The 115,343-nt window shown below is 71.1% G+C and carries 89 protein-coding genes and 2 pseudogenes (1 of these 91 running past the window's edge); 52 read left to right on the top strand and 39 right to left on the bottom strand.

The window, feature by feature from the left end; genetic code table 11:
• Positions 1-160 carry the 3' portion of a hypothetical protein gene (locus ACZ66S_RS34650; RefSeq protein WP_469905521.1) on the top strand. 230 nt of this gene lie to the left of the window's left edge, so 160 of the gene's 390 nt are visible here — the last part of the coding sequence; the start codon falls outside the window, past its left edge; it ends in the stop codon at positions 158-160.
• Between the two features lie 48 nt (positions 161-208).
• Here ACZ66S_RS34650 and ACZ66S_RS34645 read toward each other — a convergent pair whose 3' ends face one another.
• Positions 209-1,333, bottom strand: a complete 1,125-nt coding sequence (locus tag ACZ66S_RS34645) for an NAD(P)/FAD-dependent oxidoreductase (protein WP_469905520.1) — start codon at positions 1,331-1,333, stop codon at positions 209-211.
• A 180-nt stretch (positions 1,334-1,513) separates the two neighbouring features.
• The gene (locus ACZ66S_RS34640; RefSeq protein ID WP_469905519.1) at positions 1,514-2,107 is read right to left on the bottom strand and encodes a TIGR03086 family metal-binding protein; all 594 of its coding nucleotides are present in this window, start codon (positions 2,105-2,107) and stop codon (positions 1,514-1,516) included.
• Positions 2,108-2,348: 241 nt separating this feature from the next.
• Between ACZ66S_RS34640 and ACZ66S_RS34635 the strand changes: the two genes are divergently transcribed.
• The 4 genes from ACZ66S_RS34635 (at position 2,349) to ACZ66S_RS34620 (ending at position 5,101) form a co-directional block, all read left to right on the top strand.
• Positions 2,349-3,230, top strand: a complete 882-nt coding sequence (locus tag ACZ66S_RS34635) for a PP2C family protein-serine/threonine phosphatase (protein WP_469905518.1) — start codon at positions 2,349-2,351, stop codon at positions 3,228-3,230.
• 8 nt (positions 3,231-3,238) lie between these two features.
• A complete protein-coding gene (locus tag ACZ66S_RS34630) occupies positions 3,239-4,255 on the top strand; it encodes an MASE1 domain-containing protein (protein WP_469905517.1) in 1,017 nt (338 codons plus the stop codon).
• 129 nt (positions 4,256-4,384) lie between these two features.
• The gene (locus ACZ66S_RS34625) at positions 4,385-4,615 is read left to right on the top strand and encodes a hypervirulence associated TUDOR domain-containing protein (RefSeq protein ID WP_469905516.1); all 231 of its coding nucleotides are present in this window, start codon (positions 4,385-4,387) and stop codon (positions 4,613-4,615) included.
• A 9-nt stretch (positions 4,616-4,624) separates the two neighbouring features.
• Positions 4,625-5,101, top strand: coding sequence for an MSMEG_6728 family protein (locus ACZ66S_RS34620; RefSeq protein WP_469905515.1), 477 nt, complete (start codon positions 4,625-4,627; stop codon positions 5,099-5,101).
• Between the two features lie 54 nt (positions 5,102-5,155).
• Here the strand turns inward: ACZ66S_RS34620 and ACZ66S_RS34615 are convergent, their stop codons facing one another.
• Positions 5,156-6,583: a cellulose binding domain-containing protein gene (locus tag ACZ66S_RS34615; RefSeq protein WP_469905514.1), complete on the bottom strand. Its 1,428-nt coding sequence runs from the start codon at positions 6,581-6,583 to the stop codon at positions 5,156-5,158.
• A 54-nt stretch (positions 6,584-6,637) separates the two neighbouring features.
• A complete protein-coding gene (locus ACZ66S_RS34610; RefSeq protein WP_469905513.1) occupies positions 6,638-8,152 on the bottom strand; it encodes a beta-N-acetylhexosaminidase in 1,515 nt (504 codons plus the stop codon).
• Positions 8,153-8,592: 440 nt separating this feature from the next.
• Here ACZ66S_RS34610 and ACZ66S_RS34605 point away from each other — a divergent pair, with 440 nt between their 5' ends.
• Positions 8,593-9,432 carry a GntR family transcriptional regulator gene (locus ACZ66S_RS34605; protein ID WP_469905512.1) on the top strand — a complete coding sequence of 280 codons (840 nt, stop codon included), beginning with the start codon at positions 8,593-8,595 and terminating at the stop codon, positions 9,430-9,432.
• Between the two features lie 77 nt (positions 9,433-9,509).
• On the opposite strand, the gene ACZ66S_RS34600 is transcribed toward ACZ66S_RS34605, so the two are convergent.
• Complete coding sequence (locus tag ACZ66S_RS34600) at positions 9,510-10,133, bottom strand: hypothetical protein (RefSeq protein ID WP_469905511.1); 624 nt, start codon at positions 10,131-10,133, stop codon at positions 9,510-9,512.
• A gap of 304 nt (positions 10,134-10,437) precedes the next feature.
• Between ACZ66S_RS34600 and ACZ66S_RS34595 the strand changes: the two genes are divergently transcribed.
• Entirely contained in the window at positions 10,438-11,265 is an 828-nt protein-coding gene (locus ACZ66S_RS34595; RefSeq protein WP_469905622.1) for an alpha/beta hydrolase, read from the top strand.
• A gap of 92 nt (positions 11,266-11,357) precedes the next feature.
• Here ACZ66S_RS34595 and ACZ66S_RS34590 read toward each other — a convergent pair.
• A pseudogene (locus tag ACZ66S_RS34590) lies at positions 11,358-11,692 on the bottom strand (VOC family protein); the annotation flags it as partial.
• A gap of 225 nt (positions 11,693-11,917) precedes the next feature.
• Here ACZ66S_RS34590 and ACZ66S_RS34585 point away from each other — a divergent pair.
• The 5 genes from ACZ66S_RS34585 to ACZ66S_RS34565 all read left to right on the top strand — a co-directional run bounded on the left by ACZ66S_RS34585 (position 11,918) and on the right by ACZ66S_RS34565 (position 20,113).
• Positions 11,918-12,844 carry a LysR family transcriptional regulator gene (locus ACZ66S_RS34585; protein ID WP_469905510.1) on the top strand — a complete coding sequence of 309 codons (927 nt, stop codon included), beginning with the start codon at positions 11,918-11,920 and terminating at the stop codon, positions 12,842-12,844.
• A gap of 746 nt (positions 12,845-13,590) precedes the next feature.
• On the top strand, positions 13,591-14,523 hold the full coding sequence (locus ACZ66S_RS34580) for an NAD-dependent epimerase/dehydratase family protein (protein WP_469905509.1): 933 nt from the start codon (positions 13,591-13,593) through the stop codon (positions 14,521-14,523).
• A 447-nt stretch (positions 14,524-14,970) separates the two neighbouring features.
• The gene (locus ACZ66S_RS34575) at positions 14,971-16,875 is read left to right on the top strand and encodes an AfsR/SARP family transcriptional regulator (RefSeq protein ID WP_469905621.1); all 1,905 of its coding nucleotides are present in this window, start codon (positions 14,971-14,973) and stop codon (positions 16,873-16,875) included.
• 129 nt (positions 16,876-17,004) lie between these two features.
• Positions 17,005-18,867: a nuclear transport factor 2 family protein gene (locus tag ACZ66S_RS34570; protein ID WP_469905508.1), complete on the top strand. Its 1,863-nt coding sequence runs from the start codon at positions 17,005-17,007 to the stop codon at positions 18,865-18,867.
• 184 nt (positions 18,868-19,051) lie between these two features.
• Positions 19,052-20,113 (top strand): TetR/AcrR family transcriptional regulator, encoded by a 1,062-nt coding sequence (locus ACZ66S_RS34565; RefSeq protein WP_469905507.1) that lies wholly within the window; start codon positions 19,052-19,054, stop codon positions 20,111-20,113.
• A gap of 120 nt (positions 20,114-20,233) precedes the next feature.
• Here the strand turns inward: ACZ66S_RS34565 and ACZ66S_RS34560 are convergent, their stop codons facing one another.
• On the bottom strand, positions 20,234-21,430 hold the full coding sequence (locus ACZ66S_RS34560; protein ID WP_469905506.1) for a spore photoproduct lyase family protein: 1,197 nt from the start codon (positions 21,428-21,430) through the stop codon (positions 20,234-20,236).
• A 324-nt stretch (positions 21,431-21,754) separates the two neighbouring features.
• On the opposite strand from ACZ66S_RS34560, the gene ACZ66S_RS34555 reads away from it, so the two are divergent.
• Positions 21,755-23,311 carry a Re/Si-specific NAD(P)(+) transhydrogenase subunit alpha gene (locus ACZ66S_RS34555; protein ID WP_469905505.1) on the top strand — a complete coding sequence of 519 codons (1,557 nt, stop codon included), beginning with the start codon at positions 21,755-21,757 and terminating at the stop codon, positions 23,309-23,311.
• A gap of 6 nt (positions 23,312-23,317) precedes the next feature.
• The gene (gene pntB / locus ACZ66S_RS34550; protein WP_469905504.1) at positions 23,318-24,784 is read left to right on the top strand and encodes a Re/Si-specific NAD(P)(+) transhydrogenase subunit beta; all 1,467 of its coding nucleotides are present in this window, start codon (positions 23,318-23,320) and stop codon (positions 24,782-24,784) included.
• Positions 24,785-24,948: 164 nt separating this feature from the next.
• Here the strand turns inward: pntB and ACZ66S_RS34545 are convergent, their stop codons facing one another.
• Positions 24,949-25,227, bottom strand: coding sequence for a WhiB family transcriptional regulator (locus ACZ66S_RS34545; protein ID WP_469905503.1), 279 nt, complete (start codon positions 25,225-25,227; stop codon positions 24,949-24,951).
• Positions 25,228-25,921: 694 nt separating this feature from the next.
• Between ACZ66S_RS34545 and ACZ66S_RS34540 the strand changes: the two genes are divergently transcribed.
• The 5 genes from ACZ66S_RS34540 (at position 25,922) to ACZ66S_RS34520 (ending at position 30,385) form a co-directional block, all read left to right on the top strand.
• Positions 25,922-27,616 (top strand): sensor histidine kinase, encoded by a 1,695-nt coding sequence (locus ACZ66S_RS34540; protein WP_469905502.1) that lies wholly within the window; start codon positions 25,922-25,924, stop codon positions 27,614-27,616.
• 136 nt (positions 27,617-27,752) lie between these two features.
• Positions 27,753-28,172 (top strand): roadblock/LC7 domain-containing protein, encoded by a 420-nt coding sequence (locus ACZ66S_RS34535; protein ID WP_469905620.1) that lies wholly within the window; start codon positions 27,753-27,755, stop codon positions 28,170-28,172.
• Complete coding sequence (locus ACZ66S_RS34530; RefSeq protein WP_053846597.1) at positions 28,169-28,525, top strand: DUF742 domain-containing protein; 357 nt, start codon at positions 28,169-28,171, stop codon at positions 28,523-28,525. The genes ACZ66S_RS34535 and ACZ66S_RS34530 overlap by 4 nt, the downstream gene beginning before the upstream one ends.
• Positions 28,506-29,123: a GTP-binding protein gene (locus ACZ66S_RS34525; RefSeq protein WP_469905501.1), complete on the top strand. Its 618-nt coding sequence runs from the start codon at positions 28,506-28,508 to the stop codon at positions 29,121-29,123. The genes ACZ66S_RS34530 and ACZ66S_RS34525 overlap by 20 nt, the downstream gene beginning before the upstream one ends.
• On the top strand, positions 29,120-30,385 hold the full coding sequence (locus ACZ66S_RS34520; protein ID WP_469905500.1) for a cytochrome P450: 1,266 nt from the start codon (positions 29,120-29,122) through the stop codon (positions 30,383-30,385). Before ACZ66S_RS34525 ends, ACZ66S_RS34520 begins: the two co-directional genes overlap by 4 nt.
• 86 nt (positions 30,386-30,471) lie before the next feature.
• Here ACZ66S_RS34520 and ACZ66S_RS34515 read toward each other — a convergent pair whose 3' ends face one another.
• The gene (locus ACZ66S_RS34515) at positions 30,472-31,698 is read right to left on the bottom strand and encodes a cytochrome P450 (protein WP_469905499.1); all 1,227 of its coding nucleotides are present in this window, start codon (positions 31,696-31,698) and stop codon (positions 30,472-30,474) included.
• Positions 31,699-32,023: 325 nt separating this feature from the next.
• Here ACZ66S_RS34515 and ACZ66S_RS34510 point away from each other — a divergent pair, with 325 nt between their 5' ends.
• Positions 32,024-32,194 (top strand): hypothetical protein, encoded by a 171-nt coding sequence (locus ACZ66S_RS34510; RefSeq protein ID WP_037706792.1) that lies wholly within the window; start codon positions 32,024-32,026, stop codon positions 32,192-32,194.
• A gap of 220 nt (positions 32,195-32,414) precedes the next feature.
• Here the strand turns inward: ACZ66S_RS34510 and ACZ66S_RS34505 are convergent, their stop codons facing one another.
• A complete protein-coding gene (locus tag ACZ66S_RS34505) occupies positions 32,415-32,906 on the bottom strand; it encodes a hemerythrin domain-containing protein (protein WP_469905498.1) in 492 nt (163 codons plus the stop codon).
• A gap of 382 nt (positions 32,907-33,288) precedes the next feature.
• On the opposite strand from ACZ66S_RS34505, the gene ACZ66S_RS34500 reads away from it, so the two are divergent.
• The gene (locus ACZ66S_RS34500) at positions 33,289-33,903 is read left to right on the top strand and encodes a hypothetical protein (protein WP_469905497.1); all 615 of its coding nucleotides are present in this window, start codon (positions 33,289-33,291) and stop codon (positions 33,901-33,903) included.
• Positions 33,904-34,171: 268 nt separating this feature from the next.
• Here ACZ66S_RS34500 and ACZ66S_RS34495 read toward each other — a convergent pair whose 3' ends face one another.
• From ACZ66S_RS34495 to ACZ66S_RS34445, 11 genes are all read right to left on the bottom strand, one after another.
• Positions 34,172-36,043: a hypothetical protein gene (locus ACZ66S_RS34495; RefSeq protein ID WP_469905496.1), complete on the bottom strand. Its 1,872-nt coding sequence runs from the start codon at positions 36,041-36,043 to the stop codon at positions 34,172-34,174.
• Positions 36,040-39,621, bottom strand: coding sequence for a DUF5682 family protein (locus ACZ66S_RS34490; RefSeq protein WP_469905495.1), 3,582 nt, complete (start codon positions 39,619-39,621; stop codon positions 36,040-36,042). Before ACZ66S_RS34490 ends, ACZ66S_RS34495 begins: the two co-directional genes overlap by 4 nt.
• Positions 39,618-40,778 (bottom strand): ATP-binding protein, encoded by a 1,161-nt coding sequence (locus ACZ66S_RS34485; protein ID WP_469905494.1) that lies wholly within the window; start codon positions 40,776-40,778, stop codon positions 39,618-39,620. The genes ACZ66S_RS34490 and ACZ66S_RS34485 overlap by 4 nt, the downstream gene beginning before the upstream one ends.
• 100 nt (positions 40,779-40,878) lie before the next feature.
• A complete protein-coding gene (locus ACZ66S_RS34480) occupies positions 40,879-45,783 on the bottom strand; it encodes a DNA-binding protein (RefSeq protein ID WP_469905493.1) in 4,905 nt (1,634 codons plus the stop codon).
• Positions 45,780-46,646, bottom strand: coding sequence for a DUF4132 domain-containing protein (locus ACZ66S_RS34475; RefSeq protein ID WP_469905492.1), 867 nt, complete (start codon positions 46,644-46,646; stop codon positions 45,780-45,782). The genes ACZ66S_RS34480 and ACZ66S_RS34475 overlap by 4 nt, the downstream gene beginning before the upstream one ends.
• Positions 46,647-46,941: 295 nt before the next feature.
• Positions 46,942-48,438, bottom strand: coding sequence for a HEAT repeat domain-containing protein (locus ACZ66S_RS34470; protein WP_469905491.1), 1,497 nt, complete (start codon positions 48,436-48,438; stop codon positions 46,942-46,944).
• Between the two features lie 221 nt (positions 48,439-48,659).
• Entirely contained in the window at positions 48,660-50,060 is a 1,401-nt protein-coding gene (locus ACZ66S_RS34465) for an MATE family efflux transporter (protein WP_469905490.1), read from the bottom strand.
• Between the two features lie 5 nt (positions 50,061-50,065).
• A complete protein-coding gene (locus tag ACZ66S_RS34460; RefSeq protein ID WP_469905489.1) occupies positions 50,066-51,094 on the bottom strand; it encodes a cysteine synthase family protein in 1,029 nt (342 codons plus the stop codon).
• A gap of 33 nt (positions 51,095-51,127) precedes the next feature.
• Positions 51,128-52,480 (bottom strand): type III PLP-dependent enzyme domain-containing protein, encoded by a 1,353-nt coding sequence (locus ACZ66S_RS34455; protein WP_469905488.1) that lies wholly within the window; start codon positions 52,478-52,480, stop codon positions 51,128-51,130.
• A complete protein-coding gene (locus ACZ66S_RS34450; protein ID WP_469905487.1) occupies positions 52,471-53,460 on the bottom strand; it encodes an ornithine cyclodeaminase family protein in 990 nt (329 codons plus the stop codon). The genes ACZ66S_RS34455 and ACZ66S_RS34450 overlap by 10 nt, the downstream gene beginning before the upstream one ends.
• Positions 53,461-53,484: 24 nt before the next feature.
• A complete protein-coding gene (locus ACZ66S_RS34445; RefSeq protein WP_469905486.1) occupies positions 53,485-54,474 on the bottom strand; it encodes a TauD/TfdA family dioxygenase in 990 nt (329 codons plus the stop codon).
• A gap of 293 nt (positions 54,475-54,767) precedes the next feature.
• On the opposite strand from ACZ66S_RS34445, the gene ACZ66S_RS34440 reads away from it, so the two are divergent.
• From ACZ66S_RS34440 to ACZ66S_RS34425, 4 genes are read left to right on the top strand one after another with little or no spacing between them, the layout of a single operon-like run.
• Complete coding sequence (locus ACZ66S_RS34440; protein WP_469905485.1) at positions 54,768-56,321, top strand: ABC transporter substrate-binding protein; 1,554 nt, start codon at positions 54,768-54,770, stop codon at positions 56,319-56,321.
• Entirely contained in the window at positions 56,306-57,319 is a 1,014-nt protein-coding gene (locus ACZ66S_RS34435) for an ABC transporter permease (protein ID WP_469905484.1), read from the top strand. Before ACZ66S_RS34440 ends, ACZ66S_RS34435 begins: the two co-directional genes overlap by 16 nt.
• Entirely contained in the window at positions 57,316-58,176 is an 861-nt protein-coding gene (locus ACZ66S_RS34430; RefSeq protein ID WP_469905483.1) for an ABC transporter permease, read from the top strand. Before ACZ66S_RS34435 ends, ACZ66S_RS34430 begins: the two co-directional genes overlap by 4 nt.
• Positions 58,173-59,711 (top strand): ABC transporter ATP-binding protein, encoded by a 1,539-nt coding sequence (locus tag ACZ66S_RS34425; protein WP_469905482.1) that lies wholly within the window; start codon positions 58,173-58,175, stop codon positions 59,709-59,711. Before ACZ66S_RS34430 ends, ACZ66S_RS34425 begins: the two co-directional genes overlap by 4 nt.
• Before the next feature lie 106 nt (positions 59,712-59,817).
• On the opposite strand, the gene ACZ66S_RS34420 is transcribed toward ACZ66S_RS34425, so the two are convergent.
• Together ACZ66S_RS34420 and ACZ66S_RS34415 are read right to left on the bottom strand one after the other, a co-directional pair.
• A complete protein-coding gene (locus ACZ66S_RS34420; protein ID WP_469905481.1) occupies positions 59,818-60,750 on the bottom strand; it encodes an aldo/keto reductase in 933 nt (310 codons plus the stop codon).
• A gap of 220 nt (positions 60,751-60,970) precedes the next feature.
• Complete coding sequence (locus tag ACZ66S_RS34415) at positions 60,971-61,846, bottom strand: helix-turn-helix domain-containing protein (RefSeq protein WP_469905480.1); 876 nt, start codon at positions 61,844-61,846, stop codon at positions 60,971-60,973.
• 158 nt (positions 61,847-62,004) lie between these two features.
• On the opposite strand from ACZ66S_RS34415, the gene ACZ66S_RS34410 reads away from it, so the two are divergent.
• Positions 62,005-62,844 carry an SDR family oxidoreductase gene (locus ACZ66S_RS34410; protein ID WP_469905479.1) on the top strand — a complete coding sequence of 280 codons (840 nt, stop codon included), beginning with the start codon at positions 62,005-62,007 and terminating at the stop codon, positions 62,842-62,844.
• Between the two features lie 141 nt (positions 62,845-62,985).
• On the opposite strand, the gene ACZ66S_RS34405 is transcribed toward ACZ66S_RS34410, so the two are convergent.
• On the bottom strand, positions 62,986-65,067 hold the full coding sequence (locus tag ACZ66S_RS34405) for an NPCBM/NEW2 domain-containing protein (protein ID WP_469905478.1): 2,082 nt from the start codon (positions 65,065-65,067) through the stop codon (positions 62,986-62,988).
• A gap of 623 nt (positions 65,068-65,690) precedes the next feature.
• Here ACZ66S_RS34405 and ACZ66S_RS34400 point away from each other — a divergent pair.
• The 11 genes from ACZ66S_RS34400 (at position 65,691) to ACZ66S_RS34350 (ending at position 77,077) form a co-directional block, all read left to right on the top strand.
• Positions 65,691-66,980: an ABC transporter substrate-binding protein gene (locus ACZ66S_RS34400; protein ID WP_469905477.1), complete on the top strand. Its 1,290-nt coding sequence runs from the start codon at positions 65,691-65,693 to the stop codon at positions 66,978-66,980.
• Between the two features lies 1 nt (position 66,981).
• Positions 66,982-67,914, top strand: a complete 933-nt coding sequence (locus ACZ66S_RS34395; RefSeq protein WP_469905476.1) for a carbohydrate ABC transporter permease — start codon at positions 66,982-66,984, stop codon at positions 67,912-67,914.
• On the top strand, positions 67,914-68,762 hold the full coding sequence (locus ACZ66S_RS34390) for a carbohydrate ABC transporter permease (protein WP_469905475.1): 849 nt from the start codon (positions 67,914-67,916) through the stop codon (positions 68,760-68,762). The genes ACZ66S_RS34395 and ACZ66S_RS34390 overlap by 1 nt, the downstream gene beginning before the upstream one ends.
• The gene (locus tag ACZ66S_RS34385) at positions 68,759-70,897 is read left to right on the top strand and encodes an alpha-galactosidase (protein ID WP_469905474.1); all 2,139 of its coding nucleotides are present in this window, start codon (positions 68,759-68,761) and stop codon (positions 70,895-70,897) included. Before ACZ66S_RS34390 ends, ACZ66S_RS34385 begins: the two co-directional genes overlap by 4 nt.
• Positions 70,898-70,930: 33 nt before the next feature.
• A complete protein-coding gene (locus tag ACZ66S_RS34380; RefSeq protein ID WP_469905473.1) occupies positions 70,931-71,704 on the top strand; it encodes an SDR family NAD(P)-dependent oxidoreductase in 774 nt (257 codons plus the stop codon).
• Between the two features lie 82 nt (positions 71,705-71,786).
• Positions 71,787-72,524: a FadR/GntR family transcriptional regulator gene (locus tag ACZ66S_RS34375; protein WP_469905472.1), complete on the top strand. Its 738-nt coding sequence runs from the start codon at positions 71,787-71,789 to the stop codon at positions 72,522-72,524.
• The gene (gene dgoD, locus ACZ66S_RS34370; RefSeq protein WP_469905471.1) at positions 72,521-73,666 is read left to right on the top strand and encodes a galactonate dehydratase; all 1,146 of its coding nucleotides are present in this window, start codon (positions 72,521-72,523) and stop codon (positions 73,664-73,666) included. The genes ACZ66S_RS34375 and dgoD overlap by 4 nt, the downstream gene beginning before the upstream one ends.
• A gap of 2 nt (positions 73,667-73,668) precedes the next feature.
• On the top strand, positions 73,669-74,481 hold the full coding sequence (locus tag ACZ66S_RS34365) for a hypothetical protein (protein WP_469905470.1): 813 nt from the start codon (positions 73,669-73,671) through the stop codon (positions 74,479-74,481).
• 81 nt (positions 74,482-74,562) lie between these two features.
• The gene (locus ACZ66S_RS34360) at positions 74,563-75,195 is read left to right on the top strand and encodes a bifunctional 4-hydroxy-2-oxoglutarate aldolase/2-dehydro-3-deoxy-phosphogluconate aldolase (RefSeq protein ID WP_469905469.1); all 633 of its coding nucleotides are present in this window, start codon (positions 74,563-74,565) and stop codon (positions 75,193-75,195) included.
• Entirely contained in the window at positions 75,192-76,082 is an 891-nt protein-coding gene (locus ACZ66S_RS34355; protein ID WP_469905468.1) for an SMP-30/gluconolactonase/LRE family protein, read from the top strand. The genes ACZ66S_RS34360 and ACZ66S_RS34355 overlap by 4 nt, the downstream gene beginning before the upstream one ends.
• The gene (locus tag ACZ66S_RS34350) at positions 76,079-77,077 is read left to right on the top strand and encodes a sugar kinase (RefSeq protein ID WP_469905467.1); all 999 of its coding nucleotides are present in this window, start codon (positions 76,079-76,081) and stop codon (positions 77,075-77,077) included. Before ACZ66S_RS34355 ends, ACZ66S_RS34350 begins: the two co-directional genes overlap by 4 nt.
• Before the next feature lie 144 nt (positions 77,078-77,221).
• Here the strand turns inward: ACZ66S_RS34350 and ACZ66S_RS34345 are convergent, their stop codons facing one another.
• The gene (locus ACZ66S_RS34345) at positions 77,222-78,520 is read right to left on the bottom strand and encodes a ThuA domain-containing protein (RefSeq protein WP_469905466.1); all 1,299 of its coding nucleotides are present in this window, start codon (positions 78,518-78,520) and stop codon (positions 77,222-77,224) included.
• Between the two features lie 203 nt (positions 78,521-78,723).
• Positions 78,724-80,097, bottom strand: a complete 1,374-nt coding sequence (locus ACZ66S_RS34340) for a ricin-type beta-trefoil lectin domain protein (protein ID WP_469905465.1) — start codon at positions 80,095-80,097, stop codon at positions 78,724-78,726.
• A 356-nt stretch (positions 80,098-80,453) separates the two neighbouring features.
• On the opposite strand from ACZ66S_RS34340, the gene ACZ66S_RS34335 reads away from it, so the two are divergent.
• Positions 80,454-82,448 carry a right-handed parallel beta-helix repeat-containing protein gene (locus ACZ66S_RS34335; protein WP_469905464.1) on the top strand — a complete coding sequence of 665 codons (1,995 nt, stop codon included), beginning with the start codon at positions 80,454-80,456 and terminating at the stop codon, positions 82,446-82,448.
• 27 nt (positions 82,449-82,475) lie between these two features.
• Here the strand turns inward: ACZ66S_RS34335 and ACZ66S_RS34330 are convergent, their stop codons facing one another.
• Together ACZ66S_RS34330 and ACZ66S_RS34325 are read right to left on the bottom strand one after the other, a co-directional pair.
• Positions 82,476-82,934, bottom strand: a complete 459-nt coding sequence (locus tag ACZ66S_RS34330; protein WP_469905463.1) for a PaaI family thioesterase — start codon at positions 82,932-82,934, stop codon at positions 82,476-82,478.
• A gap of 46 nt (positions 82,935-82,980) precedes the next feature.
• Positions 82,981-83,598 (bottom strand): LysE family translocator, encoded by a 618-nt coding sequence (locus tag ACZ66S_RS34325; RefSeq protein ID WP_469905462.1) that lies wholly within the window; start codon positions 83,596-83,598, stop codon positions 82,981-82,983.
• A gap of 107 nt (positions 83,599-83,705) precedes the next feature.
• Between ACZ66S_RS34325 and ACZ66S_RS34320 the strand changes: the two genes are divergently transcribed.
• A complete protein-coding gene (locus ACZ66S_RS34320; protein ID WP_469905461.1) occupies positions 83,706-84,158 on the top strand; it encodes an Lrp/AsnC family transcriptional regulator in 453 nt (150 codons plus the stop codon).
• 138 nt (positions 84,159-84,296) lie between these two features.
• Here the strand turns inward: ACZ66S_RS34320 and ACZ66S_RS34315 are convergent, their stop codons facing one another.
• Positions 84,297-85,766: a hypothetical protein gene (locus ACZ66S_RS34315; protein WP_469905460.1), complete on the bottom strand. Its 1,470-nt coding sequence runs from the start codon at positions 85,764-85,766 to the stop codon at positions 84,297-84,299.
• A 222-nt stretch (positions 85,767-85,988) separates the two neighbouring features.
• Positions 85,989-86,807 carry a siderophore-interacting protein gene (locus ACZ66S_RS34310; protein WP_469905459.1) on the bottom strand — a complete coding sequence of 273 codons (819 nt, stop codon included), beginning with the start codon at positions 86,805-86,807 and terminating at the stop codon, positions 85,989-85,991.
• Between the two features lie 73 nt (positions 86,808-86,880).
• Here ACZ66S_RS34310 and ACZ66S_RS34305 point away from each other — a divergent pair, with 73 nt between their 5' ends.
• The 3 genes from ACZ66S_RS34305 to ACZ66S_RS34295 are packed head-to-tail and all read left to right on the top strand — an operon-like array spanning position 86,881 to position 90,765.
• Positions 86,881-87,729, top strand: a complete 849-nt coding sequence (locus tag ACZ66S_RS34305; protein ID WP_469905458.1) for an ABC transporter ATP-binding protein — start codon at positions 86,881-86,883, stop codon at positions 87,727-87,729.
• Positions 87,726-88,694: an ABC transporter substrate-binding protein gene (locus ACZ66S_RS34300; RefSeq protein WP_469905457.1), complete on the top strand. Its 969-nt coding sequence runs from the start codon at positions 87,726-87,728 to the stop codon at positions 88,692-88,694. Before ACZ66S_RS34305 ends, ACZ66S_RS34300 begins: the two co-directional genes overlap by 4 nt.
• Before the next feature lie 4 nt (positions 88,695-88,698).
• Positions 88,699-90,765: an iron ABC transporter permease gene (locus ACZ66S_RS34295; protein WP_469905456.1), complete on the top strand. Its 2,067-nt coding sequence runs from the start codon at positions 88,699-88,701 to the stop codon at positions 90,763-90,765.
• Positions 90,766-90,888: 123 nt separating this feature from the next.
• On the opposite strand, the gene ACZ66S_RS34290 is transcribed toward ACZ66S_RS34295, so the two are convergent.
• The 6 genes from ACZ66S_RS34290 to ACZ66S_RS34265 all read right to left on the bottom strand — a co-directional run bounded on the left by ACZ66S_RS34290 (position 90,889) and on the right by ACZ66S_RS34265 (position 98,447).
• Entirely contained in the window at positions 90,889-92,013 is a 1,125-nt protein-coding gene (locus tag ACZ66S_RS34290) for a ferritin-like domain-containing protein (protein WP_469905455.1), read from the bottom strand.
• 188 nt (positions 92,014-92,201) lie between these two features.
• A complete protein-coding gene (locus ACZ66S_RS34285; RefSeq protein WP_469905454.1) occupies positions 92,202-93,203 on the bottom strand; it encodes an RNA polymerase subunit sigma-70 in 1,002 nt (333 codons plus the stop codon).
• Positions 93,193-94,641, bottom strand: a complete 1,449-nt coding sequence (locus ACZ66S_RS34280) for an MFS transporter (RefSeq protein ID WP_469905453.1) — start codon at positions 94,639-94,641, stop codon at positions 93,193-93,195. Before ACZ66S_RS34280 ends, ACZ66S_RS34285 begins: the two co-directional genes overlap by 11 nt.
• 172 nt (positions 94,642-94,813) lie before the next feature.
• The gene (locus tag ACZ66S_RS34275) at positions 94,814-96,322 is read right to left on the bottom strand and encodes a GMC oxidoreductase (RefSeq protein WP_469905452.1); all 1,509 of its coding nucleotides are present in this window, start codon (positions 96,320-96,322) and stop codon (positions 94,814-94,816) included.
• Between the two features lie 140 nt (positions 96,323-96,462).
• Positions 96,463-97,383 (bottom strand): sugar phosphate isomerase/epimerase family protein, encoded by a 921-nt coding sequence (locus tag ACZ66S_RS34270; protein WP_469905451.1) that lies wholly within the window; start codon positions 97,381-97,383, stop codon positions 96,463-96,465.
• The gene (locus ACZ66S_RS34265; RefSeq protein WP_469905450.1) at positions 97,380-98,447 is read right to left on the bottom strand and encodes a Gfo/Idh/MocA family protein; all 1,068 of its coding nucleotides are present in this window, start codon (positions 98,445-98,447) and stop codon (positions 97,380-97,382) included. The genes ACZ66S_RS34270 and ACZ66S_RS34265 overlap by 4 nt, the downstream gene beginning before the upstream one ends.
• A gap of 120 nt (positions 98,448-98,567) precedes the next feature.
• On the opposite strand from ACZ66S_RS34265, the gene ACZ66S_RS34260 reads away from it, so the two are divergent.
• The 3 genes from ACZ66S_RS34260 (at position 98,568) to ACZ66S_RS34250 (ending at position 102,868) form a co-directional block, all read left to right on the top strand.
• Entirely contained in the window at positions 98,568-99,839 is a 1,272-nt protein-coding gene (locus tag ACZ66S_RS34260; RefSeq protein ID WP_469905449.1) for an ROK family protein, read from the top strand.
• Positions 99,840-100,157: 318 nt separating this feature from the next.
• Entirely contained in the window at positions 100,158-101,501 is a 1,344-nt protein-coding gene (locus tag ACZ66S_RS34255; RefSeq protein WP_469905448.1) for an MFS transporter, read from the top strand.
• Between the two features lie 62 nt (positions 101,502-101,563).
• Positions 101,564-102,868 carry a C-glycoside deglycosidase beta subunit domain-containing protein gene (locus tag ACZ66S_RS34250; protein ID WP_469905447.1) on the top strand — a complete coding sequence of 435 codons (1,305 nt, stop codon included), beginning with the start codon at positions 101,564-101,566 and terminating at the stop codon, positions 102,866-102,868.
• A 134-nt stretch (positions 102,869-103,002) separates the two neighbouring features.
• On the opposite strand, the gene ACZ66S_RS34245 is transcribed toward ACZ66S_RS34250, so the two are convergent.
• Positions 103,003-106,347, bottom strand: a complete 3,345-nt coding sequence (locus tag ACZ66S_RS34245; RefSeq protein WP_469905446.1) for a BTAD domain-containing putative transcriptional regulator — start codon at positions 106,345-106,347, stop codon at positions 103,003-103,005.
• A gap of 242 nt (positions 106,348-106,589) precedes the next feature.
• Between ACZ66S_RS34245 and ACZ66S_RS34240 the strand changes: the two genes are divergently transcribed.
• The 3 genes from ACZ66S_RS34240 (at position 106,590) to ACZ66S_RS34230 (ending at position 110,719) form a co-directional block, all read left to right on the top strand.
• A complete protein-coding gene (locus ACZ66S_RS34240) occupies positions 106,590-107,810 on the top strand; it encodes an SGNH/GDSL hydrolase family protein (RefSeq protein ID WP_469905445.1) in 1,221 nt (406 codons plus the stop codon).
• A 45-nt stretch (positions 107,811-107,855) separates the two neighbouring features.
• Positions 107,856-109,367 (top strand): FAD-dependent monooxygenase, encoded by a 1,512-nt coding sequence (locus tag ACZ66S_RS34235; RefSeq protein WP_469905444.1) that lies wholly within the window; start codon positions 107,856-107,858, stop codon positions 109,365-109,367.
• A gap of 230 nt (positions 109,368-109,597) precedes the next feature.
• Entirely contained in the window at positions 109,598-110,719 is a 1,122-nt protein-coding gene (locus tag ACZ66S_RS34230; protein ID WP_469905443.1) for an epoxide hydrolase family protein, read from the top strand.
• Positions 110,720-110,870: 151 nt separating this feature from the next.
• Here ACZ66S_RS34230 and ACZ66S_RS34225 read toward each other — a convergent pair whose 3' ends face one another.
• Complete coding sequence (locus ACZ66S_RS34225; protein WP_469905442.1) at positions 110,871-111,374, bottom strand: MarR family winged helix-turn-helix transcriptional regulator; 504 nt, start codon at positions 111,372-111,374, stop codon at positions 110,871-110,873.
• Positions 111,375-111,634: 260 nt separating this feature from the next.
• Here ACZ66S_RS34225 and ACZ66S_RS34220 point away from each other — a divergent pair, with 260 nt between their 5' ends.
• The 4 genes and pseudogenes from ACZ66S_RS34220 (at position 111,635) to ACZ66S_RS34205 (ending at position 114,148) form a co-directional block, all read left to right on the top strand.
• Positions 111,635-112,582 (top strand): NADP-dependent oxidoreductase, encoded by a 948-nt coding sequence (locus ACZ66S_RS34220; RefSeq protein ID WP_469905441.1) that lies wholly within the window; start codon positions 111,635-111,637, stop codon positions 112,580-112,582.
• Positions 112,583-113,293: 711 nt separating this feature from the next.
• Entirely contained in the window at positions 113,294-113,422 is a 129-nt protein-coding gene (locus tag ACZ66S_RS34215; RefSeq protein ID WP_469905440.1) for a hypothetical protein, read from the top strand.
• A 15-nt stretch (positions 113,423-113,437) separates the two neighbouring features.
• Entirely contained in the window at positions 113,438-113,629 is a 192-nt protein-coding gene (locus ACZ66S_RS34210) for a hypothetical protein (protein ID WP_469905439.1), read from the top strand.
• 39 nt (positions 113,630-113,668) lie between these two features.
• Positions 113,669-114,148, top strand: a pseudogene (locus tag ACZ66S_RS34205) (hypothetical protein).
• Positions 114,149-114,168: 20 nt separating this feature from the next.
• Here ACZ66S_RS34205 and ACZ66S_RS34200 read toward each other — a convergent pair.
• The gene (locus ACZ66S_RS34200) at positions 114,169-114,930 is read right to left on the bottom strand and encodes a hypothetical protein (RefSeq protein WP_469905438.1); all 762 of its coding nucleotides are present in this window, start codon (positions 114,928-114,930) and stop codon (positions 114,169-114,171) included.
• Positions 114,931-115,343 lie beyond the last annotated feature (413 nt).

The following is a 115,343-nucleotide window of genomic DNA, read 5'->3' as shown; positions in this document are numbered from 1 at the left end:
TCGACTCGACGATCTGCACCGGGTGAAGATTCGGCTCGCTGATGAAGTGCTCGTCATCGGCGACTACATCGGGGACAGCACCCGCGCCGAGATCGCCTACGCCCGGTCGTTGGGCAAGCCTGTGCGGTTCACGCACCCCGAGGTCGACCCCGACGCCTGACCGGCTGCTGCCCACAGGTGGCCCAGCGTGATCGTGCATGCGCCATTGTCACGAGGAGAACCGCTCCGGGCCGAAGTCCGCCAGCAACTCGTCTTTCGTCCCGCTGAGGATCTCCGAGGCGAGGAGCCGGCCGATGATCGGGCCGAGCGTGATGCCGCTGTGGGAAACGGCCTCGTAGTAGCCCGGCACGGACGGTACCGCTCCCACCGAGGGGAAGCCGTCTGCCGGGATGGGCCGGTGGGCCACGCGTGTCTCCGCGATCCTGGAGTCACCGAGTTCCGGAACGACCTGCCGCGCCAAGTCATGCTGGCTGGCCGCGAGTTGTGCCGGAGCTTTGCCGATGTCGATAAGTGCGTCGATCTCGCGGCTGTGGAGGACCATCGATCCCTGCCCGTCCGGGCGGATCTCGATGTGAGGCGCGTGCAAGGGCCGGCGGACCGGGACCCGAGCACAGTCGATCCGTGTGATGAGGCCGGGTTCCCGGCGCATCGGCAAGTGCCGTCCGAGGAGCTCGGCTATGAGTGCGGCGCTGGGGCCCGCGGCGTTCACGACGATGTCGACGTCGAGGCGGTTGCCGTCGGACAGAGAAACGGTCCGGACGCTTCCGTCGGCGCCGACGCCGATGTCGCGGACTGCGGTACCGGCACGGAGTTCGGCGCCGGATGCCACAGCCTGGTCGACCAGGCGGCCGACGAGATGACGGCCGTGCACCCAGGCCTCGTCGGGGTAGAACGCGACTGGGACGTCGTCGGGTATCGGAACATCGGGCTCGAGGTGCCGGCGCACCTCGGCTCCGCTGTACATCTCGACCCGGTAGTCCCAGCCAGTCAGCAGTTCGGCTGTCTCCAGGGTCCTCGCCTGCGCTTCGGGGTCGTCCGACCAACGCAGGTGACCGTTGGGATACCACCACGAGTCCGGCCCGATGGTCTCAGCGAGCTCACGGTGGGCTGCTATGCCGGCGACGTTCAGGTCGAAGTAGGACTTGCGAACCGTCTTGTTGCTCGCATTGACCCACGAGAAAGTCCAGTTGGTGACGCCTTCGCCCGGCTGGCCCGCGTCGATGAGGACCACATCGGCACCCTGCCGGGACAGATTCCAGCCGACGCAGGCTCCGAGGATGCCCACTCCGATGACAGCAACACGACGGGGCCGCTGCACGGACTTGATCCCCACGAAGGCCTCCCCGGACGATGGGCGAACTTCCGTTGCCAGTATGGGAGCACCGGCCAGCCGCTGCGCACAACGTGAAGCGCCGACTGGTGTACTCACTCCAGCCGGCGCCCCCGTGCCCCGCGCTACCGCGAGCTCAACTGACGCTGCTCAGTCGGTGTGTCCCCGTACGCCGTCATCCCTTCACGAGGCGCCCCAGCGCGGGTCGCGGCCGAGGTAACGCAGGAGCACTGCCACATCGTCGTCGCCTTGCTCCGGGGCCAAGGCCGCGGCGTACGCGCCGTACTGACGCAGCGGCTCTACGATGTCCCTGGCGACCTTGAGGAGAGGGCGCGCCAACTCCGGTGTGAGCGGCGACGGTTGGCCCGTGGCCAGGGCGATGTCCCAGGCGTGGACCGCCGCGTCCAGCCCGCACGCGGCCGAGCCGGACCACGGGGACAACTTGTGCGGCGGCACCGGTGTCGGCACCTCGGCGGTGTCCCGGTCGACCCCCGCCCAAGCCTTCGCCGCTCGTGTCAGGGCGTCCTCCAGGAACGCCGTCGGGTCCACCCCCTCCATCTCGCCCGACGGCTCGAACGGGTTGAAGTCAGGGCCGGGTTCGCCGGTGAGTGCGGCGGCGAACCCGATCTGGTCGCCGACGGCGTGCTGCAAGACCTGGGCAACGGTCCACTGCGTGCAGGGCGTCGGCAGGTCCCACCCGTCGGCGGGCACGGCGTGGACCGTCGTGCGCAGTGCTTCGTGGGAGGCGTCCAGGACGTCCCAACCGCTCGAGGTCATGTCATAGCTCATCGCAAATCCCCCATTGGTGATGCCATCACAGAGAAGAAGAGTCAGTCACGCGTCCACATTCGGCAAGGGACCGCGGTGGGGGAGGCGCGGCCCGCAGGCACCTGGCTCCTTACACCCGCACCAGCGCCTGACCCTCACGGCTGAGCGTTTCCGAAAGTTCCGCTAGCATACGATATGGATAATTTTGGGCTGGTGCCCCAAAAAGGATGAACATCCTTCGGAGCGGCTCATGTCCCGCAAGGGCCCCGGATACGACGGCGACGAGCTGCTGGCCAGACTCGGCTCGCTGACTTCGCGGGCGCGCGAGTACGCGGAGCTGCAGCGCTCCCAGGTCGAGCTGGCCATCGCGCTGCAGCGCGGCATGCTGCCCGCGGAGATGCCCACGGCGCCCCGCTACCACCTGGCCGTGCGCTACGCACCGGCCTGCCACGGCCTCAACGTGGGCGGGGACTGGTACGACGCCTTCCACCTGCCGGACGGCCGGATCGGGCTGTCCATCGGGGACGTCCAGGGCCACAACATCGAGGCCGCCGCCTTCATGGGCCAGGTACGCGTCGGCCTGCGCGCCCTCGCCTCCGTGACGAGCGAGCCCGGCGAACTTCTCGCGCGGACGAACGACCTCCTCCTGTCCCTCGGCACGGATCTGTTCGCCACCTGCACCTTCCTGCGCCTCGACCCGGCCACCGGTGTGCTGGAGAGCGCCCGGGCCGGGCACATCCCCTTCGTCTGGGCTACGGCGGACGGCAGGAGCGGTGTCGGCGGCGACGAGGGCGGCCCGCCGCTGGGTGTCGCGGCCGGCGTGACCTATCCCGTCACCTGTTTCCGGCTCACCACGGGCGGCGTTTTCGTCCTGCTCACGGACGGTGTGGTGGAGGGGCCGTCCATGGAGGTCGGCCAAGGCCTGGACCAGGTCGTGCGGCTCGCCGGCATCGCCGCCGTGGCGGGCATGGACGCCGGCGCGCTCGCCACCGCGGTGATGCGCGGCGCGGACCAGGTGGGACACGAGGACGACGCCGCCGTACTCGTCGTCGGCTACGAAGGGGCCGAAACCCAGCCGGAGGGGGCCATGCGGCCGCTCCCGCCTCGCCGGGACGGCGACCCCGGTGTCTGATGGCAGGTGTGGTGGGTAACGAGAGTCTGCGCCGGAACGGCGTCTTCGCCCTCCAGACGCTGGCGGTCACCGGCTGCTACTACGCCGCGGGACGACTCGGACTCCTGTGGAACCTGGCGGTCGAAGGCGCGGTGTTCACCCCCATCTGGCCGCCGACCGGTATCGCGGTGGCCAGCCTGCTGATCTTCGGGCTGCGCGTCTGGCCCGGCATCGCCCTCGGTGTCCTGCTCGTCATCCTCCACCTCACCTCGCTCAGGCCCGAGGTCCTCGGCAACCTGGCCGGCAACACGGCGGCGCCCGTCTGCGCGTACCTCATGCTGCGTGCCGTGGGTTTCCGGACCGACCTGAGCCGGTTGCGGGACGGCCTGGCCCTGGTGGTCCTCGGGGCCCTGACCAGCATGCTGATCAGCGCCACGGTGGGCGTCGGCATGCTCGTGCTCGCGGACCGGCTGCACACCCACAGCTTCTGGGGGGTGTGGCTGGCCTGGTGGGTGGGCGACGCGATGGGCGTCCTGATCGTCACTCCGCTTCTGCTGTGGCTCTACGAGGCGCGGTGGCCCCCACGTCTGTCCCGTTGGCCCGAGGCGGCGGCGCTGGTCGCCGTCACCTGCGGTGTCGTGCCGCTGATCACCCACAGCAGCCTCAGTGTGCTGTTCCTCATCTACCCCCTGCTGATCTGGGCTGCCCTCCGCTTCCAGCTCGTAGGCAGCATGCTCTGCGCCCTCGTCACGTCCGTCATCGCCACCGTCGCCGCCACGCAGGAAGCGGGCCCCTTCAAAGGCCTGTCCCGTATCGAGGTGATGATCAAACTGCAGGCGTTCAACGGCACCATCGCCCTGACCGCGCTGCTGCTCTCCGCCGTGATCACCGAGCAGCGCAACACCCGACGCTCCGTGGAACAGGCCTGCCAGGAGCTTGTCGCGGTCCTCGAACACCTCACGGCGGGGGATGCGCCACGGGGGCGGTCGAAGCAGTCGAAAGGGGAGGCCGACGGCGTGCCCGGGCCGGAGGAGAAGGGGCGGTGACAGGGAACGCATCCGAGCAGCGCTTCTGTGCCGAAGCAATGGTAAGGAGGCGCATGCCGGCCTCAGCACGAGCCCCTCGCGTCACACCGGGCGATCACGTCCCGGCCGGAGAGGAACGGAGGACCTGCGATGACCAGGAAGAGCAAGGGCCGGAGCAAGAAGCTCAGCCGGGGTGACGAGGTCACCTGGGAGAGCCACGGCAGCACCGCCGAAGGCAAGGTCGTCCGCAAGGTCACCCGGCGTACCGAGGCCGCGGGCCGCACCGTGGACGCCTCACCGGACGAACCGCAGTACGAGGTGCGCAGCGACAAGTCCGGCAACACGGCGGTCCACAAGCCGTCCGCGTTGCGCAAGAAGTGAGCGGGCCGGATGCAGACCTTCCTGCCCCATCCGGACTTCCATCGGACCGCTCTGCTGCTGGACAGGCGCCGGCTGGGCAAGCAGCGGGTCGAGGCCCTGCAGGTCCTGCGCGGACTGACGGTGCCCGGGTACGGCTGGCGTCGGCATCCGGCCGTACGGATGTGGGCGGGGTACGAGGAGGCACTCGTACGGTACGGCCTGGAGATCTGCCGGGTCTGGCGCGAACAGGGGCATCAGGATAGCTGCGCCGCCTCGCTGGTGGCCGGTCTGGCAGCCTTGCGCCCCGGCTCCCCGGTACGCGACCAGGCGGCGCTGGCGGCCGCGGGCGAACTGCCGCCGTGGCACGGCGACGAGGCCTTCCACGAAAGCCACCGCTCGGCGCTGGTCCGCAAGGACCCGGAGGTGTACGCCGAGCTGTTTCCCGGCGTACCCGACGATCTTCCCTATGTGTGGCCCGGGTCCGACAGGGAGGGACAGCCGTGCTGACGGCGGTCCGGGGCCCGACGATCCGTGAGGCCCCGGCACGCCGGTAGGGAGTGTTCAGTTGGCGGGGACGTTGTCCTGGAACGTGGTGCCCGCGCTGCGGTACGCCCCCACCTTGGAGGCGACCTGTGCAGGGGTGAGGACCTGGTCCTTGACGTGCAGGACGTAGTCGACCTGCTCGTCGTAGGCCCGCGGGGTGCTGCTGGTCAGCCCGCCGAAGTCGATCAGCCACTGGTTGAAGTTGATGGACATGGGCCGTTCCGGCAGGTACGCGGCGTCATGGGTGCCGAAGAGTTGGCCGTCGACGTAGTACTTGATGCTGCTGTTGTCGATGGTCAGCACCAGGTCGTGCCAGCCGGTGTAGCTCTGGCGGCTCTCGCTGTGCTGGTTGACCGCCACCCAGGGATCGGCCTGGTAGGTCTCCCAGGACGTGGTGTAGAGGATGTTGGAGGGCTCGCCCCAGCCGCCGTTGGGCAGGTACTCGAAGTCGTACTCGGCGTAGTCGTCCGCCATGGGCGCCTTGAGGTCGTTGATCGTGAAGAAGGTCTGGACGAGGTGGTCGCCGTCCGGCCCGGACTTGGGCGCGTCGTTGAACTTCACGCGGGCCGCGTACGTCCCGTTCTTGAACTTCATCGACTTGGTGAGGATCTCGGTCTGCTCGGTGCTCGCTCCGGTGCCGGCGGTCGAGGTCTCCAGGTTCATGATGGAGTTGCCGCTGACGGTGGAGAAGGTGACGTTCTCGGGAGCCCAGGTGGCGCCGGAGACGCCGGGGCCACCGGAGTTGGAGCGCACGTTCCAGCCGTTCGCCGAGATCCTCGGGTCGGTGTGGCCGGTGTAGTTGAAGTCGTCGAACAGGGTGGCGCCGCCGGTCGGGGGGTCGGTGGGCGGATCGGTGGGCGGGTTCGTCGGGTCGTTGCCCGCGGGGGCCTGGCCCCAGAGCGTGGTGCCGGCCAGTTGGGCGGTGACCTTGGACCAGTCGGCGTACGAGGTCTGGGAGGCGCCGAAGGAGTAGTCGTCGCTCTGCTTCAGCGGAGCCCACGTCGACTGGTAGAAGCGCAGTTGCATGTCGCCGGTGTCGGCGCCGGGCGCGAGGGAGCCGGCTCCGGAGGTGAAGCCGATCTCCAGGTAACGGTCCGCCGTGGCGGTGGGGTTGGCGAGTGTGCCGAAGGTGCCGGTGATGTTGGCGCAGCCCTTGACGGCCCAGGAACAGGCGAAGCGGTAGGTCGCGTTCGCCGAGTCCGCCTTGAAGTAGTAGCGGAGCTTGACGCCTTGCAGGGAGACGCTGTTGGTGCCGGTGTTGCGCACCTTGAACCACGGTTCCGCCTGATCGGCACTGGCTCCCGAGGCGCTGGTCCGGTACTGGACGCTCAGGCCGTCGGCGGCCGCGTTCGCGGTGGCCGGGAGTGCGGTGAGCGCGGCGGCGCCCATGCCGACCGCGACGGCGGCGGCCGCGGCGGCGCGCAACCGGTTCGTTGTGAATCTCATCGTTGTTCCCTCCAGAAAGGTGGGGGTGATTCCCGGAACGGGACAGGGTGTGCGTCAGGGGTGGTGCGGGATGCCGAGCGCGTCGAGTCGTGCCGTGTGGTCGTCGAGACGGGACTGGAAGTCGGTCCAGTCGGCCGGTCCGCCCCAGCCGCGGTCGGCGAGGGCGCACAGGCGCGGGTAGGTCAGGTACTCGATGTGCGCGGGGTTGGTGACGAACTCGGTCCATAGCTGGGCCTGCGTGCCGAGCACCCGCCCGGCCGCCTCGGCGTCCGCCTCCGCCGGGACGGGGTCGTGGGCGTGCACGGTGTGCAGATCCACGACGACCCCGGGCTGGGCCGGCGGCTCGTGGGGAGCGTCGGAGCGGGCGTAGTCGAGATAGGTGGCCCGGTGGTACGCGTTGACCACGGGGTGGCCGCGTCGGGCGGCCGCCAGGGTGTGGGCGTCGTCGCGCCAGGTCATCACGGTGAAGTCCAGGGGCAGTTCGGCATCGGGTTCGGCCCAGGCGACCGGGCGCCGTCCGTTGCGGACGAGATAGTCGCCGATCTGCGCGAGGAACCAGCCGTGCAGGGACTGGGCGTCCGGCAGACCTTCGGTCGCCAAGCGGCGCCGCGCGCCGGCGCTGTGGTTCCACTCGGCTGTGGGGCACTCCTCGCCGCCGATGTGGATGTACGGCGAGGGGAAGACGTCCATGACCTCGTCGAGGACGGTGCGGCAGAAGTCGAGGGCTTGGTCGTGGACACCGAGGACGGTGTCGCACACGCCCCAGCGTGTCCAGACGTCGAGGGTGCGCTCAGGGTGGTTGCCGAGTGAGGGATAGGCGGCGAGCGCGGCGCGTACATGGCCGGGCATCTCGATCTCCGGCAGGACGGTGACTCCGCGGGCGGCCGCGCACCGGACCAGGTCGGCGAGTTCGGACCGGGTGTAGGACCCGCCGTGCGGGGTGCCGTCGTACGGTCCGGTCCCGGCCGGGCCCTGCTGGGTCTCGGCACGGTGGCCGCCGATCTCGGTGAGCTTGGGGTAGGCGGCGACCGGCATGCGCCACCCCTGGTCGTCGGTGAGGTGCAGGTGGAACACGCTGATCTTGTGCAGCGCCAGCAGGTCGACGTAGCGGCGCAGGTAGGACACGGGCTGGAAGTGCCGGGCCACGTCGAGCATCGCGCCGCGCCAGGGGTGCTGAGGGAGGTCGATGATGTCGGCGCAGGGCAGGGTCCACGCGGTGTCGGTCTGCGCGGTCTCGGACAGGGCCTGCGCGGGCAGGAGTTGACGGATCGTCTGGACGCCGCGCAGCAGGCCGGTGGGGTGCGCGGCACGCAGCAGTACGGCGTCGGGGTGCACGGTGAGCGCGTATCCCTCGTCACCGAGGTGGCCCTGAGCGGGATCGAGGGCGAGGGTGAAGGTTCCGTCGGGGGAGGGGCGCAGAGGCAGCCCGGTGGCGGGGGCGAGCAGGGAGCGCAGCAGGTCGGCGGCCGGTTCGGTGCCTTCGCCGAGACGGACAGTGGTGTGGTCGTCGAGCGTGAAACGGCCGGGTGGGAAGGCGGCTGCGGTGGGGCGGGGGATGAGGGCGGGCATGCGTCGCCTCCAAGACGGAGTGGCCGGGGTAGGCGGGGCGGCACTTGACTGCACCGGCCCGCGAGCCGGAGGGGACGTGGTGGCGCAGCGGTGTTCAGACGGGCGAACGTCGTGTGCGGGTGAGATCTCTGAGTCGAAGCCGGCGGAGCTGCACGGTTTCACCTCCGGGGGACACCATCTGGCCACCTGACCAGTTCGAGTCACTGGTCAGTTCACCTGGTGAGGTGAGGAAGAAGGTGGCATAGACCAATTGCGTCGTCAACCCCCGTTGCAGACACGGGTTTTGCGGCACGGGGCAGCGCATACGCTGACAACCACCGCCGATCTGCGGCTACACTTCGCTCGCGGAGAAGGTGACACAGGTTCTTTACCACTGGTCAACTGGTCAGGCGGAGGGCTGAGCGTCGAGGGCGGGCTCGGGACTCAGGCGAGGGGGACGTATGAAGGCCGACGCACCTGGTGCGGTGCTCAAGCGCGAGCGAGTCCGCGACTTCCTCCTCGACCTCGTGGAGTCCCACCGTCCCGGAGACGCCATCCCCTCCGAGCGTGCCCTGTGCGTCCAGTTGGAAGTGTCCCGCCCGACCCTGCGTGCGGCGGTGGACGAACTCGTCGCCGCGGGCCTGCTGGTACGCGAACACGGCCGGGGCATGTTCGTCGCCCCCGAGAAGATCACTCAGGAGCTCGTCTCCACCGAGCAGTCCATGACCGTGCCGCAGGCCGCGGGCGCCTGGTCGAGCCGCCTGCTGGAGTTCGTCACCATCCCGGCCGGCGCCCGCGTGGGCCGCAAGCTGCGGATCTCCCCCGCTGCCGAGATCGTGTACGTGGCGCGCCTGCGCCTGGTCGACGGCGCCCCGATGGCCATTGAGCACCTGCACATCAAGGCCGAACTGGTCCCCGCCCTGTCCGCGGAGGAACTGGAGGCCGGCGACCTCTACGAGCACCTGCGCCGGCAGCACGGCGTGCACGTCCGGGAGGCCGTACAGGCGATCGAGCCGACCGTGGTCACCCGTGCCGAAGCGGAACTGCTCGATGTGCCCGAGCTGTCCCCGGCACTGCTCTTCGAGCGGCTCACCTCCGACACCAGAGGCCAGCCCGTCGAATACGTCCATTCCATCTACCGTGGTGACCGCTACCGGATCGTCTCCCGGCTCACCCTCGGTCCGACGGCCGCCGCATCACCCGACCGGCTCGGACACCACCCCGGCATCCCGCCCGGCGACTTCGCCCACCGGGACGCCATCGCGTCCTCGACACGGGGGGACATCCAGGCAGGGCCGTGAGGTGGTGCGGCCAGTCCGGTGAAGTGCTCTTGCAGCCCAGGTGGGTTGGACAGCCGTGGTACAGGTCCCTCATGTCGTCAGAGTGCGCGTCCGGGCTCAACTCCCGCCGGGAGCCCATGGATTCCGGGGGCGGTGACGGAGCCGTCGTCGATCATTGCCGGGCAGATCCCCCAGTCGGCGGCTATGCGCATCACGTCATGTTCGGTCGGCATGGCGTCGTGCCAGGCGTCCCATTCGGCGTCTCCCCAGTCCTGCCGGACCACTTCGCGCCCGACCAGTCCGACACCGAGCTCCCTTTCGACGGCGGTGGGTTCTCCGTGGCGCAATGGAACCTCGCCGCTCATCCCGATGTAGCAGTAGGCGCGGGTCAGTTCACCGGATTCGACCTTGGCCCAGGCGTGGTACTCGCCGATACGGTCGGTGCAGAAGTACTGGAGGTCCCCGACGCGCGCGGCCAGCGTCCGCAGCCAAGTGGAGAAGTCCGGGCTCGTGGGGTCGACGCTGTGCGTCAGATGGATCCTGCCGTGGGCGAGTGTCCACCCGGGGACGGGTCTGGCCACGAAGACGCCCTGCCGGTAGGCGAGTTCGGTGCCCGCTGCCCAGTCGATGCGCTGTCGGTGCCGGAGGTCGAGGGCATCCGCCAGGTCTTCCGGACCGGCGTCGCGCACCGCCAGCCATGACGTCTTGAAGCCGAAGGACATGAACCCTCCCACCGTGGTTTCCGCGGACCGTGCGGATCGTCGCAGAAGGCACTGACAACGACGGTGTCCGCGCCCACTGCGGTGTTGCCAGGTCCACCCCCGCCCGGGTGCTGGGCCGCTGGTTGGCCCGGCGGGCGGCCCATAGCGTCGAAGCATGACGGATGCCACGAACGAACAACGAACGGGAACCAGCCGGCGGACGGCGCTGCGCGGACTTGGACTGGCGCTGGGAGGCACGGCCCTGGCCGCTGGGCCCGGCGCCTCACGAGCGGCGGCGGGGACGCGTCGCGGGCCCACCACCTACGTGCTGGTGCACGGTACCCACAGCGCCGGCGCGTTCTGGACACCGATCGCGCGGGAGCTGACGCTGCGCGGGCACCGCGCCGTGACGGTGGACCAGCCGCACCACGGCGCGGAGGCCTTCGTCCCGGAGTCGTATCAGCGGCAGGACCTCGCGGCGATGGCGGTCGAGCCGTCCCCGCTGAAGGGTCTCGGGCTGGACGCCTACGAGGCGCGCGTCACGGGGATCGTGCGACACGCGGCACGGAACGGCCCGGTGGTGCTGGTCGGGCACAGCCTGGGTGGCGTAACAGTCAGCCGTGTCGGCAACGCCGTACCCCAACTGCTGCACCACATCTGCTACATGGCGGCCTTCTGCCCCAGCCGCGCCCTGCCCACAGCGGACGCCTGCACGGCGGCACCCGAGAACGCCGACGCGGTCAGCCCGGTTGAGCTGACAGTCGGTGACCCGGAACAACTCGGCGTGCTGCGGCTGAACTTCCGGACAGGAGACCGGCGTGCGCTGGCCCTTCTGAAGGAGATGATCTGCGCGGACTACCCCGACGCCGACTTCCGTCGGATATTGGCCGGCATGCAGACCGACGAACCCATCACCGCGTACGCGGGCCGAGCGGTCGGCCGGGCCGACGCATGGGGACGCGTTCCCCGCACCTACCTGCGCTTCGGTGCCGACCGGACGATCGCCACCGCGCTCCAGGACAGGATGATCGCGGAGGCCGACGCCCTCACACCCGGCAACCGCTTCCACGTGCACGACTTCCCCGAGGTGTCACATGTGGGCCCCCTGGACCCGGTCCCGATCGCGAACGTCCTGGAGACACTGGCGGCGTAGGAGCAGCGTCTGGCGACGCTGGTTGCGGCGGGAGCGATCCCTTCCGTTGGGACCCAACCCCCCTGCGCGCAGCGCTTGCTGATACAGAAGGGATGCCCCACCGGATCGGTGAGGACCCGGGCCCGATCCCCATGTGGCTGATGCTCCGGCTCGCCGGCCCCCAGCTCCAGCAGCCGGGCCTCGGCCACGGTCAGGTCCTCTTCCACCTTGAAGCAGATGTGAAGTTGCTGGGGAACGATCTGGTCAGGCCAGCTCGGAGCGCGGTAGTCCTCGACCCGCTGAAACCGAGCAAGAGCCCGTGCTCGCCGTTGAGGCCCGCGAAGTCGGCGTCCGACTTCGGATGCGGCGCAAGTCCGGTGGCCTGCTGATAGAAGGCGGCCAGAGCAAGGGGATCGGGGCAGTCGAGCGTTATCGCGGCCAACTTCATCTGCGGGGACATGGGGCCTCCACCCAAATCGGCGTTGCTCTTCGGTCACCGTCGCAGCGCTTCCGAGCCTGACCCTTTTTGGGCGCCTACCACGTGAAGATGCTCTGGTTCTGCGGTGCTGCAGACGTTGCCAGGTGTGGACGTGCCGATTGCCCTCCACCTGACGGTTATGACATCTCACCGTCGAAGCACTGATAGTTCGAGCGGTTGGCATAGAGTCTATGAATGCCATCTTTTCGCGCGCTGGAATGCCTCGTCGCTGTCGCGGACACTGGATCGATCACCCAGGCCGCATTGCTGCTGCACTCCTCGCAACCCGCCGTGTCCCACCAGATCGCCTCACTGGAGCGGGAGACCCGCACGGCCCTGCTGCGGCGCGAGGCACGGGGGGTCAAGCTCACGGCCGCGGGGCGGGTCGCGGTCGCGGACGCGCGGCGGGCGGTCGAGGCAGCTACCGCCGCCGTACGGTCGGCGCGCGCGGTGGGAGAAGCCGGGGGCGGGTCGCTGCGCATCGGTTGCGCCCAGAGCCTCACCGTCGCCTTGCTCGCCCCGGTCCTTCGCGACTGGCGCCGACGCCACCCGGAAGTGACCATCGCTCTGCATGAACTCACCGTCATGGACGAGGCGCTGAGGCTGATCGAATCCGACGATGTCGACGTCGCGGTGCTGCCGGACCCCCCGTCCGACCGCTTCCAGGTCACTGCCGTTGCCGAGGAGGAGATCGTGCTGGCCGCACCCACCGGCCACCCTCTGGCCCAGCGGGCGGCACTGCGGATCCAAGACCTGGATGGCGCGCCACTCGTGCACTTCACAGCGGACAACGCCCTCAGCGCATGGCTCGACCAGTCGTTCGCCCGGTCCGGAGTCCACCCGGAGGCGGTCATGCGGACGGCCGTTACTGCTACGGCTCCTCAACTCGCCGCCGCCGGGCTGGGCGTCGCGGTCTGCCCGGTGAGTGCGGTCAGTGCGGGCTTTCCAGGTGCGGTCCGGCCCTTCTCACCACGGTGGACCCGGCAGTTGATGGCAGTGACCTCCGCCGGACCCGATCCGCTCGTCGCACGCTTCATCTCAGGGCTGCGACGTCATGGAGTGCGAGTTCCCCGCAGCGTACAGACGCAGCTCGACGCAGGAGTCGTGGACGCGGGCGACTGATCCGGACACCCTGAGAAGTCGGCAGAACCCGAGGCGCGGCTCGTCGTGACGTCGTTGTCTTGCGGTCGGCCGAAGGCGCGCAGACAGTGGCGGGCGCTCTCGATCGACCAAGCAGACACGGAATCCTGGTGGTCCTGGAGTTGCGACGCTTTGTGGTCCCCGGAGAGACCTGTACCACCGTCCCGCCGTCATGGCTGACCACACCGTTCGATCTGGTGCCGACCCCGGCGACGGGTCCGTTCACGCGCGTCCACGCCATGCGGATCTGCCTCCCGCAGCCCGCAGTTGGCCCGCCATGGCGCGGCCGATCGGTGGCGCTGCGGGTGCCTGTCCCGTCCGCAGGCGGTTGCTGACAGGTTCGACGGCAGAGGGGGCCGATCCTCCCTCGCGAGGGACCCGCGGTAGCGAACCTGGTCCTCGACGAAGCTGAGATCGAGAACCCGGTCGACTTCAGCAGGACGGCGTTACCCCCAGCCGCCTGCACCTGCCCCGACGCCGACCTGCGTCGGTTGGAAGGACGCTGACCCGGCTCGCTCACGGTGGGCCGTGCCGCGGAGCCGCAATGGGCGAGGTGCCCTCCCAGCGGTACGGCCCGTGGGGACGATCAGGAGCCATCCATATTTTCTTTGGAAGGCCGTCGACTCATGAATGACTCCGAGGGAACAGCGGGCAGCCCCTGATCGCTGCACACCACATGGCTCCGCCCGCAACGGGTGGAAGCGTCACACATGAGGAAGGAGGCTCCCATGGCGCAGGCATTCGTCACGGGTGGCTCGGGTTTCATCGGACAGGCCCTGATCCGTCGACTTGTCGCAGAAGGTCATGCGGTCCGCGCACTGGTCCGCAGCTCAGCGGCGGCCGACAAGGTCGCGGCCCTCGGCGCTCAGCCGGTGCAGGGGGAACTGACGGAGTCGGCTAGCTGGCAGGACGCGGTAGTAGGCAGTGAGGTGATGTTCCACCTCGCCGCCGAGACGGACATCACCGCCGACCGCGAGCGCCACGAGAGGGTCACGGTCGGTGGCACTCGAGCGGCGGTGGAAGCAGCCCGTGCCGCGGGGGTCGCCACCTTCGTCCATTGCGGCAGCGAGGCCGCGCTCCTGGCCGGCGAACCGCTACTGGACGCGGACGAGACCGCTCCGCTGCGGCCGGACTCCGAAGCCCCGTACTGCGCGGCCAAGGCTGTGTCCGAGCAGATCGTGCTGGACGCCGACGCACCGGGCTTCACCACCGTGTCCATACGGCCTCGGTTTGTCTGGGGCCCTGACAGCAGCCTGACCGAGGGGCTGGCGGCTGCGGCCAAGGCCGGGCAGTTTGCCTGGATCGACGGCGGCCGGCACATCACCGATGTGACATACGTGGACAACGCCGTCGAGGGCTTGATACTCGGATGGCAGCACGGCCGGCCGGGTCAGGCGTACTTCGTCACCGACCAGCACCGAGTCGTCCTGCGGGACTTCCTGGAGACAGCTTTCTCCCTCTATGGCGTAGAGGCGGCGATCCCGAACATGGACGCCGACACCGCCGCCCGTGTGGTGCCGGTACCCGCCCGATGGTTCGTAGGACAGCCGTGCACGCTGCGCACCGACAAGGCTGTGACCGAACTGGGGTACCGGCCCGTCGTCCCCCACGCCGTCGGCCTCGCCGCCGTGAAGGAAGCGCTCGCCCTCGACGCTACGTGACGGCCTCACCGGGCTGCACCCTGACCGTGGTGTCCGCCCTGCGAAGGCGCTGGAGCCGGTGCAGGGTGGGTGAACGGGCGGCCACCACCACATCCGGGCGGGCAAGCAGGGCCAGCAGCTCAGCTCGCCCGCCCGGCAATACGGCTGCGTAGGTGAGACCGGAAGGCACCTGTAGGCGGCTTCGGAGTGCGGTCCGGGCTCTGGAGTCCAGCCAGTCCGTACAGGTGGGCGTGGCGGATCGGGCAGCCCGGTCGCGGCCGCGGAAGGCAGCAGCAGCGCGGTCTCCCGCAGACCGCCGCCGAAGGAGACCCAAGGGCGAGTTCGTCGGTCGCATCTCGGTCCTGCATGCCCGTGGGGGACGACAGGAGTGCGTGCAGGGTCAGCCGCCGGGAGCTGAGGCCGCTGATGTGAGACCCGGTGTGACACCGGTTCATAATCGGTCGGGTGATGCGTCTGGCAATTCTCGGTCCTGTTCGTGCATGGCGGCGGGACAAGGAGATCGACCTCGGCTCCCCGCAGCAACGCGGATTGCTCGCGCTGCTCCTTCTGCGTGAAGGGCGGCCAGTGGAGACCGAGGCGATTCTCGACGCCTTGTGGGGTGGGGGAGAGCCTCGAGGAGCTCGGGGCACCATTCGCACGTACGTCTATCGTCTGCGGCCGATCCTGGGCGACGTGGCGACCATCGAGTCAACCGGCAGCGGCTACCGTCTCACGGTTCGTGACGGGCAGATCGACCTGAGCAGGTTCCGTGAGCTGATCGCACAGGCTCACGCGGCGCGCCGCGCCGGCGCCCCGGCACATGCTGCCGATCTCCTGCGCCAGGCCCTCGGCACCTGGCAGGGGCAGGCCCTGTCGGGTGTCCGGGGCCCCTTTTTCGAACTCGAGCGCGACCGGCTGGAGGAGCTGAGGCTGGCCGCCCTGGAGGAAGTGTTCGACCTTGAGCTGCAGGCCGGGGGGCATCCGGGTCTGACGTCCGAGATCCGGGCAGCCGTGCTGGAGCACCCACTGCGAGAACGCCTGCACGAACAGCTCATGCTGTCGTTGTTCCATGCGGGCCGCCGCGCCGAGGCTCTGGCCGCCTATCAACGCACACGGCAGCTTCTGCGTGAAGAACTGGGCGTGGACCCCGGGCCCGCCCTTCGCTCCCTGCACAGCCGCATCCTGCACGGGGGTGACGATCCGCACGCCGTTGTCGACGACGAGCCGGCCTCGGATGCCGCGCCGGTTCCGGCCCAACTCCCGCCAGACTCGGCAGTGTTCACCGGACGCCTCGCAGAGATCGGGGAACTGAGCTCAACACTGCGCAATGCTGCGCACGCTCCAGTCGTCGGCATCACCGGCCTGGGCGGGATGGGCAAGACCGCGCTCGCCGTGCACCTCGCGCATGGCCAGCGCCATCTGTTTCCCGATGGGCAGGTTTTCGCCGACCTCGGCGGTTTCAAGGATCCGGTCGGCCCGCTGGAGGTGCTGGGCCAATTCCTGCGTGCCATCGGGGTGTCGCGGCTGCCGGCGTCCCTGGACGAACGTGCGGCGCTGTGGCGTACGTCAGTGTCCGGGCGCCGCCTGCTGATCATCCTGGACGCGGTATCCAGCAGTGAGCAGGTGCGTCCCCTGCTGCCGGCCTCCCCGGGCTGTGCCGTCATCATGACCGGTCCGCGTCGCATCATCGACCTACCTGGCATCCCCTGGTTGCGTCTGGGCGTTCTGCGGCCTGAGGACGCGTTGCACCTGCTCGCCGCCATATCCGGGACCCGGCGGGTGTTCGCAGAGCGGGAAGCGGCCAGTCGTCTGGTGCAGGCCTGTTCCTACCAGCCGCTCTCGGTGCATGTGGCGGCCGCCCGGCTGGATGCCCGACCGTCGTGGACGATCGACCAGATCCTGGCCCAACTCGAAGACGATCTGCGTCAGCCGGTCGTCATGCACGAAGACTGCAAGATCGTCGACAGACCGTTCCGTGACGCCCAGGCGCGCATGGACGCCTTCCACCGCGACGCCTTCCACCTCGCCGCCGTTCCCGACTGCAGCCGGCTGGACCCCGCCATGGCTGCAGCAGTACTCGATCTGCCGGTCAACGAAGCCACAGCCGTCATGGAAGCCCTCGTCGACGCTCATGTGGTGGAGACCGGTGAGAACGGCGATTACCACTTCCTCGGGCTCGTCAAGGCGTTCGCGCGGCGCCAAGCCCTCAACAGGCTGGGACCTGAGCGCTGCCGGCAAGCGCTGCACCGACTGCTGGACCACTGCCTGGCCGACAAGAACACGGTCGGCGATGAGGACCTGCGTGCGGTACTGGACCAGATCACTGACTTTCCAGTCAGTGCTGCGCAGGAGACCCCGCTGTCGCCGCACTGATCGCTGCACCGGCCCCGCGCGAGGCGACGCACCCGCACACACCCTGGCGAGGCCCGCGGCTGCGTAGGCGAAACGGCACGTCGACGCGCCATCGACGCCACCTCGACACGCGTTCGATGCAATGCACGCATGCTCAATCCCCTCACGCGTGCCGAGCTGGCAGCGCAGATCACCGGGCCCGTACTCGAGCCGGAAGACGAAGGATTCGCCGCTGAGTGCGCCCCCTTCAACCTTGCTGTAACCCACCGCCCCCGCGTCGTTGTCGGCGCCATGAACAGTGCTGACGTGCAGGTCGCCGTTCGCTTCGCAGCGCAGCAGCGTCTGCCGGTCGCCGTCATGGCCACCGGCCATCAGGCGACACTCACGGCCGACGACGCGGTACTCATCACCACTCACCGCATGGCGCAGGTGAGCATCGACCCCGCTTCCCGCACAGCCCGCGTGGCGGCGGGAGCCCGCTGGCAGCAGGTGATCGATGCGGCAACGCCCATGGGGCTCGCCCCGCTCAACGGCTCCTCACCGCTCGTCGGAGTCATCGGCTACACCCTCGGCGGGGGATTGAGCCCCACCATGGGCCGCGCTCTCGGATGGGCAGCCGATCACGTCACCTCCATGGAGGTCGTGACAGCCGACGGTGAGTTGCGTTCCGTCGACGCCGCGTCGGAACCCGATCTGTTCTGGGCGCTGCGCGGCGGCAAGAGCAACTTCGGTGTCGTCACGGCCATGGAGTTCGCCCTCTTTCCGGTGGAACAACTGTGGGCGGGCGGACTCTTCTTCGACGGTGCCGACGCGGAAGCCGTCCTGCACGCCTATGCCAAGGTCACGGCCGGGGCTCCGGACGATCTGAGCTCATCGATTGCCTTGCTGCGTCTGCCGGCACTGCCCGGTGTGCCCGAGTTCCTTGCCGATCGATTCGCCGTGCACGTCCGCATTTCCTGTCTGGGCTCGCCGGCCGAGGCCGCCCGGCTGGTTGCGCCGTTGCGGGCGGCCGCACCTGTCCTCGTGGACACTCTCGGTCCCATGCCGTACGCGTCCTTCGCCGAGATCCACAACGATCCGGCAGATCCGGCACCGTTCATGGAGCGCACCGCGATGCTGCACTCACTGACTGCCGAGGCCGTCGAGGAGATCCTGGCCGCAGCGGGCCCGACGGCCGACTGCCCGGTGCACTTCGTCGAGTTGCGTCACCTCGGCGGCGCTCTGGGCCGGGCGGCGGACAACGCCGTCGGACACCGGGACGCCCGGTTCGCACTCTGGGTCGTGGGTGTCGGGACGCCCGATGCCTTCACCGGGATGAACGCCTACGCCGATGAACTGCTGGAGCGGATGCAGCCCTGGTCCACCGCCGGACGGTACCTGAACTTCATGGCCGCCCACGACACCAGCGCATCCGATGTGCGCGCGGCCTACGACGAAGCCGCCTACCACCGGCTCCGCGGCATCAAGAGGCGCTTCGACCCGGACAACGTCTTCCGCCTGAACCACAACATTCCCCCCGAGGAGCGCCTGACGGCCGACGACAAACTGCAGCTTTTGATCGACCACGCCGCGATCGCAGATGCACTGCACCGCTACGCGGCGGGACTCGACCACGGTGACCCCGATCTGCTCGCCTCGTCACTGACCGAGGACGCCCTGGTCGACCTGACACCGGCCACCAGCAAGATCGGTCTCGACTTCCCCGCGCTCAAGCCGCGCGACACCATCGTGGGAGTCCTCATCCCGGCGGTCGGCCCGCTCGACACCAGCCACGTGATCAGCAACGTCCGCGCCAGCGTGGACGGCGACCACGCCCACGTGAAGTGCTACGCGATGGCCCAGCACTACCTGCCCCAAGATGGCCCGAAGCCGGACCGGACCCGCCACGCACTGATGATGAACCGGTACGACGCGGACTTGACGCGCGACGGGAGCACATGGCGCATCAGCCGGCTGACGATTGACAACGCCTGGTTCGAGGGCGACGCATCCGTCCTGCTTCCCGGCGACTGATCCCGGACGAACCGTCCTACCGGGGTGGCGCCCCGCATACACAGCCGCAGGGCGCCACCCAGGATGCTGCCGCCCCGGCATCACTGCCGCAGCCGAGGTCGCACATTGCTTACTCACCCCACTGGATGAGTACCCCCATGCCTTTCGATGCCCGCACTCCGGAATCCGTTTGGGAGCGTTCTGCGTGTCCACCACCCCTGAGGTGCCTCACCCTCCTCAGCGTTCACACCTCGACAGCGTGCGGGGACGACTTGATGCACTGATGCGGGACTTCCGTCAGGGCGCATGGCAGCCGACCGACCTCGAGCGTCGCTTGGCCGAGCTTCTTGCGCGGTCGGCCGCCGGGACCGGGTCACTTGGCGCGGCCGACGTCCGAGCAGTGATTCGGGAAGGCTCGATGACGGCCATCCATGAGAACGGGGGGCGCTTCGTCGGCCTTCTGGCCGATCTCGTGCCGCTGATCGAGTGGCCCGAACCCTCCGCATTGCACATTGCCGGCCTTGCCCAGGCCTTCACCGAGACGATCGCGCGGACGGCACCGGATCGGCAGGCTGCGCACTCACCGGTAGCGTGCGCCTGTCCGAGCGAGGCGGGCAGCGAGCAGAGGGAAGTACCGCCGCCCCTGTCACCGCCCCGGCGTGAGGACAGCAGACGTCTGCGCTCGGACGCGGCACGCAATCAGACCCGTGTACTGACCGCGGCGGCACGGATCGTGCGGGAGCGTGGACTGTCACACCTCACCATGGAAGCGGTCGCCTCCGCGGCAGGTGTCGGAAAGGGCACCGTCTTTCGGCGGTTCGGTGACCGCGCCGGTCTGTTGCAAGCCCTGTTGCAGCGCTCCGAGGAGACATTTCGGGCCGCTCACCTCAGCGGCTCGGACCGAACCGACAGCCCGGACAAGGCCATCGAGCGGCTTCGCACGTTCGGCGTGGCCGCTATACAGCGTTATGCCACGGAGCTGGAACTGCAGATGGCTGCCGAGCTCTCCCCGGACCAGCGCTACCGACACGCACGTCGCCGCTCGTACCACGAGCGGGTCAGTGTCCTGCTCAGCCTGGCTGCACCGGAAGCGGACGCAGAACTGCTCAGCCATGCTGCGCTGGGTTACCTCGAGCCTGCCCTTCTCTGGCACTTGAGCGAACAGTGCCACCTACCGCTGCAGCGGCTGGAAAGCGGCTGGCTCGAACTGGTCTACAGACTCACCCGCAGAGGCACAGCCCCACACGACGTGACCCGCGAACTGTGATCAGGACCAATCTGCTTGCAGGTAACTGCCGTCTTCTCCATCCGCTCTTCGCCGCACGTCTGACCTCGGTCCAGCAGGTACCGGCGCGGATGCCCCGCCTCCCACACCGACACTGTGCCGTCAGAAGGCGTAGCGCACCCGCAGCCAAGGAGCATGGCCGGTGATGAGGTCGCGCAGGGTCTGCACCGCTTCCGCCTTGATGTGGTTGCGGTAGCGGACGTTGTGCGCGCCGTTCTGGGAGCGCTTGCCCTGTTGCAGGTCGGGCTGCCACAGGACGTCCTCGGCGCGTGGATGCCAGCCAAGGTTGACCTGGTGGAGGTCCTGGTTGTGGGTGAGCATGATGATCTCCGCGGCGGCCTGTCGCTTCACCCGGTCGGGGAGGACGTCGTCGAGCTGTCGCAGGACGCCGGTCCAGTCGTCCTGCCAGCCCGGCCGCAGGACGACGGGGGAGAGGTTGAAGTGGACCTCGTAGCCCGCGTCCACGAAGTCGGCCGCGGCGGCGATGCGGTCGGCCACCGCCGAGGTGCGCAGGTCCAGCAGCCGTGCGTCGGTCGCGGGCATGAGGGAGAACCGGATCCGGGTGCGGCCACGGGGATCCAGCATGAGCAGATCGGGATTGACGAACTTCGTGGCGAAGGACGCCTTGGCGGTCGGCCACTGCCGGAAGGCGGCGATCAGGTCCTCGGTGTTGTCGCAGATGAGCGCGTCCACGGAGCAGTCGCCGTTCTCGCCGATGTCGTACACCCAGGCGGTCTCGTCGCACTGGTTGGGTTCCCGCTTACGGCCCTGGCGCGCGATGTGGCGGCCGACGTGGCCGATGATCTGGTCGATGTTGGTGAAGACGGTGATCGGGTTGGCGTATCCCTTGCGGCGGGGCACGTAGCAGTAGGCGCAGGCCATCGCGCAGCCGTTGGTGGGACCGGGGGCGATGAAGTCGGCGGAGCGTCCGTTGGGCCGGGTGGTCAGCGTCTTGCGCTCGCCCAGTACCAGGGTCTCGCCCTTGACGCGGACCCAGCGCTCGACGTTGTCCTCGTTTCCGTGCAGGCCCGGGATGCGCCAGTGGGAGTCCACCTCGATGACCTGCGCGGCGGGGAAGCGGGCGAGGATCTCGCGGCCCCGGGGGGACGCGGCGGCCGCGGGTTCGGCGTAGACGGCGCGCACCGGCAGCATGGTCCGGGCCGCGGGGGAGTCGCGGAAGCCGGAGGTGGCCGGGGATGTGCTGCCGGCGGGTGGGCCGGCCGCTGTCGGCCCGGTCAGGGCGTCGAGGTCGAACAGGGTGTCGGCGCCGTGTCCGGGGTCGGTGGAGGAGGGTGTCACGCGCGTGTCCCTCCGTCTCCGATGCAGCGGTTCATCCCAATTGTACGGAGTGCGGGGTGGGCGCCGGACCAGGGGCGGGGAGGGTGCCCGTCGGGCCTTTCGCGGGCGTTCGAGCGGCTGCTCCCCGTCGCCGGACACGGCAGCCCCGCCGCGTGTCGACCGGAGTATTCGGTTCTGTGGCTCGGCGCGGCGCATGTCGCCGCCACCGACGGTGGGCCCGTAGTCGGCTCACGGGTTAGGTACGGGCGATCACGGGGCAGGACGTCGTAACCCCCCGGGGCGCAGATCTCCCTTTCGCACCTCCTTTGACGAGAGATACAGGACATGTCTGCTGAAGAAAGCGCGCACCACCCTCCTCGCCGCGTCGGCGTCGTGGCCGAGTCCGGCTCCGGCGAGACGCGGGTCGCGGCGACCCCCGCGACGGCACGGTTGCTGTTGGGCCTCGGCTACGAGGTCGTCGTGGAGTCGGGGGCCGGCGAGGCCTCCGGCTTCGGCGACCAGGCGTACGTCGATGTCGGCGCCGCGATCGCCGAGGCGTGGGAGGCGGACGTCGTCCTGAAGGTGAACGCCCCCACCGAGGCCGAGATCCGGCGGTTGCGCAGGGGCGCGGTCGTGGTCGCCCTGCTGGTCCCGGCGCAGAACCCCGAGCTGCTCCGGGCGCTCGCCGATGCCGGGGTGACGGCCCTGGCGCTCGACGCGGTGCCGCGCATCTCGCGGGCCCAGTCGATGGACGTGCTGTCCTCGATGGCGAACATCGCCGGTTATCGCGCGGTCGTCGAGGCCGCGCACGTCTTCGGGCGGTTCTTCACCGGTCAGGTCACCGCGGCGGGCAAGGTGCCGCCGGCGAAGGTGCTGGTGGCCGGCGCGGGTGTGGCCGGTCTCGCGGCGATCGGCGCCGCCTCCAGCCTCGGGGCGGTCGTGCGTGCCACCGATCCCCGCCCGGAGGTCGCTGACCAGGTGAAGTCGCTGGGCGGCGAGTACCTGCCGGTGAACGCGGACCAGGAGACGAGCACCGACGGCTACGCCAAGGCGACCTCCGCCGACTACGACCGTGCCGCCGCCGAGCTCTACCACCAGCAGGCCCGGGACGTGGACATCGTCATCACCACCGCGCTGATCCCGGGGCGTCCCGCGCCGCGTCTGCTGACGGCCGAGGACTTGGCCGTGATGAAGCCCGGAAGCGTGATCGTCGACATGGCCGCCGCGATGGGCGGCAACGTCGAGGGCACCGTGCCGGGCCGGATCGTGGTGACCGACAACGGTGTGACCCTCATCGGCTACACCGACCTGGCCTCCCGCCTCCCTGCCCAGGCCTCCCAGATGTTCGGCACCAACCTGGTGAACCTGCTGAAACTGCTGACCCCCGGCAAGGACGGCCGTCCGACGATCGACTTCGACGACGTCGTGCAACGCGCGGTGACCGTGGTGCGGGACGGCGACGTCACCTGGCCGCCGCCCCCCGTCGCGGTCTCGGCCGCCCCCGCCGCACCGGCCGCCGCGCCACCCGAGGCACCCGTCCCGGACCGGTCACGACTGACGCCTGTCCGGCGTTTCGGCCTGATCGGGCTCGGGATGCTCGCGATGTTCCTGCTGGTGGCCTTCGCACCGGCCCAACTCGCCGGCAACTTCACCGTGTTCGCACTGGCGGTGGTGATCGGCTACTACGTCATCGGCAAGGTGCACCACGCGCTGCACACCCCGTTGATGTCGGTGACCAACGCGATCTCGGGGATCGTCGTGATCGGAGCCCTGCTGCAGCTCGGGCACGAGAGCCGGATCGTCACCGCGCTGTCCTTCGTGGCGATCCTGCTGACGAGCGTCAACATCTTCGGAGGCTTCGCCGTCACCCGCCGCATGCTGTCCATGTTCTCGAAAGGCTGAGCCGAGATGACCTCCCTGACGGCCTCCCACGCGGCCGACCTGGTCGCCGCCCTGCTGTTCATCCTCAGCCTGGCCGGTCTGTCCCAGCACCGCACCTCCCGCGCCGGCGTCGTCTACGGCATCGCCGGCATGGGTCTCGCCCTGGTGGCCACCGTGGTGGTCGCGGCGCAGAGCATCAGCGCCGGAGCGGTCGCGCTGATCGTGCTGGCGATGGCCCTCGGCGCGGCCATCGGCCTGTTGCGGGCTCGACGCGTCGAGATGACGCAGATGCCCGAACTCATCGCCGTCCTGCACAGCTTCGTCGGCCTGGCCGCGGTGCTGGTGGGCTGGAACAGCTACCTGGAGGTGGAGCACCACGGTGCGGCGCAGGACCTGATCGGCGCCGATCTGCTGCGCATCCACCACGTCGAGGTGTTCATCGGCATCTTCATCGGCGCGGTCACCTTCACCGGCTCGATCGTCGCGTTCCTGAAGCTGTCGGAGCGCATCAAGTCACGGCCGCTGATGCTGCCGGGCAAGAACGCCCTGAACGTCGGGGCGCTTGTGGCGTTCGTCGCGCTGACCGTGTGGTTCACGATCAGCCCGAACCTGCCCCTGATGATCGCGGTGACCGCCCTGGCCATGGCGCTCGGCTGGCACCTGGTCGCCTCCATCGGCGGCGGCGACATGCCCGTCGTCGTCTCCATGCTGAACAGCTACTCGGGCTGGGCGGCGGCCGCGTCCGGTTTCCTTCTCGACAACAACCTGCTCATCGTCACCGGCGCGCTGGTGGGCTCCTCGGGTGCCTACCTGTCGTACATCATGTGCAAGGCGATGAACCGGTCCTTCCCCTCCGTCATCGCGGGCGGTTTCGGCATCGAGGCGCCGTCCGGAGACGCGCAGGAGCAGGGCGAGCACCGCGAAGTGCGGGCGGCCGAGGTGGCCGAGATGCTCGTGCAGGCCCACTCGGTGATCATCGCCCCCGGATACGGCATGGCCGTCGCCCAGGCCCAGCATCCCGTCGCCGAGCTGACGCGGCGGTTGCGCGAGCGGGGTGTCGAGGTCCGCTTCGGCGTCCATCCGGTCGCCGGGCGTCTGCCCGGCCACATGAACGTGCTGCTGGCCGAGGCGAAGGTGCCCTACGACATCGTCCTGGAGATGGACGAGATCAACGACGACTTCGGCGGCACCTCGGTCGTGCTGGTCATCGGCGCGAACGACACCGTGAACCCGGCCGCGACCGACGACCCGGCGAGTCCGATCGCCGGGATGCCGGTGCTGCGGGTCTGGGAGGCCGAGCAGGTCGTCGTCTTCAAACGCTCCATGGCCTCCGGTTATGCGGGTGTGCAGAACCCGCTGTTCTTCCGGGAGAACAGCAGCATGCTGTTCGGCGACGCCAAACAGAGCGTGGAGGAGATCCTGCGCGCACTGGGCACCGACAGCCGGCCCGATACGGCGCCGGCGGCGCGGCAGTCGACGGTGTCCAGCCGCTGAGGGTCCGCTCGTTTCCCGCGGCTCCGCTGAAGCGCGGAGGTGCGGGAGCCCGGTCGGCGAGATCCGGCGGTGCGGGTCCGGCGGTTCGGATCCTGAGGTGCGGGTCCGGCCACTGCGGCAGCGGCGCCCGCACCCCCACCCGCACCCCCCACCCGCGACCCCGCTCAGGCGGACCCGGAGCGACGATCACGGAAGAGGGCGCTGCGGATCGCTCTGCGCTGGCTCGCGGTGGTGTCGCCCCAGACGCCGTCCGTCTCGCCGTGGCGGACGGCCCAGTCACGGCAGGCGAGCAGCACCGGGCAGCGACGGCACACCGCCCGGGCCCGCGCCGTCGCGGTGTCCGTCTCCACCAGGGGAAAGAACAGTTCGGGGTCCTCGCCCACGCACAGCGCCCGGCCGCGCCAAGCGGAACGATGATTCTTGATCGAGGGTGTACGAGCCATACCGCACCTCCGCGGTCCGACCAGGGCACAGGTGTGAACGCGGCTGGAGAGCCACGGTCCCGGCAGAGGTGCACAGCATCTTAGGCCGCGTGGCCGACAGAAGGCCATAGGGGATATTCAGGGCATTGCGGCTACGGACTTCGGGGCTGCTGAGCCGCTGTCGCGAGGGTCGTGCGTGGAGCTTCCGGCCCGCGGACGGCTTGGCGGTGTCCTCCGCGTCAGCCGGGTCCCCGGTGGGCTCCGTCCGGGTGCTGTTAAGTGTTCATGTCAGTCCAGGCCGAGTCGCGACTCGAAACTTGGCCGAAAACGTACCCTGCCAGGCCGGGGCATGTGCCCTGGGGCGAGGCAACGCGCCTGCTCACCACTGCGGATCGCGGGACTCCGCATGTACTTGATCCACCCGAATCAGGCAAAGGTGCATACCACAAGCACCAATGAGGAAGGCTGTTTCCCGACTAAGTGAACTCGTGTGCAGGATGGGGGCGTTGATGCGCTTCCGCCACTCAAAAGGGTGACTAGCATGAGCGGCACGCGTGAGCCGGAAGGGCGCCGTCCGTGATCGGTCGCCCTTCGGAACGCCGACGACGCGCAGTCGTCCACCTTCTGCTCGTACGAACCGAGGGACCGCGGAATGCCAGTGCCTGCTCGCTCCCGTCAGCGTCGACGTGGGAAAGGGGCGAGTTCCACTCCGGCCGTGTTCCCGATCGTGCTGCTCGCGGCGGCGGGTGCCGCCGTCGTCGCCGCCGTTCTCGCTCCCGCGGCAGCCCGCTCCTGGGTGCTCGGCACGGTGATCACCGCCTGGTGCTGTCTCGCCGTCGTCACCGGCATCGCCGCCTACCTGCTGCGTCGAGTCCGTCGGCAGGCGGCAGCCCGGGACAGCGAGCTCGGGATGACCAAGGACAACTGGAAGAAGCAGGGCACCGAGGTCGCCCAGCTCGTCAACGTGGGTCTGCCGGGCGTCGCGCAGCATCTGAACGGCGGCGCGAGCGCCGAGGAAGCCGTCGCCCGGGTCGCCACCCCGTCCGACCCGCAACTGCGCCAGATACTGGACACCTTCGCCGTGGCACTCGGTGACTCGGTGGCACGGGCCGTCACCGCCGAGACCGAGCTGCGCATCATGCGCAGCGAACTGGCCAAGGGCAGGACGGAACTCGAGCGCCTGACCGAGGAGACACTGCCCGCCGCGGTGGCCCTGCTGCGGGAAGGCAGCTCCGGCAACACCGTCCTCACCAAGTTCGACTGGCCGCAGAACCCCCTGGTCCGGAACACGGCCGAGTGGTTCGTCCGCGAACTCGCCTACAGCGAACGGCGTTCCGCCGCTGCCCAGGTCGCCTCCGCGAAGGCGCTGAGCCGGGTCCAGTCCAAGACCGTCGCGATGCTGGCCGATCTGCGCGAGATGCAGGACCGGCACGGCCAGGACGTCCTCGGCGACCTGCTGCGCCTGGACCACAGCACCTCGCAGCTCGGTCTCATGACGGACCGGCTGGCCCTCCTGATGGGCGGCCGCTCCAGCCGCGTCTGGAACAAGCCGATCGTCATGGAGAGCATCCTGCGCGGCGCTGTCGGCCGTATCGCCGCCTACCGCCGGGTGCGGCTGCACTCCTCCAGCAAGGCGTCGATCGCGGGCTTCGCGGCCGAGGGCGTGATGCACCTGCTCGCCGAACTCATGGACAACGCCGCGAACTTCTCGCCGCCCATCGACGAGGTCCACGTCTACGTGGAGGAACGCAGCGCCGGTCTCGTCGTCACCATCGAGGACAGCGGCCTGAAGATGTCGGACGCCGCGATGCGCCGTGCCGAGGAGTCCGTGTCCGGCCGGGTCACCGACCTCGCCTCACTGCAGGGCACCCGGCTCGGCCTGACCGTGGTGGGACGGCTCGCCGAGCGGTACGGCATCAGCGTCAACTACCGGCCCTCCTCACGCGGCGGCACCGGCGTCGTCGTCCTGCTGCCCCAGCAGCTCCTGGCCCAGCAGCGCGAGCCCGTCGTCGAGCGTTCCCGGCGCAGCGCGGAGATCCCCGCCGTGCCGGCACCCGCCGTCGAGGCCGACGAGACGCCGGCCCCGCGCGCACTGCCGGCCGCGTCCGTGGAACCGGTCGCGACCCCGGAGGCGGCGCCCACGCCCGGCGCCGACGCCCCGGACGACCGTGCCGCGGCCACCGGCAACACCCTGCCCGTGCGTGCCCCCGGCCGTACGATGGCCGCCGCCGAGCGCGCCCGGCAGAAGCCGGCGGCCACCCCGACGCCCTCGGCCGAGCCGGGTGAGACGGCGCCCGCCCGCGATGCCGGAAGCAGCTTCGGCGCCTTCCACCGTGGCCGTCACGGCGGTGGCACACCCGGCGACTCCGTCAGCCCTCCCGATGACGGGCACGAGTCCGCGGACGAGTGAGCCGCGAACTCCGCACCCTTCGGCCTGCGCACCCCGCACGGGCAACACCCCACACCCAGCATCTCGTCGCCGTATTCGATGGATTGGAGGAACGGGCCGGGTGACCGTCGACCGGTCACAACCCGTCCCGATCACCATGGAGACCACTGACAACAGCCTCACCTGGCTCCTGATGAACCTCTTGGAGCGCACCCCGGGCACGCGCCACGCGCTCGTCCTGTCGCGGGACGGCCTGAAGCTGTGCTGGACGGAGCACATGACGCTCGACCAGGCCGACCAGCTCGCGGCCATCTGCTCCGGCATCCAGGCCCTCGCGCAGGGCGCCTCCGTCGAGTTCGGGGACGGATCGGGTGGGGTGCGGCACTCCATGACCGAGTTCCACGGCGGCCTGCTGTTCATCGTGGAGGCGGGTGAGGGCGCGCATCTGGCAGTCGTCGCCCAGGAGGACGCCGACCCGGGAGTCGTCGGTCACCAGATGACGGAACTCGTCGAGCAGATCGGCGAGCATCTGCGGGCCGAGCCGCGCACGCCCGCCGGCCGGGGTACCCGCGCGTGATCCGCAAACCAGTGGACGTCGGGGACCCCGACCGGCTCTATACGGTCACCGGCGGGCGCAGCACGGCCGACGACTCGTTCGACCTGGTGACGCTGATCGTCAGCGAGAGCGAACCGAGCACCGGCATGCAGTCGGAGCACGTGCGGATCCTCGAGCTGTGCCGCCACCCCACGGCACTGGTGGAGATCTCCGCCGAGCTGAAGCTGCCCGTCACGGTCGCCCGCATCCTCGTGGGCGACCTCCACGACATGGGCAAGGTCAGCGCCCGTCATCCCCGCGCCGCCGACTCCGTCGCGTCGCTTCCCGAAACCGCCTTGCTCCAGGAGGTCCTCAATGGGCTCCGCAACCTCTGAGCTCCCCTCCCAGCGCACGCCGCTGGCCGATGCCGCCGAGACCGGTCTGAAGATCGTCGTGGTGGGCGGGTTCGGGGCCGGCAAGACCACCCTGGTCCGTTCGGTGAGTGAGATCCGCCCGCTGAACACCGAAGAGCTGATGACGCAGGCGGGGCAGGGCGTCGACGAGACGGCCGGTGTGGAGGGCAAGACGACCACCACCGTCGCGTTCGACTTCGGCCGTATCAGTCTCAACGAGCGGATGGTGCTCTACCTGTTCGGGGCGCCGGGCCAGGAGCGGTTCTGGTTCCTGTGGGACCGCCTGTTCTCCGGGACGCTGGGCGCGGTCGTCCTCGTCGACACGCGCCGCATGGAGGACTGCTGGTACGCGATAGACCGGCTCGAACACCACAAGACCCCGTTCGTGGTGGCCGTGAACCGCTTCGACGGCGACGAGAACCGCTACTCGCTCGAGCAGATCCGCACGGCCCTCGCGCTGGGCGCGCATGTGCCGATGGTCGACTGCGACGCCCGGGTCAGGTCCTCGGGCAAGGAGGTCCTCATCGCCCTCGTGGACCACCTCTACTCAATCGCACTGTCCCAGGAGAGCACACCGTGAGCGATCCCACCGGCTCCCCGTCCGCGGCCACCCCGCCGCCCGGCTGCCCCGCACACGACGCCGCGGTGCAACTGAGCGGCCTGGAGTACCAGCAGACTCCCTCCCAGATGTACCGCTCGATGCGCCGGGAGCACGGCCCGGTCGCGCCGGTGCTGCTCGACAACGACATCCCGGCCTGGCTCGTCCTCGGCTATCCCGAGGTCTGCTACGTGACCAGTCACGACGAACTGTTCGCGCGGGACTCGCGGCGCTGGAACCAGTGGGACCACATCCCGGCGGACTGGCCGCTCCTGCCGTTCGTCGGCTACCAGCCGTCCGTCCTGTTCACCGAGGGGGCGGAGCACCAGCGCCGGGCGGGTGTGATCACCCAGGCGCTGGAGGGCGTGGACCAGTTCGAGCTGGCCCGCGAGTGCGAGCTGATCGCCGGTCAACTGATCTCCGCGTTCTCCGGGAGCGGCGAGGCCGAGCTGATGAGCGCGTACGCGCACGCGTTGCCGGCCCGTGCCGTGCTGTGGATGTGCGGGATGCCGCAGGACAGCACCGACACCGAGCAGCTCGTCGACGACCTGAGGATCTCGCTGGACGCCGGTGAGGGCGACGACCCGGTGGCGGCGTACATGCGGGTCGGCGAGCGGATCACGCATCTGGTGAAGGAGAAGCGGGAGCGGCCCGGTCCGGACGTCACGTCCCGGATGGTCGAGGACCCGGCCGGACTCAGCGACGAGGAGATCGTGCAGGACCTGATCTCCGTCATCGCGGCGGCGCAGCAGCCGACCGCCAACTGGATCTGCAACACCCTGCGACTCCTGCTCACCGACGAGCGCTTCGCGCTGAACGTCTCCGGCGGCCGGGTCAGCGTGGGAGACGCGCTGAACGAGGTGCTCTGGCTGGACACTCCGACGCAGAACTTCATCGGCCGCTGGGCCGTGCGCGACACCCAGCTCGGCGGGCGTCTCATCCGCGAGGGGGACTGCCTCGTGCTGGGCCTCGCGGCCGCCAACACCGACCCCCAGATCTGGCCCGAGTCGCACGTGGGCGCGGAGAACTCGGCGCACCTGTCCTTCAGCAACGGCGAGCACCGCTGCCCTTATCCCGCGCCGCTGCTGGCGGACGTCATGGCCCGTACGGCGGTGGAGACGCTCCTGGAGCGACTCCCGGACCTGGTTCTGGCGGTCGAGCCCGAGGAACTGACCTGGCGTCCGTCGATCTGGATGCGCGGACTGAACTCCCTGCCCGTGCAGTTCACTCCGGCGGTGCAGTAGCCGTCCTGCGCCGCCGCCCTGTCCCCGCGATCCGTGGATCTGCGGGGGCGGGCGGTGGCGGGAACAGCCGTGCGGGGGAACGGTGTTCAGTCGCCCGTCGGGGTGAAGCGCACCGGCAGTGCCTGCGGGCCACGGGTGAAGACGCCCTGCTCGACCGGGTCGAACCCGTCGGCGAGACGAAGGTCGGGCATCGCGTCGAGGAGATGGTTCACGCCGGTCTCGACCTCCGCCTTGGCGAGGAGCGCGCCGACACAGAAGTGGCGGCCGAGCGCGAAGGCCAGGTGGTCGGCGGCGGCCGAGAAGGCCGACGTGGTGGTGAGGTCGTCGCGGAAGATGTCGAACCGGTCGGGCTCGCGGTAGCGCTGCTCGTCCCGGTTGGCGGCGCCGATCAGACACGTCACGGTCGCACCGGCCGGGATCGTGCCCCCGCTGACCTCGACCTCGGTGGCCGACTGCCGCATGATCATGTGCACGGGCGGGGTGTAGCGCAGCGTCTCGGCGAAGGCCGCGGGTATCAGGCGGCGATCCGCGCGGACCGCCGCCAACTGGTCGGGATGCGCCAGCAGGTTGGCCAGGATGCTGGCGATCGCCTTGTCGGTGGTCTCCCCGCCGGCCGCGAGCAGCAGGCTGCAGAACGCCTTGATGTCCTCGTCGCTCATGCGCACGCCGTCGACCTCGGCGGCGCACAGGGCGGACAGCAGGTCTTCTCCCGGGCGCTCACGCCGCTCGCGGATGATGGGGATCATGTACTCGGCGAACTCGACCCGGGTGCGCTCGCCCGCCGCCGTCACCTCCGGGTCGCCGGCGAGGTTGCCGAGGAAGGCGATCACGGTGGTGTACCAGCCGTGGAAGCGGGCGTGGTCGGCCTTGTCGAGGCCCAGCATGTCCGCGATGACATTGACCGGAAAACGAGTGGCGTAGTCGCTGACGATGTCGGCGGACCCGGTGCGTCTGAAGGCGTCGATGAGTTCGCGGGAGTTGCGCTCGATGACCGGCATGAACTTCTCCTGCAGGTCGCTGCCGCGGAACGCCGGTGCGACCAGCGCCCGGCGCACGGCGTGCTCGCGACCACTGAGCTGCAGGATCGTCTTGCCGTGGACCGGCTCGAGCTGCCAGTTGTAGTTGTCGGTCGTGAACTCCGCCTTCTTGTCCTTGAAGACGCGCTCCACATCCTCGTAGCGGGAGATGATGTAGCTCTGGGTGGCCTCGTGCCAGATCAGAGGGTCTTTCTCCCGCATCGCCGCGTAGGCGGGGTAGGGGTCCTTGGCGAACTCGGGCGACAGGATGTCAGGTACCTGCTCGGCGGTGGACACGCGACTCCTCAACGGTAGATGCCTGTGCTGTGCACCAGATTAATGATCTTCCAGTGGCTCAAACAGGCCAGTCCTGGCCGAAGTTGAGCGGACCAGCAAGTCGAGGGCTGGACGGCGAGGACGCGGCGGGCGCTCGGCAGACGGCAGAGGCCGTGCCTTCGCCTCGGTGGGCGTCCGTCGGGGTGCCGCGGAGATCTCGGCGTGAACGGACCGGCGCGCCTGAGAGAACCGATCCTCATTCCCGTGAGAATCGTAGAGAAACCAGGGAAATCCGGTGCGTGTTCTTGCATTCGCCGGGCATCAGGAGCGACGGAGGTTGATAACTATGGTTCCCCTGCTTGTTGTTCTTCTGCTGGCTCTGCTCCTCTTCGGTGCTGGTTTCGCGCTGAAGGCACTGTGGTGGCTCGCCGTCATCGTGCTGGTGGTCTGGCTGCTGGGCTTCGTCATGCGCTCCGCCGACGCGGGCGGCCGTAAGGGACGCTGGTATCGCTGGTAATCCGCCCGACGAACGGCGTGTGTGTGGGCCCCTGAATAGGTCAGGGGCCCACAGGCATGTTCAGGGGTTGTATTACGGCGAGCTGTGAAATTACGGCATTCTCGGAGGCCGGACCTGTGACCGTGGTCCTGGCGTGAGGCTGGGACTGGTGCGCGGAACGTCGGAGGTCACGGCCGGGTTCGTCCGGCCGTGACCTCCGAGGGTGTGGCTGCGAGGGCGCTCAGGAGCTGACGATCTTGCGCACGTTGTCGACAGAACCGCAGCCCGACTTCAGTTGACGCTCGCGCTCCTCCAGGAACGCCTCGCCCAGTTCCTCGCGGCGCTCCATGGCCACGTTCTCGCGGGCACCGTTCAAGATGGTGCGCTCCTCCTCGTCGGCGTGGTGCGTGACCGCCTGCACGAGTTCTTCCAGCTTCTCGTCCCACTCCTCGGAGCCGACCTCATCGACTTCCAGGAGTTCCAGGAGCGCCTTGTTGCCCTCCTCGTGCTCCTCCTCGCCGTGTTCCACCTCGTCGTCGTCGATCTTCTTGTAGCGCTTGAGGGCGGGATACACCTTCGCCTCTTCCGCCAAAGCGTGCGCGATCAGCAGATCGGAGAATTCCTGAAGAGCGGTGGCGCGGTCGGCTTCCACGCTCCGCATCAGACGAAAGAGATCCTCCATCTTCCGGTGGTCCTGGAGAATGAGTTCAACGACGTCTCGTGTCTGCGCCATGGGGGTAGGCATCACTTTCGTGCGAGGGACCTTGCAGGAATCCGGTTACCCCGTCCTGCGGTGTTCAGCACGGGCCTGATCGGATGACGAGGAGTTGCAAAACGATCACGGCGAGTTCGTGGTGGTCGCGCTGCGGGCTTCATGACGTACGGCAACGCGGGACTGGTGGCCCCGCCGATCTGACCCCAGAACTCCGGTCCCGCTCCAAATGTCGGGCGCCCGTCTCCCGCCACCGGTGATCTGATGACGTAAACGACCGTTCAAAGCAGAACCACTCGGTCCTCTTGGTCGTCTTGAGGGTGAAGCGGAGCCGAGACGTGAGTCAACTCCTGGGTCCGCTGATGCAGTTGAGGGTTCAGAGAGAGGCTTTGAAGTGGTGTTAGTGGATCAGAGGACGAGACGGGTCGGCGCGATCGCGGGCGCTGTGGTCGCGGCGGCCGTGGGCCTTTCAGGCTGCTCGGACGACCCCAAGCCCCGGGAGGACCAGAAGGCGTCCGCGACCGGTTCCCCCGTCGACAAGACGAGCGAGCCGGCCGACGGGGACTCGTCAGTGGCGTCGGGCGTGGACCGCTCCTCCGCCGAGAAGGCTGTGTCTGGCTGGGTCGCGGCGCTCATCAAGGGCGACATCGAACAGGCGTGCCTGCTGATGGCGGAACCGGCGGAGGGTTCCACGCCCGCGCAGGTCGGCAGCGAGAAGACGTGCGGCGACAGTGCGCCCGAGCGCAAGCGGATGGAGGCGGCGCTGGGCAAGTTCAAGGAGTCGTTCACCCCCGACCCACCTTCGGACGACCCGAAGGTGGTGGTCACGCAGGCCTCCGGCACGGGTGACCAGGTCACGGTCCCTGCCGCCAAGATCAACATCGACGGCCAGGCCCTCGACAAGGTTGTCCTGTCTCACTCGACCGGCGTGACGCAGGACCAGCTCGACATCAACGTCGAGTCCAGCAGGATCCAGGACTCCTGGTACGTGACCAACCTCGACTTCAACGTCGGCTGAGGCCTGTCACGTCGTATGGCCTGGCTGTGATGACTTGCACCGCGAGCACGCGCGTACGGCCGTGCGGCACGTGAACCGGTAGTCGGCTTCATCCCGCGCAGTCGGATCCGCACGGCCGCCCCGTTCCCTCCTGCAAGACCTGATGTCGGGCAGGAGGGAACGGACCGACCTTCACGTGGCCGTCGAGGCACCTCAGGTGCCCCCGGTTCCGTGCCTCGGACAGGCACTCCCTCGCCTCCGACGGCTCAAGCGGAGCGCCTGGTGCGGATCAGGCCTGCCATGTCCCCTTCACCAGGGCCCGCTCGGTGCCGGACAGGTACACCGCCGCGCTCAGCCACACCTGTGCGTAGCCGTCCGGATCGGTTTGCTGGGTGCGGCCGAAGACGTCGCGGCTCCGCCGGTCGGCCTCCGCGGCGAGGGACTCCGCCAGATCGGCTGCCGTCCGGAAGCCGCTGCGTCGCAACGCCACCGCGCTCGAGGTCCGGGCACCGTCCCGTGCGGGCTCGGCGGCGGCCCGGCGGCCACCGGACACCGCGACCTCGACCAGTCGCCGCAACCGCCACAGGGGCGCCTCGGCCACGGGGTCCGGCGGCAGCGCGGACGGGCCTTCCACCGGCGGGAATTCGGCAGCGGGCGGGAAGTGCGCGCCCTCTAGGCGGTCGTACCCCAGATCGGCGTGGCCCGCCCACTCGGGTGGCAGCCGCAGTGTCGCCGTACCGTCCGGCACGGGGCCCACCGCCAGCGGCCGCAGCGTCGCGGCACGATCGGGGTCGAGGCGGCCGACGACCCGCAGCCGCAGTCCCGGACGCGAGGCGAGTTTGCGGAAGTTGGCCGCATGCGCCAGCTCCGGGTGGCCGTTGGCCGGCAGCAGACGGATCAGCAGCCCTTCGTGGTCGGCTCCGTCGGGAGTCAGCTCTCGTGCGAACAGGTGGTCCTCGGCCGCCCCTACGACGACCACGTCACAGCCGATCAGGTCAGTGGCCTGCGGATCGGTCCGTTCCGTCGCGTCGTCCGGAGCGAGTCGGGCCGCGGCCGCCTGGGCGAGCGGGCGGGAGAAGAGAGCAGCGAGCGGGCCCGATGTCCAGGACAGACCCGTGACCGGGGTGGCCCGTACCCCCTTGCCGGCGCCGAGGCGGCCGTCCGGGGAGACCGTCGCGCCGGAGATCAGCAGGCCGCTCCGGGAGAGCTGCGCGTGATCGAGGCTGCCGGAGCCGAGTGCGACCGTGGCGGTGGCGGCGCCGCGCGCCCGCGCCGGCCCGCCGGGCTTGACGTCCGACACGGAGAGCCAGCGCCCGTCCTCGGCGAGGACATGGGTGACGACCCCGCCGTAGCCGGTGGCCGAGATCACCGGCTCCCGGCACACCCCGTGCACCTTGAGACTGCCGCCGGGACGGTAGCTGCGCCGGGCGGTGCCGAGCAGGGCGGGGTCGGGATCGGACGCGGCGAGCAGGCCGCTGGTGAGCAGCAGCTCCCGTAGGCCGGCGACCAGGTCGGCCAGCCGGTGGCCGTCGTGGCGGGCCCGGGCGGCACGCAGGGCGCGGACCACTCTCAGGGCGGCCGCCTCGGCCCGGTGCAGGCCCGCGAGCCGGGCGGTGTGCGCGGCCCGCAGCACCTCCGCCTGGGGTACGGCACCCGCGCCGGGCACTCCGGCGGCCAGCACGGCCGCCGCCGCGGCCCACAGCCCGGCCGCGGCGGCGACCTGCGCGGCGGTGGGACCGGCAGGGCCGGGCGACGGTACGGCGGTCGCGCCGGTGTCCGATGATCCGGACTGCTGCGCGATGGCGTCCGGTTCGGCCGCCTCGGCGTCGGCCGTGGACGGCTGGTCCGCGGTCTCGGCGAGTGCGTCGGCGTCGGCCACCGGCGCGGCCCCCAGGACCGCCGCGCGATGCAGGCAGCGCGGTGCCAGCAGACAACTGCACTGCGCCTGGGCGGCGTCCGTGACCGCCCCCGAAGGGCCGGGAGCGAGGGTGACTTCGGCGTCCTCGCCGCACCGCACCCGTCGTACCGTGCCGTCCGCGGTGACGGGCAGCGTCGCGTACGTCTCGATCGCGGCGTCCAGCTTCTTGCGCAGCCGGGACGTCAGTTGCTCCACGGCGGCGGCGACCACCTCGGGCGCCACGGGGGGCAGTTCGCTGTTCATCGGTTCTCTCCGCGGAGGCGGTCGCCCACCCAGCGGGCCAGGGCGAGGGGACTGAGGGCGGCGACCGGCATGCCGGCCGCGACAAGCTGTTGGGCGACCGGCACCGAGTAGCGCGGGGCGCCGGTGTCGTCCAGGGCGGCGCAGCCCATCAGATGCACCCCGGAGCTCGCGAGGGCCCGTACCTCGCCGAGGAGCCCGCCGAGCGGATACCCCTCCTCGAAGTCGCTGACCACCACCACGAGGGTCCGGCTGGGCACGGTCACCAGCGACCGGGCGTGGGCCAGGCCGGCGGCGATGTGGGTGCCGCCGCCGACGCGTACTTCCAGCAGCAGCGACAGCGGGTCGTCGACCTGGTCGGTCAGGTCGATCACCTCGGTGGAGAAGGCGAGGAAGTGGGTGCTCAGTGTGGGCACTCCGCCCAGGACGGCCGCGGTCAGCGCCGACCAGACGACGGACGCCTCCATCGATCCGGACACGTCGACCACCAGGACCAGCCGCCAGTCCGCCTCCCGGCGGGAACGGGTGCTGAACACCGGCCGCTCCGGGACGATCAGGGTGCGGCCGTCCTCGGTGCGGCGCGTGTGGGCGAGGTTGGCCCGCAGGGTACGCGGCAGGTCGATCCGTCCTCCCGGTCGGTGGGTGGGACGCGGGGTGGCCAGTCCGGTCAGTGCCGGGCGCAGCCGGGTGGCCAGTTCCTTGGCCAGTTCGTCGACCAGACGCCGTACCAGCGGGCGCAGTCGGGCGAGTTGCTGCTCGGGCATTCCGCCGGCCAGGGACAGCACGGAGGTGAGCAGGTCGACCGAGGGGCGTACCGCCTTGGGGTCGAGCTCGGCCAGGACGTCGGTGCGGCCCAGGTCGGCGGCCCGGGCCAGGACCTCCTCGCGCACGTCGGTGCCGAACAGCGCTTCCAGTTCCTCCGCCCACTCGCGCGCGGTCGGGAAGGAGGCGTCCTGGCTGCCGCCCTGGCCGCCCTCCCGGCCGAGGTCCGAGGAGCCCTCGCCGCGGCCGGTGCCGTACAGCTCGTCGAGTGCGTGGGCGAGACGGCGGGCGTTGTGCGGCAGTTTCTCGCTCTGCCTTCCCAGCAGCAGGCGCCAGCGGTCGGCCGGTGTCAGGTGCGGGGCGGGGGCGGGCGGTGTGAGGTGCGGGGCGGGGTCGGCCGGTGTGGGGTGCGGGGGAGAGTCGGCCGGTTCCTCGGTCGGTCTCGGTTCGTCCCGCGAGGGGTCCGCCACGGTGCCCGCGGTGCCGTCCAGTCCCGTTCCCAGCGGCGGCCGCAGGGACGTCACCGCCGTGCGGCCCGCCGCGTCGGCGGCCGTCCACAGGGCGAGCAACTGCGGTGACGCGCTCAGCGACAGGTCGAGACGGTCCCCGAGGCGTTCGGTCACCGTGGACAGCAGACGGTCGCGGCCTGCCGGGCTGAGGGTGTCGAAGCCGCCGCGAAGGGCGGGCAGCCGGTCGAGGAACCCCTGGTCGGTGAGCGTGTCGATCCGGTCGAGCAGCGGGTCCAGGGCGGTCGGCGCCGACTGGAGCAGCGGTGCGGCGGCGCTGACGAGTCCCGTGAGCCGGCGGCTCAGCGCCTGCCGGGCATCAGGGCCGGTTGCGTTGTCGATCCAGCTCGCCGCCCGGCGGCCGAGGGTGTCGGCGTCGTCCAGGTCGAGCATGACCCGGGTGGCGAGCGCGGCTCCTTGCATGAGCGGTGAGCCGTGGCGTGCGAGCTCGTGCAGGGCGTCGTCCATCCGCAGGCCCAGGCGGTGTTCGCCCGCCCGGGAGGCCAGCGCCACGAGGGCGTCCGCGTCCTGCGGGTCGTCACTGCCCGCAAGGCCCGGCAGGGACCGTACGGCCGACTCCATCAGTTCCGTGGCCAGTTCCGCGGCGCCCTGCCGGCTCGTGGGCGTGGTGCCGGGCAGATGGCCGCGCTGCAGGGCCTCCAACAGGTCCAGGGCGGTGAGGAGTTCGGGCAGGGTGGCACAGGCGGGCAGGATCTCGGCGGCGTCGGCGAGCCGCTCGGACACCAGCGCGGGCAGATCGCAGCGGGCGGCGTCGCGCAGTCCCGCGAGGACCAGGGCGCTGGTGGGTCCGCCGTCCGCCGCCTCCTTGCGGAAGGTCTCCCGCAGGGTGCCCTCGGCGGCCAGGGCCGCGGTGACGCCGCGGATGCCGGCCAGGTCCAGGCGGACCGGCACCGCCGGTGTCCAGGCCAGACGCCACCGGGTGCTCAGAGCGGCCGCGTCACCGGTGCCCGCCACCTGGATCGGCTCGCCGTAGCCGGTGCCGCACACCGCCAGCCGCTGGAGGAGGACTTCGCGGCGGCCGTCGAGGGCCGAGCGCAACGGGTCGAGCCGCAGCTCGCGCGGTGCCGGGTCGTCCGGTCCGGGCAGCCGCAGCGAGGCGAGTTCGGCCTCGACGGAGGGGCCGAGACCGGAGCGGGGAGTGCCCGGGGCGACCCGGCCCCGGTCGGTGCCGACCAGCACGGTTTCCAGCGCCCGGGCCAGCGCGCGGCCGCGGCCGAGCGGTTCGCCCTGACCCATGACCGTGGTGAGCGCCTCCAGCACCTCGCCGCGGCCGGGTGCCGCCAGTCCGCGCAGCCGGGCCAGGTCGCACGCGACGCGCAGGGTCTCGCGGGCCTCGCCCGTGCCGGCGACGTGTCCGGCCGCCCGCAGTTCGCGGCACACGTCGGTGATCGCCCGCGCGGCCGCGTCGTGCAGCCGCTCGGGGTCGCCGCCCGCCGTGAACACGGCCTGCTGCCAGCGCGGGTCGCGGATGCCCGCCGGATAGCCGGAACGCGAGTCCAGCAGGTCGAACGCGTACGGCACGAGGGAGGTGACCACGGTCGGAGCGTCCCCGGCAACGTCCGGCCCTGTCGGCTCCGTCGCCTCCCAGACCGTCAGCGCGGGGGCGTGGAAAGCTCCGACGACGGCCGCGACCCGGCGGCCGTCGGCCGAGGCGCGGGCGATCGTCTCGCGCATGTGCGCCTCGCGCGCCTGATCCACCGCGGACACGCCGTCCGTCGACTCGGCGTCCCGGCGCAGCGCCCAGCCGACGCCCAGCGCGGCCCGGCGGATCGCCTCGGGCGCGCAGCCCGGGGCGAGGACCTCCACACTGCGGTCCCACATGTCATCACCCTCGCGACCGGTCCCGGACGCGGTCAGCGCCGCCGCGAACGCGGTGGGCGCCTCGGCGGAAGGACCCCGGACGTCCTCGGCCGCGGCGGGCCCCTCGGTACCCCAGCGCGGGTCGGACATGGGCAGGTCGCAGCAGACGACCTCCGCCCCGTGCTCGCGTGCCCAGCGGATCGCCGCCAGTTCGGGCGAGAAGTCGGCGAAGGGGTAGAAGCCGAGCCGCCCGCCCTCGCCGGCCCCGGCCAGCGCGACCGGGGCAAGGGTGCCCGGCGCGCCGAGATGGGGCAGCCACGCCTGGAAGTCGGCGGGCAGCTCCACGCAGACGACCTCGGCGCCGGCGGCGTCCAGCAGGGCGGGCACCGCGGCGGCGAGCGCGGGACTGTGGTGCCGTACGCCCAGCAGGAACGGGGCGGAGCAGTCGGCGAGGGCGGTGAGGGCCGCCCTCGGTTCCAGAGCGAGTGTCACCGGAGGTTCTCCCGCAGGTCCCACAGGCGCCGCCAGGTCGCCGAGCCGTCCTCGGCGCGGCGCCGGACCGGCCCGTCCCAGTAGCCGAGCAGACGCGCGTGGTCGGCCGGGTCGTCCTTGCGGACCACGCCCAGCAGATGGCCGGGCACCAGGTCGAGCGAGTCCCCGCCGGGGAGGTAGGCGGCGGCGACTCCCAGGGAGACGGCGACCTGCACCGCTTCCGCGGTGGACATCACCGTGCCGGGGCGCTCCACGTCCCAGCCCTCGACGGAACGTCCGGCCCGCAGATCGCGGAAGACGGTCACCAGGACGTCGAGCACCGCGTCGTCGACACCGAAGGCCGCGCCCGCCCGGGCAACGGCAGCCGTGGCCTGCCGCTTGACGAGCTCGGTCTCGGCCTCGACATCCGCGATCGGGTGCACGGTCTCGAAGTTGAAGCGGCGCTTGAGGGCGGCGGACATCTCCGACACCCCGCGGTCGCGGAGGTTGGCGGTGGCGATGACGGTGAAGCCCGGGGCGGCGGCGACCTGGGCGTCGTCGGTGCCGGACAGCTCCGGCACGCTCATCCGCCGGTCCGAGAGGATCGACACCAGGGCGTCCTGCACCTCGGGCAGACAGCGGGTGATCTCCTCGACCCGGGCCACCTTCCCGCCGCGCATCGCGGCCAGCACCGGTGAGTCCACCAGGGCCTGCGGGGTCGGGCCCTGGGCGAGGAGCAGGGCGTAGTTCCAGCCGTAGCGCAGGGCGTCCTCGGTGGTGCCCGCGGTGCCCTGCACGGTGAGCGCGCTGGTGCCGCAGACGGCCGCCGCCAGCAGTTCCGACAGCATGGACTTGGCGGTGCCGGGCTCGCCGACGAGCAGCAGTCCGCGCTCTCCGGCGAGGGTGACCACGCACCGCTCCACCAGGGCGCGTTCACCGACGAACTTCGGGGCGACGACGAGTTCGTCCGGCACTCCCTCGGCCGCCTCCGGCAGCTTGAGGGCTTCGCGGCCGCTGCCGCAGACGAAGGTGATCACCGCGCGGGGCGTCAGCAGCCAGCCGGGCGGCCGGGGGCCGTCGTCGTGGGCGGCGAGGAAGGCGAGTTCGGTGGCGAAGCGCTCTTCGGCGGGCAGCGTCTGCCGGGCCGGAAGGGCCGTCACCGTGTCGGTCAGGGGCATGGAGGTCCTTGCTCGGTAGATCGGTCGGTGTCGATGTGTGGGGGAGTTCAGGTGGGGGGAGGGGCGCCGCCGGTGGGCGGCGCCCCGGGCCGGTGATACGTCAGCGGCGGCGGCCCCGCCGGACCTTCAGCTCCTCGAACCGGGGAGCGTCGCCGTCCTGGACCCGCTGCCACGCCCTGCGGAACAGGTCCGCGGCCGGTTCGAACGGCACGATCACGCCGAACGGAGCGTGCTCGTCGCTCATCTCGCCGAACAGCGGCAGCTTCCAGCGCTCCAGCGGCACCCGCGGCGCCGACTGCTCCACCCAGCCGCCGGGCAGGAACAGGGACCGGCCCGCCCGGGTCCGGCTGGCCTCCACCACGAGGTCCGTGGCGGCCAGTTCGGCGCGCGCCGCCTTCAGCCGGGCCGGCTTCCAGCCCGTCCACCGGGCCGTCATGCGGTCGGTCGGGTCGGGCATCGCCAGCAGCATCAGGTACAGCGTGGCGGCGTCCTCGCTCAGGCCGTGCTCCTTGGCCACCTCGGTGACCAGTTCGGGAACCGAGCGGCTGGGGTCCTGCGGCCACCAGGTGGCGTCCTTGCCGCGGTCCCCCGCGATCGGCTCACCGGGATCGGCGAGCAGGGCCGCGAGCCTCTGGTCCCGGACCAGACGCAGTGCCACCTCTGCGGTGTAGGGCTGCTGGTTGTCGACGCGCACCGCGGGCAGGTAGGGGTCCTGGCCCGCCTCGTCGAGGAGGTCGACGCGGATGGCCGGGGCCGGCCGGTCGTCGTGGGTGGCCAGGACGACGGCGCCGTACCGCTCGAAGCCCGGGCCGGTCTCCGTGGGGGTGCCGGCGGTCTTCCGGAAGTCGGGGAGGCTGATGTACCGCCCGAGGTCGAGCATGAGTCCGGGGTGGGCGAGCCGCTCGCGTACGGCGGTCAGGGCCGGGGGCAGCGCGGCGCGGACCGGGTCGCCGGCGGGCAGCCGGTGGGCGAGCCAGGCGAGCAGACCGACCGTGCCGACCAGTGTGTCCGCGGTGAACCCGTCCGTGTCGTCGCCGACGGGCCGCACGCGGTCGCCGCTGACCGCCCAGGTGAGGTCCCGGCTGAGCCGGGGCGAGGCGGCCGGGTCCAGCAGGGCGGGCAGGGCCTGCCGGATCGGCCAGGAGGGGTACCGGAAGGCACGGATCGCGTCACTGAGGAGTGCCTCCGGGACGGCCACCCGCTTGCCCACCTTGGCGTTCCACACCGCGGCGGCGGCCGCCACGTCCGGGCCGTCGGTCCACAGCCGGGCGGGCTCGGCGGGCAGCAGGGCGCCCACGACAGCGGCCCGCACCGCGCCGTCGACGCCGTGCAGTTCGTCCTTGGCGAGCGCCGCCGGGGCCACCTTCACCCCGATGAGGGTGCGGGTCTCGGTGCTGAGGAAGGTGCGCTCGTAGACGTCGATCCCCGGCATACCGGCCACGACGAGCCGGGCCATCGTCTCCGTGACGCCGGTGAGGCGGGCGAACTCCTCGGCGGCCTCCGGGAACCAGGGGGCCGGACCGCGCTCGGCCAGTTCGGCGAGGAACGTGCGCGTACGGCCCGGGACCGGGTTCTCGGCCAGCGGTCGCGCCGGAAGCGCCTGGTAGGGCGGGGGCGTCTCGAAGCGTCCGGCCGGGTCATGGAAGTAACCGGCGAAGCAGGCCCGGTCGTCGTCGAGGGAGTTGCGGCCCGTGACGGCGATGAAGGCGCCGTCGGCGAGCGGGAGCACGCCGTTCCAGGAGCCGTCGCGCCATCCGCCCGCCGTGGTGCGCAGCGTCGCCGCGTCCAGGTGCAGGTGCACCTTCCGCCAGGCGGTGGTGTCGTCCGGTGTCAGACCGAGGCGGTCGAACTCGGCGAGGAGGGTGCACAGCACCTCGCGGTGCTCCTGGGCGGTGGTCCCGCAGGCGGCCCGGTAGGCCAGTGCGGCCGTCCGCTCCAGCAGGGTGTCCAGGTCGGGCTGTCCGGAGGGCAGCGGGTGACCGTCGAGGTGGAGGCGGACCTCCGCGAGGTCGGGCAGGGCGGTGTCCGCGAGTCCGGTGGCGCGGGCCAGGACGCGCAGGGTGCGGAAGACGGTGTCGGACTCGTCGTCGCGGTTCCACCAGTAGCCGCGGGACGAGCCGAGTCCGTTCATCGCCGCCATGAGCTTGGCGTCCGCCGGTCCTGCCGGCCCCTCGTCCTCCAGGCCGCCTTCCAGGGCGCGGGTCAGCCGGGCGGCCGCCGCGTCCAGCACGGCCTGCTGGGCGGCGGCGTAGCGGGCGACTCCGGCGATGCCCTTGACGAGCGCGTCGTGGCTGACCGGAAGGAGGGTGCGGACGACGTCGGTCAGCACCTGCCCGTCCTGGTCGGAGGCGGCGGCCAGCAGGGCCGCGGCCGTGTCCCGGTCGATGGTCCGCAACGCCTTGGACCCTTCGGGGTCACGGGCCGTCAGGCACTCCAGGAACTGCACGGGAGGCAGCAGCAGGGTGCCCTCGCCGAAGTCGCCGGGGGTGCGGTCGGTCTTGGCCCAGGCGGTCTGGACGCCGTCGGCGTCGACCAGGCGGAGTTGCCAGTTGTCGCGGACCAGGGCGGTGGCCCGGTCCGCGCCGGGGAAGACGATGAGCGCGTACGGCACACCGGCCCCGGCGGGCAGGGTGACGCGGCGTCCGGCGAGGTCCTCGGCGCGATGGGAACCGTCCGGCAGCTCGATCACCCGCAGGCCGACCAGGCCGTCCACGGGAGCGCAGGCCGGGGTGGTGCCGGTGGTGGGGGACAGGCGCAGTCTGCCGCTCACGTAGCTGCTGTGCCCGGGTGCGTCGCGCAGGGCGTCGGCGAGGAAGGCGGGCCTGCTCATCCGCCCGCGTTCGTTCGTGGCCGGGTCGTACTCGTACCAGCCGTGCGCCGCCCGGTCCTCGGAGTCCGCGTGCCACACCCAGTAGGACGATCCGTCGAAGAGCAGCGGCCGTTCGTCGGGCAGGGTGGTGTCGCCGGCGTGCACCACTCCGCGACCGGTGGTCCGGCCGCCGCCCGGCAGGGGCAGCGTGATCGGGAAGTCGCCGCGGTACCAGTCCATCTCGGTGCCCCGGGTGGCGTGCGGGCCCTTGAGGGACTCGACGCGGTCGGCGCGCGAGTGCCAGTAACCGCGCAGGCCGTCCCTGCGGGAGTTCCAGTAGACGAGGAGTTCGCCGTCCACGTGATGGAAGCCCGGGTCGCCCGAGACGTCGTTGGCCGGCAGGCGCAGGTCGTGGGTGAGCAGGGTGCCGTCGGTGCCGATCACCCGGGCCTGGGTCTTGCCGGCCACCACGAGGTGGGGCCAGGCGTCGGCGACCACGATGTCCTCCACCCGGTCCTTGGCGACGAGCTGGGCCGTCGCCTCCTCCCAGGCGGGCCAGTGCAGTTCGTCGAAGAGCCCGGCCCGCAGGGTGCGGGCCAGTACCGGCGCGAGGTCGGTGCCGACGGCGGCGCGGACGTCGTCCTCGGCCAGCGCCAGTGCCTCGGCGGGCAGCCATCCGAGCCGGTTCAGCGCGTGGGGCAGTTCGGGCAGGCCCACGGCGGTGAAGCGGCGCACCACGCTGCTGACCCACTCCGTCAGCCAGGGGCGGCCGCCGGGTGAGGCCGCCAGCAGACGGATGGCACGCAGCGCCTGGTCGCCCTGGTGGAAACGGTCGGCGCCGAGCAGGAAGGCGTCGCGGAACCGCGGGTCGGCGCCGAGGAGGGTCAGTTCCCGCTGTCCGTCCCCGATGGCCCATGCCGTCAGCGGCAGCTCCTGGTCCTTGGCGGGAGCGGCGACCGGCACGTCAAGGGACAGCAGCAGGTCGATCAGGTCGATGTCGTGCGTGACCCGCAACCCCCGTCCGGCCGCGGTGAGTTCGGTACGAAGCCTGGCCGCAACCCGCTCCACGAGCGGGTACAGCTCCGGCATCCGGGTGGAGCTGCGCCAGGACCGGGCCCGCTCCCGGAACGCCAGGAAGCGCTCCAGCCAGCCCACCGTGCCGTCGCTCGGCCGCTGTTCCGGGGGAAGGGAGTCGTCCCACAGTCCCGTCGTGGCGCCGGACGTCGCCAGGACCTCGAGCCACATCGCGGGCACGTCCTCCTCGGCGCCGGCCGGGAGCATGTCCAGCAGGGTGCCGCGCACCCGCGGTTCCCGCTCGGCCAGTGCCACCAGCGCGGTCCGGTGCCCCTTCCACCAGCCGCCCGTGGCACGCAGCGTGGCCGGCAGCCCGAGCAGCTCGGCCAGGTAGTCCTGCTCGATCCGGTCGGCGTCCTGGCCGGCGCCGCGGGCCAGCTTGCGCAGGTCGTTGGCCATCTGGGCGGACGGCGGCAGGCCGCCCGCGGTGCGGCGCAGGCACAGGCGGGTGAAGCGCTCCAGCGCCTCGTCGGCGGAGACCCGGGCGGCGAGCTCCCGGCCGTAGGCGGAGAGGACCTTCACCGGCAGCGCCCCGGCCAGCGCGAACTCCAGGAACACGGCGTCCAGGCGGTCCTCCTCCACCACCAGCCCGTGCTCCGCCTCAGCCTTGCGGGCGCGGGTGAACAACTGGGCCGCGTAGGTGGCGTTCTCCTCGGCGAGGAACACCCGGCCGGCCTGCTCGTAGAAGGTCGGCAGGAAGTGCGGCACCGACGCGGCCAGCCGCCGACCGAGTTCCAGATAGGCGTCCAGCGCGGCCTTGGGGCGGGACTTGACCTGCCGGGCCGCCCGCTCCAGGTCGGGGACGACCCCCAGGGCGTGGTGGCCGTCCTCGGGGTGGTGCACCAGCACCCACTCGGGAAAGCCCAGCGACTGGCGCAGTCCGAGGCCCACGACGGCCGGCTCGGCGGCCGGTTCCAGGCCGAGGAAGCCGGCGGCCAGGTCCTCGGCGGCGCCCAGCTCACCGGCGACCAGCCGCACCACGACCCGGTCGTCGAGGCCCGGGTGGCGGTAGGCGCGTGCCGTCAGCGGCACCGCCCGCTCGCCGGCCCCCTCGGTGTCCGGCGGCAGGACCGCGCCCGCCGTCAGCAGTTCCTCGTGCGACACCTGCGTCCCCCCGCTCATGCGTTCTTGCCTTCCTCGATCGTGCGCCCGGCGTACAGCGCCGCGGCCATCCGCATCCCCTCCGACCAGGCCACCGGGCCCACCTCCCGCAGCGGCAGGGCGCGACCGTCCTGGTCCTGCCAGGTGAGGCCGCCGGTCTCCACCGTGTCCTCCCAGTACGGCTCGCCGATCCACACGCTGGCCTCCACGGTGCGCTCACCGTCGCGGACCCGGGCCGTGGAGTAGCCCCCCGAGACGCGGTAGCCGAGCGAACTCGCCCGTGCGGCCAGGGCGAAGCGGGAACGGAACGAGCCTCCGGCGAACTCCCGTATCTCCCGGGCCTTCGGGTCGAGGTCCTCGGGTCGCTGCCAGGTCGCGCGGTGGATCTGCTCCACACGCTGCACGATGCCCAGCTCCGCCGCGAACTCGCGGATGTCGTCGAGGTCAGGGAGCAGCACCGGGTGCGGCAGCGTGACCGTGCGCGGGGACAGCCGTACCGTCTCGCCGTCCAGGTTGACCACGCGCAGTTCGCCGTCCTCCGTGGCGCCGCGCAGGAAACCGACCTCGTCGGGGTCGTCGCCCACCACGGCGAGGTCGCGCAGCGCCGACTGCCAGGCCTCGTCCGGCCATACCCGGGCCAGCAGACCGGTGGGGACGGGAAGCGACGACACCATCCAGGAGTCGACCTGAGCGACGCACGCCGTGGCGTGCCGATCCAGCCATTCGGCGAACCGCCGCAGCCGGTCCACCTCAGGATGGTCGCGCAGCGCGCGCGGCAGCGACTTCAACTGCCGTCCCGCCGCCCGGCCCGAGGTGGCACGCGCCGCCACCCGCCCGTCCACCAGGGCGACCTCATACCCGTCACCCGCCGAGAGCCAACCCACGAGTCCCCGCCTTCCACAACAAGTCAGCAAGAAGAAAGCACAGTTCAGCCGGGTACGTCCCGGCGTCAGTGCGACGATGTGAGGAACGTTAGCGGCGATCACTGACAATCGGTGGCGAGAGCGGGTCACGTAGCTGTCGCGGTCCCGCGTCACGAGTGTGCGGGGTGGGTGCGTCCACGGTTTCGCGGGGCGGGGGAGGGCATGCGGAGGACGTGTCCGACCGTGTGGTTTCGGCCAGGTGGGGGTCGATTGCCGCAAGCGTGGACAACCTGCCGTCGACGCGAATCTCTGCCTGTCAGTTGTTTCTGCGGTCGTCCAGGGCGCGCAACGCCTCGGCCGCCGCCTCGCGTACGTAATCCGACGGGTCGGATTCCAGGGCGGCGATCCGGTCGCGCAGCGCCTTCGCGTCCGAGGGGAGCGTGCCGGTCTCCTCCACCCAGTGGGCGATCCCGTCCGCGGCGGCCTTGCGCATCCACGAATCGGCGTCGTCCAGGTGCCGTACGAAGAGCGGAAGGTCGTGCGGGGTGTCGGTGTCCGTCGCCTTGCGCGGGTCCAGGAGTGACAGCGCGGCCGACCGGACCAGGCGAGAAGGGGTTCGGTCCAGCAGTTCCCGCAGCCCGGGCAGGGCTTCCGGTAGGCCCGTGAGGACCCTCTCCGCCACCCCCACCAGGACGGGGTTGACGTCGAGGCGGGCCACCACTGCCCGCGCGACCGCCGCACGTTCCCATGGCCGGAATCCGGTGTCCGCCACGGCGTCCAGGCCGCGCAGCGCACCTTCGTACACCCCGGGCGCGGCATGGTTCAGCAGGGGCAGCAGCAGCCACACGGCGTCCCATCTCCCCATGCCGCCATAGGCCGTTGCCGCTGCGGCGAGCGTGCGGGGGGCCGTTGCCGGGTCGGTGAGGAGGGCCCGCAGGAGCCTCGCGGCGACCTTGCCGCCCACGGACCCCAGGGCAGTGGCGGCGGACGGTCCCACCCGCTCGTGGCTCAACCAGCGCGAGGCCGGGGCCAGCAGCCGTTCGTCCCCCGACCGTTCGAGCTGGAACAGCAGTTGTGACGCCACGGCCGGGTCCCGCTCCGCATCCAGAGCGGCGAACAGCGCGTCCCGTGTCTCCGGGCGGGCCCTGAACGACAGCCGGAAAGCCACGGCGCAGCGCACTTCGGTGGAAGGGTCGTCCGTCAGATCGCCCAACAACGACGGCAGCAGCCGGTCGACTTGCTGGTCCGACAGCATCCGCACGGCGGGCACGCGGGCGGAGTCCGCCCCCCACTGGGCCGTGCGGACCACCTCCGCCTCGACGGCCGGGTCTTCGCGGAACTCGAAGATCATGGCCCGCGCCCGGCCCCAGACGGCATCCATGGGGTCACCCATCAGCCGGACGAGTGCGGGAACGTCACCAGGGAGGCCCAGCTCCCGCAACGCGTCCAACGCGTTGATCCGCAGGTGATAGTCCGGATCGCTGAGCAGACGCGCATAGGCGTCCACGACCTCGCGATCGCGCAGCCCGAGCCGGACGGACGCCAGAGAGGCCTGCCTGCGCACCCACGGATCGTCGTCGTCCATCAGCGTGCACAGGGTCTCCGCCATGCCCGCGGAGACCCCCAGCCTGCCCAGGCCGACCGCCGCGCCTTCCCGAACCTCGGGAGAAGGGTCGGCGGCCGCCCGTACGAGCACTTCGACGTGCTCGGCGGTGCCGAGTCTGCCCAGCCCCTTGGCCGCCGCCGCCCGTCTCCAGGTGTCGCCCGTCTCCAGCTCCCGCAGGAAGAAGGCAACCTGATGGTCTGCCGTCATGTGCACCCCGGGAAGTAAGACCGCTGAAACGACGGGAGGTTGCACGGACGGACGTCACGGCCGTTTGCCTCGGACGGGAAGTTGCACGGACGGGACGTGAAGGCCGTTCGCCTCAGACGGGAGGTTGCACGGACGGACGTCGGGACCCCTCGCCTCAAGAAGGACCCGAGTCCCCTGAACAGCCACGGGCAGGCCCCTCCGCCGCTGAGCACCAGGACAGCTCAGGCGACAGCCGGTACCCCCGCGGCGCGTTGGCCGAGTGCCTGGTTGTAGCGGCGCAGCAGAAGAAGGGCGGTGGCGGCGAGGCCGGTGAGGAGGCCGAGCCAGACTCCGACGGTCCTCAGGTCGGCGAGCTCGCCGAACAGCCAGGCCGCCGGCAGTCCGATCAGCCAGTAGCCGACGAGCGTGATGCGGAAGCCGCTCCGGGTGTCGTCCAAGCCGCGCAGCAGCCCGACACCGATGTTCTGGGCGCAGTCGAAGAACTGCAGGACGGCCGCGACCAGGAGGAGGTTGGCGGCGATGTCCGTCGCGCTGTTCCCCTCGGCGGCCGACGGGTCGAGGAAGGGGCGCAGGACCACCCCCGGGACGGTCAGGTAGACCACGCCGACCACGGCCATCACCGCGGCCGCGCACGCCAGCGCCGTGTTCTTGATGCGCCGGGCCGCCGCGATCCGGTCCAGGGCGAGTTCCCTGCTGACGTTGAGTGACGCGGCGTGGGACAGGCCCACCGCGATCTGGAAGACGATGTAGATGAGCTGGTTCACCGCGGTGTGCGCGGCCAGGGCGGCACTGCCGAAGGTGCCGATGATCAGGGCGACGACGGAGAAGAAGCCGGCCTCGGAGCCGTAGGTGGCGGCGATGGGGACGCCCAGGCCGGTGAGGCGGCGCAGGGTTGCCGGGCGGGCCTTCCAGATCCGGACGTCCAGGAGCGGGGCGAGCGTCGGGTCACGACGTGCCGAGGCGTAAAGGGCCACGCAGGTCAGCGCGTACACGAGTGAGGTGGCGACGCCGATGCCGGGCAGACCCAGTTCCGGCAGGAGCCAGGTGCCGTGGACCAGGCCCCAGTTGAGGGCGGCGTTGACGGCGACCGAGGCGATGGTGATCCGGAGCAGGGCCTGCGGTCGGCGCATGCCGACGGTGAACTGCCGAATCGCCTGGAACCACAGGCAGGGGATCAGACCGGGCGCGAGTGCGAGCAGCATCGGCCAGGCCGTGTCGACCACGTCGGGGTCCTGGCCGAGGAAGCCGACGACCTGCCCGATCAGCAGGACGACGAGCGCGCCGACGACGCCGGACAGGGTGGCCAGGGCGAGGGCGGCGCGGACGATGTCCCGGACCTCCTCCCTGGCCGCGTCGGTGAGTTCCTCGTCCTCGGCGTGCGCGGAGGCGGCCGAGACCTGGTTGCCCACGGCCGTGACCATGCCGACCCCCATGGTGCGCATCTGGTTGAAGACGACCAGTGCCAGGCCGCCGCCGGCCAGTGCCTCGGCTCCCATCAGACCCATCATCACCGTGTCGGTGGTGGTGAGGGCGACCTGGGCGAGCTGGGTCAGAGCGAGCGGGACGGCCAGGGTCGCCAGGGCGCGGCTGTCGCGGAGCAGGGTGGTGAGCGGTGTCGGCATCGGTGTCAGTTCCCGCGGAGTTCGGTCAGCAGCTCGTCGATCCCGTGCTCGAGAGCCGGGTCGATCAGTGCGTGGGCGTTCATCCAGTCGTCGTTGAAGACGGTGTCCATGTACTTCTCGCCTCCGTCGTTGACCAGCGCGACCATAGTCGTGCCCGGTGCGAGGGAGGAGATCCGGGTCAGCGCCTCGTACACCACCCCGCCCGCGGACCCGCCGACGAGCAGGCCGAGTCGGCGGGCCAGGACCCGCGCGGTGGCGAACGCCTCGATGTCGCCGACCTTGACGCCCTCGTCCAGCAGGTCGTAGTCGACCATGGCGCCGATGGTGGCCCCCTCGGGCGTGCCGGTGCCGGACTGGTGGTAGTCGTGGGCGGGTGGTCCGAAGGCGATCGACCCCTTCGGTTCGACGCCGAGGATCCGCACCCCGGGCACGCTCTTGCGCAGTTCCCCACCGGTCCCGAAGAGCCCGCCGCCCGTCCCCACGGCGCCGATCAGCACGTCGACGCGGCCCTCCAGAGCCGCGTCCAGCTCATGCGCCACCGGCCGGTATCCGTCCCCGTTGGCCATGTTGTTGTGCTGCTCGGTGAAGTAGGCGTTGTCGCTCTGGGCCGCGAGCTTCTCGGCGAACTCCTCGCGGGCGGCGGTGGCGAGCTCCTCGTCACCCTCGTCGGCGACGTACACGAGTTCCGCGCCGAGCGCCTTCATGCCGCGGAGTTTGTCGGCGGCGGCGTGACGGTCGACGACCGCGGTGAAGGTGTAGCCGCGTTCGGCGGCGATCACGGCCAGGCCGAGACCGGTGTTGCCGGAGGTCGACTCGACGATACGGCCGCCGGGCCGCAGCAGCCCGCGGTCCTCTGCGTCGAGGACCATCTGCCGGGCCATCCGGATCTTCGCGGTGCCGGTCGGGTTGAACTGCTCCAGTTTGAGCAGCAGTCGGCTGCCGGTGGCGGTGCGGCACAGTTCGAGGAGGGGGGTGTGGCCTATGAGGTCGGAGACGCGGCTGACCACGGCGGGACGCGAGAGCGCCTTGTCCATCGGATGGCTCCAAGTCGAGAACGTCGGGGAGAGTCAGGCGAGTGGATGGCGGTCGAGCCGCCAGCGGGTCGTGCCGTCGTCGGTCTCGAGAACGACCTTCGGGGGCAGCGGCAGCTCGTGGAAGGGGGACTCGTTGGAGTCCATCTGGTATCCGGCGGTGTTGGGGTAGACGAGCAGGTCACCGACGGCCGGACGGGCGCGGAGCCGTACCTTCCGCCAGGTGACCATGTCCGACTCCAGACAGGTGGCACCGCCCACGCAGGCGGCGTACGGTTCGCCTTGCGGCTCGTGGGCGGGCAGGAGCACCGGATCGGGCAGGTACTCGCTGTTGAACCACTGCTCGGACAGGCTCAGGCTGCTCCCGTCCACGGTGACGATGCCGTAGCCGTCGCGGTCCTTCACGCCCTGCACGCGGAAGACCGTGCACCCGGCACGGTCCAGCAGCGCCCGGCCCGGCTCCAGCAGGAGCTTCACGTCCGCCGCACGCAGTCGTCCCGCGAGGTCGCCGGCGGCGAGGACCGCGCGCAGCGCGTCGGCCCCCGCGACCGGCGAGTGGTACGGGTAGAAGGCGTCCCGGCCGAAAGACTTCCCCGCGTGCCAGTGCTCGGGCCGCTGCACGCGCAGGAAGCGCTCCCAGTGCCCGGCGTCGGTGTAGTCGACGGCGAAGCCGCCGCCGATGCTGATGCGGTCCGCCCGCAGTCCCATGACCCGGGACTTGAGGCACAGTTCGACGAGTTCACCCGCCAACTCCGCGCGTGCCGACGGGTCGTAGCCGGACAGGTGGAAGGAGAAACCCCGCATGTCGACGGTGTCCCCGGCCTGTGCGCAGCGGGCGAGGGCGGCCTCCAGCTCTCCGTCGTCGAACCCGAAGCGGCTGTGCGGATGGGCGGGCGGCAGCCGCCGCAGCAGCACCCGCGCCGGGCGGGCCACGGCCCGGGCCTGTGCGAGGACGTTCTCCAGTTCGTCGGGTGCGTCGACCGCGATCAGGCAGCCCTGCAGGACGGCGACCCGCAGCAGCCCTTCGGCCTTGGCGGGGCCGGTGACCACGACCTCCTCGCCGCGCACCCCGTGCCCGAGCGCGTCCCGCAGTTCCCCGGCACTGGCCACGTCCACGCCGGTACCGGACAGCGCGCAGCGGTCCATCCACACGGCGGCCTTGTTGGCCTTCTTCGCGTAGTACACGCGACCCTCGACACCGGCCTCGCGCAACACACCTTGGAAGGCGGCCGTGTTGGCGTCGAAGCGGTCCGGGAGCAGCAGGTGGAACGGACCGCCGAGCGCGTACGACAGTTCGTGCGGCAGCCCGCCGGCCAGGATCGCGTCGAGCTGCGGATCCGGGTGGGTGGGCAGCGGCGGCGCCGCTCCGCCCGAACGGGTCACCGCCACAGCGACACCCGCGTTCCCAGGCCCTGTTCGACGGCCAGTTGCGCGAACCGGTGCCCGAGCGCGATGTCGGTGACGACGAGACCGCTGTTGTAGGCGAAGATCCGCTCGTCGGCCGAGCGCCGACCCTCTGCCCGTCCCACCACGACCTCGGGGAACTCGGCGTCCACAGGCGGGAATCGGCCGTCGGCGTCGGCCATGTCGGTGCCGGTGACCTTCATCTGCGCCTCGCTGGTCGCGATCACCCGGTCCGCCTCGTGCAGTGTGGAGGGCGCGATGCCGTGGCCGACCAGGACGGACAGGGCGCTGGGCTTCAGGTCGGCGGCCTCGACCGCGGCGGGTGTGTGCTGTCCGGCGGTGGCGACCACCACGTCGGCGTCGGCCGCGGCGGCCCGTACGTCGTCCACGACCTCCAACTCCCGGTCGGGGAAGTAGTGGTGGAGTCGTTCGCGCACCGCGGCGAGGCCCTCGGGGTGGGTGCCGTGGACCATGAGCCGGTCCAGGTCCGGCAGGGTCGTGAGCAGGAAGGGCAGGGCGAGCCGGCCCTGGGTCCCGGTGCCGATGACCAGTGCGCTGCGACTGCCGGGCGCCGCCAACTCGCGGGCCAGCAGCGCGGAGACGGCCGGGGTGCGCAGCGAGCCCACGCGCGAGCAGTCCATCATCGCGACCGGCAGGCCGGTGACGTCGTCGTAGATCGTGAGCGTCGTGTAGTAGTGCTGCTCGTCACGGCCCTTGTCGAGCCCGTGCTTGTACGAGGTCTTGATCGCGACGACCTCGCGGACGCCGTCGCGGCCGAGCATGGCGTACGAGACGGAGTGGCCGTCCTCGGGCTTCACGGTGAGTTTGCGCGGGTTGGCCGACTTGCCGTCGGCGAGGCTGCGGTAGGCGTGCTCGACGACGTCGACGACGTCGGTCAGCGATATCTCGATGCCGGCGATGTCACTGGTGCTGAGGAGGCGCAGGGTGGTGTCGTCCGCGGTCATGGCTCTTCCTTTCCGGGTGGGGCGTCAGAGGTGGGCCACGAGCGCGGCCTGGCCGTAGCCGTGCTCGTCCGCTTCGGCGAGGGGGCGGCTGCGGCGGCCGGGGACGCGTACCGAGGCGCGCTTGAGCCAGCGGTCGGTGCCGTCGTAGCGGGGGCTGAACGGCACCCGGCCGTGGACGACCAGGTCGTTGTCGACGACCAGCACGTCCCCGGGCTCCAGGGCGACAGCGACCGACACGCGTTCCAGTTCGGCGGTCAGCCGGTCGTAGGCGGCGCGGTGGTCGGGCGGTGCCTCGTGGAGCGGGGTGTAGGCGGGGTCGTAGCGCAGGGTCGGGCCGTCGCCGGTCTGCCACAGGGTGGGGACCTTCGGCGGTTCGTCCGTGAAGTCCCGCGCCTCGGCGTAGGCGTCGTCGGGGAGGATCGGCAGCACGGGGCGGGAGAGCAGCGCCATGTCGTCCGCGTCGAGCCGCACCTTGCGGATGCTCGCGGCGGTGGTGGCGACGGCGTCGTGGTTGCGCATGCAGGCGAGCAGCAGCAGATGGGCCCGGCCGGGGTGGAAGGCGTCCTCGGTGTGCGGGCTGAGCAGCACGGCGCTGCTCGCGCCGGTCTGTTCCCGCTCATGGCCGGGGGCGGGCACGATGTTGTGCACGAAGCGGCCCTCCTGCTGTCCCTCCCAGGCGATCGGGTGGCCCATCGCGGTGGCGAGCAGCAGCAGGATCACGTCCCACTCGGCCGCGCTGTCGCCCGCGGTGGCCCAGCTCGCGGGAGTGGGCCCGATTCCGCCGTCGTCGAGGGGCAGGCCGCGCAGGACGTACAGGCCGTCGTCGGTGTCGACCGGCCGACAGTGGTGGCGAATCGTTTCGCCGAAATGGGCGGCGGAGGCGGCGATCCTGCGCAGGAACTCGGGTCGCGTGGTCGAACTGCCGAAGTCGGCAAGGGTCTTCTGGGCGGTGGCGGTCAGCTCGTGGACGGCGTGCGCGTCGAGCTGCCGTAGGGGTGCGGCTCCCGTGGGCATGGCGGAGTCATCCGTTCCGGGTGCTGGGCGGGGTGCTACGGACAGGCATGCTGTGAGATTGCTGTGCCTCGGCGCGCCGAAAGCTATCAGTGGAAATTAGGTAAGGCTATCCTTACTTGGATCCGTGCTCCCGACGGGGTGAAATCGCGCTCGATGCGTCAACCCGTGCTCCTGTGCGCCCACTTGACGCCCCGACAGGAGCGGGTGGAAACCGCCTCACAGCTTGCACAAAGGATCTCCTTAGGGTAGGCACACCTAAGTAATCTCTCCGTGTGAGTGGAACGAGGTCGTACGTGAACTGGAACAGACGCCAAGTGCTGTGGGCCGGCGGTGGCATGAGCGCGGCCGCACTCCTGGCTGCCTGCGGTGGCGGCGACGAGACCTCGTCCGGGTCGTCGGCGAAGGGGGACGAGAAGCCGCGCTCCGGCGGCACCCTCCGGGTCGGTGCGCTGGGCCGCGCCTCGGCCATCACCCGCGACCCGCACGGCACCCAGGCCAACGAGAGCGACTACCTGATCATCTCGCTGGTCCACGACACGCTCACCGTCCCCGGTACCAGGCCCAACACCGCCCCCCGCCTCGCCGCCTCCTGGAAGGCGTCGGACGACCTGAAGACCTGGACCTTCACCCTCGCGAAGGGGGCGAAGTTCCACGACGGCACCCCGGTCACCGCCGCGGACGTCGTCTGGTCGCTGAAGCGGCTGCGCGGCACCCCCTCGGGCGCGTCCCGGCTGCCGGGCATCAAGCCGGAGAACATCAGGGCCGAGGGCGATGACACCGTGGTCCTGGTGTCCGACTACGCCAACGCCGAACTGCCCCTGCTGACCCGCCTGACGACGTTCGTGCTGAAGAAGGACACCGCGGACAAGGATCTCGGGAAGGCGCCCGGCACCGGCCCGTTCAAGCTGGACTGGTTCCGCTCCGGCAACGCCCGGCTGGTCCGCAACGACGACTGGTACGGCGGTGACGTCCTCCTCGACGCCGTCGAGGTCAAGATCTTCGAGAGCCCGCAGGCGATGGCCAACGCCCTGCTCGCCGGGCAGATCGACGTGGCCTCCAACGTCGGCGCGGTGGCCGCCCGTACCGCCGAGAAGCGCGGGGACGTCCAGATCGTGCGCCGCCCCAACGACATGGCGATGCCCATCGTCATGCGCACCGCCGACGGGCCGTTCGCGGACGCGAAGGTGCGCGAGGCCCTGCGGCTGGCCGTGGACCGCCGGGCCATGGTCGAGCAGGTGCTGTCCGGCTACGGCACGGTCGCCAACGACATCCTTGGCACCGGTGACCCGGCGTACGCCAAGAACATCCCGCAGCGCACGCGCGACCTGGCCAAGGCCGGACAACTGCTGAAGGAAGCCGGCTTCGACCTGTCCAGGACGTACCGACTGCTCACGACCGAGGACATCGCGGGCCTCGCCGAGGCGGCCACCCTGTTCGCCACCCAGGTCCGCGAGGTCGGGGTGAGGATCGAGGTGGTGAAGCAGGAGTCGGCGACCTTCTGGGACAAGACCTGGCTCAAGGGCGACCTGTACACCACCTACTGGGGCACCAACGACTCCGTGGTCTTCTTCGCCAGCAAGACCATGGTCTCCGACTCCGGGCAGAACGAGGCGGGTTGGAGGAACGCCCGGTTCGACGCCGCGTACAAGAAGGCGATGGCGACCAAGGACGCGGCGGCCCGGGCACAGGTGCTGCGCGAGTTCCAGCAGATCGAGCACGACGAGTCCGGCTATCTGCTGTGGGGCATGGCCGACGGCATCGACCTGGCCGCCGCGGCGGTGCGCGACCTGCCGACCCTGCCCGGCTACGGGCGCGTCCAGCTCGAGACGGCATGGCTGGCTCGCTGACGGAGGCCGTGCGACGCGGGCCGACCGGGGGAGACCAACCCCGGACGGCCCCCGCCGTCGTACGTCTCCTGTGGCGCGTGGCCGGACTGCTCGCGCGCCGGGCCCTGCTGCTGGCCGTGCTGCTCGCGTGCGTCTTCGCCTCGGTGGAGCTGCTGCCGGGTGACGCGGCCGACGCCACCTCCGAGCGCGGGGAGAGCGCGGCCGACCTCGCCGAGCGACGGCACCTGCTCGGCCTGGACCGGCCGGTCCTCGAACGCTTCTGGGAGTGGATGACCGGCCTGCCCACCGGCGACCTCGGCACCTCCGCGCGCGGCGAGCCCGTCGCCGACCTGCTCTCCAGGCCCTTCCCCAACACCCTGCTGCTCGGGGGGCTCGCGCTGCTGCTGACCCTGGTCGCCTCGGTCGCGCTCGGCTGCTGGGCGGCGGCCCGGCCCGGCGGCAGGACCGACCGTGCCGTGTCGGGCGGTGCCACCGGGGTGCTCGCACTGCCCGAGTTCGTCGTCGCGGTGGCCCTGGTGCTGGTCTTCGCGCTGTGGACCGACTGGCTGCCCGCGGTCACCCTCACCGACGCGGACGGGTCGCCCGCCTCCTGGCGGATGCTCGTTCTGCCGGTCCTCGCGCTGGCGATCCCGCAGATCGGGTGGAACGTCCGGATCGTACGGGCCGCCCTCGCCGACGAGGCCAGGGCGCCGCACATCGAGACCGCCGTACTCGACGGGCTGCCCCGGCACCGGATCTTCACCCACCATCTGCTGCCCGGCGCCCTGCCGACCGTCGCGGCCGGTCTCGCCACCTCCACGGGCATGCTGCTGGGCGGCGCGGTCGTAGTGGAGACCATCTTCAACTACCCCGGTATCGGGTCCGTCCTCGCCGGTGCCGTCACCGACCGGGACAGTCCAGTGATCGCCGGGGTGGTCGCCGTCACCGGAGCCGTCATCACCGGCGTCCTGCTGCTCGCCGACCTCGTACGCGCCTGGGCCTCCGGAGGCCGGACATGACCGTATCCGCACCCACCGAGCACCACGTCCCTCCCGTACGACGGTTTCCCGGGCGAGCCCGACCGGTCCTGCGGATGCTGCCGGCCCTGGTGCTCCTCGCGCTCGCCCTGGCCGGACCGTGGCTCGCCCCGCACGCCATCGACGTCCCCGTCGCCGCCCCCTACGCCGAACCCGGCGGGAAGGCCCCCTTCGGCGGCGACCAGTTGGGCCGTGACGTGCTCAGCCGGGTACTCGCCGGAGGGCGCGAACTCGTCGTCACCTCCCTGCTCGTGGCCGTGCTCGTCACCGCGACCGCCGCCCTGCTCGGCGCGGTCAGCGCCCTGCGTCCGGCCGTCGGACGGATCGTCGAACGGGTGGCGGACGTGCTGATGCTGCTGCCCGCCGTCCTCGGCATCCTGCTGGTCACCCTGTCCTGGCCGGGCGGCGGACGGCTCGCCGTCGTCACCGCGGCCGTGGTCCTCGGCGTGCCGTACGGGGTGCGCCTGGTGGCCGGAGCGGGCGCGCCCGTGGCGGCCTCCGGTTACGTCGAGGCGGCCGCCGTCGGCGGTGAACGCCTGTGGCACCTCGTCGCACGCGAGGTGCTGCCCAATCTGCGGGCCACCCTGCTCGCGCTCTTCGGACTGCGCTTCGTCGCCGCCGTGTACCTCGTGGCCACCGCCGGCTTCCTCCAGGTGGGCCCCCAACCACCGGCCGCCGACTGGGCGTTGATGATCCGTGAGAACTCCGCCGGCATCCTCCTCAACCCCTGGGCCGTGCTCGCCCCCAGCATCGCCATCGGCCTGCTCGCCATGAGCGTCAACCTGGCGGCCGCCGCCCTCGTACCCCCGACCGGCCGGAAGGCGGTACCCGCACTGTGAACCACATGCCCGACTGGTACTCCCACAGCCAGGCGGCGGAGGGCTCGGGCGCGGTCCGGGTCACCGGCCTCACCGTCACCGCCCCCAGCGGCCGGCTCCTGCTCGACCGGGCCGGCCTGGAGCTGGTCCCCGGCCGCGTCACCGCCGTCGTGGGCCCCTCCGGCTGCGGCAAGACCACCCTGCTGCGTGCCGTGGCGGGCGCCCTGCCCCCGGGCACGGAACGCACCGCCGGCACCGTCACCGTCCTCGGCCGGGACCCCCTCTCCCTGCCCGCCCCCGCCCTGCGCACCCTGCGCCGACACCACCTCGCCTACGTCGGCCAGGACCCCGGCTCCGGTCTCAACCCGCGTATGAGCGTGCGCCGCCTGATCGCCGAAGTCGCCGTGGACCGCAGCCGCAAGGCGATACACGCGCAGCTCGCCGAGGTACGGCTGCCCGTCGACGGAGGACTGCCGGACCGTCGTATCGGCGGACTCTCGGGCGGCCAGCAGCGCCGGGTCGCACTGGCCAGGGCCCTGGCCCGCCGCCCCGCCGTCCTGCTCCTCGACGAGCCCACCGCCGGTCTCGACCCGGCGCTGCGCGACGAGATCGCCGACCTCCTGCGCCACCTCGCCGAGCACCACCGGATCGCCATCGCCCTGTCCTGCCACGACGCCGACCTGATCGCCCGGCTCGCGGACGACGTCGTGGACCTGACCGGCCCGCGCGCCAAGGCCGCCGCACCCGGCCCGCGCCCCACGGACGAGCCCGCCCGCACCCCGCCCGAGGCCCCGCCCGTCCTCACGGCATCCGGTCTGCGCGCCGCCCACACCCACCGGGGCCGACGCGTCCCCGTGCTGCACGGCATGGACCTCACCATCGCGGCCGGAGGCAGCCTGGGGGTGGTCGGTGCCTCGGGTTCCGGCAAGACGACCCTGTTGCGCGCCCTCGTCGGCCTGCACCGCCCCACCGCCGGCGCGGTCGTCCTGGACGGGGATCGCCTCGCCCCGGTGGCGCACCGCCGTTCCCGCGAGCAGCGCCGCCGTCTCCAACTCGTGCCGCAGGACCCGCTCGGCACCCTCAATCCCAGCCGCACGGTCGGCACGACCCTGCAGCGCCCTCTGCTGCTGCACCGCCGGACCGGCCGGGCGGAGGCCCCCGCCCGCGTCCTGGAACTCCTGGACCAGGTCGGCCTGCCCGCCGCGGCCGCCGATCGCTACCCCCACGAACTGTCCGGCGGACAACGTCAACGCGTGTCCATCGCCCGCGCGTTGGCGGCCGACCCCGACGTGCTGTTCTGCGACGAGGTCACCTCCGCGCTCGACGCGGACACCGCGGTGGCCGTCATGGACCTGCTGACCGAACTCCGCGACCGGCGGGGCCTGTCCCTGGTCCTCGTCAGCCACGACCTGAGCCTCGTCGCCGACCGGACGGACTCACTGGTCGTCGTGTCCGAAGGGCGGGTGGTCGAATCAGGGCCCACCGCCCGCCTGTTCAGTTCACCGAGCCATCCGGTGACGGCCGAGCTGGCGACGGGGGTTCCGCTGGGCGGCTGACAACTCGGTCGGGCTGTCAGCCGCCCGGGGCCCGGGGGCGCGGGTGGCCCCTGGGCTGTCGGGCCCGCCGCCTAGAAGGCAGAGGGCCCGTCAGAAGGGGCAGAGGTCACGGCACCTTGTAGCCGGCGGCGCGGAACAGCTCGTACCACTCGGACCGGGTGAGCGGGATGTCGGAACCGAGCGCGGCGGCCTTGACGCGTTCCGGCGTGGTGGTGCCGAGCACGACCTGCATCTGCGCGGGGTGACGGGTGATCCAGGCGACCGCGATCGCCTCGGCCGGCACGCCGTACTTGCCGCTCAGCCGGTCGATCACCGCGTTGAGCTCGGGGAAGCGGTCCGAACCGAGGAACGGGCCGTCGAAGAACCCGGCCTGGAACGGCGACCACGCCTGGACGGTGATGTCGTGCAGACGGCAGTAGTCGACGATTCCGTCGTCCCGGACGACCGACTGGTCGAGGTCCTGCATGTTCGCGGCGACGCCCTGCGCGATCATCGGGGCGTGCGTGATCGACAACTGGAGCTGGTTCGCCACGATCGGCTGCGTCACGTGCTTGCGCAGCAGGTCCAGTTGGCGGGGGGTCTGGTTGGAGACGCCGAAGGCACGGACCTTGCCGGCCGCCGACAGCTCGTCGAAGGCGCGGGCCACCTCCTCCGGCTCGACGAGGGCGTCGGGACGGTGCAGCAGCAGGATGTCGAGGTAGTCCGTGTCCAGCGCCTGGAGCGAACCGTTGACGGACTCGATGATGTGGTCGTAGGAGAAGTCGAAGTACGGACCGTCCTTGACGATGCCGGCCTTCGTCTGGATGACGAACTGCTCACGCTCCGAGGAGCTGAGTTTCATGGCTTCGGCGAACCGACGCTCGCAGCCGTGGTCGTCGGAGCCGTACACGTCGGCGTGGTCGAGGAACGTGATGCCGTGGTCGCGCGCGGTGTTCACGAGCGTGCGCACGGCGTCGTCGGACATGTCCTGGATGCGCATCAGCCCGAGGACGACGTTGGGGACCACCATGTCGGTGCCGGGCAGGGTGAAGGTCTTCATGTGACTCTTTCGCTGTGGCTTGAACGTTTCAGGCGGAAGGAAGTGCGAGCCGGTGAGAAGTGCCTCCCGGCGCCCTGGGGAATGCGGGGTGCGGTGCGACGCCGCGTGACCACTCTAGAAATCGCCGATCTAGAAATCCAACAGGCGTTGGTTCTGATATTGAGAACTGCGGGATCTGAGTGCGCGGCTGCCGAGGACGGCCCTGTGTGCCGGACCGGCATCACCGCACGGAACCGTCGTCGACGCGTGCCGCCTCGGCGGTCTCCCGCTCAGTGGCGGACAGGGAACCGAGCAGGGCGAGTGCCGTGGCGGAAGGAGTGCCGGGCTCGGCGTGGTGCACGACGAGGAGCAGCCCGTCCGATCCGGTGACGGCCAGCTTCTCGCGGCGCAGACGCAGCTCGCCGACCTGCGGATGCCGCAGGCGAGTCGTGGCTCCCTCCCAGCGGCGGACGTCGTGGCGGGCCCACAGACGGCGAAACCGCTCGCTCTTCAGGCTCAGCTCGCCTACGAGCTGCGCCAGCCGGGGGTCTTCCGTGTCGGCACCGGCCGCGGCGCGGAGCTGCGCCACCACACCGGCCGTGCCCCGCTCCCAGTCCATGTGCAGCTCCCGCGCGAGGGGATCGGTGAACAGGGCGCGCAGGCGGTTGACGCCCGGTGCCATGTGCGGCGACAGGGCGATGGCCAGCCGGTTGGCGGCGAGCACGTCCATGCACCGGTTCTGCACGAACGCGGGCACGCCGAGCGTGTCCAGCAGCATCGCGATGCCGTCGGGGACGCGTTCGGTGCGGGGGAGCGGCGGCCTGCGGCGGGACCTGGGCCGGGCGAGCTCGACCAGATGAGCGGCACTGTCGGCGTCGAGTCGCAGGACCTCCGCGAGGGCGTCGAGCACCTGGATGGACGGATTGTGGTCCCGGCCGCGCTCCAGACGCAGGTAGTAGTCGGCGCTGATGCCCGCGAGCATCGCCACCTCCTCGCGGCGCAGCCCCGGCACCCGTCGGATCCCTCCGGCGGGAATCCCCACCTCCTCGGGCCGGACGAGCGCGCGCCGGGCCCGTAGGAACGCGCCCAGGGCGTTGCGGCCGTCTGCTGTGTCCATGCTCCGACGGTAACGCGCCCTGACTCTTCCTGAGGGGGCCCTGCCACTACCTGGAACAAGGGGGCACTGCCTGACCGCGCGGCCTCGGCGCAGGATCGGGAACCAGGCCGCCGGAACACCGCGGCGCACGGGAAGACCCCTCACCCAAGGAGCACGTCATGGCAGAGCGCACCTGGTTCATCACCGGTGTCAACAGCGGCTTCGGTCGGCACCTGACCGAGCAGTTGCTCGAACGAGGCGACAAGGTGGCCGGCACGGTTCGCCGACCCGGATCGGTGGACGATCTCGTCGCGAAGCACGGCGACAGGTTCTGGGTGGCGACCCTCGACGTCACCGACACCCCCGCCGTCAAGGAGGTCGTCGGTCGGGCCTTCACCGAGCTGGGGCGGATCGACGTGCTGGTCAACAACGCGGGTTACGGCCTGTTCGGCGCCGCCGAGGAGGTCACCGACGAGCAGATCCTCCGCATCCTCGACACCAACCTGGTCGGCTCGATCCAGGTGACCCGGGCCGCACTGCCGTACCTGCGGGGACAGGGCGGAGGACGCATCATCCAGATCTCGACCTACGGCGGCCAGGCCACCCATCCCGGGGCCTGCATGTACCACGCCGGCAAGTGGGGCATCGAGGGCTTCATGGAGTCCACCGCCAAGGACGTCGCCCCATTCGGCATCGGCGTCACCATCGTCGAGCCCGGAGGCGCCCGCACCGAGTTCCGCTACGGCAGTCTCCAGATGGCGACCCCGCTGTCGGCGTACGACGACACCCCGGCCGCCATGGCCCGCGGAGCCCAGGACCGCAGCTGGCCTTCCCTCGGTGACCCGGCGCGCATGGCCTCCCGCATCATCGCCAGCGTGGAGCAAACGCCCGCCCCGCTGCGACTGGTCCTGGGCAGCGACTCCTACCGGTTCCTGCACGCAGCGCTGTCCGAGCGGCTGGCCGAGGTCGAGGCGCAGCGTGACACGGCAGCCCTGACGGACATCACCGACGGCGCCTGACGAACGGGCGGTCGGGAGTGCGTGGTGCGAGCGCTCTGATGCCAGGTCTCGCCTCACGGGGCCGCATTAGAACATCGGAACGCCTCATGGCGGGTTACGCCCCGCGGAATCCCTCCCGCGGGGCGGCCCCACCTGGTCGGTTCAGCAGGTGGCGTTCAGGCCGACCCAGTCGGCGCGGTCGTTGTAGCCGCCGTCCCCGGCGTCGCCGACCACCAGGTCGAGGACGCGGACACCGGTCAGGTCGATGTCGGCCTGGCGAGTGCTGTCGCGGTCGACGACTCCGCTGTCGAACAGCACCTTGCCGTCACCGACCACCTGGAAGGTGGAGGTGCCGCCTTCCGGGCCGACGTTGCGTACCGCGTCGTCGATGCCGACGGTGGTCGTCAGCCGGGTGCAGCGGTCACCGAGGTAGTAGCGGACGGTGGAGGGGGAGGCGACGCCGAGCCCGGTCGGGTACTCCTGGCCCATCAGGCTGATCGGCGTCCAGCCGCCGACGCTCCGGTCGACGGTCGGGGACATCCAGCCGCTGGTGGCGCTGATCCAGTCGTGGTGGGACAGGGCCACGTCGCCGTGCGGTGGCGCCGGTGCCACCACGAGTGCCGTGGCCGTCTCCTGCCGCAGCCGCTTCTTGTCGATCGTCTCGTAGGTGTTGGTGGCGGCCAGGGTGGCGCTGCCCGGTGCGGCGGTGTCCGGCAGGGTGACCGTGAAGGTGAAGGTCGCGGACCGGCCGGGTGTCAGCAGTTGGGGCGGGGCGCCGGTCGAGCCAGCCGTCCATCCCGTGGGTACGGTCAGGGCGACGCGGGGAGCGAGCACGGGCCGCGGGCTGTCGTTGCGGACGTCGACCTGGACCTGCGCCTGGTCACCGCCGGCGACCACCGGTGCGATACCGGTCGCCACCGTGTCGGCGCCCACCTTCGTCACCTGCGGCAGACCGGCGACGACGTGCGGGAGGCCGGGCTTGCCCGTCGCCCGGGAGACGCGGAAGAGGGCCGCGCCGTGGGCCGGGACGGCCGCACTGATCGTGCCGGCGCTCTCGGTGACGCGGTCGGTCCAGGCGTTCTTCAGGGTGAACCGGCTCCCGCTCAGGCCGACCGAGGACGCCTTCGTGGTCAGGGTCGCCGGGCTGTCACCGCGGTTGAGCAGCACCACGGCCCGGTCACCGTTCGCGAGCCGCTTGACCCAGGTCTCCGTCGTACCGGCCGGGCCGACGCGGACGGCCTGGACTGCGGCGCTGTCCTGGTCGATGGCGAGGACGTCACGGTCGGCGAGGATGCCCAGCGAGGTCTTGCTGAGCTTGCGGATGTCGCTGCCGATCACCAGCGGTGCGGCCGCGACCGACCAGAGCGTCATCTGGGTCCGGAACTCCTCGTCGCTCATGCCGAGTTCGGGGCCCAGGTAGTCCGGGTCGTTGAAGTGTCCCGGGCCGGCCGCCTCGGGGTGCCGCGCGTTCGCGTCGTAGTTGCGCAGCACGTCCTTGAACTTGATCTCACCGACGAATCCGACGTCCGTGTACGTGCGCCAGGACTGGGCGATGGCCGGCGCGTAGGACCAGGAGTACGTCGACTGCTGTGTCTCGGGGTAGTCGCCCCAGTCCGGGGAGGTGACGGGGTTGCAGAGGTTGAACACCATGGGGCGACCGCTGGCGTTGTGGCGCAGCGCGTCGGCGAACTGGGTGTAGACGGTCTTCGGGTCGAGGTCGGCGGCGATGCCGCAGAGGAAGTCCACCTTGACGGCGTCGAACTCCCAGGCGGCGAACTGGTCGGCGTCGCGCTGGTAGTAGCCGTGGCTGCCCAGGCCGCACTTGCCGGGGATGTACGGGCCGGCGTCGGTGTAGATGCCGGCCTTGAGGCCCTTGGAGTGGATGTAGTCGACGAGCGGCTTCAGCCCGTCCGGGAACTGGGCGGGGTTGGGCACCAGGTCCCCGGCCGCGCTGCGCGGGGTCGGAGCCGCCCAGTTGCCGTCGATCCAGACGTACTTGTAGCCCGCGTCGCGCAGGCCGCTGCTCACCAGGAAGTCGGCGGTCGACTCGATCTCCGCCGCGGTCGGGTCACCGCCGAGTGCGTAGTAGGTGTTCCAGCCCATGTACGGCGTCGGGCTCAGGGGTTGTGCGGATGCCGACGTCGTGACGGTGGTGTCGTCGGGCAGGGGAGTGGCGTGGGCGGGGGCCTGCGCGACCAACAGCGTGGTCAGCAGGGCCAGGAGGACGGTGAGATGTCGTTTCACGTCGGATCCTTCGTCGTCCGATCAGGCGCGCAGGACCGTCCCGGTCGTCGGCGGTGGTGCGTGGGACCAGTCCGGTGTCCGTTGCCTGCGGGTGGTTGCGAGGATCTTGCAGGGGGTGTGGGGCCGCGTCAAGATTAATTACTAAATTAAGCATTAGGGGCTCTCCCGGGGCTGCTCCAGGTCTGCTCAGGGCTGCCCCCGGGGGTTGTTCAAGCCGGCGGTCGCCGCGCGCCTGCTGTGACGTGCCGCCTCGTCCGAGGGGGAGAGGCGGCACGGACCCGCCCGCCCCGGCCCGGACCCGCCCGCCGACAATAATTAGGAATAAATATTGACAGGGCCCCGGTCGACTGCCAGAGTCGTCGCCGCGCCGCCCCAGGACCCGCTCCGGTGCGGTGTGCGCCGCTCGTCCGGATCCCCGAACGCGGTCGGCCAGGAACCCCCTCGCACCGCCCCGCCCGAGCCGCAGAGGGCTCGACAGCACCACTCCTCGACGCAGTGAAAATAAATTAGTAATTATCTTGACGTGGTCGCACCGCCACGCGAATCTTGGTTGGCCGCGTCGGATCCGCCCAGGCCCCCAACGCCCCCGGTGTCGCCGCGTGAACCCCCAGGGAGAACCATCCATGCCGAACCCACACACCAGCCGCAGGCGCTTCCTCGCCGGGCTCGGCGCCACCGGCACGGCGGCGCTGCTCAGCGGCTGCGTCACCTCGACCTCGTCCTCGAAGTCCTCGTCCACGGGCGCGGTCAGCCTCCAGTCCAACCTGTCCGCGCCGCAGGCCAAGGCGGCGATGGAGGACCTCGTCGCGGCCTACGGCAAGAAGAACAGCGGACACGTCAGCCTCAACACGGTCGCCGCGGAGACGTTCCGCACCCAGTTGCCGACCTACCTGACCTCCGCCAACCCGCCGGACGTCTACACCTGGTACCCCGGCTCGGTGGCAGACGCCTACGCCAAGAAGGACCTGCTGCTCGACCTCGACGACCTGTGGGCGTCCTCGCCGGACCTCAAGCGCTACTCCAAGGCACTCAACACGCTGTGCACCGCGAGCTCCGGCAAGAAGGTGTTCGTGCCCTCCACCTACTACTGGTGGGGCATGTTCTACCGGAAGTCGAACTTCGCCAAGTGGGGTGTGAGCGAGCCCAAGACCTGGGACGAGTTCCTCGACCTGTGCGACAAGCTCAAGTCCAAGGGAGTGGCGCCGATCGGGCTCGGTGCCGGCGGCAACACACCCTGGGTGGCCTCCGCCTGGTTCGACTACCTCAACATACGTATCAACGGGGCCCCCTATCACCGTGAACTCCTGGCGGGCAAGCACCGGTTCGACGACCCCGAGGTGCACAAGGTCTTCGACCGCTGGACGGAACTGCTGCCGTACTTCGACCCCGACGGCACCGCCCTCGCCTTCCAGGACGCCACGACCGCGCTCCTCAACGGCCGTACCGGCATGATGCTGATCGGCACCTTCTTCGCCGACGCGGCTCCCAAGGACGCCCTCGACGACATCGACTTCTTCCGCTTCCCGGTCATCGACCCCAAGGTGCCGCTCGCCGAAGAGGCCCCCGTGGACGGCTACTTCGCCAGCGCCCGGACCGGCCGCGCCGAGCGGGTCACCGAGCTGATGGGCTACCTCGCCACCGCGCAGGCGCAGGAGATCTACATCAAGGGCTCCTCGGGCACCGTCCTGCCCTGCAACCCCGACGCCAAGGACGCCGGCACGGCCCTGGTGAAGAAGGGCCGCGCCCACATCGACGAGGCGGTCGAGATCACCCAGTTCTTCAACCGGGACTCCAGCGACGCCCTGCAGCCCACCGCCGACACCGCGCTGACCAGGTTCATCGCCAAGCCCAAGTCGATCGGGTCGATCCTCACCGACTGGCAGCGCGACGCCCAGAAGATCTGGAGCGCCTGAGGTGGCCGTGCTCACCCCCGCACGCCCGGCCCCGGCCGTCACGCCCACCGGCGGACGCGGCCGGGGGCCCGTCCGCCGGGTCCCGCCGCTCGTCCTCGCCTTCGTCCTGGTGCCCCTGCTCGCCGAGGCCGTGTGGGTCTTCTGGCCCGCCCTCCAGGGCTTCTACCTCGCCCTGACCTCCTGGGACGGCGTCTCCGCCCCGCGGTTCGTCGGCCTCGGCAACTTCCGGGAGATGGCGGGCGACGAGGTCTTCAGGACCGCGGCGATCGACACCGTCCTGTGGCTGGTGCTGTTCGGCGGGCTGTCGGCGCTGCTGGGTCTGGCGACGGCCCTGCTCCTCCAGCAGGAGCGGCGCGGTGTCGGCTTCTACCGGGCCGCCCTCTTCCTGCCCGTGGTGTTCTCCCTGGTCGCCACCGCCCTGGTGTGGCAGGCCATCTACCAGCCGGACGGCGTCCTCAACCAACTCCTCGACGCCGTCGGACTGGAGAGCCTGCGGCACGCCTGGCTCGCCGACCAGGACACCGCCCTGTACGCGGTCATCGTGCCGGCCCTGTGGCGCCAGATCGGCTACGTCATGGTGCTCTACCTCGCCGGCCTCAAGGGCATAGACCCGGCCCTCTACGAGGCCGCCAAGGTCGACGGCGCGAGCGCCTGGCAGCGCTTCCGCCATGTCACCCTGCCGCAACTGCGCAGCGTCAACGCGGTCGTCCTGTCCGTCATCGTCATCGACTCGCTGCGCTCCTTCGACGTCGTGTGGTCGCTGACCCGGGGCGGCCCCTACCACTCGTCAGAGCTGCTGAGCACCTACATGTACTCGACCGCCTTCCAGTCCCTGCGCCTGGGCTACGGCTCCGCGCTCGCCGTCGTCATCTTCGTGCTGGCCTTCGGCGTCATCTGCTCCTACCTCGTGCGCGCCTTCCGGGAGGCTGACTGATGTCCGCCAACTCGACCGCCGCCAAGCGCCGCCGAGCCGCCACCGCGGGGTTCCACCTCGGGGCCGGAGCACTGTCCGTGCTGTGGCTGCTTCCCATCGTCCTGGTGCTGGTCACCAGCCTGCGTTCCTTCGACGACATCGCCGCGCACGGCCTCGGCAGCCTCCCGCACTCCTTCACCCTCGACAACTTCCGCCTGGCCTGGGTCGACGGCGGCCAGCAGCGCGCCCTGATCAACAGCCTGCTCGTCACCGTCCCGTGCGTGCTGATCACCCTGGCGCTCGCCGCGATGGCGGCCTTCGCCCTCAGCCGCTACGACGTCCCCCTGCGCCGGACGCTGTTGCTGCTGATGCTCGGCGGCAACCTGCTGCCCCCGCAGATCCTGCTCATCCCCGTCGCCAAGCTGACCGAGATGATCGGCGTCTACGACACGCTGCCCGCCCTCGTCGGCGTGCAGATCGGCTTCGGTGTCGGCTTCTACGTCTTCGTCCTGCACGGCTTCATGCGGGCCATCCCCAACGAGATCCAGCAGGCCGCCGTGGTCGACGGCGCCGGCCCCTGGCAGATCTTCTGGCGGATCATCCTCCCCCTGACCCGCCCCGCGCTCGCCGCCCTCAGTGCCCTGTCCTTCACCTGGATCTTCAACGACCTGCTGTGGGCGATCACCGTGCTGCGCAGCGACACCAAGATGCCGATCACCGCCGCCCTCATCGGCCTGCAGGGGCAGTACGTGTCCATGTGGAACGTCATCGCCGCCGGCTCCGTGATCGCCGCCGCCCCCACGGTCGCCGTCTTCCTGCGCTTCCAGCGGCACTTCGTGGCCGGCCTCAACCTGGGAGCGGTGAAATGACAACCACGCACGCCGACACGACCCCGCCCGACCAGACGACCCCGCAGGACCGCTGGACACTGCACACCCAGCACTCCAGCTACACCGTCCGGCTCTCCCCGGACGGTCCCTGGGCCGAACTCGCCGCCTGGGGACCGCACGGCGTGGAGAACGGACCCTCGGCGCTCGACTGGTCCCGGCGCACCCACTTCGTCACCCCCGCCGACGCGGCCCCCGCCGAGTACATCCCGCAGGGCCTGCGCGCGTTCACCGGCGCCGACCTCGTCGTCGGCCACTCAGGCGGCGAGCGCGGCCTGTGGTGGCAGTTCGCCGGCGCCACCGAGGACGCGCGAGGACTACGGCTGGCGTTCACCGACGACGTCGCCGGCGCACACGTCACCCTGTGCTACGCCACGGTTCCCGACACGGACGTCATCCTGCGCTGGACCGAGCTCACCTGCACCGGTGCGCACGAACTGCGCCTGGAACGCCTCGACTCGGCCGCCGTCAACGTCCCCGTCACCGACGGAGCCCGCCTCACCCACCTGACCGGTCAGTGGTCGCAGGAGTTCACCCGCACCCAACTCCACCTGCGACGCGGCACGTTCACCATGGGCAGCACCCAGGCGGTCCCCGGCCACGCCTACGCCCCCTGGATCGCCGTCCAGGACGCGGCCCTGCCCGACGACGACACCACCCCGACCTACGGCATCGCCCTGGAGTGGCCCGGCAACTGGCACATCACCGCCGAGGCCGAACCCGGCGGCGCCGTCCGCGTCCGCGCCGGGCGCGTGCCGCACGAGGGCGCCGTGATCCTCGCTCCCGGCGACACCCTGACCACGCCCCGTCTCGCCTGCGCCTTCAGCGCGGAAGGACTCGACGGGCTGTCCAGGGTCTGGCACCGCTACGAGCGCCACCTCAGTGGCGAACGCCTGCACCGCACGCGCAAGGTCCTCTACAACTCCTGGGAAGCCACCGGCTTCGACGTCGACGCCGCCGGCCAGCTCGAACTCGCCAAGGCGGCGGCCGACATCGGGGCCGAACTGTTCGTCGTGGACGACGGCTGGTTCACCGGCCGTGCCGACGACACCGGAGGTCTGGGCGACTGGCACCCCGACCCGGCGAAGTTCCCGCAGGGCTTCGGCCGGTTCGTCGACGAGGTGCGCGCACTCGGACTCGGCTTCGGCCTGTGGGTCGAACCCGAAGCCGTCAGCCCCGGCAGCCGCTTGCACGCCGAGCACCCCGACTGGGTCTACCGCGTGGACGGCCGCCCCGGCCGGCTGGTGCGCAACCAGCTCCTGCTCGACCTCGGCCGGACCGACGTCCAGGACTTCGTGATCGGCACCCTCGACCGGCTGCTGGGGGACTACCCCATCAAGTACCTGAAGTGGGACATGAACCGGCCGCCCACCGAGCGGGGCCGGCCCGCCGCCGGGCCCGCCGACCGGCTCGACCTGGACGCCGAGCACGTAGCCGGGTACCTGCGGGTCCTGGACCATCTGCGTGCCAGGCACCCGCACGTCACCGTCGAGGGCTGCGCCGGCGGCGGCGGACGTATTGAGCACGCCACCGTGGCCCGCACCGACGTCGTCTGGCCCAGCGACAACACCGCCCCGCTGGACCGGCTCTCCGTCCAGTACGGCTTCCTGCACGCGCACGCCCCGCACGTCATGAGCTCCTGGGTCACCGACGCCCCCGGCGTCTTCGACCCGCGCCCCCGCTCCCTCGCCTTCCGCTTCGTGCTGGCGATGTGCGGTGTCCTGGGCGTGGGAGCCGACCTGCGCTCCTGGAACGCCGACCGGCGTGCCGAAGCCGCCCACTGGATCGCCCGCTACAAGCAGATCCGGGGCGTCGTCCACCACGGACAGGCCCGTCTGCTCGGCACGCCCGACGACGCGACCTGCGGCGTGCAGTACACCGAGACCGACGGGCCGCGGGTCGTGGTCGCCGCCTTCAGCACCGGCCGCCTGGACGGAGCCCCCCTGGTGCCCGGCCGTCCCGCCCGGCTGCGGCTGCGCGGACTGGCCCCGGCCGCCGTATACACAGAGGAGGAGACCGGTACCGAGTACAGCGGCGCCCACCTGCTGCACTACGGTCTTCCGTTCACCTGGAGTGCGGAGCACGACGCCGACCTCGTCGTCCTGACCCGCCGATAACCCCATCCCCCCACTGAGGAGCCGAACCCCACGATGGACCAGCCTGTACGACGGCACGGCGCCCGCTTCACCGGGCGCACGGCCGTGGTCACCGGAGCCGCCTCCGGCATCGGAGCCGCCACCGCCGCACGCCTCGCCGAGGAGGGAGCCGCCGTCGTGCTCACCGACATCGCCGAGGAGCCCGGCCTGGCCGTGGCGGAGCGGATCACCGAGGACGGCGGGCAGGCACGCTTCGTCACCGCCGACGTCGCGGCCGAGGCGGACTGGGCGCGCGTCGTCACCGCCGCCCATGACTTCGGACCGGTCGACGTGCTGGTCAGCAACGCGTTCACGGTCGACGTCACGCCCGCCCACGAGATGACCCTGCCCTCCTGGCAGCGCCAGCTCGACGTCAACCTCACCGGCGGCTTCCTCGGCGTGCGCGCGGTCCTGCCCGATCTGCGGGCCAGGGGCGGCGCGGTAGTGTTGATCTCATCCGTCCATGCACACCGAGGCATTCCCGGTCACCCCGCCTACGCCGCCGCGAAGGGGGCCCTGCTCTCCCTGTGCGGGCAACTCGCCGTCGAGTACGGCCCCGAGGTGCGCGTCAACGCCGTCGTACCGGGTCCCGTCCTGACCGCGGCCTGGGACCGGGTGTCCGAGGACGACCGCGAGCGCAGCGTCGCCGAGACCGCGGCCCGGCGCTTCGGCACCCCCGAGGAGGTGGCCGCGGCCGTCGCCTTCCTCGCCGCCGACGAGGCGTCCTACATCACCGGCACCAGTCTCGTCGTGGACGGCGGCTGGAGCGTCGTGAAGGCCTCCGCATGACCGGGCACAGCGTGCCGCGGACGACCCCCGCCCGGGCCCTCGCGGGCCCCGGGCACCGGACCCAGCAGAAAGGCTCGACGACATGACGCCCTACGCCCGCCGCGGCGTGCACGGCCAAACGGTGGAGGCCCTCGCCCGTCGCATCCTGGGCGGCCAGATCCCCGAGGGGGCCACCCTCGACCTGGTGGCGCTCCAGAGCGAGCTGGACGTGAGCCTGACCGCGCTGCGCGAGTCGCTGAAGGTGCTGGCCGCCAAGGGCATGGTCGACGCCCGCCAGAAGCGCGGCACCTTCGTGCGGGCCCGGGCCGACTGGAACCTCCTCGACGCCGACGTCCTGCGCTGGCAGTTCGAGGGCGGCCGTACCGGCGAGGCCGACCAGGCCCTGCTGGGGAACCTGGCCGAGGTGCGCTCCATCATCGAGCCCGCCGCCGTCCGCCTGGCCGCGTTGCGCCGCACCGACGACGACCTCACCGCCCTCGAGGACGCGCTCACCGCGATGGGCCGCACCGGCTCGGACCCCGGGCACGCCATCGACGCCGACCTCGCCTTCCACCGCGCGCTGCTCACCGCCACCCACAACGAACTCCTCGAACGCATGGAGATGGTGATCGAGTCCGGCCTCGCCCACCGCGACCGGATCGTGCACTCCTCCCCGCACAGCGAGGACCCCATCCCGGCCCACCGCGCCGTCCTGGACGCCGTACGCGCCCAGGATCCCGTGGCCGCCGAGGCCGCCATGCGTGCCCTGCTCGAACAGGCCGGCCGCGACCTGGACCGCATCGGCACCGCCGACGAATCGGAAGGCACCGGCACGCAGTGAAGATCACCCGTATCGAGACCTTCCTGGTCCCGCCGCGCTGGCTGTTCTGCCGCGTGGAGACCGACGACGGCGTGGTCGGCTGGGGCGAACCCGTCGTCGAGGGACGGGCCGAGGTCGTCCGGGCCGCCGTGGACGTACTGGCTGAGTACCTCGTCGGGCAGGACCCGCTGCGCATCGAGGACCACTGGCAGGTGCTCAGCAAGGGCGGCTTCTACCGGGGCGGCCCGATCCTGTCGAGCGCCGTCGCCGGCCTCGACCAGGCCCTGTGGGACATCGCAGGCAAGACCTACGACGCCCCCGTGCACGCCCTCCTCGGCGGCCCCGTCCGCGACAGCGTCCGCGTCTACGCCTGGGTCGGCGGCGACGAACCCGCCCAGCTCACCGAGCAGGTCACCGAGCAGGTCGAGGCGGGTTTCACCGCGGTCAAGATGAACGCCGCGGGTCCGACCTCACCGATCCCCTCCGCCGCCGAGACCGCGGCCGTCGTCGACCGGGTGGCCGCCGTCCGCGAGGTCCTGGGCCCCGACCGCGACGTGGCCGTCGACTTCCACGGCCGCTTCACGGCCGCAGGCGCCCGCCGCATGCTCACCGAACTCGCCCCCCTGCACCCCCTGTTCGTCGAGGAACCGGTCGTGCCCGAACACGGCCACCTCCTGGGCGCACTGGTGGCCGCCAGCTCCGTACCGCTGGCGACCGGCGAACGCCTCTTCTCCCGCGCCGAGTTCCTGCCCGCGCTCACCGCCGGAGTCGCCGTCGCCCAGCCCGACCTGTCCCACGCCGGCGGCATCTCCGAGGTCCACCGCATCGCCTCCCTCGCCGACACCTTCGGCGCCCAGCTCGCCCCGCACTGCCCGCTCGGCCCGATCGCCCTGGCGGCCAGCCTCCAAGTCGCCTTCGCCACACCCAACTTCCTGATCCAGGAGCAGAGCCGGGGCATCCACTACAACAAGGACGCCGACCTGCTCTCCTATGTGGTCGACCCCGAGCCGTTCCGGTTCACCGCCGGACAGGCCCACCGGTGCGCCACGCCCGGTCTCGGCGTCACCGTCGACGAGAACGCCGTACGCGCCGCCGACCGCACCGGCCACACCTGGCGCAACCCCGTGTGGCGGCACCCCGACGGCTCGTTCACGGAGTGGTGACCATGCCCCTGGCGTTGACCACCGACCCCGCGCACGGCGGACGCTGGACCTCGCTGCGGGACGGCGACCGCGAATGGCTGTGGCACCGCCCGGACCCCGCACGGCACGGGGTCGTCCCGGGCGACGCGTTCGTGGACGCGGGTGGCCTGGAGGAGTGCGTGCCCACCGTGCGGGGCACCCCCGACCACGGGGACGCCTGGTCCCGGCCGTGGTCGTGCGACGGTGACACCGAGCGCGTGGACTGCGACGCGTTCACGCTCGCCCGCTCGGCGCGGTCCACCGCCGACGGCGTCGAGGTGGACTACACGCTCCGGGCCGACCCCGGCTACCGCTTCGTGTGGGCCGCCCACGCGCTCCTCGACCTCTCCGAGAAGGCCGAACTCCGGGCCAGGGCAGGCGTGTCCACCCGGATCTTCCCGGAGGCGTCCTCCCTCCTCGGCGTCCCCTGGCCGGACGGCGCCCGCTGGAGGGAAGGCGACTGGCCCGCACCGTGCGGACTGCGCCTCGACCGGTTCGGGCCCGAGGACGGCACAGCCGTCGGCGCGGTCCTCGCGGACCGCCGGGTCTGCGTCCACGACGGATCCGACCGGCTGGCCCTCGCCGTGGAGGCAGAGGGACAGCCGGTGTCGGTCGCCCTGTGGCGCAACCTGGGCGGGTTTCCCGCGGTGGCCCCCTACCGCAGCATCGGTGTCGAGCCCATGCTCGGCCGCACCTTCGACCTCGCGGAAGCGGGCCCGGGGGACGCGGCATGTGTCCCCCGTTCCGGGGAGGTGCGCTGGCGACTCACCCTGACCTCCGACTGCCGCTGCCCCTGATCCCTGGTACGGGCCGCCCTGCGACACCGGGCGCACCGGCCCCGCAGAGAAGTTGATCCGACATGCAAGGAGTTCCGTTCCGTGGACCTACGAGCCGCCCTGGCCGACCGTCGTCTCGTCGCCATCGTCCGCGGCGGTGACCCCGACGCCGCGCTGCGTACCGTCCTGGCCCTGGTCCAGGAGGGCATCGACCTGGTCGAGGTCTCCCTCAGCGGTGCCGACGCCCTCGGGGTCATCACCCGCTGCGCCCAGGAGCTCGGGCCCGAGCGGCCGATCGGCGCGGGCACCGTCCTGACCGCCGACGACGCGCGTGCCGCACGCGACGCCGGCGCCGCCTTCGCCGTCACCCCCGGTCTGGGGGCGGGCGCCGACACCGCCCGGGAGTTGGGCCTGCCGGTCCTCGCGGGCGTGATGACCCCCACCGAGATCAACACGGCCCTGGCCCAGGGCGCCGACGCGCTGAAACTGTTCCCCGCCGCCCAGGCCGGAGGACCGGCCTATCTCAAAGCCCTGCGCGCGCCCTTCCCCGACGCTGTCTTCGTGCCCGTCGGGGGAGTGGATCTGGACGCCGCCCGCGCCTACCTCGCGGCCGGTGCCACCGCTGTCGGCGTCGGCTCCCCGCTCGTCGCCGACGCTGCCGACGGCGGCAGCCTGAGCGCCCTGCGTGAGCGCGCCCGCGCCTTCCGCGCCGCCGTCGAGGAGGCCGCCGGATGACCGGGCAGACCTCTGTGACCACCGGTCCCGACCGCCTCGAACTGGGCGAGGGGATCCGCTGGACGGGCGACGGCGTCGTCCTGGTGGACATCCTCGAAGGACGCCTGCTCACCACCGCCGACGACCCCGGCCTGCCGCTGCGCGAGATCCTCCGGCTCCCGGTCCCGCTGGGCGCGGTGGCACCCGTCGCCGACCGCCCCGGCACATGGATCGCGGCCGCCGGCACCGGCGTATGTCTCCTCCTGCCCGACGGCACCCCCCGATGGCTCGCCACCCCCGAGGACCGTCCCGGGCCGGGCATGCGCATGAACGACGGGGTCGCGGACCCCGCCGGCCGCTTCTGGGCGGGCAGCATGGCCTACGACGGCACCGAGGGCGCCGGCACCCTGTACCGCGTCGACCACGACGGCACGGTGACCCCCGCCGTCGAAGGACTGACCATCCCCAACGGGCCTGCCTTCACCGCGGACGGACGCACCATGTACCTGGCCGACAGCGCTCACGGCATCGTCCGCCGCTACCCGGTCGACCCCGACACCGGCCTGGTCGGCACCCCCGAGGACTTCTTCACGGTGGACGAGGGCAGCCCGGACGGCATGACCGTCGACGCCGAGGGAGCCGTGTGGTGCGCGATCTGGGGCACGGGCACCGTCCGCCGATACCTTCCGCACGGCGCCCTCGACCGGGTCGTCCGCATTCCCGCCGGGCAGCCCGCCGGTGTCTGTCTCGAAGGCACCCTGCTGCACGTCACCACCGCCAGGGTGGGCCTGGACGCACCCGGCCCGTACGACGGGGCGGTGTTCACCCTGCCCGTCGACGTGCCCGGCGTGCCGACGCCCGCGTTCCGGCTCGCCCCCTCGGCACCGATCGCGGGAGCCCTCGCATGACGGACTCGTGGCGCCCCCCGCGCGGACGCGTGGTCTGTGTCGGCGAGACCATGGCCGCCCTGGCCCCCGATCCCTCCGGACCGCTCGCCGACGCCGACCACCTCAGCCTGTCGGTCGCGGGAGCCGAGTCCAACGTCGCGATGTACCTGGCCGATCACGGCATCCCGGCGACCTGGGTCTCGGCACTCGGCGACGACCCGTTGGGAGCCCGGGTACGCGCCGCCGTGGCCGCCGCCGGGGTCGACGTCAGCCACGTGCGCACCGACCCGGACCGCCCGACGGGCCTGATGCTGAAGAACCCGTCGCCCGCGGGCACCCGGGTCCACTACTACCGCAAGGGGTCAGCCGCCTCCGCCCTCGGCCCCGACCTCCTCGCGCACCAGGTAATGCGCACGGCGGCCCTCGTGCACTTCACCGGCATCACACCGGCCCTGTCCACGTCCTGCCGCGAGCTGGTCACCCAGGCCCTCGCCGTACCCGCCGCCGAACGCCCCGGTGCCATCAGCTTCGACGTCAACCACCGCGCCCCGCTGTGGTCCGAGGGCACCGCCCCCGAGGTGTTGCGCGACCTCGCCGGGCGCGCGGACATCGTCTTCGTCGGACTGGACGAGGCCCAGGATCTGTGGGGCGCCCACCTGACCGCGGCCGCTGTACGGGAACTGCTGCCCGCACCGCGCATCCTCGTCGTCAAGGACGGCTCCCGCGAAGCCACGGCGTTCACCGTCTCCGGTGCCACGACGGTCTCCGCGCCACGGGTCGCCGTGGTCGAACCCGTCGGCGCGGGGGACGCCTTCGCGGCGGGTTTCCTCGCCGGCCTGCTGCGCGGTGAGCCCGTGGGGCGGTCTCTGCGCCTCGGCCACCTCACGGCGGCGTCCGCCCTGAGCGTGACGGGAGACCACGGCCCACTCCCACCGCGCCCGTCCGTCGACCGGCTCCTCGCTCTCACGGACGAGGGATGGAAGGGCCTTCAGGTCTCCGGCTGTGGCGACGGGTGAGCGGGCGAGCAGGTCAGGCAGTCGGTCGCAGACCTGAACGCCCCGGGCCTGAACCCTGCCGGCGGCGGGTGCGGGAAACGCACCCGCCGCCTCGACCGCGGAGCACCGCTGACGCACCGCGTCCTCGTGTCGCCGCGCAGTGGCTCAGGACTGCGCGGCGAGCTGGAACTCCTGCGCGGCCGAACCGTCGCAGGCCCGCTGGGTGAGCTGGACGCTGTTCGTCGCCGCCGCGGCGGCCGTCAGACACTTGCCGCTGTGCCGGGCGACGAAGTGATAGTGCCCGCTTGTCGAACGCACCGGCTGCCACTGCTGGTTGGTGCCGCCGGACCAGGCCCAGAGCTGCAAGGGCGCGTTGTCCGCCGTCGAGCGGTCGGTCACGTCGAGCACCTGCGCGGTGTTGTTGCGGGCGGTGATCCGCAGGTAGCCGCTGTCGGTGCTGCGGAACTGGTACTGCTGCGCCGTCGTGCCGTTGCAGGTGTACTGCTGGATCGCCGTCCCGTTCGCGGTGGCCGCGGAACGGGCGTCCAGGCACGTGCCGTTGCCGTCGTTCTGCACGGTGTACCAGGCGGTCTCGGAGATCTGGTCGCCGGTCGGCGGGGTCGTGGTGCCGCCTCCGCCCAGCCACTTGAGCCCGTCCAGCAGGAAGCGGTTCTGCGTCGCGCTCGCGAACGTGGACGAGAGCCGCGTGTTGGTCGTGTAGTTCATCGCGTTGTGGCCGAAGTTCGCGTACAGCATCTTGTACTTCGTGTTGGTCCACAGGATCGGGTAATAGCCGCTGTACCAGGACTGGTTGGGGTCCGTGCCGACCGGGAAGCTGCTGGGGTCGATCGACGCCAGGATCTTGATGTCCGGGTTCTGCCGCAGGTCCCTGGACCAGCTATACCACTCGCTGACCGACGAGGTGAACGTGGCCGGCAGGTTCACGGTGGCCGGGCTCGTGCGGTCCTCCACCTTCAGGGTCACCGCGGTCGGACCCCATGTGTTGGACGCGAAGTTCCCCGAGCCGAGGAAGGTGTTGTGGTACCAGGACCAGCTTGCCGCGTCGGTCGTGAACGCCGAGACGTGGAAGCCCATGAAGCCGCCCCCGCCTCTCATGTACGCCTCGAAACCGGAGCGTTGGGCGGAGGTCTGCGGCAGATCGTCGAGGAACAGGACGACCTGGTAGGCGTTGACCCCGCCGTTGGCGAGCAGGTCCCAGTTGGTGCTGGCCGTGTAGGTGAAGCCGTTGGCGGCCGCCTGCTGCGGGAACCAGGCGTTCGCCTCCTTGTCGAAGTCGATGTGCGCCGCGTCGTACGTGCCGCTGTAGAGGGCGAGGATCTTGAACGGGGTCGCGGCGGTGTCCGCCTGGGCGGCGGGCGGTACGGCCGCGAGGCCCAGCAGTGTGGCCAGCAGGAGCAGGACCCGCAGCAGTGCGCGGGTGGAGCCGGATCGGACGGTGCTCATCTTCTGGTCGATCCTTTCCGTAGGGGCTACGGGTGGTTGCTCAGGGGGCGACGGCTGCCGGGGCGGGGCGGCTCGCCGGTGTCCGGTCGCCGTTCACCTGGTGGCGGCCGCCGCCATGAGCGTTCTCGGCGGGGGATCGAGGCTGTTCGGTGGTCTGCGCCGGAACACGGACGCAGCCGTGGCTTCCGGTGCGAGGGGGTACGTCAGCCGGTGTACTTGGCGAAGATGCTGGTGAACTGCCAGTTGCTCTGGCTCACGCCCGAGCAGGTGTCGTCGTTCGGGTAGGCGCCCGGGCAGGGCCGGTCGCGGTTGGCGGACCAGAACGTCAACCGCGCCAGGTGATGGGCCTGCGCGTAGCTGAGAATGGTCTGGAAGTCGGCGGTGGTGACGGTCTCGTGGTCGTCGGTGATGCCGTTCATCGACGAGATGCCCATGTGGCGGTAGGCCGTGTCGTCGGTGTAGCCGTAGGCGTTCTTCAGCGCGGTCTTGAGCCCCTCGGCAGCCCGCTGGGTGAGGGTGCCCATGTTCTGGCCGGCGCCGCCGAAGTCGAACGGCATGATCGTCCAGGCGTCCGCGGTCAGTCCGGACGAGGCGGCCCGGTTGATCAGGCTGGTGTCGGGACCGCTCTGTCCGGTGCCGATGGTGACGTAGACCTTGATGCCCGGGTTGTTGGCCTTGACGGTCTTGAGCGCGTCCACGGTCCGCTGCTGCACGGTGCCGTTGCTGTACGCGTCGGCCTCCAGGTCGATGTCGATCGCCTTCAGCGAGTAGGCGTTGATGACCTTCTGGTACGCCGCCGCCAGCTCACCGGCGCTGGAGCAGGAGCTCTCCAGCTTGTTGCCGCTGTAGCCGCCGAAGGACGGGACGACGTCGCCGCCGTTGGCCCGCACGGTGTTGATCGTCTGCTGGTCGACGCCGCCTGTCAGCGCCCGGCCGCCGTCCCACTGCGGGTTGCAGTAGCCGTTGCTCAGGACGAACGCCAGCGTGAACCACTTCACGCCCGTCGCGTTCATGACAGTCGTAGGGCTGGGCGGATTGCCCCAGCCGTTGTAGAGGTAGGGCGCCACGGCCATCGGGGCGGAACCCGGCGGAGTCGTGCCGCCGTCGGCGGCGGGCGCGTTCCACTTCTGGTTGGCGGCTCCCGTGCAGGTCCAGATCTGCGTGCGGGTGCCGTTGGCGGAGGAGTTGCCGGTGACGTCCAGACACTTGTCGGCGGCCGTGTTGACGATGTCGCGCGCGGAGGTGACCGTCCACTTCTGGTTGGCACCGCCGCTGCATGTCCAGAGCTGGAGCTGGGCGCCGTTGGCCGTCGAACTGCCGGTGACGTCGAGGCACTTGCCGAGCGCCCGGATGGTGCCGTCGGAGCCGACGATCCACTGCTGGGCAGCGGTGCCGTTGCAGTCGTAGATCTGTACGGCCGTGCCGTCGGCCGAACTCGCGCCGGCCACGTCGAGGCACTTGCCGGCCAGGCCGGTGATCGTGCCGGTGGCCGCCGAGGCGGAGGGGGCTGCGAGGGTGCCCACGGCGGTGAGGCCGAGCGAGAGAGCGAGGGCACAGCGAAGGGCCAGGCGTTGCATGACGGGGGGCCTTTCGTCCAGGGGTGGGGGGAGAACGCCGCCTGAGTGCGGGCGGTGAGAGGTGAACATGGGTGTTCACATATGTGTGGAGGGGATGCATGCGTGAAAGGTCTGTTGGCTGGTGAACCTAAAGGTCTACACCAAAGCCGTCAAGGGGTGTGACCGGAGAAGTCCGCCAGGGCATCGATGGGTTGAGAAGTTGTAGGCGAAGCCGGAGGAAACGCGCCAGCCGGATCGACCCCCAGCGACCAAAGGGCCCACCGATCGCGACTTTGGTCGTCGATGCCGCTACCTCAGGCCGACTGCGCGCCCACCCGTGCCGGATCACGGTGGGACCTCTGCATCGAGGAGGCGGCATGGCGATCTTGGGTACCCGGACCGGACCCGGCACGGCGGCGCAGGCGACGGTGGCGATCGGACTCGTGGTGGCGGCCGTGTCGTCTCCCGCGGCAGCCTCACCACCCACACCGGCGACCCCTGCGCAGATGTACGTGGCGCCCTGGGGCAAGGACTCCTGGCCCGGCACCCTGGAACGGCCCTTCGCCACACCGGCGCGCGCGCAACAGGCCGTACGCGCCCGGGCGCCGCGCATGACGTCGGACCTGGTGGTGAACCTGCGCGGAGGGACCTACCGCCTCAAGGCACCCCTGCGCCTGTCGGAGGCCGCGGGCGACTCCGGGCGGGGCGGGCACCGGGTGATCTACCAGGCGTACGGGTACGGGACACCGCGACAGGAGCAGGTGACCGTCAGCGGCGGCCGCCGGATCTCCCACTGGCGGCCGGACCGACAGCTCAAGGGCTTCTGGCGCGCGGACGTGGGCCGGCTGGAGACCCGCCAGCTCTACGTCCAGGGACGACGTGCCACCCGACTCACCCGCGAGGGCGCCGGCTTCGCGGGCACGCTGAAGGCGACCAGGGCCGGTTACGTCACCACCAGCACCGTCCCCCGGACCTGGTTGCGTCCCGGCGACATCGAGTTCGTCTACCGGTCCGGCTATCTAGAGGGCCGCTGCGGAGTCGCGGGGGTCTCCGCGAGCGGCCGCAGGACCAGCATCACCATGGACCAGCCGTGCTGGCATCTGGCTCAAACCCTCTACGGAGGATCGGAGTTGCTCGAAGCGCCGAACAGTGTGGAGAACTCTCCCAGTCTCGCGCGCACACCCGGCGGCTGGTACCTCGACCGCTCCCGGCCGGGAAACCACGCCTTGCTCTACCGCCCGCGACCCGGGGAGGACATGCGCCGCGCCGAGGTGGTCGCCCCGGTCCTGGAGTCCTTGCTCACCGGCACCGGTAGGCAGGACCGTCCCCTCCACGACATCACCCTGCGCGGCCTGACGTTCGCGTACGCCACCTGGCTGGCGCCCAGCCGGCCCGCCGGGTTCCCCTCGGCATGGAGCATGTACCTGCGGCCCGGCGCGGGTGAGGACGCGGAGCTGCTCACGGTGCCCGGCACCGTCGCCTTCCGCACCGCCGAGCGGATTGCCTTGGAGGGCAACCGGTTCACCCACCTCGGCGCCCAGGCACTGGAGTTGTCCCGGAACAGCTCGTACAACGTCGTCGACGGCAACGTCATCACCGATGTCTCCGACGGCGGCATCCTGATGGGAGTGGTCCCGCCCGACCAGAAGGGGACCAACCGCGGCAACCGGATCACCAACAACTGGATTCACCGCATCGGCGTGGAGTACCGCGCGGCCTCCGGCATCTGGGACACCGCCACCCGGCAGACCACCATCGCGCACAACCAGGTCGACGACGTGCCCTACACGGGCATCCTCTCCGGGCCCAGCGACGACCTGCGCGGCATCATGCGCCGCAACCGCGTCCTGAACAACCGCGTCTTCGCGACGAACCGGCTCCTCGCGGACGGAGGCGGCATCTACCTGCGCGGCGAACAGGGCACCTCCTTCGCCGACGGCGCCCTCATCAGCGGCAACGCGGTCACCGACAGCAAGCACGGCGACTGGAACGTCGGCATCTACACCGACGACAGCACCAACTGGGCCACCGTGGACGGCAACACGGTCCACGACTACATCGCCTCCATCGGCGGCTGTAGTGAGGAGTGGGGCAACAGGCCCGTCCAGAACGTGCGTTACCGCGGCAACTTCTGGGACGACGCCGTGCCCGCCTGGGTGGCACGACGGGACTTCCCCGGTGCCTGGCCCCCGGCCGACCAGCAGCACCCCGAGGAAGGGTGCGGCAACCCCCACCGCCTCTCCTTCTCGGACAACACCCTGCTCCCGCCCAGGAATCCGGGCCCGGCCTGCGCCGCCCGCACGGCCTGCGCCGACATCCTGCGGAACGCCGGCCCCCTCCCGTCCTACCGGCAGCGCCTGGGCATGCCGTGACGGTACGACGCGCCGCGCGCGGGTTCGTCAGGCGGCGGGCCTGTCGACGCGGATCAACGTCTGTTGCCCGCTGGCGACGAGCTTGCGGGCCCCGTCGGCCTGGACGGCGTGCACCTCCAGGTGGCAGACGGTCAGCGTGCGTCCGGGCCGTACGACCGTGCCCACCGCCTCAAGGTGGTCACCCGCGGCGGGCGCGAGGAGGTTGATCTTGTACTCGACGGTGAGGACCTCGGAGTCCTCGTCGAGCAGGGTGAGCGCGGCGTACCCGCCGGCGCTGTCGGCGATGGCGCTGGTGGCGCCGGCGTGGACGTAGCCGTGCTGCTGGGTCACCTCGGGGCGGGCCGGCAGCACGATGTGGACCCGACCGGGCCCGATGTGGGCGAGACGCGCGCCGAGGTGGGACATCAGGCCCTGCAGGTCGAAGCTGTCCTGAATACGCTTCCGCACCGCGGGCGTCGCCTGGTCGTGCTCGATCCGGTCTCCCATGCGGGTGCCCTCCGTCGGGTGCGGGTCGTGGCGCGGTACGGGTTCCTCAGCCGGCCAGGCGTTCCACCAGCAGGAAGGCGCCGATGGCGATCATCATGGCACCGCTGACACGGGTGACGGCCAAGGCGGCCGAGGGCCGGGCGCTCAGGACCGTGCGGGCCAGGACGCCGACGGCGAGGTACACGACGGCGCACGCGGTCAGGTGCACCGTGCTGAGCAGGCCGGTCTGCGCGGCGACCGGCCAGCCCGTGGCGGGGTCGATGAACTGCGGGAACAGCGCGAAGTACAGCAGCAGCGCCTTCGGGTTCAGGCCGCTGATTCCGGCGCCCCTGAGCAGTACCCGCAGGCTGGAGGTGCCGGTGTCCTGTCCCGCGGCCGCCGGGGCGGCGGGCTGCCGCAGGACGCCCCAGCCCAGCCACAGCAGATACCCGGCCCCCGCCACGGTCAGGGCGGTGAGCGCGGCCGGAGAGCTCGCCACGATCACCGCCAGCCCCGCGACGGCCACGAGCGCATAGGCCGCGTGTCCCGCGACCAGCCCCGTGACGGCCGGAACGACCGAACGTCCCCGCACCCCGGCGGAGATCGCGTAGGCCCAGTCCGCGCCCGGGGTGAACACCAGCAGCAGGTCCACGGTCAGGAAGGCCGCCAGCGTCGTCGTGTGCATCGTTCGTTCCCTCTCATCGTGCGATGGAGGGAAGGCTAGGCCGGATATGCCCGAAAGTGTTTGCGTCTTTACCTCATGATCGCGGGATGTGGGGGAGAATCTTCTCCGTGGATGCCTTGGATCGGAAGATTCTCACTGAACTCCAGCTCGACGGCCGTCTGACGGTCACCGAACTGGCCGCCCGCGTGCAGCTCAGCGTCTCGCCCTGCCACCGTCGGCTGCGCGACCTCGAACGCGAGGGCGCCATCCGCGGCTACCGTGCCGTCGTGGACCCAGGCGCCGTCGGCCTGCACTTCGAGGCCCTCGTCTTCGCCACCCTGCGCTGGGAGACCCCCGACACCGTCACCGCCTTCGAGGAGACCGTGGCCGCCATCCCGCACGTACTGCAGGCACAGCGCCTGTTCGGCGAACCCGACTACCTCCTGCGGGTCGCGACCACCGACCTCGCCGCCTTCCAGGAGCTCTACGACCAGCAGCTCGCCCGGCTCCCCGGCGTCCAGCGCCTGACCTCGACCCTGGTCATGAAGAACGTCGTCCAGGACAGGCCGCTGCCTCAATAGCCGTTTTCCGCCTGCCGCCTGCCGCCTGCCGCCTGCCGCCTGCCTCTTGTCGCCTGCCGCTTTTCGCCCGCCGCCTGCTGCGCGACGGCTGGGCGGACCAGGTGGCCCGGGCCTTCCGCCGCGCAGCGCGTGCCGTGTCTACGGTGCGATCCCGACTCCGTCGATTCGGCTCCAGGCTTTCTCCTGCTGAGCCGTCATGGCCGGCCACTTCAGCCCTCCCGGCCGGGGCTCGACGCGGGAGGCGTACGGCCGAGGGTGGAAGTCCGGGTCGTAGAAGCACCCCGTGCCGTAGGTGCGGTCGTAGACGGCGCAGGAGCCGGCGACGGACCGGGGTGTGGGCTTCTTGCCCGTGCGGACCCAGGTGGCCAGTGCGGTGATGGAGTTGGCGTACTCGGCGTTGCTCAGTTCGCTGTGCTCGTGTTCCGTGGTGAAGGTCTGGACGAGGTGCTTGTCGCGGTGGGCGCCTTCCAGGGTGGCCCGGTAGGCGGCCTCGTGCTCGATGAAGGCGGTGGGGTCGTCGATGGCGTGCAGGGTGAGCACGGGGATGGAGACGCGGCCGGTGAGGTCGCTGTCGTAGGACAGGTCACGCCGGGCCTCGGGGTCCGCGGAGAACCGTTCGACACCCGCGTTCAGGGCCTTGTCGTCGTGTGAACCGGAGTACCGCACGCCCGTGTTGCTGAAGGGGTTCCGGTCGCCGAGCCGGTTGTGGACGATGTCGCGGAACGTGAACACGGCGAACCGCAGGTGTGATTCGAGGGTGCGCTCCGGGATACGTGTGACCGCGAGGATGTCGTCGAGGTTGCGTTGTTGCAGGGCTGTGCGGTCCTGCGGTGCCGACGCGTATCCCGTGCACTCCTCCAGGCGGGCTCGCAGTCCTGTGGTGGTCAGGGTCGAGGTGGGCCGCAGTCCCTGCCACAGCGGGTACTGGGGCTCGGTGGGGCGGGGCAGGTTCCGGCAGTAGTACTGGTAGACCACGCGGAGGTCGACTCGGTAGTCGTAGCCGCGTGAGCCGCCGCCCAGGACTCCGTTGGTGAGCAGGGCACCGTCGTAGGAGCCGTGTCTGCCGTACACCTCCGCGACCTTGGCGGCGACGTTCCCGCCCCAGGACTGCCCGTGTACGAAGGTCCGCTCGGGCCGGCCGAACTCGCGCACGAAGAGCCGGCGGACGTTCTCCGTGTCGGCCGCGGCCATGCGGGTCCCGTAACCCCCGCGACGGTAGGACGAGCCGGCCCAGGCGTAGCCCTGGTCCACCATCACCGACCAGCGTTCCAGGTCGCCGAGGCTGCGCTCGGGGTCGGAGCCCTCGCCCAGGTCGGGACCGCCGTGGGCGTGCACGACGAGCGAGCCGTTCCACTGCTTGGGCACTGCGATCGCGTAGAAGGCGCCGTTGGAGTCCTGGCCGGTGTAACAGGTGGCCTTCTGCGCCAGGTTCGCCGGGCAGGAGACCGGCGCGGTGGCCGCCTGAACCGGACCGATGCCGCTGAGGGATCCGGCGACGAGACCTGCGACACCGGTGGCCAGCGTCACGGAGCGTCGTGCGCGGGACCTGAGAAGACGGGGGATGAGACGGGTCCGACCTGAGCGAGTCACAGCAGTGCTCCTGAACATCGGTGGCGCACCATCGCGCCGAGCGGTGCGATGTTAGGAACGCAGGCGTCCGCGCACTACGTGTCGCTCGATTGTGTTCATAGTGTCCGCGTGAAGATCGCACACCCGAGGTGTCCTGCCGCGCCGAATGTGTCTGTCACCTGGGCGCCCCGTGGGCGACTTGCGTCCCGGCGGGACGGTGTCACGGTCGTCCGACCGGCACTGCCCCACCCGACCACCGGCTCACGCGGCCTGACGTGTCTCGTGCCTCCAGAAGCCGGAGAAGAAGATCCGGTCCTTGGGCAGCCCCGCCCGGTGCAGGTGCCTGCGTCCCTGTGTGGCCAGTGCCGACTCGCCGACGACGAATCCGTAGCCGCTCTCCTCTACCCGGTGGTGCCGCAGGAGTTCGCGCAGAGCGCCAGTACCGGGCACCGAGTCGGGATCGTCGCGGACCACCCACGTCACGCTCACCCCGTCGGGTGCGTCGAGCGTGCGGATGTCGTCGGCGGTGGGCACCTCCTGGATCACCCTGCCCACGGTCTCGCGCGGCAGTGAACGCAGGATGCCGGTCGTGGCCGGCAGTCCGGTCTCGTCGGCGACGACCAGGACCTGTGAGGCATCGGACGGGCAGTCGAACAGGACACCCTGGTCGAGCAGGGCGAGCGCGTCGCCGGGACGGGCGGCACAGGCCCAGATGGCGGCCCCGCCCTCCAGTTCGCCGGCGGGGGAGAGGTGCACGACGAAGTCGATGTCCAGTTCGGCCGCCTCCGGTCGGAAGTCCGCCACGGTGTAGTTGGCGCAGTGCGGCCGCTCCTCCTCGGGGATGGCGAGGTAGGGCTGCCACCAGCGCGATCCGGTGAACTCCGGGAGCCGCAGCCGCTGTTGGTGGGGAAGTCGCAGGAAGAGGCGGAACCAGTGGTCGTATCCCTGCCACGGGAACTCGTGCAGGTCCTCTCCTGTGACGGTCACGCGCTGTATGGAGGGAGAGATGCGCCGCGTGCGGAGGACTTCGGCACGGAACATCCGGGGGTGTTCGGGCATCAGCCTGGGGGTCTTCGCCATGGGGGAAGGTTAGCCTAAGCTAAGTCGCACCCCGCTGGGACTCGACTTACTAAGGTTAGGCTAACCTTCATTCGTGAGTTCTGGTGAAGAGAGAACCGAGCTGAGCGCGCGTGGCGTGACGGTGGCGTACGACGGCACCGACGTCGTCCACGACGCTGCGATCACGCTCCGGCCCGGCGACGTGACCGCTCTCGTCGGCCCCAACGGCAGCGGCAAGTCCACCCTGTTGCGCACGCTCGCGCGCCTCCAGCGCGCCCGCACCGGCACGATCACCCTGGACACCGACGACAGCGGCCCCACCGACGGACTCGCCCTCACCGCACGGGAGTTCGCGCGCCGCGTGGCGCTGCTCACCCAGGGCAGGCCCACCCCGAGCGGGCTGACCGTGCGGGACATCGTGGAGTTCGGCCGCTACCCCTACCGCGGCCGCTGGGGCCGGGCGGACCCGGACGGCCCGGCAGCCGTACGGCACGCGCTCGCCCTGACCGACGTCGAGGACCTCGCCGACCGGGGAGCCGAACACCTCTCGGGCGGCCAGCTCCAGCGCGTCTGGCTCGCGAGCTGCCTCGCCCAGGACACCGGCGTCCTCCTCCTCGACGAACCCACCACCTATCTCGACCTGCGCTACCAGGTCGAACTCCTCGACCTGATCCGGGACCTCGCCGACGACCACCGCATCGCCGTCGGCGTCGTCCTGCACGACCTCGACCAGGCGGCCGCCGTCGCCGACCGCGTCGCCCTGCTGCACGCCGGACGGATCGTCGCCGACGGCACGCCCGCCGAGGTCCTCACCGCCGACCGCCTCAGTGACGTCTACGGCATCCGCGTCGACGTGGACACCGACCCCCTGACGGGCCGGCTGCGCACCCGCGCGGTCGGCCGCCACCACGCCCGCATCGAAAGGCTCAGTACCACCTCATGAGACGCCCCCTGATCGCCCTCGCCGCCGCGTGCGCCGCCCTCGCCCTGGCCGGCTGCGGAACGACCGAGCCCGCCGCCACGGACACGGCCCCCAGCACCCGCGCCCTCACCCTCACCGACGCCACGGGTGCCAAGGTGACGCTCGACGGGCCCGCCGAGAAGGTCGTCGCCACCGAGTGGGACGTCGTCGAGCACCTCGTCTCGCTCGGCGTCGCCCCCGTGGGCGTCGCCGACGTCAAGGGCTACACCGCCTGGGACGCCTCCGCCCCGCTGACCGGCACGCCCAAGGACATCGGCACCCGCGGCGAGCCCAGCATGGACACCATCGCCTCCCTCTCCCCGGACCTCATCGTCGCCACCACCGACCTGACGCCCGCCGCCGTCAAGCAGATGCGGAAGATCGCCCCCGTCCTGGAGATCCAGTCCGCCGACGCCACCGACCAGATCGGCCGGACGAAGAAGAACCTCGACCTCATCGCCGAGGCCACCGGCACCACCGACAAGGCCACGCAGGTGAAGAAGGACTTCGACGCCAAGATCAGCGAAGGGAAGAAGGCGCTCGCCGACGCCGGGCTCGCCGGACACGAGATCGCCTTCGCCGACGGTTACGTCGCCTCCAACCAGGTCTCCATACGGCCGTACACCAGCGGCTCCCTGATCGGGGACGTCAACGAGGCCATCGGCCTGAAGAACGCCTGGACCGTCAAGGGCGACGCGAAGTACGGGCTCGCCACCACCGACGTCGAGGGACTGACCGCACTCGGCGACGTCACCTTCGCCTACATCGGCAACGACAGCGAGAGCGACCCCTTCACGACCGACCTCGCCAAGAACGCCGTGTGGAAGGGCCTGCCGTTCGTGAAGAAGGGCGATGTGCACCGACTGCCCGACGGCATCTGGATGTTCGGCGGACCCGCGTCCATGGAGGCGTACGTCGACGCCCTGGTCACCGCCCTCACGAAGTAGCGCCATGACCGTCACCGCCCCCGCCGCACCCACCGGTTCACCGGCCGTCGCCGTCAGGACAGGCGCCGGCGCGGTGACGGCCGCGCTCGTCGTCCTCGTCGCCGTGCTCGCGATCCTCGACATCACCCAGGGCACGGCGGCCGTCGGCGCCTCCGAGGTGTTCAAGGCACTCACCGGCCGTGCCGAGCCCGGCGACGCCTCCGTCGTGATCGCCTCACGCCTGCCGCGCGCCGCCGCCGGCCTCCTGGTCGGCGCCGCGCTCGGCATGGCGGGCGCGGCCCTCCAGGCCGTCAGCCGCAACGCGCTGGCCGCGCCCGACACCCTGGCCGTGAACGCCGGTTCGTACCTGGCGCTGGGACTCCTCTCCGTCACCGGCGTGTCCCTGCCGCTCCTCGCGTCCTCCGGCGTGGCGTTCGCCGGCGGCCTGGCCGCCGCGACCGTCGTCCTGTCCCTGTCCGGGCTGGGCGCGGGCACCGTCCGCCTCGTCCTCGCGGGCAGCGCCCTCACCCTCGGCCTGACCTCGCTCACCGAGGGCCTCCTGCTGCTGTTCCCGCAGGAGACCAACGGCCTCTACCAGTGGAGCCAGGGCAGCATCAGCCAGAACGGCTTCGACGGCGTCGTACAGATGGCCCCTGTCGCCGCGCTCGCCCTGCTCGGCCTGCTCGTGGTGGCACGACGGATCGACGCCCTGGCCCTCGGCGACCAGGCCGCGCACGGACTCGGCGTCCCGGTCCGCGCCACCCGGATCACCGTCGTGGCCCTCGCCGCGCTGCTCTCCGCCGCGGCCGTCACCCTCGCCGGTCCCGTCGGATTCGTCGGCCTGTGCGCACCCGCTCTCCTACGACCGCTCGCGCGGCGCGTCCGCCCGCTGGTCCGCATCCGTCTGGGCCTGCCCGTGGCCGGACTGCTCGGCGCCGCCCTGGTGCTCGGCGCGGACGTACTGCTGCGCGCGACGGTCTCCGCCGACGCCGCGGTCGCCATACCCACCGGCGTCGTCACCAGCCTCCTCGGCGCGCTGTTCCTCGTCGGCATGGCCCAGCGGGTCCGCGACACCGCCACCGCGAGCGCTCCGGAACGGATGCGGATCGTGGGCCGGACCGCCTACCTGACCATGGTCGCGGTCCTGCTCGCCGCTCTTGTCGGCGTGACGGTCGCCGGAGTGCTCGTCGGCGACACCAAGCTGCTGCTGGGGGACGTCGTCAACTGGGCGCGCGGTACCGCCGTCCCGTCCGTCTCCTTCGTGCTGGACACCCGCGTGCCCCGGGTCCTGGCGGCGCTGCTCGCCGGTGCCGCCCTCGCCCTGTCCGGCACCCTGGTCCAGGCCGTCACCCGCAACCCGCTCGCCGAACCGGGCATTCTCGGCGTCTCCGGGGGCGCTGCGCTCGGCGCGGTCCTGCTCGTCACCACGGCGTCGTCGCCGGGCTCCTGGGCCGTGGCCGGCGCGGCGTTCGCGGGAGCCGCGGTCACCGCCTCGGTCGTCTTCGGCCTGGCCGCCCGCGGCGGGTTCGGGCACAACAGGCTGGTCCTCGTCGGGGTGGGGGTGTCCGCCGCGACCAGCGCCCTCATCAGCCTGCTGATCCTGCTGACGGACCCCTTCAACGCCACCAAGGCCCTGACCTGGCTGTCCGGTTCCACCTACGGCCGCACCCTGCCCGACACCCTGCCGGTCGCCGGCGCGCTCCTGCTGGGCGTCGTCGTGGCCGCGGCCCGCCGCACCGAACTCGACCTGATCTCCCTCGACGACGCCACCCCCGCCCTCCTGGGCCTGCGCCCCGGCCGGGCCCGCCTTGGTTTCCTCGCCACCGCCGTCCTGCTCAGCGCGAGCGCGGTGGCCGCGGCGGGCACCATCTCCTTCGTCGGCCTGATCGCCCCCCACGCGGCCCGCGCCCTCATCGGCCGCCGCCACGCACGCGTCCTGCCCACGGCGACCCTCCTCGGTGCCGCCCTCGTGTGCACGGCCGACCTCCTGGGCCGCACCGTCATCGCACCGGCCCAACTCGGCGCCGGCCTGATGACAGCCCTGATCGGCACGCCGTACTTCCTGTACCTGCTGGTACGCACCCGGAGCTGACGACAACGGGACGACAGGGGGGCGACAAGGGTGTGCCTCCGCAACGGGCTTGCAGGGCGCGGGCGTAGCGCGCTGCGAGCTCGGCGGAGGCCGTGCGGAGTCGGTACCGGGTCGCTGCCCTCGCTAGGCGCGCGGGTGGAACTGCGGGCCGTACGTGCTGCGGGTCCCGGGGATCTCGGTCTCCATGAGCCGTACCGCGGGCTGCTCCAGGGAGCGCATGGCGTGGATGGCCGCGCCCAGGGCGCGGGGCCCGCCGTCGGACCAGGCCGCGTCGAGGGAGGTCAGCAGGGTGGTGTACGTGTTGTCGAACCGGTCCAGGAGCTGCCGCACCGGTGTCGACGGCCGGGGCCACCCGCCGACCGGGACCCGAGCCATGGGGCGGGCGTCCGGGAACGGAACGGGTGCCCCGGTGAACGTCCAGCCCTCGGCGGTCTGACGCAGTTGCCGGCCGTGGTAGATCTCGGCGAAGGCGTAGTAGTGGGCCGGGTGGTCGTCCGAGAAGGAGTCGGCCGGGGAGCTGCTCGTGCCCTCGCCCTGTTCCCGGATGATGTCGATCGAGCGCTCCACGTCGAGGAGGGTCTCGACGGGACGCAGCTCGTCGGTGCCGATGCGCGCGCTCAATTGCCCATGGCCCGACAACTCCGGGCTCACGGACCGGAAACCGTCCAGCATCGCGCCGTAGAACGAGCCGACCGTGTGCGTGGCCGTGTCGCTGAGGGCGAGCGGCTCCTCCGGGGCCTCGATGGTCATCATCATGTGCACCAGGGACTTGGTCAGACCCGACAGGTACACGGTCACCTCGGACCGTACGCCGCCGGGCAGCGGGCCGGGGTAGGCGGGCGCGGCCGCCTTGATCCGGGGCCGCCCGCCCACGGCCACGAGCAGGTTGCACACCACGCCCAGGTGGTACATCTCGTCGTCGATGATGCGCCGGATCAGTCGGGCGGCGTGGGAGCCGCGGTCCCCGATCGACCACCAGCCGCACAGGTAGGGCGGGATGGTGGACAGTTCCAGCTCCACGGCGACCTGGAGCGCCGATCGCAGCCACTCGATGCCGCGGCCGGCCTCGGGCACGGCCAGCAGGCGCGCCACGGAACCAGGCGGCACCGGTTCGGACGGGCCGCCGCGGGTGCCCGCGGCGGCCGACGCGGGCGCGGCTGCCGCGATGGCCGGCGCACCGGCCGCCACCGCGGTGGTGGCCAGGAAACTCCTGCGCCTGAACGCACCCTCGGCTTCTGGCCTTTCCACGTCTTCCCTCACACCATCACCTTCGCCTCGCGGTCGCGGTCCCGGCCATGCCGAAGGCATGCGGGGTCCTCGGATCAGCTCGCGAAGCTAGCAGTCATCACCGCAGATGAGAGGCTTGACGGGCGGGTACGGGGCCATCGCCACCCTGTCAGGCCAACCCGGCAGGAGGCCGCGAGGTCCCGCCCCGCTCACTGCGTCGCCCAGCCGGGGAGCGACGCGGGAAGCCCGAACGACGGGAACAGCGCGGCGTCGAGGAAGACCACGATCCGTGCGATCAGACCGTCCCGGACCTCCAGCACGTGGATGCCGTGCGGGACGAACGAGCCGTCCCCCGCCGGGCTGTAGGTCGCCACCGCCGGGCAGCCGTTGGCGGAGGTCGCGAGGGAGCGGTGCGGTCGGGTGAAGGCCCGGCGGTTCAGGTGGTCCACGACGGCCGCGCGGCCGAGGAACCAGGTCGGGATCGGCGGCATCTCGTACTCGACGTCCGAGCGCAGCAGCTCCGCCAGAGCGGCGGTGTCCGAAGTCTCGAAGGCCCGCAGGTACTGCCGCACGACCTTCTCGTCGAGTGCCGCGTCGGCCGTGGAGCGCGACGCGGTCTCCTCCTCGTCCGGCACGTCCTGGGCCAGCGTCTCGCGGGCGCGTTGCAGAAGACTGCGGGCGGCGGTGACGGTGATCCCGAGGAAGTCGGCGGCCTCCGCGGGACGGAAGGCGACCACGTCGACCAGGATCAGGACGGCCCGCTGCCGGGCGGGCAGCCGTTGGAAGGCGGCGATGAGTGCGAGCCGGGTGCTGTCGCGGAGCGCCGCGATGCCCGCGGGGTCGTCCCGCGGGTCGCCGAGCCGGTGGGTGGGGATCGGCCCGAGCCACGGCAGCGCGTCCGCCCGCGACAGGTCGGCGGTCTCGGGGCTGTCCGTCGCGGCGCCCAGGCCGGAGGGCAGGACGCGCCGGTGGTTGCTGCGCAGGGCGGTCAGACAGGCGTTGGTCGCGATCCGGTACAGCCAGGTGCGCAGCGACGACCGTTCGTCGAAGTTGTCGTACCCGCGCCAGGCGCGGAGCAGCGTCTCCTGGACGAGGTCCTCGGCGTCCTGGAACGACCCGAGCATGCGGTAGCAGTGCGCGAGCAGCTCCTGTTGATACGGGTCGGCGAGGCGGGTGAACTCCTCGCCCGTGCGGTGGCTCTCAACGGACACCGAGTTCCTCCTGGGAGGCGGGAGCGGCCGGGTGCTGCGCGGTGCGCCGGGCGCCGGGTGTGCGGCCCGGGGTGAGGATGCCCGCGGCGGCCCCGGCGAACGCGAGCACCGCGGACGTGATGATGGCCGCCGAGAAGCCGTCCGCGAACTGCTCCGGCGACCGGTCGCTGCCGTGGGCCGCGAAGACCGCGGCGAGGACGGCGATGCCCAGGGCGCCGCCGAGTTGGCGGACCGTGCTGAAGGTGCCGCCGGCCTTGCCCATCGCCTGCGGCGGCACCGACGTCATCACCGCGCTCTGCTGGGCGGGGATGGCCATCGACGTCCCGAGGCCGGAGATGATCAGTGCGGCGACCGAGGAGGAGTAGGAGTCGTGCTGGTGGGCGTTGACGCCCAGCCACACCAGTCCCGCGCCCTGGAGGAACAGTCCCGACGAGATCAGCCAGCGCGGGCCGATACGGTCCAGCAGCCGGCCGGCGAGGGGCGCGACGAAGAACAGCGGCACCGTCCACGGCAGGAACCTGACCCCGGCGCCCAGCGGCGAGTGGCCGAGCGAGATCTGCAGGTACTGGGCCAGGAAGAACACCGTGCTGAACAGGGACGCCGTCAGCAGGAGGGTCGAGAGGTTGCCGGCGGCGAAGGCGGGGACGCGGAACAGGCGCATCGGCAGCATCGGCTCGGCGGCCCGCCGTTCCCAGCCGACGAACACCGCGAGCAGGACGAGACCGCCGATCAGCGTGCCGAGTACCTCCCCACCGGCCCAGCCCGCCGGGCCCGAGCGGACCAGCGCCCACACCAGGGCGAACATCGAGGCCGCGACCAGAACAATGCCCACATAGTCGACGGGGACGGGCTTCCCCTTCGCCTCGGTGAGCTTGGCCGCCGCGAACGGGATGACCAACGCGATGACCGGCACGTTGATCCAGAAGATCCACTGCCAGGCCAGGCCCTGGGTGACGGCACCGCCGACGAGCGGACCGCCGACGACGGCGAGACCCATCACGGCAGCGTAGACGCCCATGACCGAGCCGCGCTTGTGCGGCGGCGCGGCCGCGGTCAGCAGCGCCAGCGCCGCCGGCGAGATCATGGCCCCGCCGGCGCCCTGGAGGACGCGGGCGGCGATCAAAAGTCCGATGTTCGGCGCCAGGGCGCAGGCGGCCGAGGCGAGCGCGAAGACGACCAGGCCGAGGATGTAGGTCCGTTTGCGGCCGATCCGGTCGCCGAGTTCGGCGCCGGGGATCATGAGCGCGGCGAAGCTCAGACTGAAGGCGTTGACGGTCCACTCCAGGCTCGTCATCGAGGCGCCCAGGTCGTGGTGGATCGTCTGCAGCGCGGTGGCGACCACGAGTTGGTCGAGTGCCACCACGAGTGCGGCTACCGCGGTCAGCACCAGTACCCACGGCAGTGACGCCGGTGCCTTGGGGGGCGGGGCGACGGTCATGTTCGGTCCTTCCGATCAGGTCTTGGTGATACAGACCTGCCGGAGGTCGCGGTTTCACCGGTACGGGACGGTGTACCGAGAACGCGACGACGTCACCACGGCTGAATGCGTCCGGGACGGCCACGGTTCGCACGGTCGCGGGACCACCACCCCGCCCGTTGCTTCAGACGGTTCAGGCGGTCGCCCGGCGGTCCGTCGTGCCGTACCCGGCGGTTGCGCGCAGATGTTCCACGAGCGCTCCGGCGCCCCGCACCGCGAGGGCTACGGAAGTCAGCGTCGGGTTGCAGGCGGTGGCGGTCGGGATGACGTTGTTGCCCGCGACCCACAAGCCGCTGACGTTCCAGACCCGGCTGTGGCTGTCGCAGACGCTGGTGCCGTCGTCGGTGGGACCCATGCGTGTGGTGCCCTGGTAGTGCAGCGAACTGCCCGCGGGCAGCAGCACCGGCTTCTCGTCCAGTGGGATGCCCACGGCGTTGGCTGCCTCGGCGACCGCCTTCTTGGCCTCCTCGATGGTGGCGAGATCGCGCCCGGTGTAGCGGTAGTGCATGCGGAGGGCGGGCATCCCGTACGCGTCGGCCGTGTCATCGTCGAACGCCACGCGGTCCTCCGCGCTGATGTCCTTCGCGCAGAACCAGCCCAGGCCGACGATCGTGCCCGGTGCCGGGTCGACGTCGTCAGCGAGCGGCACGGGTGACGCGTCGAGCTGCATCACCTGGCCGTGGAAGGGGTGCACATCGGTGTACGGCACCCAACTCACGCCGCTCTGCAGCACGATGGCGCCGTCCTCGTCGCGGGTGCGGCCGGTGACGGCGCGGTGCGCGGTGACGAGGTCGTCGGGCAGCCGGGCGGCGTGGACGATCTGCGGCTGGTCGTTCAGGTAGCGGCCGAGGGCCGGTGGGCGGACGCCGGAGGCGTGCAGCAGTTGCGGGGTACGCAGGGCGTCCGCCGCTACGACGACAGCCCGCGCGGCAATCACCCGTTCCTGCCCGGTGACCAGGTCCCGCACCGCGACACCGTTCGCCGTGCCGTCGTCCACGACGACGCGCAGACACAGGCAGCGGTCGGCGATCTCCACGCGCGGATCGTCCGCCGCCGGGCCGAGCACGACGTCGGTGCCGCTCCAGGTGTGGGCACCGTCGGGGCGTCGGGTGACGGCGAGGGGCATCGGGGCGACCCGCCGGTGCTCCGGCCGTCCGGAGTCGAACAAGGAGGAGAGCCGGGCGCGGACCTCGTCGGCGAAGGGCGCCCCTTCGAAGGCGCGCGTGTCGACCCGCAGCAGTTGTTCGGCCCGGGTGAGGTGGGCGTCCATCTCGGCGGCCGGGACGAAGGTGATGCGCTCGCCGTCACCGGGCCGGGGACAGGCACCCGTCCAATGGGCGCCCATGCCGCCGATGTTGGTGGACAGGGCGGCCGCGGGCAGGTCGGGTGAGCCCAGGAGCCGGGTGCCGGGCCGGCCTGCCGGGCCCGGGCCTTCGGAGGAGTGCTGCGCTCGGGCGCGTTCGTCGGGGTCGGCGATGTTCTTTACGTGACGGCCGGGCCGTTCGGTCAGGCGCGGGCCGGCGTCCAGGAGCAGAACGCGGGCGGTGGGGTGGTGGTCGTACACCTCGCGTACGTAGGCACTGCCGGTGGGACCGCTGCCGACGACGACGAGGTCGTAGGCGTCGGCGGTGGGGAGGGACATGGAGGGCTCCGGGAATGAGGGTCGGGCCACGAGGAGAGGACGGGTTCAGCCACGAAGGGGGGCGGAGTGAGCGACGACGCCGAGGATGGGGTCGAGCCACGGCAGGGAAGACGAGGTCAAGGCACGGCGGCAGGACAGGCTCAGGCCACGACGAGGGGGCGCAGGGTCTGGTGGGCAATGGCCAGGCCCCGGCAGACCTTCTCCGGCGTGCCGCCCCACAGCGGGTCCTCGTGCTCGACGGACAGAGTGCCGGTGAAGCCGGCGTCGTAGAGGCGGTCGACGACACGGGTCCAGTCGACCTGTCCGCGGCCCGGGACGCGGTAGCGCCACCAGCCGGTGGCCCAGGGATCGCCCTTCTTGTCGGTGGTGCCGAAGAATCCGTAGCGGTTGCGGGCCACCGGGTCCAGCTCGATGTCCTTGGCCTGGGCATGCACGATCCGGTCCGCGTACGGCAGGACAGTGGCCAGCGGGTCGATGCCGAGCCACATCAGGTGCGAGGGGTCCCAGTTGAGGTGGAGGCCGAGGGAGAACATCCACTCCCACAACTCGGGGGAGTAGGCGATGTTGCCGGGGTGGCCGTCGGGGTGCCAGCCCTCCATCACGCAGTTCTCGATGATCAGCTTGACCCCGCGTTCACCCGCGTGATCGACGAGTTCGGGCAGGATCCGTTCCGCCTCGCGCTGGTTCTCATGCACGCTCAGGGACGGGTCGCGACCGATGAACGTGCCGACACTGGGCACGCCGAGGGCTTGGGCGGCCTCGACGGCGTGCTTGAGGTGAGTGCGGATCTCGGCGCGACGGGCGGGGTCGGGGTGCAGGTTGTTCTCGTAGTAGGCCAGAGCTGAGATCTCCAGCCCGTTGTCGTCCAGCAGCCGCTGAACGCGCTCGCGTTCCCTCCCGTCGAATCGGGCGACCTCGATGTGCGACGCTTCGAAGTCGCGTCCTCCGGTGCCCGGCCAGACGGCCACCTCCAGGCGTTCGTAACCGGTCCGCGCGGCCCAGTGGGCAACCCGCTCCAGCGGCCAGGTGGGCAGACAGGCGGTGAGCATGCCGAGTTTCATACGGGGATCTCCGTCCAAGCGGCGTCATCGGCGGCGGAGTCGAGCACGGCCTGCGTCAGGCGGGCGGCGCGCAACCCGGCGTCGAAGGTCGGCAGGCCGTCGACGCTCTCGCCGCGCACGGCGGCGTACGTGTCGGCGACGAAGTCGGCGAAGCACTCGTGATAGCCCTGCGGATGGCCGGGCGGCAGCGCGTCCGGGCGTCCTCCGGCGCGGGCGGGATCGCGGCTGAGCACGCGGTCGGTGTCCCGGCCGCCGACCCAGAGATGTTCGGGTTTCTCCTGGTCGAAGGCGTAACTGGCGTCCGGCCCGTCGAAGGAGAACCACAGCCGGTTCTTGCGCCCGGCGCTGGCCTGGCTGATCACCAGGGAACCCAGTGCGCCGGCGTCGGTGCGGAAGGAGACCACTCCGCCGTCCTCGGTGCCGACCGCCCGGCCGGCGCGGACCGGGTGGGCGCGGCCGAGCGTGGCCTGGACGGCCGTGATGCGCTGCCCGGTGACGAACTCCGTGAGGTCGCACCAGTGGATGCCGATGTCACCGAAGGCCCGACTGTCGCCACCGCTGCCGGTGTCCACCCGCCAGTTGTCGGCCGCCGGATCGGCCAGCCAGTCCTGGAGGTAGGAGCCGTGCAGCAGCCACGGCCCCCGCTCCTCGGCCGCGATCAGCGCGCGGGCCAGCCGAACCGAGGCGTAGAAGCGGTAGACGAAGGGGACGGTGGCGACCCGGCCCGTGCGCGCGGCGAGCTCCACGAGGTCGGCCGCCTCCTTGACCGAGACCGCCAGCGGTTTCTCGCAGACCACGTGCTTCCCGGCCTCCAGCGCCCGCCGGGCCATGTCGTGGTGCAGGTGGTTCGGTGTGCAGACGTGGACGATGTCCACGTCCGAGGCCAGCACGTCCTCGTAGGAGGCCGGTTCGGCGCCGGGGACGGTGGCAGCGCGTTCGCGGGCGCGGGCGGGCGAGCTCCCGGAGACGAACTGGACCCGGCCGCCGGCCGCCGTGACGGCGCGGGCGTGGACGGACCCCATGAAGCCCGTACCTACGATCGCGGCCCGTACCTGCTGCGTCATGGCAGCCTCCGCCTCATCTTGGGGTGGGTGTGGGTGTGCACACGGAGCACTATTGCACGTGACGTGCAAAAGTAGTCAAGGGTGTGTTCCGTCACGGCAGAAGTGCGGGATGATGTCGTCATGACGCGCCGAACCCCCACCGCAGTCGATCAGTACGAGGCTCTCGCCACCGTTCTGGGCCTCGTGCGCCGCAACCGGGCACGGACCCGTCCCGAACTCGGGGCCGCCGCCCTGCTGGGACGCACCGTGATCTCCCAGCGGGTCGAGGAGGCCATCGCGCTGGGACTGCTGGAGGACGCCGACACCGGTCCGTCGAGCGGCGGCCGGGCGCCCCGTCGGTTGCGCTTCCGCTCCGAGGAGGGCCTGGTGCTCTCGGCGGTGCTCGGCGCCGCTGCGCTCGACGCGGCCGTCACGGACCTCGACGCCGGGGTGCTGGACCACCGGCATCTGGAGTGGCCCGTCGCGCGCGGCCCCGAGGAGACCCTGGAGTTCCTCGGCGGCCAGTTCGAGGCGCTGCTGAAGGACCGCGATCCGGCGCGACTGTGGGCCGTGGTGATCGGTGTACCCGGTCCCGTGGAGTTCGCAACGGGGCGGCCCTCGCAGCCGCCGATCATGCCCGGCTGGGACGGCTTCGACATCCGGGGACGGCTCCAGGAGCGGCACGGCGTACCGGTCTGGGTCGACAACGACGCCAACCTGCTCGCCCTCGGCGAGGCCCGGGCCACCGGGCTGGCCGACGACCAGCACATGATCTTCGTGAAGGCCGGCACCGGCATCGGCGCAGGCCTGGTCAGCGGGGGTGCGGTCCACCGTGGCAGCAAGGGCGCGGCTGGTGACATCGGGCACGCGCGCGTGCTGGAGGACAACTCCGTGATGTGCCGGTGCGGTCGGACCGGGTGCCTTGAGGCGCTCGCGGGCGGCTGGGCGCTGGCCCGGGACGCGGTCACCGCCGTCCACGAGGGCCGCAGCCGCTTTCTGGCGGACATCCACCGGACGACCGGGGAGATCACGCCCGCCGACATCGGGCAGGGAGTCGTGGCGGGGGACCCGTGGTGCCTGACCGCGGTGGCGCGCGCCGGTGAGCGCATCGGCAGCCTGATGGCCGCCCTGGTCAACTTCTACAATCCCGACGTGCTGGTCTTCGGTGGTGGCGCGGTCACCGGCGCGGACACCTTCCTGCGCGTCGTCGACCACACCGTACGCAGTCGCGCCCTGCCGCTGGCCTCGGCGGACCTGGCCGTGCGGGCCTCCGTCGCCGGTGACACCGCAGGAGTGGCGGGCGGCGCGCACCTCGCCGTCGACGCCCTCCTGTCGGCGGACGCGCTGGCCGCGTGGGCGCCGGGCGGAAGGCCCTCATCGGTTGATCCGGCGCGGCTGGTGGGCGGGATCTGACGGCCTCCGGGTGACAGGCACAGGTCTCGGGGGCGGCTCCGACGCGGATCCCCCGTACGGGGTCGGCGTGCGCCGACGTACGGGGCCGGCCCGGGCCGGAGGTGTCTCGGGACCAGCGGATCAGGGTGTTCATGTGCTCATGTCGGACACAGGTATGACGTGGACCATTGACTTATGTCTACGGCATGCATAAGTTCCGACGGCAGCGAGCGGACTCACGACGAGGCCCGCCGCAGTCACCGGCAGCCGCCCGTCCGTCCCCATGCCTTGTGCCCGAGCACGTGGCGGCCAGCCCCATTCTCCCGAAGGGACTCGACGATGAGTGCCGTTCCCTCACCCGCCACCGGCGTGGCCGCCCGGTCCTCTGCCGAGCCGCGGCCCCTGGGTCGCCCAGCCCAGTTCGGCTACGGACTCGGCGACCTGGCGTCCAACCTGACCTGGACCACCCTCACGGCCTTCCTGCTGTACTTCTACACGGACGTCGCCGCCCTGGCCGCCGCCACCGCCGGCACCGTCCTGCTGGTCGGCCGGATCGCGGACGCCGTGATCGACCCCCTGGTCGGCCTGGCCGTCGACCGCACCCGCAGCCGTTTCGGCCGCGCCCGCCCCTACCTGATCTTTGCCGCACCTCTCCTCGGCCTCGCCTTCGCCCTGGCGTTCACCTCGCCCGGCACCGGCACCAATGGGGTGATCTGGGCCGTGGTCACCTTCGTCGCCGTCGGCGTGTGCCACTCGCTCGTCAACGTCCCCTACGGCGCGATGCTCCCCATGCTCACCGACGACGCCGACACCCGCCTCAAGATGAGCGGCTACCGGTTCGTCGGCGCCTCCCTGGGCCTGATCGTCGTATCCCTCGCCGTCATGCCGCTCGTCGGAGCCATCGGCGGCGCCGACCGCGCCCGAGGCTTCATGGGCATGGCCGTCGTCCTCGGCACAGTCGGCACGCTGCTCTACTGGGTCGTCGCCCTGCTGTGCCGGGAATGCCCCGCCCCGCCGGCCCCCCGCGAGACCACTTCCATGAGCGCCCTCGCCTCCCTGTCTCGCAACCGCCACTGGCTCGGCGTGAGCGCCGCGTCCCTCGCCGCCTTCGTCCGGTTGGGCATCATCACCGCCGGAGCCGTCTACTACGCCCGTGACGTCCTCGACGACACCTGGGCCACGAGCTACATCCTGCTCGCCTTCTCCGTCTCCGCGCTGGCCGGTTCCCTCGTCACCCCCTGGGTCCTGCGCCGCACCGGCAAGCGCCGTGGCATCAACCTCGGCCTCGTCGCCACAGCCGTCCTCTACGTCGTCCTCTTCTTCCTGGACGGACAGCCGGCGGTCTTCATCGCGGTCTTCCTCCTCGCCAACTTGCTCGGCGGATTCGGCTTCGTCGCCGCGCCGGCGCTCGTCTCGGACACCATCGACCACCACGAGACCCTCACCGGCCGCCGCGACGAGGGCCTGCTGTACGCCGGTTACAGCTTCGCCACCAAGGTCGGCACCGCGCTCGGCGGATCCTTCTTCGCCTGGGCGCTCGCCTGGGGCGGATACCGCGCCGGACATGTCTCCGCCGAGGCCGGCCAGGCCATCGAATGGGCCTTCATCGGGCTTCCCGCCCTGCTCTGCCTGGTGCAGGCCGCCTGCATGAGCCTGTACGCCCTGGAAAAGCGCCCCGCATGACGAAGGCACCCGGTCGCCGACCAGCCTTTCCACCCAGCACCAACCAGCCACGAAGGACGACCATGCTCGAACGCCCGATCATCCAGCAGCGAGGCTTCGCCAACAGGACCGACGGCACCGGTGTCACGGGCTTCCAGCTCCAGTTGCGCAACCCCAACTACCGCGGCGTCGCGGGCAGTCTCGTCGACGGAGCCGACATCGTCGTCGACGGCCGGACCTTCCCCCGAGAGGCACAGCACTGGACACTTCAGGGCCGCACCTTCACTCTCGGCGAACTGCGCGCCTCGACGGACGTACGGTGGCAGCTCGACGAGACCGCCACGCTGTACGTCCCCCATCCCGGCGGCCTGAGCGCGGGCGTCCACCACGTCGAGGTCGCCGTCCACCTCCGCCGGCCCTACATCCCCGCGATCGCCGGACCGTCGGTGTTCCGCTCCATCGCCACCACCACGATCGTGCCCGCCGACACCGACGGCCACAGACTGCGTTACGGCATCTCGCTCTACAGCTACTCCGGCGACCTCTACACCTCCATGAGCCTGGAGGACGCCATGGCCGACATCGCCGACCTCGGTGCGAAGGGCATCGAGATCCTCGGCGAGGGCAACGTCCCCGGCTACCCGCACCCCGACCCGGCCTGGATCGACACCTGGCACCGGCTCCTGGACCGGTACGGGCTCACCCCGACGAACTACGGCTCCTGGGTCGACACCGCCATGTGGCGGACGCGGGACCTCACCGTCGAGGAGGCCCGCGCCCAGCTCGAACGCGACCTGCGCATGGCCCAGTTGCTCGGCTTCACCTCGATCCGCCCGAAGTTCGGCGTCGTCACCCCCGAACTCGACCCGCACCCTGTCTGGCAGCCCGCCGTCGAAGGGGTCCTCGACCTCGCGGCCGACCTCGGCATCGTCATCTGCCCGGAGATCCACAGCCCCACCCCGATCAAGCACCCCGTGACCCAGGCGTACCTCGACTTCATCGCCCGGACCGGCAGCGAGCACTTCAAGCTGCTCATCGACACAGGCATCTTCCAGACGGAGCCGGTCGACGACGGTCACGAGGGCTTCGAGGGCAAGAAGCGGCCCGTCTTCCTGGAACCCCTCGCCGTCCCCATGAGCGACCTGGCCGACGTACTGCCGCACGTGCACTTCATCCAGGCGAAGTTCTTCGAGATCGACGACCACCTCACGGACCTGCACATCCCCTGGCCGGAGATCCTCGCCACCCTGCGCGCGGCCGGGTGGCGGGGCTGGCTGTCCAGTGAGTACGAGGGCCGCCGCGAGCCCTACCGCGGCCGCGACCAGGTGCGCCGTCAGCACGCCCTGCTGCGGACCCTGGCAGGGAACAACTCGGCCCTGCGCCCATAGCGCCCGGTGGGTCAGTCGGCGGCACCCAGGCCTCGTGGCTCCCATGGTCCAGCGGCGACGCCCCAAGCGAGCCGAGGACTCGAAGCCCTTGCCGGGATACGCCGCCCGCACCCGCCCGCACGTGGACAACCGGCTCACCCGTCCAGCAGCAACGCCGGATCGACCCGGTCCCACGCGGCAGGCACGTCGAGTTCCCAGCCGCCGCCGTACGCCGTGGTGAAGTCCGGCTCGCCGAGAATCGCCTGCGTGCGGGTGCGGAGTGCTCGGATGTGCGGGTCGGTGGGGTCGTGGGCGCCACGCAGGCGGGCGGCGGCGCCGAGCAGGGCGGCGACGTCGTGGGGGCGCGCGTACAGCTCCGCCAAGCCGGCCACGGTCACCGCCACGGTGGCCACGAGAGGCAGGTCGCGGCTGCGGCGCGCGGCTGCGTACGCCCTGTGCAGTGCGTGTGCGGCTGCCTGTCCGTCGGCGTTCCGCATGCAGAACTCACCCCGCACGGTGGCGATCAGGGCCTGGCCGTGCTCGCCGCCGTGCGGATCAGGCTCGCCCAGTCGGGCCTCGGCCGCGTCGATGAGCCGGCCGGCGCGGTCCAGGTCACCGGTCTGCATGTGCAGGCGGGACTCGCGGGCGTCGAGCAGGACGGCCATCTCGGGTGAGGTCGATCGCAGTGCGCGTCGGCGGGTGGCGGTGAGGAGGTCGGTGGCCTCAGCCGTCCGCTCAAGACGGATCAGGAGGTCGAACTGGCGCAGGGCGAGGAAGATCTCGTCGCCGAGGCTGAGGGCCCCGAACTGCTCCGCCAGCCGTTTCGCCTCCCGCAAGTCGTCGAGGGCTGCGATCAGTTCGCCGTCGTACTGGCGCAGGAGGGAGCGCAGCGGCAGCGCCATGGCTGCGGCCCAGAGATCGCCGGCCCGGGTGAAGCAGTGCAGGGCCGCCGTGACGTCCTCGCGTGCCCGGTCGAGGTCGCCGCTGTTCTCGCAGGCATGGGCGCGTGAGATGTGGGTGTAGCCGGCGAGCCAGGTGTCCGGTCCGTCGATGAGGCTTTGCAGGAGCGCCTCGTTCTCCCCGGTCCTGTTCAGCAGGGCGAGTCCGACGGCGGTCAGGGCGCCGGCGAAATCCGGGGGTGAGCGGCGGCCGAGCAGCCGGTCGGTGAGGGCACGCAGTTCTGCGTCGCCTTCGTGGACGAGGTCCTGGAACAGGGCGCCCTGGCCGGCGTGCGCGTGGAGTCGGAGCATCGCTCGGGCGATGTCGTGCCGGACGTCGGAGCGCTCGGCGGGTAGGGAAACGGCCTGCTCAAGCCAGTAGGTGGCGTCCTCGTGACGGCTCTGCATCTGCCAGTACCAGGTCAGGTCGAGTGCCAGCGCGACGGCCCTGTCGGCCGGCCCGTTGTCGCAGAGGTGGCGCAGGGCGGCGATGACGTTGTCGTGCTCGGAGCGCAGGGTACGGAGGGCTTCGATCTGTCGGGGGCCCCGGGTCAGCGGGTCGTAGTGGGCGACCAGATCGGCCAAGTATCGGGCGGCCAGGTCCTGTACGTCAGTCGGAGCCCGGTGCTCGGCCAGACGTTCCAGCCCGTACTGGCGGATCGTCTCCAGCATGCGGTATCGGCCGCCGGCGGGCGCGAGTTGGAGCAGGGACCGGTCGACCAGGGCGGCGAGAAGGTCGGGGACGGCGCGGACCGGGACCGCGGTTCCGGTGCAGACGGCCGCGGCCGATGCGGGCGTGACACCGCCGGGCAGTACGGCGATGCGCTCCGCGACGGTTCGTGCGTCCTCGTCGAGGAGGTCCCAGCTCCAGGCGATGACGGCGCTCAGGGTGCGGTGGCGGGCCGAGGCGGTGCGGTTGCCGGTGATGAGGAGTCGGAACCGGTCGGTGAGCCCTCTCGCCAGGTCGGTCAGGGAGAGGGTGCGCAGACGGGCCGCCGCCAGTTCCAGTGCGAGCGGCAGACCGTCCAGGTCGCGCACGATGCGCAGCACGTCGGCGAGATTGTCTTCGTCGACCTCGAAGCCGGGGCGCACTGCCGCCGCGCGCTCCGTGAACAGGCATACCGAGGCCGTATTGCGGACCGCTTCCACGTCCGCGTCGGGGCCGGGCACAGGCAGCGGGCCGAGCGGTACCAGCGCCTCCCCGTCGACGGCGAGTGGCTCGCGGCTGGTGGCCAGCACGCGCAGACCGGCACAGCGCCGCAGCAGCGCCGAGGTGAGGTGTGCCGCGGTGTCGATGACGTGCTCGCAGTTGTCCAGCACGAGCAGGATGTCGAGGCCGCGGAGGTGATCGGCCAGTGCGTCGACGTCGTCCGAGAACTGGTCGTGCGGGGGTCCGGCGTCGAGGAAGCGATCGTGCGGCGTTCCGGCGTTGAGGAAGCGATCGCGTGGCGTTCCGGAGTCCAGGAAGCGATCGCGTGGCGCTCCGGTGTCCGAGAACGCGGGGCCGCGCAGGCCGACCGCCGCCAGGACCGCGGCGCCGACCTTGCCGGGTTCGGTGAGCGAGGCGAGATCGACCAGCCAGGCACCGTCGGGATAGGCGTGCTGCCGGTGTCTGACGCTCTCGACGGCCAGGCGGGTCTTGCCGGCTCCGCCGGGACCGAGCACCGTGACCAGGCGGCCGGATGTGAACAGGGCGTCGATCCGGGCGAGTTCGTCAGTCCGTCCGATGAAGTCGGTCAGAGCGGCGGGCAGATTGCTCGACTGTGCAGGGGCCTTGGTGCGCGCGGCGAAGGCGGTCGGTTCCGGCTCCTGTTCGGCGCGCAGCAGACGCAGGTGCCGTGCACGCAGTGCGGCACCGGGATCGGTGCCGAAGGACTCGGCCAGGTGTCGGCGAAAGTGTTCGTAGCGGGTCAGCGCCTCGCCCTGACGTCCCTGGACGGCCAGGGCATCCATGAGCAACGCGAAGCCCCGCTCGTGCAGGGGCTGTTCGGACAGCAGACTGTTCAGCCGGTCGGCGGCCGGAACGGCGTCGCCGAGGGCGAGTTCGACCTCGGCGAGGTCGGCGACCGCCTCAAGTGAGGCCTGGGCCAGACGGGTTGCCGCGGCTGGCTCGACCGCGGTCACCACGGCAGGTGGTGCGCCCAGAGGCCCGACCCACAGGGCCATCGCTTCCCGGAGCAGGGCTGCCGCACCACGCGGATCCCGTGCCCGCAGACGCTCCCGTCCAGCCGCCGTGAGGCGCTCGAAGCACAGCGCGTCCACGTCCGGTGCGTCCACCGCCAGCCGGTAGCCGCCCGCGGCCTGTACGACCGTCGACGCGGAGCCGAACGTCCTGCGCAGCCGCGACACGAGCGCCTGCAAGGCGTGAGCCGGGTCCGCGGGAACGTCCTCGGGCCAGATCGCGTCGATCAGCGTCCGCTGCCCGACCGGCGCACCTCCGGCCAGTGCCAGCCGCACCACCAGATGCTGGAGCCTGGCCCCCGGCACGGCCACCGCGGTCCCGCCCCGCGACACCTGGAACGTGCCGAGCACCGCGATGCGCAGCCGCGCCTCCCCGTCCATCCGCTCATCCTCGCGTGAGCGCACAGGCGCAGCCAAATCCGCCCACGCCCGGCAACACTCCGGTTCGGAGGAGAGGGGACGGCCACTCGATCACCCCCCTCGGGCAACTCACACGACGTGTCTTCCCGAGGAGTCCTCGTGTCAGCGCGGTGTGCGCCTCCTGTGAGCGCACGGCGCCAGCCTCTTCGTAGCGCGGCGGACACGACGCTCCCCGCGACAATCCGAAATGGAGGCGGTTCCCGATGACTGGGATCACCAACAGCACGACCATCGCCGGTGCGGGCACGGCGGACGACGGCTGGGCCCGGACGTGGGGTGCCTCGCCCCACGCACCGATCGAAGCGTTCGGCCCCCCTCCCTCGTTCGCCGACACGACCCTGCGCCAGGTGGTCCGCATCAGCGGAGGCGGGCGGCAGGTACGCCTGCGCGTCACCAACGAGTACGGCACCGCGCCACTGGTCGTCGGGGCTGCCCGGATCGCCTTGGCGGCACCGGACGGCGGGATCAGGCCCGGCAGCGAACGGATCCTCACCTTCGACGGCAGGCCGGCTGTGACCGTCCCGACCGGAGCGCCGATGCTCAGCGACCCCGTCGAACTGTCCACGCCGGCCCTGTCGGAGCTGTCCGTCAGCCTGTACCTGCCGGAGGCGGTCAAGAGCCCCACCTGCCACGCCATGGGCGTACAGACCGCGTGGACCATGCCGGGCAACCAGGTCGACGCGCTGGCTCTGCCCGCCACGGCCGAGTCGCTGCCTCTGCAGGCCCTTGTCTCCGGGATGGACGTCCGGGCGGACGTTCCCCAGACCACGCTCGTGGTCATCGGCGACTCCAACACCGACTGCTCGGGGACCACGCCCGACACCAACCGGCGCTGGACCGACCGCCTCGCCGAGCGCCTCGCGGAGCGCGGCAGGCCCGCGATCTGCGTTTCCAACCAGGGCATCAGCGGCAATCGGCTGCTGAACGAAGGGCTCGGCGAGGCAGCTCTGGCCCGCTTCGACCGCGACGTACTGGCCACGCCCGGTCTGGCCCACGTCGTCGTGGCCATCGGCCTGGGCGACATCGGCGTCTCGTACGCGCCTCGGGACGGCAGCGGCCCCTCGCCGGACTTCCTTGCCATGTTCCCCGGCGCCCCGGTGACCGCCGACGACCTGATCGCGGGCTATCGCCAGGTCATCGCCCGTGCCCGCGTCCGCGGGGTGCGCGTGTACGCGGCCACCCTCACGCCGTACGAGGGCGACGACATCTTCACCCCGGAAGGCGAGCGGGTGCGCCGCGCGGTCAACGAGTGGATCCGTGCGAGCGGCGCCTTCGACGCGGTCCTGGACTTCGACGCCGTCTGGAGCGACCCCGCCCACCCGAGCCGCATCAGGGAGGACTTCCACGCTGGCGACCACCTGCACGGCAACGACGCCGGCTGCCGGGCACTGGGCGACTCCGTCGACCTGACGCTGTTCCGGTGAGCCCCGCCTGTCCACGCCCCGTCACGACCACGAGCGGAACGACTGATGCATGACGTACTGATAGCGGGCGCAGGCCCCGTCGGCCTCCTGCTGGCCTGCGAACTCGGACTCGCCGGCTGCGATGTCCTGGTCCTGGAGCAGGAAGAGGGCAGCACCCCGTGGAAGACGATGCCCCTCGGCATGCGCGGCCTGTCCGCGAGCTCGGTCGAGGTCTTCCACCGGCGCGGGATGCTGCGGGAGCTCCTCATCACCTCCGGCGTCGAGGAGTACGGCACCGTGGACGAAGACCTGGACACGGCACCGGCACCGCGCAGCGTGGCGCACTTCGCCGGCATGATGCTCGACGCGGCCGACATCGACACGGACGCCCTGCCCTACCGACTCCCCGGTCCCGTGCTCGAAGGCGTGATGACCAGCCTCGAAGCGGTCGAAACCGTACTGGCGCGGCAAGCGGCCAAGGTAGGTGTGCGCATCCGCCGCGGCGCCAGGGTGTCGGAGCTGCGCCAGGGCACCGACAGCGTCACCGTGCGGGCCGGCGACCACGAACACGAGGGACGCTGGCTCGTCGGCTGCGACGGCGGACGCAGCACGGTCCGAGGCCTGGCGGGTTTCGAATTCACCGGCACCGAACCGCAGTTCACCGGCTACACCATGCTCGCGACCGTCGCCGACCCCGAGAAACTCCAGCCCGGCTTCAACCTCACCCCTACCGGCATGTACCTGCGGATGCCCACCCCCGGACACATCGGCGTTGTCGATTTCGACGGCGGATCCTACGACCGCGCCCAGCCGCCGACCGTCCAGCACCTCCAGAGCGTGCTGCGCCACGTCTTCGGCACCGACGTCACCCTCGACGAGGTCCTGCTCGCGTCGACCTTCACCGACCGTGCGAAGCAGACCACCTCCTACCAGCGAGGCCGCGTCCTGCTCGCCGGCGACGCCGCCCACATCCACTCACCCCTGGGCGCACAGGGACTCAACACCGGCATCGGCGACGCCATGAACCTGGGCTGGAAGCTCGCCGCGACCGTGCGCGGTCACGCCCCCGACGGCCTCCTCGGCACGTACACGAGAGAACGCCATCCGGTCGGAGCACAGATCCTGGACTGGACCCGTGCCCAGAGCGCGGTTATGAAGCCGGGCCCGCACTCCCAGGCCCTCCAGGCGCTCCTGGCCGACCTGCTGAACACCCCCGACGGAACCACGTACGTCTACAACCGGACGTCGGGCTCCTCCCAGCGCTACGACCTGGGCAGCGCACACCCCCTCGTCGGCCGCAACGTCCCCGACTTCCACTTCACGGACGGAACACACCTCAGCGACCACATGCGCGAGGGCCACGGCATCGTCGTCGACTTCACCCCCGGGCGGACGCTGGCCGGTGCCGTCGCCGACAGCGGCAACCCGATTCGGTACCTCGCCGGATCAGCCAGGAACGAGGTGGGCTGCGGGGCGCTGCTCGTCCGTCCGGACGGAGTCGTCGCCTGGGCTGACGGAGTCGACCCTGACCTGGACGAGTTCGTGCGCGCCGCGGTCCGGTGGTTCGGCGGCGCCTGACCATTTACTGCATTGGCATGGCGGCGGCGGGGGAGGGCGGAGGCGGCCCGTCGTGCGCTCTGGTTCATGCCCAGGTGGTCACTTTCGGCGGTCACCTGTCACGCCCCGGTTCCTCCGGGGCAGACGCCTCTCAGAAGCGTTCCTAGGCGACCGGGACGCGGACATGTGACACGTCCTGAACGAACGAGAGGACCACGAAGCATGATCAGCACGGAACAGGACCACGAAGCATGATCAGCACGGAACAGGCCGCTCCCTCGGCCGTGGAGCAGTCGGTGCTCGACGACCTGCGCCTGCGTCTGCGCGGCTACCGCCGGGTCGACGTCCCGACCGGGTGGGGATGGGAACGCGGTGTCGACGGCGACTACCTCGCGGACCTCATCTCCTACTGGGCCCGCTCCTACGACTGGCGCGAGCACGAAGCCCGGCTCCGCGCCCTGCCCTGGGTCCTGGCCGGCCCGGTCGAGGCACCCGTACGGGCAGTCCACCTGCGAGCGGCGCGCGCAGACGCGATGGCGGTGGTGCTCCTGCACGGGTGGCCCGACTCCGTCCTGCGCTTCGAGAAGGTCTGGCCCCTGCTGTCCGACTTCCATGTGGTCGTCCCGGCCCTGCCCGGTTTCCCGTTCGCCGCGCCGGTCGCCCGCCGCGGCATGTCGTCCCGGGACATGGCCGAGGCGATCGCCACCGCCATGACCGAACTCGGCTACGAGCGCTACGTCGTGTCCGCCGGCGACGTGGGCTGCGACGTCGCCGAGGCACTGGCCGCCGCTCACCCCGACCGCGTCGCCGCCCTGCACCTGACGGACGTCTCGCAGTACCGCTTTCTGGTGGACCCGCCGAAGGACCTGTCCGAAGCGGAGCGGGCGTACGTCCGGCACGGTCACAACTGGCAGGCCACGGAGGGCGGTTACATGCATGAACAGGCCACCAAGCCGCACACCTTGGCGGTGGCGCTCGGTGACTCGCCCGCGGGCCTGGCCGCCTGGCTCCTGGAGAAGCTGCGGACGTGGACCGACTGCGGCGGCGATGTGGAAAGGGTGTTCACCCGGGACGAGTTGCTCACGTGGATCACGGCGTACTGGGTCAGCGGCGCGATCGGCACCTCCTTCACCCCCTACGCCGAGAGCGCGTCGAAGCCGACCGAACGCATCGACATCCCCACGGCGTTCACGATCTTTCCGAAGGACCTCGTCAACGCGCCCCGCGAGTTCGCGGCCCGCTTCTTCGACGTCCGCTCCTGGAGGGAGGAGGCGGCAGGCGGCCACTTCGCGGCGTGGGAGTGCCCGTCGGAGTACGTGGCCGGCGTGCGTGCGGCGGTTGGTCTGGTGGGGCGGGGGGATGTGGCTCCGTGATGTTGGTTTGGGCGGCAGTGCCTTGAGTACGGTCAGCGAATGCGGCCTCGTTACATGGTCGCCCGGGTCACTGGAGGTGGCCGCAGACGCGGCCCGACCTGCCGCGTTCTGATCCGCAGCGGTCCCCGGGGCTCCGACGCCTGCCGACCCCCTACGCTCCGCCCTTGCGTCGGCGAGGTGCTGCCGAGCGGGGCGGCGTCGAGCGCATGTGCTCGCGCACCGGTGCCAGCAGGCCGGCGAGAGCCTTGACGTTGTCGTCCGAAAGCGGCGCGAACAAGAGGGAGTTGACCACCTCTACGTGCCCCGGCAGTACCTTCGCGAGCAGCTCACGTCCGGCCTCGGTGAGGGTGACGGTGACGCTCCGCTCGTCATCCGGCGAGGGTGCGCGGACGACCAGGCCCTCTTTCTCGAGCAGGCCTACCTGGTAGGTCAGGCCGCTGCGGCTGTAGACGACGCCGTCGGCCAGGTCGGTCATGCGATGGCTGCCCGTCGGCGAGTCTCCGAGGCGGGCCAGGAGCTGGAACTGCACATAGCTGAGATCACCCGCCTCGCGCAGTTGCTGCTCGACCGCATGCCGCAGCAGGTTGGACACCTCGACGAGATCGAAGTAGGCGCCGAGCTGCACGGGGTCGAGCGACGGCGGCGAATCAGACATGGCCGGAGTCTACTGCTTCGAATTCGAAGGGCGCGGCTTGCCGTGTCTCCCGCGGAGCCAGGTCGTGACGGCGGATGGGCTGGTGGAGGCCACGCCGACGCTCGCCGCATCCCCTCTCCGGCACGCGGGTGCCGCCTGCTGCCTGCTCTCGGGAGGTTCCCGTCCGGCCGCACTTGCTTCGAATTCGAAGCAGGAGTACTGTCCTCAACAGTTGCTTCGAATTCGAAGCAACTTGGATCGCGGTGAAGGTGAGAACCCCCATGAAGGCAGTGCGTTTCCACGAGTACGGCGACCCGGACGTCCTGCGCTACGAGGACGTGGAACAGCCGGTCCCCGGGACCGGTGAGGTTCGTGTCCGCGTCGCGGCGACGTCTTTCAACTCCGTCGACGGCAACATCCGCGGCGGCTTCATGCGCGGCCCCATACCGGTGGAGCTGCCGCACACGCCAGGCATTGACGTCGCCGGTACGGTCGACGCCCTGGGCGAGGGCGTGGAAGGCGTCGCGGTCGGCGACGACGTCATCGGCTTCCTGCCGATGGACGGCAACGGCGCCGCAGCACAGTACGTCCTCGCACCGGCGGAGGTACTGACCCCGGCGCCCAAGAGCGTCCCGCTCGCCGACGCCGCCGCGCTGCCGACCGTAGGCCTCACCGCATGGCAGGCCCTGTTCGACCACGCCGAGCTGACGGCCGGGCAACGCGTGTTGATCAACGGTGCCGGGGGAGCGGTCGGCGCCTACGCCGTGCAGCTCGCCAAGGGTGCCGAGGCCCATGTGATCGCCACGGCTAGCCCGCGCAGCCGCGAGGCGGTCGTATCGGCCGGCGCGGATGAGGTCATCGACCACACCGCCACCGGGGTGACCGCGGCGGTGACCGAGCCGGTCGATGTCGTGCTCAACCTCGCACCGGTCGACCCGGCCGAACTTGCCTCGCTCGTCGAGCTGGTCCGTCCCGGCGGTGTCGTCGTGAACACGACGGTGTGGATGCCCGCACCCACCGACGAGGAGCGCGGCGTGCGCGGCATCGACCTCTACGTCCGCAGCGACGCCGATCAGTTGTCGCGCTTGGTGGCGCTGATCGACAGCGGCCAGTTGCGCGTCGACGTCGCCGAACGAGTGCCGCTGGCCGAACTGTCGACGCTGCACGCCCGGGCGGCCGAAGGCGGAGTGCACGGCAAGGTCATTGTGGTCCCGCCCGCCGTCGTCTGAGCCGATCCCCCACTGACGGAGACGGCCATGGCGCCCAGCTTGGATCTCGAAATCGCCGAGGCGCTGGCTCCGATTGCGCATGGCGACGGCCACACGACCAGCAGTGGGACATTGTGGCGCGATGTGTCGTCTACGGCTCCGACGTCGCCCGCCGCGCCACCGCTGACCGCACTCAGATCCTCAGGTCGATCCGAACGCAGGGGGCGCCGAGTAGACGTCCATGCGGCGTGCGGAGCTGGCCGAAGTGGACATGCGTGCAGGCGGCCGCCGCAATGGCCAACTCCGGCCCCGGCGGCCATCGTGCGGTCCCTCATCCTCTCGTCTCGTCGGGAAGGACGCAGGAAGCACTTCATCCGGACATTCTGAGTGCACCGGTGATAGCCCGCCGCAGTACCGACCACGGCTCCGAACTCGGCATGCAACGCTGGGGCTTGGCGCGCGTCCTGCACCAATTTCACAGTCTGCTGATCCGGCTGGGAGATCCGGGACGACATCCACGAAGCCCTCCCCACCCTCGGATGCGCCCTGATCTGCGATCTGCGGGCCACGCTTCATCGCGCCCCGTCGTACGGTCATCGAGGCCGCTGTCAGACGGCCTGTTGTCGTGCTGGCGTAGGCATCAACGAGGACGGCGTGGGTACATGCGGAGCTCTGGTAAGTGCTTCGGAACTGCCGAATGCACCTCTGACTGACACGACGGGGAGACTGCAAATGCCTGCGCTCATCAGCCTCGCCAACAACCGGCCCGATGGCCCCTCGTGGTCTCCTTACCTGGCTATCGGTCTGTTCAACGCGGGCGCGATCTTCGTCGGCATCATGTACGTCAAGCGTCGTCGCTGAGTCAGGAGAGCGGACATGCATGTCGTCGTCGGCATCCTTATCGCACTTTTTGGGCTGATCACCGCATTCATGGGCCCACGTATGGCGACCACTCTCGGCGGGCAGTCCCATGCCCGCTTCGGAGCGTCCAACACGCTTGCCTTCCGCCTGATCGGGACGGTCCTGGCTGTTCTCGGGCTGCTTTACGCAACAGGAGTCGTGGGCTGAGGGCGTCGTCCACGACCTAGAGATCCTCAACGGCTCAGATTGGCCGTCGAGGAACGGGCTCGCCGTGAGCGGGTCCGTCCGAAGCCGCTGATCTGATCGAAGCCGGCGCCAGTGACCGGGAGGTGGCCCGACGATTCAGGGAGACCAGGATGTCGGCGAACCGCTGGCGGCGGGCGTTGGATTCGGGCGGTCGACAGGCCCTGGCCTCCAAGGGTCCCGGTGGAGCCCGTTGCAAGCTGGAGGCGAGACAACTCAGCGTTCTGGAGCAGGTGTTGGACGCCTGGCTCTGCTTCGAGGACGAAGCAGGCCTGGGCCTGAGGCCGCCCAAAGGCCGTCAGCCGCACCATGCATGATCCGATCGCCGCCAAATGCTGGCTGAGCGTCTATCAGTTGCCGCCGTAACACAGCCTCGACCAGCTCACCGTGTCGGTGAAGACGCGACTGGAACGAAGGCAGTACCTCCCCCGTCTCAACGAAGGTCATATCGCCAAGGCCAGGCTCGACGTCCAACCGCCCTGATCTCAGCCATTGAAGATCTCCTAGAACAGCAGCAACAGCACTTTGCTCACCCAGAGAACTGCCGGAATGCCGAAGGCAACACCCCAGCAACCGGTGACCATGAACGCGACCAGGGCGATTCCTAGCCAGGCCATACGGGTCGGTGCGAGCACACGTGAAGGGTCCTCGGGGTCGTATCGAATCTCGTCCCGCCGTCCTCGCAGTGCAGGGTGCGCCGTGACCTCCTGGCCGTCGAGCGTGCGGAAGTGGGCGATGTGACTGCTGCCTTCGTTGGCGTGGTCGAATTCAAATCTCGCCCGCACGGTAATGCCTCGCCGCCATAGCACCCACCGCGTGTCCAGCTCGGCCATGCCCACCCACATGCGCAGCAACACGACGCTCAGCGGCAACAACAGCCAGGCGAAGAACCCCAAAGGGCGGTCCACCGGAAGCCCCACGGCCAAGGGAAGCCCCAGGCTCACGTACCAGAGAGCACGCCGCCACCTCGGACTGCCATGCCGCAGACAAGCACGCAGGCCAGCGAGCGCGCGCAAGGGCCACACCCGCACCGACTGCCGCTGCACTGGCAGTCGGACATCCGACGAGCCCATGTCACCGATGAGCGCTTCAATCTCGGCACCGAGCGCGGCGACCACCACTTCGTTGCGATGCCGAACCCGTATCGCCCTGTCGACAGCATCCTCGGAGAGGACCACCTCCAGCGACTTCCCCGCGACCTCGACTCGGCGGATCTGCGCCCCCGGAACGGTGATGGTCCTTCGTTCCTGCCTCCAGTGCAGCACGCCTCGGTGCACCCACATCCGGGTACGGCCGTGTGCAAGGACAACTCCTGCTGCAGAACCACTGATTGCTTCCCCCACGGCAGCAGAGCCTAGACGCCCCAGAAGGCAGATGTGCCTGCCGAGGCAGGGCTGAACTCCGCATCTGCGTAACCCCGGCCATCAAAGATCTGCGGTACTCCAGCCGTAGATCGTGAACTTGCTGGTCGTCTCGGTGTTGGTAGGGACGTGGCCGCCGTTGATCATCGTGAGTTGTGTGGACTGATGAAGAGACGGTGGCCGAGGTGGCGGCATGGCTCTCGCCTGTCGGCTGGATGTGTTCTAGGTCGTGTCCGCAAAGTGCCCGTGTCGTTGGTCTGTTCGTGGTGCGTCGTCATGAGCTGACTGATGAGTCGTGGGCGGTGATCGAGCCGTTG

Source organism: Streptomyces sp. NPDC107471 (assembly GCF_055582845.1).
This window is presented reverse-complemented; position numbering and strand designations above follow the sequence as displayed.

Bases quoted from the DNA above. Each gene is read 5' to 3' on its own strand.
- ACZ66S_RS34415 (WP_469905480.1), bottom strand. From the start codon at position 61,846: ATGGACACAGCAGACGGCCGCAACGCCCTGGGCGCGTTCCTACGGGCC.
- ACZ66S_RS34580 (WP_469905509.1), top strand. From the start codon at position 13,591: ATGGCGCAGGCATTCGTCACGGGTGGCTCGGGTTTCATCGGACAGGCC.
- ACZ66S_RS34375 (WP_469905472.1), top strand. From the start codon at position 71,787: ATGACGCCCTACGCCCGCCGCGGCGTGCACGGCCAAACGGTGGAGGCC.
- ACZ66S_RS34280 (WP_469905453.1), bottom strand. From the start codon at position 94,641: ATGACCGTCGCCCCGCCCCCCAAGGCACCGGCGTCACTGCCGTGGGTA.
- ACZ66S_RS34295 (WP_469905456.1), top strand. From the start codon at position 88,699: ATGACCGTCACCGCCCCCGCCGCACCCACCGGTTCACCGGCCGTCGCC.
- ACZ66S_RS34605 (WP_469905512.1), top strand. From the start codon at position 8,593: ATGAAGGCCGACGCACCTGGTGCGGTGCTCAAGCGCGAGCGAGTCCGC.
- ACZ66S_RS34450 (WP_469905487.1), bottom strand. From the start codon at position 53,460: ATGACCGCGGACGACACCACCCTGCGCCTCCTCAGCACCAGTGACATC.
- ACZ66S_RS34275 (WP_469905452.1), bottom strand. From the start codon at position 96,322: ATGTCCCTCCCCACCGCCGACGCCTACGACCTCGTCGTCGTCGGCAGC.
- ACZ66S_RS34470 (WP_469905491.1), bottom strand. From the start codon at position 48,438: ATGACGGCAGACCATCAGGTTGCCTTCTTCCTGCGGGAGCTGGAGACG.
- ACZ66S_RS34340 (WP_469905465.1), bottom strand. From the start codon at position 80,097: ATGCAACGCCTGGCCCTTCGCTGTGCCCTCGCTCTCTCGCTCGGCCTC.
- ACZ66S_RS34330 (WP_469905463.1), bottom strand. From the start codon at position 82,934: ATGGGAGACCGGATCGAGCACGACCAGGCGACGCCCGCGGTGCGGAAG.
- ACZ66S_RS34210 (WP_469905439.1), top strand. From the start codon at position 113,438: ATGCATGTCGTCGTCGGCATCCTTATCGCACTTTTTGGGCTGATCACC.
- ACZ66S_RS34315 (WP_469905460.1), bottom strand. From the start codon at position 85,766: ATGTTCAGGAGCACTGCTGTGACTCGCTCAGGTCGGACCCGTCTCATC.
- ACZ66S_RS34510 (WP_037706792.1), top strand. From the start codon at position 32,024: ATGGTTCCCCTGCTTGTTGTTCTTCTGCTGGCTCTGCTCCTCTTCGGT.
- ACZ66S_RS34240 (WP_469905445.1), top strand. From the start codon at position 106,590: ATGACTGGGATCACCAACAGCACGACCATCGCCGGTGCGGGCACGGCG.
- ACZ66S_RS34525 (WP_469905501.1), top strand. From the start codon at position 28,506: ATGGGCTCCGCAACCTCTGAGCTCCCCTCCCAGCGCACGCCGCTGGCC.
- ACZ66S_RS34335 (WP_469905464.1), top strand. From the start codon at position 80,454: ATGGCGATCTTGGGTACCCGGACCGGACCCGGCACGGCGGCGCAGGCG.
- ACZ66S_RS34265 (WP_469905450.1), bottom strand. From the start codon at position 98,447: ATGACGCAGCAGGTACGGGCCGCGATCGTAGGTACGGGCTTCATGGGG.
- ACZ66S_RS34430 (WP_469905483.1), top strand. From the start codon at position 57,316: ATGACCGTATCCGCACCCACCGAGCACCACGTCCCTCCCGTACGACGG.
- ACZ66S_RS34610 (WP_469905513.1), bottom strand. From the start codon at position 8,152: ATGCCCGCCCTCATCCCCCGCCCCACCGCAGCCGCCTTCCCACCCGGC.
- ACZ66S_RS34385 (WP_469905474.1), top strand. From the start codon at position 68,759: ATGACAACCACGCACGCCGACACGACCCCGCCCGACCAGACGACCCCG.
- ACZ66S_RS34640 (WP_469905519.1), bottom strand. From the start codon at position 2,107: ATGACCTCGAGCGGTTGGGACGTCCTGGACGCCTCCCACGAAGCACTG.
- ACZ66S_RS34635 (WP_469905518.1), top strand. From the start codon at position 2,349: ATGTCCCGCAAGGGCCCCGGATACGACGGCGACGAGCTGCTGGCCAGA.
- ACZ66S_RS34620 (WP_469905515.1), top strand. From the start codon at position 4,625: ATGCAGACCTTCCTGCCCCATCCGGACTTCCATCGGACCGCTCTGCTG.
- ACZ66S_RS34350 (WP_469905467.1), top strand. From the start codon at position 76,079: ATGACGGACTCGTGGCGCCCCCCGCGCGGACGCGTGGTCTGTGTCGGC.
- ACZ66S_RS34625 (WP_469905516.1), top strand. From the start codon at position 4,385: ATGACCAGGAAGAGCAAGGGCCGGAGCAAGAAGCTCAGCCGGGGTGAC.
- ACZ66S_RS34575 (WP_469905621.1), top strand. From the start codon at position 14,971: ATGCGTCTGGCAATTCTCGGTCCTGTTCGTGCATGGCGGCGGGACAAG.
- ACZ66S_RS34245 (WP_469905446.1), bottom strand. From the start codon at position 106,347: ATGGACGGGGAGGCGCGGCTGCGCATCGCGGTGCTCGGCACGTTCCAG.
- pntB (WP_469905504.1), top strand. From the start codon at position 23,318: ATGACCTCCCTGACGGCCTCCCACGCGGCCGACCTGGTCGCCGCCCTG.
- ACZ66S_RS34220 (WP_469905441.1), top strand. From the start codon at position 111,635: ATGAAGGCAGTGCGTTTCCACGAGTACGGCGACCCGGACGTCCTGCGC.
- ACZ66S_RS34310 (WP_469905459.1), bottom strand. From the start codon at position 86,807: ATGGCGAAGACCCCCAGGCTGATGCCCGAACACCCCCGGATGTTCCGT.
- ACZ66S_RS34270 (WP_469905451.1), bottom strand. From the start codon at position 97,383: ATGAAACTCGGCATGCTCACCGCCTGTCTGCCCACCTGGCCGCTGGAG.
- ACZ66S_RS34225 (WP_469905442.1), bottom strand. From the start codon at position 111,374: ATGTCTGATTCGCCGCCGTCGCTCGACCCCGTGCAGCTCGGCGCCTAC.
- ACZ66S_RS34600 (WP_469905511.1), bottom strand. From the start codon at position 10,133: ATGTCCTTCGGCTTCAAGACGTCATGGCTGGCGGTGCGCGACGCCGGT.
- ACZ66S_RS34570 (WP_469905508.1), top strand. From the start codon at position 17,005: ATGCTCAATCCCCTCACGCGTGCCGAGCTGGCAGCGCAGATCACCGGG.
- ACZ66S_RS34300 (WP_469905457.1), top strand. From the start codon at position 87,726: ATGAGACGCCCCCTGATCGCCCTCGCCGCCGCGTGCGCCGCCCTCGCC.
- ACZ66S_RS34325 (WP_469905462.1), bottom strand. From the start codon at position 83,598: ATGCACACGACGACGCTGGCGGCCTTCCTGACCGTGGACCTGCTGCTG.
- ACZ66S_RS34355 (WP_469905468.1), top strand. From the start codon at position 75,192: ATGACCGGGCAGACCTCTGTGACCACCGGTCCCGACCGCCTCGAACTG.
- ACZ66S_RS34460 (WP_469905489.1), bottom strand. From the start codon at position 51,094: ATGGACAAGGCGCTCTCGCGTCCCGCCGTGGTCAGCCGCGTCTCCGAC.
- ACZ66S_RS34445 (WP_469905486.1), bottom strand. From the start codon at position 54,474: ATGCCCACGGGAGCCGCACCCCTACGGCAGCTCGACGCGCACGCCGTC.
- ACZ66S_RS34480 (WP_469905493.1), bottom strand. From the start codon at position 45,783: ATGAGCGGGGGGACGCAGGTGTCGCACGAGGAACTGCTGACGGCGGGC.
- ACZ66S_RS34435 (WP_469905484.1), top strand. From the start codon at position 56,306: ATGGCTGGCTCGCTGACGGAGGCCGTGCGACGCGGGCCGACCGGGGGA.
- ACZ66S_RS34365 (WP_469905470.1), top strand. From the start codon at position 73,669: ATGCCCCTGGCGTTGACCACCGACCCCGCGCACGGCGGACGCTGGACC.
- ACZ66S_RS34260 (WP_469905449.1), top strand. From the start codon at position 98,568: ATGACGCGCCGAACCCCCACCGCAGTCGATCAGTACGAGGCTCTCGCC.
- ACZ66S_RS34235 (WP_469905444.1), top strand. From the start codon at position 107,856: ATGCATGACGTACTGATAGCGGGCGCAGGCCCCGTCGGCCTCCTGCTG.
- ACZ66S_RS34230 (WP_469905443.1), top strand. From the start codon at position 109,598: ATGATCAGCACGGAACAGGCCGCTCCCTCGGCCGTGGAGCAGTCGGTG.
- ACZ66S_RS34420 (WP_469905481.1), bottom strand. From the start codon at position 60,750: ATGAAGACCTTCACCCTGCCCGGCACCGACATGGTGGTCCCCAACGTC.
- ACZ66S_RS34390 (WP_469905475.1), top strand. From the start codon at position 67,914: ATGTCCGCCAACTCGACCGCCGCCAAGCGCCGCCGAGCCGCCACCGCG.
- ACZ66S_RS34555 (WP_469905505.1), top strand. From the start codon at position 21,755: ATGTCTGCTGAAGAAAGCGCGCACCACCCTCCTCGCCGCGTCGGCGTC.
- ACZ66S_RS34410 (WP_469905479.1), top strand. From the start codon at position 62,005: ATGGCAGAGCGCACCTGGTTCATCACCGGTGTCAACAGCGGCTTCGGT.
- ACZ66S_RS34250 (WP_469905447.1), top strand. From the start codon at position 101,564: ATGCTCGAACGCCCGATCATCCAGCAGCGAGGCTTCGCCAACAGGACC.
- ACZ66S_RS34495 (WP_469905496.1), bottom strand. From the start codon at position 36,043: ATGAACAGCGAACTGCCCCCCGTGGCGCCCGAGGTGGTCGCCGCCGCC.
- ACZ66S_RS34585 (WP_469905510.1), top strand. From the start codon at position 11,918: ATGCCATCTTTTCGCGCGCTGGAATGCCTCGTCGCTGTCGCGGACACT.
- ACZ66S_RS34345 (WP_469905466.1), bottom strand. From the start codon at position 78,520: ATGAGCACCGTCCGATCCGGCTCCACCCGCGCACTGCTGCGGGTCCTG.
- ACZ66S_RS34465 (WP_469905490.1), bottom strand. From the start codon at position 50,060: ATGCCGACACCGCTCACCACCCTGCTCCGCGACAGCCGCGCCCTGGCG.
- ACZ66S_RS34505 (WP_469905498.1), bottom strand. From the start codon at position 32,906: ATGGCGCAGACACGAGACGTCGTTGAACTCATTCTCCAGGACCACCGG.
- ACZ66S_RS34380 (WP_469905473.1), top strand. From the start codon at position 70,931: ATGGACCAGCCTGTACGACGGCACGGCGCCCGCTTCACCGGGCGCACG.
- ACZ66S_RS34545 (WP_469905503.1), bottom strand. From the start codon at position 25,227: ATGGCTCGTACACCCTCGATCAAGAATCATCGTTCCGCTTGGCGCGGC.
- ACZ66S_RS34535 (WP_469905620.1), top strand. From the start codon at position 27,753: ATGGAGACCACTGACAACAGCCTCACCTGGCTCCTGATGAACCTCTTG.
- ACZ66S_RS34485 (WP_469905494.1), bottom strand. From the start codon at position 40,778: ATGCCCCTGACCGACACGGTGACGGCCCTTCCGGCCCGGCAGACGCTG.
- ACZ66S_RS34400 (WP_469905477.1), top strand. From the start codon at position 65,691: ATGCCGAACCCACACACCAGCCGCAGGCGCTTCCTCGCCGGGCTCGGC.
- ACZ66S_RS34215 (WP_469905440.1), top strand. From the start codon at position 113,294: ATGCCTGCGCTCATCAGCCTCGCCAACAACCGGCCCGATGGCCCCTCG.
- ACZ66S_RS34255 (WP_469905448.1), top strand. From the start codon at position 100,158: ATGAGTGCCGTTCCCTCACCCGCCACCGGCGTGGCCGCCCGGTCCTCT.
- ACZ66S_RS34615 (WP_469905514.1), bottom strand. From the start codon at position 6,583: ATGAGATTCACAACGAACCGGTTGCGCGCCGCCGCGGCCGCCGCCGTC.